A 115,343-nucleotide genomic window follows, 5' to 3' on the forward strand; every position below is an offset into this window, starting at 1 on the left:
TGATGGCTGCACCCATGTTGATCGGCGTTTGCCATTGTCCATTTAGGCGGTGAGAAATATATAGATCAGCTTGACCGAAACCGCCTTCTCTAGATGAATTGAATATAATATACGACTCATCAGGTGCTATCAATGGATCGTGTTCATCTGCCAGAGAATTTAAGGCGGTGAGAAGCAACGGTTTTTCATATTGGCCTCCCTTATTTAGACTCATATACAAATCTAAATTTCCATCCCGGTAGGAAGCAAAATACAGATTACCCGTATGCGAAACAGATACATAGTATTCCGTGCTGTCACTGTTGATTGTTAAGCGTTCCGGATCTTTCCAATTCTCATTCAACTTTCGCATAACATATATATCATAATCGTCAATTGAGTCATTACCATCCTTTGGTCGATTAGATATAAAATAGAGGGAACCATCCGTACTAAAAAATGGATCTGTATTTGAAAAACTGGTATCAAAAAGCTGAGAGGTCACCGGTTGCTGCCATTCCTTGCCATTAAAAACACTTTCCATGATAGTATACTTACCCTTTATTGAGCGAGAGAAGTAGAAGGTCTTACCATCCAACGCAAAAGCTGCGTTGAAATCCAGTGAGTCTGATCCACTACTAACGATCCCCGGGAGAAAAACAGATGGCTTTTCGTTAGGGTGTGGAGTGGGGTAATGTACTTTTGGGCTTTCAGGTTGGCATGCATTTATGCAAAAAATTAATATGAAACAATTCAAGGCTAAATTTAAATTTCTCATTGCTTCGTAGCTGATTTTGTTTTTAGAATGAGAGCTCGGATTATGTATTGTTTTCTACCAATACCGCTAACGTTTAGTGTAAAATGCGTTTCAATGCATTTTACATGGCGTTAGGTTGTTGTTTAATTTTTCCAATAATCGTAAGCGTTTAAGTAATTATTGCCTGGATCCAACTCATTGAAATTATCCCAATTACCATTGACTTGATAATCTGTTATACATCTTAAAAATGAATTAAAGTTTGAGAACCATGCTCTATGCGATATTGCTTCCTTTCCTGCACCCCAGTTACTCATTTCAAAAAGAACAATACTGGGATCATCTTGCTTTCTATTCATATCTAAACACACATACCATTCATCATTATAGAGTCCAAAAGGAAGCAATCCCAAATCCCTAATTTCAGAAGATATTCCGTGGTTAAAAAAATATTCAGCCAAGGATGACAATTTACTATTCTCAGTATTCCCGGCAATAAAAAGTCCGCCCGTATCAAATTCTTTATCAAGTGAATAATGAGATTTATAGAAATCCTTAAATGATGATGGTAAGGTCAAATTAAGCTTGAGTTCGATTGGAATAAAATCATCATCACTGATTTTACTTGGTTTCAAAACTTTGTCCCAAAAATTCTCTTTTGTTAACTCATATTTATCAGCTTCAAACTCAAGGTAGAAATCTCTCATTTGAGAATAGTAAGTTTTAAAAAAATGCTCAATTTCATTCATACTTTATATTCACTCAGATTATGCAACCTAACATCCGTATAAGAGAAATAAAACATTCCCTTATTCCTTTTATGGGTCAATCTAGTTAATTTCATTTTAAGAATGAATAGCAGTGTTGGTGAGACTTTGAAGGTCCGATGCCCGCCTGTGCTGAAAGATGCAGTAAATTATATCACCATCCCAAGCATGGCGGCAAAGGAGGCTATTTCCAGATCAAAATACACTTTTTTAAATAAAAAAACGGTCTGAGTTAACACTCAAACCGCTATTACTTATGCACTGTTGTCCAGTATTTTTTTATTCAATAGGTATACAAAAGTCAACAATAGCTTTTCTTTCAGGATGCTCATTATAGTTGTTATGATAAATCTCAAAAGGTTCTCTGTCAGCTTTTTTATAACCATTTTCGTTCATCCATACAAATAGACCGGTCCACGACTTTTCAAATTCATTTAACCCGATTTCAAAGCTTCCAACAATACATTTTCCAGCCTTGATGGTTGTTAATCCTATTTCTCCTTCGGTTTCTACTGGTTTATCTAGTAAAACAGAAGCACTCATTCTTACATTGTTGGCTTCTGTCACTTTAAAACTGTCGTGATAAACCGTAATCATCTTTGTCTGGTCGTTCATTAATCCTTTAGGTGTTGCCCACTGCATTAATGTTCCGTAGGAATTTTCAAGGTTATGAGGACCAATACTTGATACATAAGCCAAATCCATTTTTGGCATTTCTTTAACTTCAATTTTTGCATTCATTTTTATCCAATTTTTAAGGTTATCAATGATGCAAATGTATTTGTCATAGTCAGGATAGTCTTGTCCGTTCTTGCTTTGAAGTTGACTAATCTTGCTATGTCTATTTGGATTTTGCTTTCTAAATTCGGTCGGGCTTATAGCGTAATATTTTTTAAAAGCTCTGGAAAACGAAGAATTATCGCTAAATCCATATTTGTGAGCAATTTCTGTTGTCTTTACATTTTTGTGTAACAAATCCAGGGCTGATTTTTCAATTCTACGCCTTGTTACATACTCATTCAATGTTTCTCCTGTAATAAACTTGAAAACCCGATGGAAGTGGAATGGTGAGAAAAAAGCAATTTCCGAAACAGTGTTCAATGATAAATCCGATTCCAGGTTTACGTCAATAAACTCAAAAACCCTGTTGATACGATTTTTATAATCAGCCTGTATGTCTTGTTCTGTTACGGTCATTTTTAATGCTTTACAAGGCCTGCATGAAGCGTGGCATTTATTAAATGTAAGTTAGTATCAATTTACCAAGTAGTCAAATCTGCGATTTGATGGACCGTATGAGAGCATCAATGTCATATTCCTTACTACGTAGTCGTGATTTCATAGAGTGTGATAGCCGCTATCGATTATTCCAATTTGGAGCAGATAGTGACCTCGATCAATAGTGCGACCTAAACAAACTTTAAGAACCCGTATTTCCATCGTTCGTGCAGCATATAAATTCCAGTCCCAAACATGAAGGTTGCGAAAATCAAAAGCAACCAGAATCCGAGTTTTCCGTCAGCTTGTTTGGCTTTATTAAAGTCTTCCAATGTCAGATATTCTTTCCCTTTTCCCCTTAGTCCGTAGATTGAGATATATCTGTAGTTCACGGATTTATCCCAAAAATCCAGTTCCTGCTCTTTGGTTAATTTCTTATGGAATTGGTCTTTTGAAATCAATATTTGGACAGCATCACCTTCTGCAAAGTCTTTCACAAAAGCTTCCTTGTTTGCTGCTGAATAGGCAACAACAGATTTAATGAAACCAAAAATTGATAGAATTTGAAGCTTGTCATCAGAGATCCGATAGATATTCATACTGAGGATTGCGATGAGGCTAATTAGGCCAAACGCGCCAAAAGACGCACCCAGAACGAGTCCGGAAATTTGTGGGTATTCATCCGATAAAGCGTTAGAAGTTAAGTAGTAACCAGCCGCAGAGGAACCAAAAAATCCAAGTATCAAAATGATTCCGTTCCCAATTGGAAATTTGCTTTTCAAGTTTTGCTCTTCTTTATCCATTCGTAGGGATTGATACTAACACCTAGCTAGCTAGAGTGCGCCCTAGCTTGGCGGAAAGCGCTAAACTAATAAATCTGCTGGTGCTTCCAAAGTATCACAAGTAGTTGCGCCATCACTAACTTTAGCAAATTGTGCAAATTAGACTATGGATGGTGGCGCCTGTTTGGCTTTAGGTTTTAGCAATAAATTTTTTGTATTCTTAAAAATGGCTTCTCTATTGCGAGCTTCAAGATTAGAGCAAATTTCAGGCACATTAATATACTCAGGATTATCACCAAGCTTTAAATAGAGATGGCGTTGGTTAGTTAAACTTTTGAGTTAAGAAAGTACCGATTTCTTTTTCAAGCTCTCTATAACCTGAGTTGCCTGACAAGCCTTGTTTGAAAAAAAATGGCAAAAGGAAAATTGCTAATTCAGTCATTCCCAGTGTCATCAAAATCCCTCCAAAAATAGTAGGTGGTGAAGAAGTGAGAGAAATTTCATTTTCATTCACAGATATTTCTGCACCAACTAAGGTAGATTTACCCACCAAAATACTCTTCTTACCTAACCCAAATGTTTTAATGGTGTACTGATCCGAAAATCTCATTTTTAAGGTTTCGGCTAGCTCTTTAATAGAGGGAAGATTCTTTGAAAGTTCTATTCTCATATTAATTTTATCCGGTTAATATTAATTTTTACGCAGAAAAATCAATTATGTTATTCGGAATACATAATACAAAAAAAACACGCAGAAAAGCACCATTTATTTAATCTATTCCAGCATACGCTTTTTTGTTGATTTCAATGAATTCTTGCTGTTCAGTCATGTTCATTTGTTTCAAAATCAGGATGTTCCTTCCACGCGTTAATGGTTGAGAGTTCAGTTGTTTACTAATTGGTCTAGTATGAACAATTGCTACGAGTTCAGTTTTATTAAAAATGAAACGAATTCTGTCCATTGGAGAAGGATCGTTACTTTCATGGATCATTTTTTCCTCATAGCCTTCTACCACAGAATCTAATATTCCACTATCGCTAAACTTGAATTCAATCAAATACTGACATAAATCAGCCCTCTTTGGACTATTGTTGGTTCTTGAAAGGATTTCAGCCAATTTATTCTCTGGGATGGACTCTGGCTTAATGTTCGATTTAAAGGTTGATGCATAAATATCCATTCCGTAACGTCTTGGGTTGCCCGGAGCCCCACCAGAATACCATGTACTTTGTAAATTGTCAGGAATTTTGGTTAAAGCGGTTCCAATAAATTCGTCTTGCCAGTTGAAAAGAGAATCTCCTTCTGAAATTGGCATCTCGCTTTCATACTGTTCCTTCGTGATTTTTAGGCTAATGGAAATCGAATACCATCCGTCAAAAATTTTAGAGCAGCCAACCTCAACGTTATCGTTTAATGATAACATTGGAGTTCCTTTTGGTGACATTCTTACGTTGGCTGGTCCGTCAATACGTTCGGCATAAGTTGTAAAGACTAATTGCAGAAATATTGCCGTTATTGTTAATTTTTCCATTTTGCGATATTGTGGTTAACGGCCAGCTAATCAGTTGGCTGTGATTGCACTAAAATAATGAAACTGCCGATGCTTCCAAAGTATCAGAAAGCACTGCGTTTAGAAAAAGAAGAATCCCGTGAGGTGAGCCTGTAAGCGGCCCACAGGCGGAAGATTGTAGAAATCACTTCGCTTTTTTGGCGGCAGATAGGCGGTATGTTTTGCAGAAGGCCATTCACCATCATCCTTCGTTAGCGACAGATTTACTGTAATTTAAATTGAATTGGGATTGTAACCTCAATATCCTGACAGTCATGATTTGCTTGAAGGTTCTTCCTTGCGAGTTCCAATTTATCAATAAATTGATCTTCGATTCCGTAACCAAGTTCGTTTATAAATTCATAGGTGAGGTCACAATCAGCAGTTAAGTTAATCTTAATGAAAAGGGTTCCTTCAATCTGATTTCTTCGCGCTTCGGATGGATAAATAAGATCACAGCTATTGCTAACATAAGTTGTGTCAATATTTCCAGTAGCGTCTTCCGTTACCAAAGTGTTCACTGAAAATATCCCCAAAAACATATTATTAACTGACTCAGTTGAGGAAATAACTTGATTTTCCTGATACTCAGTTGAGGAGATTAAATATGTTTTACCACACTCGTTCAGATCATAGTTTTCCCATATTCCGAACAACTCTCCATTCTTAGTTTTTTGTGTAGATTTTAGTTCTCCGTTCGCAAAATACTCGTTGGTTGTTAAAATAGAATCTCTCAACTCCTTAAGCACTTGGCCTTTGGTGTCAAACTTTATATAGGATGTTTTAACCCCATATTCAAAGTAACCTCGTTCTTCTATTTGGCCGTTCGGTCGATAAATTTCATATGTACTATGGCATACTACGTTTTTTGGCTTGATAACAAAATAGTGCTTCTTAATCGTTTTGGTTTTTGGGTAATATTCAGTGATCTCTTTAAGCCTTGGTTGGCCTGAAATGAGCGTTGGAATGAGGATTATAAATATTATTGCAAACTGTTTCAATGTGGGATGTTTGGGGCTTAACGACCAGATATGGCGCTGTGGCCTCCGAGCTTTGTTAATATCGATAAAAATAGCTTATCTGCCGGTGTGATCAAAGTTTCAGACTGACATTGCATCATGAAGATAAAACACTCCCACAAGCGGAAGATTGCAGAAAGCACTTCGCTTTTTTTTTGCGAAAGATAGGCGGTATGTTTTGCAGACTCTCAGCAAAATGTTAAGTAAGGCCAGCGCCCTCATCGTTTGTTAGCCACATTTTCTTACGATGTGTTTGATTTTAGGAATAACCATTGCCAAGCCCATTATTAATAATACTACGAATCCGAACCAGTTGATTTCATTCCAGTTTCTAACCTTCAGTGCAAAACCACAAGTTCCTAGAATTAGAACTCCAAACCCAAAGACCAACCATTTCCCGAATTCAGTTTCAAAAAATCCTACAGTTCTGGAAATATGAACAGAATCATCAACTTGTGAGATTGCACCTGTTAATTCCTGCATGTTGTGGTAAAAGTCCATAAACCCCTCTTCCATAAACCGAAAGAAGAACTTCATTTTCTTGCCACTTTTTAGCTTTAATACGAATTGATCGAGGTGAGAGCTACCATCATAAGAATGTTCACTAATCTCTGACCATTGCAGAGAAATATTTTGCTTATTGTGGAAAATGAATTGCTTTATCCAAATGAATTGAAGCCCTTCTTTGTTCATCTCGATTATCATTTTTCCCACATATAGTTTTTTTGTTAGTTGTTCGAAAATCAGGTAGCCAGGAGCTGCTGCCAGTAGAAAAATCAGTTTGCTATTTTCTTGAGGTGGTGCAATAAAAAAAGCTGTTGTTAAGGAAACTGCAATTGACAGGAAATACCTCAGTACATACAAGCCTTTCGAGGCTACTTCAACTTCAATTCTGTTCATTTTCCCGGTTCTGGAGTTGTGGCTAACGGTCTTGAGATGATATCGTTGCGGAGAATGTCCGGAGGACTTTTCCGCCAAACCTAAAGATAGTAAAGTTGCCCAAATAAACTGTGAGCAATACCGCAACAATGAACTATAGCCATTGTTGTACAACGTTTTTTTACTTTAAATAGGTTTCTATTTTTTTAATTTCCTTTACAATCCGATGATTTTTCGGTAAACACTCAATCAATTCAGATGGAACTACTCGGTCAATTTCTGATAGTTTTTTATACCATTCCAAAACTTCCTCAAAGTGTTGCTCTCCAATCTGCTTATTCCCAAGTTTATATTGGCAATATCCAATTTGTTCAATCAGCTTTGTGTATCTCCAAACTTGAAATTCCTTTAACTTTTCGCGGTCAACTTTTTTATAATTTTCCAAAGCCAATTCCAATTGATTCAAGTCGTGATAACAATGAGCTAAATATAATTGAGCTAAAAAATTATCTTTATCTAATTCAATTGCTTTTTTAAAATTTCCAATTGAGGTTTCAATATTTTCTTTCCAGTCATCAGATTGATAATCTACAAGTCCGAGCAAATGATAACAAGTAGAATCCATTTCAGAATATTCAGCTAGCATTGTTTTGATTTCAGAGCGTAAAATATCCTTTTCTGTTTTGTTTTCAAGCAAACTGAATTCATCGTATTTCTCAAATATTTTCGCTCTTAAACTCATTGTTTTTAAATGTTGTGCTACGGTTGGGCTATGCGCAGGGTTCCGAAGGGCATTGCGAATAGGTTTTTGTTGTGTGATGCCTTTTTATATTTCTTCATCAATATGTTCCCGTAATTCAAAAGTCATTGATTTCAAATTGAGAAAATGATAAAACGCTACAGACCAATCGGTCTCTGGCTTACTTATCACTCCGAACAATTCAATAGTGTCATTCTCTATTTTGTTAAACCAATAACCGTGAAAATTAGCAATTTTTGAAAAGTCTTCTCCTGTCAGTTCTGTAAAATCATTTTTCTTAAAAACAGTATCAATAACAACTTCATTATATCTCTTTATAATTAAGTGCTTTTCACTGTCTCTATATTTGTCAACATGTATAACTCCTTCAATTTCAAATTCGTTAGTCACATAAGAGTCGAGAGTTGCACTTTGAATGGAAATTTCAAGATTCAGCGCTGACAGAATTGTGTCAAATTTTATAGTTTTGTTTTCTACAGGGAAGAATCGTTCAATAATGCTTTTGTCTTTTAAATTTTGACTTTTAGAAATAGTTAGGGTGTCGATTCGCTCATTTGAAGTTTCAACACTTGCAGTTTGCTTTTCAATTTTCTCCTTTTCTTTTTTCTGCTCACTACAGCTAAAAAAAATGATTGACATTATTAATATCAGAAATTGTCTTTTCATTGTCTTTTCATTGTCTCTTTTGGTTGCACAAAACGGCTTGACTATTGATTTCGGAGTGGAATCATCCGCAGGACTATTCCGCAGAGAAAACAGCCTTGGTTATTTACTTTTAGTTTTTAATAGGTCATTAAGCCACGCTGAATTATAGCCGGTGTTATAGGCAGTTTTTATTTTTAATAGTCAACGTAATTCTCATTTGCATATACTTTTAAACTATCCAGACCTATAGACCTTCTTCTCTCATCAACTTCAGATTCTTTCTCTATGGCATAGAATTTTTTAATACCGTTTTCTTCAATAATTGCCTGTCCAAATTTTTGTTTTTGATTAGTATTTCTACAAATACGGTCATTCAATTCAGCATATAGAACAGGTTCTGGTTCAGTGGTATTAAGCGTATTCTCTAATAACTTTAAACATTTTTTCTGAAAGTTTAAGTCATGAGAGTGTTGAGCTATAGACCAAGCCATCCAAGTGCCATCTTTTCCTATCATACTGCGGTTTGGCCATCCATAGTATTCAATTATTTCATTCAAACGCACCGTATTTTGGTCAACGACTATTTTTTGTTTATCCCATTGTCCGACCAAATCTTGGTCTTTTTTCCACATCTGTTTCAGTTCATTCCTTAATTCAGGATGTGATAAGGTCTCTGAATATTTTTGTTCAGATTTTTTCATTTGAGTTTTTAACTCATTCCATCTTTCATCCTCATGAAGCACTTTCAATCGACTGTTCCGTTCCCACCGTGCTAAATCATACATTCCAGCATCAATACATTTTTCCAGCAATTTAAATGAGGTGTCTAGTTCATTGGCATTTGCGTACATTATGGCCGCATAATAATAATGTTCAAAGTTGTCGGTTCCTTTTAAGTGGGCTCCCTTGGCGATTAATTCCCCCGCTTTTTCAAAATTTCCGTTAGCTCTTTCTTTTTTTCCTTGGTAAATAAGTTCGTCCCATGTTTGTCCAAAAGAGTTAAAACTAAATAGAATAATGCTTAATAATAATAATAATAATAGGTTTTTCATGTAAGTGTCCTTTATTATTGGACGAATAAAGTCCTAAATTGTTACTTATCCTAAATTGCCTATAACGACTCTGGCTAAGAAACGTGCGGCTTTCAAACCGTGAATGTTTAGAGTTCACCGAACATGTTTGCTTAGCCTTTGTTGGCAGCAGTTTTTTTCAAGTATTAATAGGCCTGCTGTAATGATCGGAAGAATTATGAATTCAACGAAAATGCCAATGGCAATGAACCCAGTTACAAACGTGTAACACTTTGGTTGGTCAGGATTATTGTCGAAATGTGAAAGAACGGTTATTGATGTTATCATTGCAATTATTGGGGTTATTAACCCTATTGCAATTGATATTCCTCCAACTCCAAGTATCGAAAGACCCCTTCTTCGTTTTAATCTTTTAATTCCAAAAGTCATCAGGCCAATAATCGGAATGATTGTGATCGTCAAGGGTAATATGAATCCAAGTAGAAATTCCATTTTCAAATTGCTTCCAACGGTCTCGTATAACCGTCAGTTAAGGGATTAAAGTTAATGTTTTTTGGTTTAGCAATGACGTTAGCAATTCCGAGTGGATTCGGACGTAGTCGAATCTGCCGTGATTACGGTAATACATTATTGTGAGTAGTTTTTTATTTCTCACATTCCAACAGTTTCGTAGATATAATTAATTCCAGTTTTAGGATTTCTCAAATATCTTGAGCGTTCAAATTGGTCCGATTGGTCTTTTGAATAAATCAGAAAATCTCGGTCTGATTTAAACCATTCAGGTAATTCAGTCCAACCTTTCCAGTCGTTTCCGATTGTGTCAATTTCAAGTCTATTGTATTCAACAAATTCCGCAAACCATTTTTCGTCCGATTTAAATTTGAGGAATAACTCATATTCGAGTGAAAAATGAGGTGATTGATAATATTCTCCTTTAATCAATTCAATTTCATTTGGGACTTCACTTCCAGACCAATATTTATATGCTTTTTCCGCATTCTTTGTTTCAATTGGCAAACAACTAACCAAAAGAAAAGCAATTCCGATTAATGTGATTTTCTTTATCAATTCGATTTTCAGATTACTCACAACGTGAATGCATATTGCGTTGCGGGGTTAGAGCGCTTGGTAAACGGCCATTGGCCATGACAAGCACAACCTGCAACGTAACGGTCCACGTCCATGAACTAAATTAAGAAACAAAAACTATAACACAGCACTACCCCCCGCAATGAAATATGCACAGTGTTGTGCGGCGTTTGCATGTCCCGCTCTTTATTGGTCACACCTCATAAAAGTGTCTAATACTTTCTTCGATTGCTCGTATTCCGGGTCAATTGGTAGTCCGGTCAGAAGTCGGTGACAGTCCTCCTTTTTTGTAGCATACTTTTCCAATTCACTGAATCCTTTGTCAATAAACTCCCTCCATTTTTCGTAAGCGCCTTCCTTTTTCTCAACAAATACTTCATAGGTGTAGTCATTGAACATTTTTCCGAATTCAGTACAGTAGTAGTCCTTAATACTTGAATACAAAATCCACATTGTCCCGTATGCTTTTGTTGAGTCCTGTATATGCTCAACATCTCTTCTCATCATTCTCGCGTGTACTTCACCCATGTCAAAATAGAGTCGCTGTTTATCGAGTTCTTTTTCGTCCTTGGTCATTGTCACCGAGGCGGTCTTAATGAAAAATGGAGCAACATAAACTTTCTCCAGAAGTCGTCCTCTGTCCCTTTTCTTTTTTGGAACGTCAAGAATTGATTTTAGTCCGACTTGTGCCGAAGCTTGAAGTCCCGCTTCTTTATTCAATCTCTTTTGTTGGTCTGTCGGTTTACCCTTGAAGTCGGCATAAACAATTTTTGTCTCCTTAGTCCATCCCTTTAGATTTGGATCTTCGGTCTTGAATGTTTGTCCCGAAGCCGTTACAGAAATCACTGTCAACAGTGTCAGTAATAGATTCTTTGTCATAGGTTTTTTCTATAAAGATTCATTGTCTCTCGTTTTTCCATAAAACGAAGGAGAATCTTTTTTAGCAAATGCCTTACAACGCTCTTACTAAACAGACGTGGCGGTCCGCCTGAAAGGCGTGATCGTCCGTCCGAGAGTAAAGGTAGCAAAACTTGCCAAACCTTAAACCGAAAAAGGGGAGCTTGCAAAGCAATGACGTTTAGTTGATGTTAGCACACTATTTTTCGATGCCCCAAATATGTTTAAGAGATTTTAATGTCTTGTAATAGGCTATAGGGGCAAGGAAAATCTGAAATCCAAGAGTTACAGGGAAGACGTATAGAATCATTTCCATCTGTAAATTCCAGAATCCAAAAGCCGTCAATAAAAAAATGAAAGCTGCAACGCCTAGACTAATCATTAAAAAGCCCTTTACATATAAAAACGAAAAGGTAATATATGAATTGTCGCTATTGATTTTACAAATTACTATGGGAGCTAATAGACTTTTATAAGTCTCAATTCTTGCTTGAAAAAATTGTTTGTTTAGTCTCCTTACTTGTAGTTCTTTGCCGTCAGCAAGAGGTCGTTTAACGGTAGTGTTAAAAGGAAGACTTCTAAGGTTGCTAATTAGCGTTTTGGGGTTGAACTTAGCTTTTTCTTCTTGTACAAATTCTAAACGATTCCGTTCTATTTTCTGGAAAGAGTCAATGGTGTCCTGGCGGATGGCCCTGTCTTTCAACAATTCAGAGGCAGCTTGTTTTGCTTCATCAACATAGATTCCATTCGAATCTTCTGCAATTCGTGCAAGTTCCTTGCTTGATTTTGAACGATATTTTTCTAGAAATATGTTAGTCATTAATCAGTAGTGTGTGCTGACGATCAGATATGGCGAGTGGCCATACCCTTTCAAATATCTACCAAGGTAGTGAAACTGCCCACCCCCCACAACAGTATCCATAATGCACTGCGTTCAGAAAGTCAAAAGCCTGAAAGAAAAAAATAGCTAGAAGCACAAAAGCTGGCAAAATGGGTAGGGTCACGGTCAAATAGCGCTGAAGTATCAGATAGGCAGTTTGGCCGTCGCTATATCGCCTGTTTCCAGCTTTTTAGTTTATCCTTTACGTCATTGCTGAGAGTTGATACATTAAGATCCAACTTGCTTTTCTTGACTCGTTCACCGAGCAAGTTGAGTTTGTCTAACACAGATTGATTCAGGAATTGCCGTTGCTGTTGTTCGTCAAAGTTGAAAAAGTTGTCATCATCCAGAATTAATGGTATTCCTATGGACTTTTCTTTTCTTCTATAATTTTCCAGGGGCTTCAGAAAATCACGTAGATAAGAGATTGGGTTCGAATATATTTGAAATAGTATAAGCTTAAAGTCAGTTCCGTAATCGGAATATTTGAGATTTTTCAATTTATTGTCGATTCCGTCATTGCCCCATAAAATGGATTTAACCAGTTCTTTGTTCGGGTCGTTCATGCCAAAGCTGGCAAAGAATCCAAATATGCTGTCACTTTCTTTCTCCATGAAGGTATTGCTGGTAACGCCTAGCTATGATGAGTGGGGATTAGAAAGCACTAACCTCTCTGCTCGCACATAGCCAAGCCATGATTTAAATTTAAAACTTGTGGCGGACTTTTCAATCCCCACGAAAATATCCTGACCACCGAAATCTCATTCATTCATAGGTTTTGTTAGCATCTTTTTTCATTATTTGTCCGCTATCCTCTATCATAAAGTATTCGGTTTTTTCATCGCTGTAAGTTCGCTTTATTGTCATATCTGGCATTAACCAACCTGAGAAGTAAATGTCATCATCGTCATCCCACCGAGCTAATGTCAGATTAGAAATCAATTTCCCATCAAATGTGAAAGTTCGTAAGTCAAACTGGTAGTCTCTGCCATTTGAGTCGTTCCTTCGTTTATTAATTATTAAAAGGACATAATTTTCAGTCACAAGCCGTTCATATGGGAAATACTGTACTCTTCTAGTTACTGGTTCGATAAATGAAGAATCAATGTAAGTTTCAAAAACCGTATCAAATTCCTGATTCGTAAGGAAGTATTTCAAGTTATTATCGTCAAACGGAAATATGTTGGCAGATTCAGTCAGGTAAAGGATAGAGTTATGGTCGTTAAAATCTCCCAAGCTGAATCCATTAGGCAGTTGAGTTATTTCATAAAAATACGACTGTTCGGGAGCATCCTGATAGTTGATGTTTGAGAAATTTTCAATCTGTTCGCTTTGGACTGCTAATTTTTCAGCTTGTTTGTTCGTGCAAGAAACGACAAAGCCTAAAACGATTATGAGAGTACATTTATTCATTAGCTATTCCCAATTGATGCTAACGTTCTGTGTATAGTGCGTATCCAGAAGGATATGCACTATACACCTTGTTACATGGCGTTTCTTTTTTATAAATCGTTTTTGTTTATGATTCCACCCCAATCATCTGAGTAAACATATTTACCTTTTTCCAAATCATATACATAATTGGATATCCATTCTTTAAATGAATTAGCAATTAATTCTCTTTCTGCCGAATCATGCCACATTCGGATTATTTGGCCACTTGTTCCACTCTTGTCAGGGTCTATATCAATGCAATAATGATTTCCACTTCCATCATATGAAATTGGAATCCATTTTGAGTTCCACCAATCTGATTTTATTCCTTTATCAGGCTCGGATTGACTATCCTTGAAATCACCTTTGTCCAATAATTCTTTCCATACAGACCACTCTTCAATTATACGTTCCGTTGATAAGAGTTCTTCAGTATCAATTAAACCTTCACTATCACGATTTTGTCCGTTATGAATCTTTAAAAATTCGATATACTCTTTCGGGAGCTTTATGCCAATCGTTTTTTCAAGTTTGGCTATATCATTTTCTGACGCAGAAGCATTCAGTTCAGATGTTAAGTGAGATGCGTTTTTAGCTAACCAATTTTCAACACGATTCCAGATTGACGGGATGTCATCAGTTTGTTTTTTGAGGAATGAAAACATTATGAGTGATAATATTAGTATTGCAAATGTCTTTTTCAATTACAGTTTTTCTTTTATATGTCATGTAACGCCCGGCCAACAGATGTGTGCCTGAACCGAGCCTAAAAGTACTAAAATAGCGAACCTACCCAACCCGCACAACACAATTTAGAAGAACTGCGCTGCACACATCGTCCGCAAGACCTGCCGGAAGAATCAAAAAGCGATGACTTTGCAGAGAGGGTAGGTGAGCGGAGCGAGTTATAATAAAACTCACAGAAAGCTGTGGGGCACATGGCTGCTAGCCATTGTAAGCAGCATCCATTACTCGCTGCATTATCACGAAGATTTTTTTTAATCCTTCAGCTTTTAGAACATCACATTCTTCAATGTTGTGGTTGATGATAAATTTATTCGTTTGTTCCCCATTTGTATATTCCACAAGATATACATCAGCGCAGCCCAAAACTCCCTCACAGTATTGCTCGCTATCTTGAGTTTTCAATAAGTCGAATTTGGAAACAATCGATTTTAAATTATCAATAAGTAAATTGTCCTTTATTACTTTTGTATAGTTAAGATCCTTCAGTTCACCTATATCCTTAAAATCCTCCAATACATATGAGTGAAAGTTCAATTCTGAATCCTGCTTGTTATATTCTAAAAGCTGTTCAAATGCAGCTCCCCCGCCTGGAAATCTCCAAACCCGTAGTGTTTCGGAATTTAATTGAGATATTCGTTTTAGCTTGAGAGTCTCTAGAGGATAGCTTATCTGTTTTGATAAGTATTCTTTAAAATTCCAATCGCTGATCTCATCACTTTTGTTCGGTTCAGACCTTACTTCAGTGTTCGGTTTGTCATCATTTGGACTGTCACTGCATCCCAATATAACGAGCGAAAATATTATAGTGATCAATTTGTACATCTTGCTGCCAACGCCTGCATATAAAGCGTGCCGGTAGACCAAATTAATAATTATTCATCGAATTCTGCCTACATGATTTATATGCTTTGTTGTAGGATATTCTCTTGCCAGCATTTATCACTTAGTTCGGAGAAGTATTTGACCCCATCCTCATCCTCGGTGTTATCAGCATGAACATCCTCAAGTATTAGTCGGGCATCTTCCCTTATGTCAATATTATTTGATTCTGTTAGTTCGACTATTATAGGTTCAATCTTCTCTACAAAGTATCCTCGATCCAGCCCAGTTATACAATGATCCCCAAAACGTAGGTATTGTAAAGCATCCATCACCCTTCTGGTATCGTGGCTCCCTATTGCTCCCTGAATTCCTTCTAATCTTGTCCATGAGAGTCTATTCTCTTTCCACCATTGTAACGCCTTTGCCGTTGTTTCCTTTATCTTACGTTTTGCGTCTGGACTTACTTTAAGGTCGTACGTTCCAGTCTCTAAGTACTTTGTATATAGAGCGGTGTCCTTTTCTATTTCGAACAAGATTTCTTCAGTTATTTTGTATTCCCTAAAGCCGAAGTTTTGGAAAGTAATATCCTCAATTGCCCACCCTGCCCTGATTTGTAACCAATCTAAGTCATAGTCGATGACCCACCCATGCCCATAAAATTCAGTGGCACCAGGATATATCAGGTCTGCTGTATTACTAAGCTTGACAAACGTGTTATCGTTGGTCAACATGTCAAACAAATACGGGAGCGATCGATGCTCCAATGATTCAAGTGTATCCTTAGCCGTATAGACCATTGGCCAGTCGGGCTGCGAGAACTGGTTTATCAAGCGTTTTATTCTCTGATCGGTGAGTTCAGCAACTGACGATTGCTTGTCGCTACAGGCAAGAACTGCCGCTATAACTATGATAGGAAATTGAATCTTCATTTGTAATGGCCTACAATGTTTGCATATGGCTTGTGGCGGTTTCGCAGCACTTTCCTTTCCGCTGAAACCAAAGCTGACTACGAAGCAAAAGCCTTGCTGGCAGCCTTTCACCCGCCATAAGCTATATGCCGTGTTGTAGCATGTTTTTTATTTTCTCAATTGTATTAATGATTTCAGCACCTTCTGTTATTGACGATATTCCATCTTCTGTTTTTCTCCAACTCTCAAAGGATTGTAATACGTCAGTGGTTATTTCGGTTTTGCCCAAATGATTGGATAGAATCAAAATATCAGGAATCCAAAGTAGTCCGAAATAATTTAATTCTTTGAACGTATTGAATCTATATTCTAAAGACTTTTCGAAATCTGAGTTAGCATCTAAGTAAGTTTTAGTTGCTTTTTTAATGTTTTGAATTATTGAATCTACAATTTGCTGATTATCATCAAGGTGTAACGAATACCAATAATTCATTAAATGATTTTCCCATTCATCGATATATTCAGCACTCTCCGCAATAAATGTAGACTCCTGTTTCCCATTGTGATAAGAGAAGGTCGATATGTATTGATAGGAATCTCTGATTGTTGGAAATAAGTTATTATCAACTCTCAAGTGGATTGCAAATTCAACTACTTCATCTCTGTAGTTCTTCATATTGGTTCTGAACCAAATTATTTGTTTGAAATCGCCTAAGTTTCTTTCTAGCTGCATTCTAGATTTAACAAACCTGAATCCGTAATCTCCTAATTCAGGAACAATATGAGCTGTTATGATTTTAACTATCCTGTCCTTTGGTTTCAAATCTTTATAAAGTTGATTCCTATTGGACATTTTTCTTCTCATATAGTCTAAACCAATATTCATTCTTTGCTGCTGGTTTGTTTTAATATGCTACAACATCCGTATTAGGGAAACAAAACATTCCCTTATTTTTATTATGGTGATCAATCTAAAGGATTTCTGATTGATTTCATAGAGGTGGTAGCCATATGTGTATATATCTCTGTTGTCTGCACAATCGCTCGGCTCGAGCCAAGTGATCAATATAATTAAGGCCTCTGGCGGATAAAGCACGAAATGTCCTAAGTCTAAATACTGAACAGGTAGAGAAAAGCCTTACTTAATCTGGTTCTAGCATAGCTATTCTAGTGCATCTGCATCTAACTGGCAGAGGCCTCAAAAATTGTCGTCACGCGGCAGAGCCGAGTGACTGTGGGGCAGCTATTTTCTCTTCAAATTAGTTTTATCAAATGTCTTCAATTCCAGTTTCTCTGATACTGGATTATTTCTGAAGCATTCGGCATCATAGAAGATGTGCTTCTTAGGTTTATAGTCAAGGAAAAGGAAAAAACGTTCTTTAATATCTGCATCAAGAAACTTAGGTTCGACAAGATAGGCCGTTGGCCCTAGAGATGTTGTATCTCCAACCAAATAGTAATATGTATAAGTGGCGCCTTTCTTCTTATCAATCGTTAACAGAACAAGTTGCTTGTCTTTATAAAGCTCAACTGATTTCATTAATTCGGGGTTACGTTTAGTTGAATAGTATAGGTCTACTTGCACTTCGCATTCACGAAGTTCATTTTCTCCATCAAACCGTTCCTTATCTTGTCCGAAAGCTGGTATTGTAAGGACAATTAAAATTATCAGTGCTAGTTGTTTCATTAATTCAAAAGATATTACACATAATACCAAGCTAGCAGGAGTGCGCCCGAACTTAGCACGTTCCGATAAAACTAATGAATATGCCGGTGCTCACAAAGTATCAGAATGCACTGCGCTCAGAAAGATGAAAACTCCTGCGAGATGCGCAAAGTAGAAAGCACCGCCATTCCCCAGCGGTTGATTCATGGTGAGGTTCGCACTGAAGCCAGAAAAGTGGCAGTTTGGCGCATTCGTGCTAGCACTTGTTATCCTCATTTCATTTTGTTCATGCGCAAAAATTCGTTTCTGCATTCGATGAACTTTCTTCGTTGTTCCACGGGAATCAGTTCCTGAAAGTATTCGGGTTCGTATGATGAAATTATTCGATGTTGACCGTTGCTAATAACTTCAAATGAGTCGGTTGTTCCATCTGTTTTTGTCCAGAGTGTTCCAGATCCATCTTCTCTTACTTCTTCATGAAGGTTCAGAGAGTCAAGTTCAAAATTCCAAAAGTCGCGAGAATCGAAGAATGTTAGGAGTTCCTGAAACTTACCTTCGCCAAATGAAAGTTTCCTTGACTTGGTTCGGATGATGTTTTTGTTGCCATCGTGTTTTTGAGTCAATTTAATCCGTTCCCATTGTCCATTGGTTCGTCCGTAAATGATGTAAACCTTTTGTTCGCTCCAATAGGAATTCCTAGAAAACGAAAGCACTTGATCGTATTCATCCGAGAATTCTGTCCAAATGATTGAGTTTCGTGATTCTTCCGTTGACAAGTTCGTTCGTACTTCCGTAAGTTCCTGTCCCAAGAGAATAGTTGGCAGAATAGTCAGAGTTAAAAGGAGTACTTTCATAGAGGGAGATTGAGGATAACGCCCATGTATGAGGCGTGTGTTCTCACTTTGTGGACGGCACCAATATAGTGAAGTCAGCCGGTGCTTCCAAAGTTTATAGAAAGCAGTGCGTTCTGAAGTGAAAAAATCCCGCGAACTGAAGATTCCAAACATCACAGAACTTTCTCGGTGGCAGACTAACGGTCAAGTCCTGATGTAGTCTATAGAAAGCACGCATGCACATGCCTTATACATATTGTTACCTACAGTTTTGTCATTGTGTATTCGAAACCTTCGTTTCCGAATCGCCCCTCAAAATCCAGTTCGTATGCAATTAGCTGTTCCGCTGGTATTGGTTTAAGGATTTTAAAGTTGCAATACTGGAAAAATTCAAACTTCTCCTTTTCAGATAGAGAAGGAAGGACACTACGTAAAAAGTCCAGTGCTTCTTTAGCTGTTTTACCATCTTCTTTGTCAAGGTCATTCTCATCAAGTTCCAATATTTTGAGGATGATTGGTTTGGGACTGCTGAGTTTAAGATTTTCGAAATCGTCAATTGAATAGCCAATGTTCGAATAATCTATTTGGTTGTTAGTCAGCATGTCCATGAGCTTAATTGATGTTGTTAGAATCTCACTTCCGTATTTGTTTGTGGAAGCATAACAAACAGCTCTTTCTAAGCTAAGTGCGACGTAGATTCCATCATGTCTGAAGTTGAAAAGTTCATCTCTCCCGTTTATTTGAACCTTCAATTTGGCTTGCATTGCCATCGCCTTAGTCGTATCGTAAATGATTCTGAATTCTTGTTGTTCTATTAAATGTCTTTCGGCTATTTCAAATAGCCTTTTTAGGGTTTCCAAGTAACCGTGATCATATGTGGGGTTTATTCCGCCCAATCCATTCTCTAGAATTGAGTTCAAGAAAATACTAGACGTGCCATGGAAGAACTGGAACTTCATCTCTTGGGAGTATTGTAGGTAACGGTCTTGTATAACCGTCAGTTACGGATTTAAAGTTAATAATTTTCGGTTAAGCACTGACGTTAGCAATTCCGAGTGGATTCGGACGCAGTCGAATCCGCCGTAATTGCGGTTATACATTGTTAGGCACAGTACTTTTTTCTTTAAATATCCCATAATCTGAAAATTGGTCAGACTTCGTTTCGGTTTTTGGTTTTAAAAAATAGGTTCTATTTGATTTTATACTGTCTTTTCCGTCATTTGACAAAATCAAATGTTCAATAACGATTTGTATAATTTCCTTATTTTCTTTCTGTCTGATTATTATGTTTCCTTTTCTAATTCTCAAACTGTCAATATGAGATTTATCTTTGCTGATATTGTCATTTAAATCATAAAAAAAAAGACTATCTCGAGTTTCCTCAAATTTTGTAAAATCGTATCTCCAAAGTCCTTGGCTTTTTCTTCGTAAACTATTGCTTTTATATTTTTTGATTTCAATATTTATTCCTTCAGATTTTGTTTTTTCCGTTGTCGTTGGAAAAAAGTCAGAAGTTTCTTTTGAACTTCCAGTTCCAATAGTTTTTATCAAATTTTTACTCGGAATTCCGTTGAGTTGTGTAATCGGAAGTTTTGATATTCTTTGAATAGTAAAAGTTTCGGTTGTGTCTAAAATCGCATAGCCTGCAACGTGAGAATCTCGTCCTCCCCAAGCATCGTATTTATAGATAGCTTTTGAAGTTCCTTCAATTTTCTGTTCGTAAAGAGTTATGTCCCATTCTCCCATTCCTGGTAAGCATCCATAAAACGATGTCAAAAGCCCTAAACAAATTATTTTGATAATATTTTTCAAATGATGATTGCGTTTTATCGTATTGTGCCCAACGCTAAGCTAGCAGGAGTGCGCCCCGAGCTCGGCAAGTTCCGATAAAACTAATGAATCTGCCAGTGCTCACAAAGTATCAGAATGCACTGCTCTCAGAAAGATGAAAACTCCTGCGAGATGCGCAAAGTAGAAAGCACCGCCATTCCCCAGCGGCTGATTCATGGTGAGGTTCGCACTGAAGCCAGAAAAGTGGCAGTTTGGCGCATTCGTGCTAGCACTTGTCAGAGCTATTACCTCTTGATTTTGACGTATTTTTTGCCCGTTCCGTATGTAAGTTCCAGTAAAGTAGTTCTGTAACCTAGTTCAAGAGCGAGATCTCCCAGAGAGTTGAAATCGCCAGGCTCTTTACCTAAAAATTCTTTTCCTTGCTGGATGTATTCAGGACAGCACTCCTCAAATCGCTCGTCTTCCAGTAATCCTTTAAAGAAGTTGGCTTGAGTTAGAAGTGATAATTCTTTGATTTTCGGATAGTTCGTCAGAAAGTAGTTGGCCAGCTCGGACTGTGAATTGAAACCGAGAAACTTGAAAGTTCTCCTAGTATACAAGTGGTTGCCATAATGATCTGGCAGAATTGATCCGTTGAAAAGAGACGGTTCAGTCCAGTAAGTTAGTTCGAGAGGTCCTGCTGGGTTGTCGTCAATTGTGTATTGAAAGAAGTCAATCTCGTAGCTAACTTTGATACTCGTGGGTTGTTCGGAAAACTTGATCCCGTACCCGTCAAGTCCGTCAAAAAAGAGTTGTTGAATGATGACAGTATCTCCGTTAATTTCATGGTCGAAGTTGTCAGGTTCAGCGTTGATAAATGTTAATGTTCGCCCATTTTCCAATGGAATAGAATACTGAGCATAGGCTCCAAAGCAAATGAAACTTAAGAGTGTGCAGATAATGGTTCTCATTGCGCAGTATTACCTCTCACATCCGTATAAGGTAAGCAAAACATTCCCTTATTTTTATTATGGGGATCAATCTAAAGGATTTCTGATTAATTTCATAGAGGTGTTAGCTATATGTGTATATATCTCTGTGGTCTGCACAATCGCTCGGCTCCAGCCGAGTGATCAATATAATTAGGGCCTCTGGCGGATAAAGCCCGAAATGTCCTAAGTCTAAATACTGAACAGGTAGAGAAAAGCCTCACTTAATCTGGTTCTAGCATAGCTATTCTAGTGCATCTGCATCTAACTGGCAGAGGCCTCAGAAATTGTCGTCACGCGGCAGAGCCGAGTGACTGTGGGTTGCCGTTATTTACAGTTCAGTTCTAGTTTCTTCAAAGCCAGTTCGTAGTTTAAAGAAATGGAGTTCCAGTCTTCACACGCTCCTTCGATGTTGCCAGATTCGAATCTGCAAATTCCACGATAGTAAATGTCTTCATCATATGACTGGTTTTTGATCTGGTTAGGCGTAAATGATATGCTGTCATAATCTTCAAGGGCGTTGTTGTATAGTCCTTTTTTGGTGTAGATATAAGCTCTTAGTAGTTTCGCATGAGTGTATCTGTCCCAAAGTTCAATTGCCTTGTTTAAGTCTGACAAACTCCCTTCAATGTCGTTTAACCTGTATCTCAGAGAACCCCGGAAATAAAGAAAGTTAGTTTTTTCTGGACTTTGTTCAACTGCCTTGTCAAAATCGAGTAAAGCTCCTTCGTAATCCTCCAATCTTTCTTTTGAAATTGCACGATCCCAATATGCATATCCACCATTAAAAGTTGAATCAATCTCAATTGATCTTGTTAGGTCATTAATAGATTGTTGGTAATTCTGATTTCGTGCGTAAAGATTTCCTCTTCTCCAAAATAGTTCAGCAGATTTCTTATTCTTGCGAATTGCCTTGTTATAGACGTTCATAGCCGTAGAATAATCGTTTTTGGTTTCAAAACTGTAACCATAATCAGCTTGCTTGTCCGCCCACTTTACCGAACAAGAAGAAAGAATAACAAGTAAAAAGGGAAACCAAAATTGTGAGTTCATGTATGGCATCTAACATCCGTATAAAGGAAACAAAACATTCCCTTATTTTTATTATGGTGATCAATTTAAAGGATTTCTGATTAATTTCATAGATGTGGTAGCTATATGTGTATATATCATTGAGGTCTGCAGAATCGCTCGGCTCCAGCCGAGTGATCAATATAATTAAGGCCTCTGGCGGATAAAGCACGAAATGTCCTAAGTCTAAATACTAAACAGGTATACTAAACAGGTATAGGAAAGCCTTACTTAACCTGGTTCTACCATAGTTATTCTAGTGCATCTGTACCTAACTGGCAGAGGCCTCAGAAATAGTCGTCACGCGGCAGAGCCGAGCGACTGCGGGGCCAAAACGTTGTATTTTGTTTTTAATTTATTCATTCTTAAAAGCCAAATCAACGATTTGGCGGTTTTATTAAATAGCATTGAACTTTCGTAAACCATCGAACGCCCTATCTGCTATATACAGTGTTAGCATCTTTTATTTTTTTACCAGCACTTTCGAAATGTTCTTTCGGTCATACCAATGTTGAAAAACAGTTATTGTATCAATTGGTGATTCGTTTGCATAATAGCTTAGGACACTAGTTAGATATATTTTGTCAGTTGTTAAGCTGTCAATTCGCGAGTTTTGAAGTCGAGTTGATGTTTGATTTTTGCCCTCAACTCGAATCAAATATTGCTCATTAAACCAATTATTAAATCCATTATCTTTCCTATGTTCATAGAATTTCATCTTTTGACCTTTCACATTGATTTCAATCGTATCAATAGCTCTTCCACCAAATGATTCTTCCCCAAAATCAACGTGACAATATTTTCCAATTAACGAACTATCAAGATTAGTCGGCTCGTAATATCTGATATTCGAACCATCTTGTGCCATTATACACGTCAAAAAAAATGCTGCAATTACTGTTAATCCTAATTTTCTTTTCATCCGATTCTAATTGATGCTAACATCCGTATAAGGGAAACAATACATTCCCTTATTTTTATTATGGTGATCAATCTAAAGGATTTCTGATTAATTTCATAGAGGTGTTAGCTATATGTGTATATATCTCCGTGGTCTTGGTTGAGCTATGTCCCAGAAGTAATCCTTTCAGAATTGGATGTGACAACATTTACCCTAATCTAACAAACCTCCAACACTTCTTATCATCCGAAAAAACACAAAAAAAGCCCTTAGAAATCTGAGGGCTCTACCTTCAAACTATCAAAATTAATAGTAAGTGGCGAGGCTATTTGGTGAGAATTCTTGTAGCTCTTCCAGCTTGCCTTGCTTTACCTTTTTTACCCATTCATAATCTTGAAGTACCGCACGGCCTACTGCCACCAGATCAAAGTCTCCTCTTTCCAGTCTGCGGGTAAGCTCGTCCAGATTATTGTTTTTCTCCGCTCCTTTTCCCGCAAAGCTGCCCAGAAAATCACCACTCAGGCCTACACTGCCCACGGTAATGGTGGGCTGGCCGGTGATTTTTTTAGCCCAGCCGGCAAAGTTAAGGTCAGAACCTTCAAACTCCGGCTCCCAAAATCTTCTTTGCGAGCAATGGAAGATATCTACCCCTGCGTCAGCCAGCGGTTGTAGCCACTGCTCTAGTTTTTCCGGCGTAGGTGCTATACGCGCCTTGTAATCTTGCTGCTTCCATTGAGAGAGCCTGAGTATAATTACAAAGTCATCCCCTACCGCTTTGCGCATGGCCTTGATCACCTCCACAGCAAACTTGTTTCTCTCGCTAATGGTTTTACCTCCATACTGATCCGTCCGTTGGTTGGTCTGTTCCCAGAAAAATTGATCTATAATATAACCATGGGCACCATGAATCTCCAGGCAGTCGAAGCCCAGTTGTTTAGCGGCGGCAGCGGACTCAGCAAATTTCTGAATAGCATCAGCCACGTCAGCCTCGCTCATGGTCTCTGGCCCTTCCATAGGGTCCGGCATGGTCACGCCAGGATAAGAGGTGTTACCCACATGCCAGATCTGAGGTGCTATCTTACCATGGTTAGCATGCACGTCTTTCACCACCTTTTCCCAGGCAGGCAAGGCATCTCCATAGAAATTAGGGATATCCGGGTGGTTTTTGGAAGATGGCCTGTCGATTACAGTTCCTTCCGTAAGGATAAGGCCTACCTCAGAGGCCGCTCTCCTGGCATAATAATCAGCCACCTCAGCAGTAGGTATTCCTTTCGGTGAACGGGTGCGGGTCATAGGTGCCATCACAAATCTATTTTCTAAAGTCAGCCCCTTATAACTAAACGGCTGAAATAATGATTCTAAACTCATATTCTTCTATATAATTTTCAACAAACATAAGCTTAGTTACGAAAGGTTACTATTGATAGTTTAGTTTTGTAACTAATATTAAAAAATAGTGGTAACTTCGAGGTAACTAACGCATGATAATGACCAGAAAGAAACTAGAAGGCTGTAATTGTGGACTCTCCGATGCCATGAATTCGTTAGGCACCAAATGGAAGCCCATCATCATCTGTGCTATTGGCAAGAAAAAGATGCGCTTCGGTAGTATTGCTGCCATTATTCACATTATTTCCAGAAAAGTGCTTACTGATCAGCTAAAAGAGTTGGTCACTGATGACATTCTGATCCGTGAGGAATTTAAAGAAACTCCTCCTCGAGTGGAGTATAGTCTCTCCGCAAAAGGCCTGGAGCTTTTACCTATTTTCAGGCAACTGGAAGAATGGGAAATCAGACATAGCCACGCTACCGATTAATCCCAGGCGTTTAATCCACCCTTCAGACTATACACCGTATCATAACCATGATCAATCAATACCTGTGCAGCCTGCAGGCTGCGCATACCAGATTGACACAAAGTAACTACCGCTTTATCTTTGGGAACTTGAGCTAATGACTCTTGAAGAGCTCCCAAAGGAATCAACAACCCACCAATATTAAACGCTTCCGTCTCATGTGGCTCACGTACATCCAGAAGTGTAATATCATCATTAGCCAGCTTGCTTTTTAACTGTTCTGATGAAATCTCTTTCACCGTAGCAATACCACAAAATAAGTCATAGTCAGAAAGCGCTGTAATGTGTTTATTTTCGGGGTTAAGCTTCACCTTCAAAGTATACTGACTATTCTGTAACGTATTGATTATGAACAGACTACCAGCTCTCACATCACCCAGTCCGGAAACCATCTTAATTACCTCCATAGCCTGATAAGTACCTATCAGCCCTGGTAAGACACCGATAACGCCAGCCTCCGCACAAGAAGCTACTGTGCCCGGCAGCGGCGGCTCAGGAAATAAGCATCTATAGGTGGGACCATCTTTGTAATTAAATACACTAACCTGCCCTTCAAACTTAGAAATGGCGCCATAGACAAATGGCTTATCTAACATCACGCAAGCATCGTTAATCAGGTATCTGGTTTGAAAATTATCGGTACCATCTACCACCACATCATACTTTTCGATGATTTCCAAGGCATTTTGGTTAGTCAAAGCTTTGGTGTGGACTTCAAAATCTATAAAAGGATTGGCCGCCTTCAATCTTTTGGCTGCCTGCTGTGCTTTCGGCTGGCCAATGTCCTCATGGGTGTAAAGCACTTGCCTATGCAGATTAGTCACATCTACGGTGTCAGCATCCATAATACCAATGAGCCCTACTCCTGCCCCAGCCAGGTACATCAGCACCGGACAGCCCAAGCCGCCGGCTCCTACCACCAGCACCTTAGCCTGCTTCAGCAGCTGTTGTTTAGGCTCACCAAATTCTGATAAGATCAGCTGCCGGCTATATTGCTTCCGTTCTAATTTCTCCATGTTCTAATGCTACGTCCCAATCTTTCCAGACCGGCTCATATCCTTTTGACTTTATTAATGCTACAATTTCTGAAGGAGATCGTTCATCAGAAATCTCAAACTGCTCTAGCGACTCAGGAGCTGTGGCGTATCCGCCAGGGTTAGTCTTCGATCCGGCACTCATAGAGGTAATGCCCAGCTGAAAAACATGATCCCTAAAGCTGGTCTTCTCTCGCGTAGAAAGTGAAAGCTCTACATCAGGATTTAACAGCCTATAAGCGGTTATCTGTTGCACCAGCTGCCGGTCAGTCATCTCCACCTTAGGATCCAGTCCGCCACTAAAAGGCCTCAAACGGGGAAAAGAAATACTATATTTCGTTCTCCAATACGTCTGCTCCAGATATTTTAAGTGCAAAGCCACATAAAAGCTGTCCACCCTCCAGTCTTCCAAACCAATCAGCACTCCGAGTCCCATTTTATGAACTCCGGCCCTGCCTAACCGGTCTGGTGTTTCTAATCTATAGAAAAAATTAGACTTTTTCCCTTTCGGGTGATGCCGTGCATAATCTTTTTGATGGTATGTCTCCTGATAGACCAAGACTGCATGCAAACCTAACGGAATGAGCTGCCGGTATTCATCTTCATCCAGCGGCTGCACCTCCATGCTGATATGGGCAAAATCTGACCGAATTTGTCGAAGCACTTTTTTAAAGTATTCCAGCCCCACTGTTTTATTAGCTTCACCTGTAACTAACAAAATATGTTTGAAGCCCATGCTTTGCAAGGCTGCCACTTCCCTATCTATTTCATTAGGGTTCAGGGTTTTACGAGGTAATTTATTACCTAAGCTAAAACCACAATAGGTGCATATATTTTGGCATTCGTTAGACAAATACATGGGCGCAAAAAGCTGTATATTATTCCCAAATCTTTGTAAAGTGAGCGCCTTACTTTGCCTGGCCATATCTTCCAAATAGGCATCTGCTGCCGGAGAGATCAGCGCCTTAAAATCTTCCAGATTTCGATGAGTTTTCACTAACGCTCTTTCCACATCAGCCGGTTGCTTGGTGTAGATATCATGCTTGATCTGATTCCAATCGTACTTGAGAAAAGTGTCTTTAAAACTAGGCATCTACAAATGAGGTTAATGGACTACTGGCGCTGGCCGCATGGCTTACCGCACCTAATTTAGATTCAAAGGCCATTCTTCCTGCCTCCACTGCGAGTTTGAAAGCCAGAGCCATATTCACAGGGTCTTGAGCTACCGCTATGGCTGTGTTTACCAGCACCGCATCGGCACCCATTTCCATGGCCGCGGCAGCGTGCGAAGGTGCTCCTATGCCCGCATCTACCACCACCGGCACCTGACTCTGCTCAATAATAATCTCCAGGAAATCAGCAGTTTTCAAGCCCTTATTACTTCCTATAGGTGCACCCAGAGGCATTACGCAAGCCACACCTACTTCTTCCAGCCGCTTGCATAACACAGGATCAGCATGGATATATGGCATTACAATGAACCCTTTTTTCACCAATTCTTCTGCTGCCTTTAAGGTCTCCACCGGATCGGGCAGCAGGTATTTCGGGTCTGGGTGAATTTCCAGTTTGAGCCAATTGGTCTGTAAAGCCTCCCGAGCTAACTCTGCGGCAAACACTGCTTCCGAAGCCGTTCTTACTCCGGACGTATTGGGTAAAAGCCCTACCTCGCCCACCGCTTCTAACATACTATCGTTCTGCGATTGCATGTCCACCCGCTTTAAAGCTACCGTAACTAACTCTGTTCCAGAAGCCTGAATGGAATCACGCATTAATTTTGCACTGCTGAACTTACCAGACCCTAATATGAGCCTGGAGTGAAACGTTCTATCTGCTATTTGTAAATTCTCCATGTAATACTTTGTTTAATTGATCCACCACAGCACGAGCATCTACGGCATAATTTATGGCTGAAGCCATTGCCACACCGTGAACTCCCGCTGCTCTTAAACCTGTAATATCCTCCCAATCAAGACCGCCAATGGCTATGATAGGAATTTCTCTGCCTACTAGACGCATCCGTTTAATGATACTTTCATAGCCCTCCAAGCCAAGAATTGGGCTCAGCTTCTTTTTGGTGGAAGTGAACCTGAAAGGCCCCAGGCCGACATAATTCACTCCTTTATTGATCAGCTCTAAAAGCTGGTCAGAAGTGTTGCAGGTACCACCGATAATGAAATCATCACCCAATAACTTTCTGGCATCTTGTACATCCATATCCTGCTGCCCCAGATGTACACCATCGGCATTCACTTGTTTGGCAATTTCAGGATGATCATTGATAATTAACCGGGCATCATAATCATTACAAATGTCTCGGGCCTGCTGAGCTTGTTTTAGAATAGCCTCGACAGACTGATCTTTGATGCGGAGCTGTACCCATTTCACGCCTGCCTGGCAAGCCAACTGCACCATTTCAGCATGAGTCTCTCCGTTGGGGCCTTCCTGAGAAATGTAATGTAAACGGTCTATCATAATAAATGGTGCTGCCCTAAAGCAGTGTTTGATTGTTTCAATAATTCAAATACATATAATTTTGCTTGTCGGAAGGCCCCTTCCAAGGTTTGATCCTTGGCCAATCCGGCGGCCAGTGCAGAGGAAAACACGCAACCACTGCCGTGAATGGATTTACCTGCTAACCGCTCGCTTTGGAGGTAAAACGGAGCATTGTCTTTTCTTAAAAGCACATCTTCCGACAATATTCCATCAGCATGACCTCCTTTGAGAATGACTGCCACATCTGCATCAAGCCTTTCTAATGACTTAACATTCAGCATTTTGCTCAAAAATTCCGCTTCTTCCTGATTAGGAGTGATTACATCGACCATAGCCATTACCTCCACAAGCAACGGCCTTGACCAGGCATCATGAAAGGTATAACCCGCCGAAGCCTTTATCACTGGATCCCAAACCACCTGAGCCGTTGGAAACTTGGATTTAACAAATGCGAGCAATTTTTGCAAAACCTCCAAGTTCTCTACCAACCCAATTTTCACAGCCTCCACCTGATAGTTGCTCAATGGCCTGAGTTGGTCCAAAATGTTACCCAGACTCATCCATTGAAGTCCCAAACACTCACTTTCATTTTGGTAAGTAATAGCCGTACATACGCCAAAACCATTCATTCCGAACTGATGAAAAGTTTTAACATCCGCCAGCAGGCCAGCTCCTCCACTAGGGTCTAATCCTGCTATGGTGAGCAACGACTTATCCATGGCTAATAAACTTCTCCATTGTTCTCATCCTATCCGCCATTCTATTATGACTCCAAATAGCACCCATAATGGCTACGCCTAAAAAACCGGTCATTTTTAGCTCATCCAATTTATCGGGAGTTATACCACCAAGGGCATAAAGCTGCATCTTTTGCTGCATAGAAGGCACAGCCAATTCTAATTGCTCCTTAGTAAATCCAGCATAGTGCTCGCGTTTAGAAATACTATCATAAATTGGACTCAAAAAGCCGTAATGTAACGCATGAGCGTATTCGAGTATCTCTTCTACTCTATGAAAAGATTTGGAAATCATATCACTCCAATCATGCGGCTTTTGCTGATCGCTTTTCAGGTGTAGACCCATACCGAATTTCTCAGCCAATTGAACGCTACCGTGCAATGACATTTGATTTGAAAATCTCTCAGGTATCTGTCTCAGGTAAGCTTCTAAAACGGAATCAGGCCAACCTGGCTTCCGCACATGCACCCTGACTCCCAGTTTTAATATTTCCAGCAAGGTTTCCACCTCCTGTTCACAGGTCTTTTCGCCGGTTATTACCACCAACTTCATCGCTATTGTTCCAGATAAATTTCGCCTCCTTTTTCATTGAATTCAGCGGCCTTTTCTTTCATACCTTTTTCTAATGCACTCTCATCAGTCAGATTGTTTTCTTTGGCAAAATCACGCACATCCTGAGTAATTTTCATAGAGCAGAAATTAGGCCCACACATGCTGCAGAAATGAGCAACTTTGGCTCCTTCGGCTGGTAGTGTTTCATCATGAAACTGGCTGGCCGTATCTGGATCCAGGGAAAGGTTAAACTGGTCTTCCCACCTGAATTCAAACCTGGCCTTGCTCAGGGCATTATCTCTATACTGCGCTCCCGGATGTCCTTTTGCCAAATCTGCCGCATGCGCCGCTATTTTGTAAGTGATTACACCATCTTTAACATCCTTCTTATTGGGTAAGCCCAGGTGCTCTTTGGGTGTAACATAGCAAAGCATAGCACAACCATACCAGCCAATCATGGCGGCTCCAATACCTGAAGTAATGTGATCGTAACCAGGAGCAATATCTGTTGTAAGCGGGCCTAAAGTATAAAAAGGAGCTTCATCACAGGCTTCCAGCTGCTTTTCCATATTCTCCTTGATCATGTGCATCGGCACATGACCTGGGCCTTCAATCATTACCTGTACATCATGCTTCCAGGCTATTTTGGTAAGCTCACCTAACGTTTCCAGTTCGGCAAACTGCGCCATGTCATTGGCATCAGCCAAAGAACCCGGCCTTAGACCATCTCCCAAGGAGAAAGACACATCATATGCCTTCATGATTTCACAGATCTCTTCAAAGTGAGTATATAAAAAACTCTCTTTATGATGCGCCAGGCACCACTTGGCCATGATAGAACCACCTCTGGACACAATTCCTGTCACTCTTTTGGCGGTTAGCGGCACATACTTAAGTCGTACGCCAGCGTGAATGGTGAAATAGTCCACCCCTTGCTCGGCCTGCTCTATTAAAGTATCTCTAAATATCTCCCAGGTGAGATCTTCCGCCTTACCATTCACCTTCTCCAAAGCCTGATAGATAGGAACAGTACCAATGGGCACTGGTGAATTTCTTAAGATCCATTCTCGTGTTTCATGGATATTCTTACCGGTAGAAAGGTCCATAATGGTATCGGCACCCCAGTGACAAGCCCAAACCGCCTTTTCTACTTCTTCCTCTATGCTGGAAGTGACCACGGAATTACCAATATTGGCATTGATTTTTACCAGAAAGTTTCTTCCAATGATCATAGGCTCCGCCTCTGGATGATTGATATTGGCAGGAATAATGGCCCTTCCTTTTGCCACTTCTTCACGCACAAACTCTGGCGTGATCAGTTCTTTGGGCGTATTTGCTCCAAAGCTTTCTCCCGGATGTTGTGCATTCAGGTGATTCCACTGCTCAATACGCTGATTTTCCCTGATAGCTATATACTCCATCTCCGGCGTGATGATGCCTTGCCTGGCATAGTGAAGCTGAGTAACATTTTCACCTTCTCTCGCTCTCAATGGATTTTTTAGGTACGAAAATCGCAGATCATCCAGCTTACTATCATTGAGTCTCTGCTTGCCATACTCAGAAGAAATACCGCTAAGCATCTCAGTGTCAGCCCTATCTGCTATCCACTGCTCTCTGAGTTTGGGAAGCCCTTTCTTCACATCTATGTCCACTTCTGGATCAGTGTATGGTCCGCTGGTGTCATAAACCGTTACCGGAGGATTCTTCTCTACCGGTGCCTCAGGGCTAAATCTGGCCGTAGTATCGCTTAACGTGATTTCACGCATGGCCACTTGAATATCATGTAGCTTACCCGGCACATAAATTTTTCGGGATTTAGGAAAAGGATCGCGGGTTATACTCTCCGCGCCCGGAGTTTTGTCAGTTCCTCTCATAATTCTGTTTTTTTAACCGCCTTGGGTAGCGGTAATGATTAATAATTGATCATGAGACTCTACAGACTTTTCATTCCAGGCGGTCCGCGGTACCACCTGCTGATTCACAGCCACAGCTATTCCTGGCAGATTATCAATTCCTTTTAGCGCTAAAACCTGTTGAAGGGTCAAAGAATCCTGGTCTACAGAAAATTTTTCGTTGTTGATAGTGAAGTCCATAAAATCTAAGTTTAGATACATGCACTTCAGAGATGAAATAACGAGGATGAATTACCAGACAGCAATTCAATATAAGATATGATATTTCGCTACTTTTCCCTGCGCCCGCATTACCGGGATCAGGTTCGAAGGGTATTTCTCAGCCTCTATTGGCACCCCTAAAGTGATGCCTCCAAGGTAAGCAATAGATTTAGAAATAAAAAGCATCCTGAAACCAGTTGTTAGAAATACAGCTTCAGGATGCTCTAAAAAGTTGATTTATGTGCCGCCGTAGCCGTTTAATATTTTATTGATGGCCTCTTTATATTTTTTCACATTGTACTCTGACTTCAAAAGCGTCATACAACTGGCGCAGAGGCAATCTCCATATTTCTGAGCCAAATAATGGCGCTCTTCCTGGTTCAGATCCACTTTACTACATTGGCACTGAGAAACATTGCCCACCTTACACTCAAAGAGTGTTTTACATCGTGGGCAATATTTATCTTCATGTCTGGGCATTATTCCAGCTTACTCAACGCTTGCTGCTACTTTTTCGCGCATAGCCTGAGCTGCACTTACCATTTCAACTAAAGCTTTTCTGGTTTCTTCCCAGCCTCTGGTCTTTAAACCACAGTCAGGATTTACCCAAAGCTGGCCTTCTGGCAGCACATTTTTAGCTTTAATTAAAAGTTCTTCCATTTCAGACTTGTTCGGAACTCTAGGAGAATGGATGTCGTAAACTCCTGGCCCTATGTCATTTGGATAATTGAACTGAACGAAGGCGTCTAGAAGCTCCATCTGTGAGCGTGAACATTCAATAGTGATAACATCAGCATCCATATCTGCTATGCTTTCGATGATGTCATTAAATTCAGAATAGCACATGTGCGTATGAATCTGCGTTTCATCTTTCACACCGGAAGAAGATAATCGGAAGGCTTTAATGGCCCAATCCAGGTATTCTTTCCAATCAGACTCACGTAAAGGCAGCCCTTCTCTGATGGCTGGTTCATCAATTTGAATCACCTTAATGCCGGCATCTTCCAGGTCCTCCACCTCATCTCTGATTGCCAGCGCTATTTGATTACAGGTAACAGATCTGGGCTGATCGTTTCTTACGAAACTCCATTGCAAAATAGTCACAGGACCAGTAAGCATTCCTTTCACTAACTTATCTGTCAGTTCCTGAGCGTAGGTACTCCATTTTACAGTCATCGCTTCCGGCCTGCTGACATCTCCATAAATAATTGGCGGCTTCACACAGCGACTACCGTAGCTTTGTACCCATCCATTTTGAGTAAACACAAAGCCCTGAAGTTGTTCTCCAAAGTACTCTACCATATCGTTCCGCTCAAATTCACCATGAACGAGAACGTCTAAGCCAATATTTTCCTGCCATTCTATAGCTCTGGAAGTTTCCTCTGCTAAAAGCTCATTATATTCCTTTTCTGAAATAGAACCTTTTTTAAACTGTGAACGCCAGCTTCTTACTTCTTTAGTTTGGGGAAAAGATCCGATGGTAGTAGTAGGATACAGCGGCAAGTTAAGTACCTGCTGTTGAGCCACTTTACGAGCCTCGAATTTACTACCTCTACGGGCATCCGATTCTATAATATTCGATACTCTTTTCTTGACATCTGCATTATGAATTAGGCTGGAATTTTGCCTTATTTCATGCGCATGTTTATTGGCCGAAAGCTCCTCCAGGCCCGTGGTAGCATTTCCTAGAACCAGTTTTTTAAGCTGAGCTACCTCTTCTACTTTTTGTTTTGCAAATGCCAACCAGGATTTAATAATCGGGGTGAGTGTCTCTTCCTTATTCTCATGATCCAGGTCGCAAGGAGAGTGCAGCAGTGAACAGCTTGTGCCTATCATTACCTTATCCTCTCCTATTTGATTGATGGCCATTTTTATGATCTCAATACTTTCACTGAAATTATTTTTCCAAATGTTTCTACCATCTACCACTCCTAAAGAAATGGTAAGGTCTATAGGTGCTTTATGCAATACAGAGATTAATTGCTCTGGTGCTCTTACCAAATCGATATGAAGCGCTTTTACCGGCAACGACACTGCTAGGTCTACATTGCTCCTTAAGCCTTCAAAGTAAGTGGCTACCAAGGTGTTTAACTTAGGAAAGTGCTGATGGATGGCCTTGTAAACTTTTGCATAGGTTGCCTTAGCCTGCTCATCGATATCCAAAGCCAAATATGGTTCGTCAAACTGAATCCATTCGGCACCTTGCGCTACTAATTGAGTTAATAACTCCAGATAAACGGGCAATAGACTATCTATTAAATCAAGCCTGTTAAAATCCTCTCCTTTTTCTTTTCCCAATAGCAGGAAAGAAACAGGCCCTATGATCACCGGTTTGGTGATTATCCCTTCTCTTTTTGCCTCTTTAAACTCATCAATAATCTTCGAAGAAAACAGCTTAAACTTCTGATTTTTAGTGAATTCCGGAACTATGTAATGGTAATTGGTATCGAACCATTTGGTCATTTCCATGGCTGTGATATCCAGGCCATTTTTCTGGTAGCCTCTGGCCATGGCAAAGTAGAGGTCAAGTTCAGTTTTACCTTCTTTTAGAATTACGTCATGATATCTTTCAGGTATGGCATTTACCACCATGGTCATGTCTAGTACCTGATCATAGAAAGAAAAATCATTAGAAGGAATGAGGTTTATTCCAGCTGCACGCTGGAGCTCCCAATTACCTTTTCTTATACTAGCAGCCGTTTCCAGCAGCTCTTTTAAGGTAATTTTGTCGGCCCAATAATTTTCAGAGGCCTTTTTCAGTTCACGCTGGCTACCAATACGCGGGTAACCAAGAATGTGTGTTTGCATTGTGATAACTTTTAGTAAAAAATGATTTCTAAAAGTTCGTTTGCAGAATTTCGTCCTTGCTTTTAGGACTGAGGATATATGAGAAGTGAGAAGCTATAGATCATTGAAAAAGACGCACTTTGCCTGTACAATAACCATAGCATCATACCTGACATAGAGCTTCAGATCGCGAAAGCAAAGTCATAGCGGAACAGGCAGGTCTCCTGACTTATAACAGCTTTTATCGTCCTTCCCATTCTAAATTCAGAACAGTGGAACACAAGGATAAAAACCTTTAGGTTAAATACAGTTGCGCGACAGCTCTGGGTTCTCACCAGATTCCCTATTAATCCACGTTAAGTGCAACCTTTTCCGTTTGATGAAATTACGTAAAGAACTTTACTGGTGTAAATGTAAATATTTCTTTTCTAATTAGCACCTCGCTGAGTTATTACTCTTTTTCTCTCTGGCTAGAGCCTTCCGGAGGAAACTCTATGCTTCCCTTTAAAGCGTCAATGGTTTCCGGATCAAATGCAGGTATTTCCATGATCCCCTGCTTGCGCCATTCATCCACTTTGGCTTTAATTTTCTCTGCTTTTTCAGGTGAAACACCCTCATCCTTAGCCATATAGATTGTCTGTGACGGGAAGGCAAATCCAGTACCACTCTCCTCAACAATATCCATAATACGGAGCAACAAATCCTCCTTAATTCCCAGGAATTCATTGAAATCAACTGCTTTCACATAAGCAAAAATTTCAAGCGGCAATGAATCGGCTCCAAATCCGGTAAATCTGATTCTGGCAGGATCTGGCTCTACTCTGGAATGAGCGTAAAGCAATTTTCTAATTTCCACCAACAGGTATCGCATCTGATCGGGTGTAGTTTCATACCTCATAGAAAGTACAGGGTGAAACCAAAACATATCTCGCTGGGTGTAATTTTCAATTTTTAATGATGAAAACTCACCATTAGGAATAGTGACAATAGTTCTATCAAGCGTTCTGATCTTTGTAGAGCGCATGCCAATCTGCTCCACGGTACCTGTAGTATCGGACACCTTACAGAAGTCTCCTACTCTTATTGGTCTGTCCAGAACGAGGGTGACACTACCTACGAAATTTTCCACCGTTTTTTGAGCTCCCAAGGCTATGGCTATACCTCCAATGCCTAACGCTGCCAACCATGTGGTGATATCAAACCCTAAAGTACTAAGCGTGAGTATGATACCTGTAATAATTATGGCAATATAGAATGCTCTTCTTAAGAACATAATAGCACTTACCGCTGCCAGATTCCCCCTCAGACTCATTCTATCTTCACTAAAACGGGTGATAAAGTCAGCAATTCTCCATACCAATAGTAGTACCGCAGCCCAAAACACAATCACCGTAACGTAGCTAAATTGCTGTCTTACAATGACAGAAATTCCTATCATTTGAGACACCTTAAGATATAGCGCTATAGTTAAGTAAAGTCTTAAGGGCAAACTAAAAGCATCAATAATACCTTCTGTGGGGGCTGTACGTGCTTTCTTCCAAACCTTTTTCACAAAAAATACCAGCCCTTTCGATAACCAAACCGCTAAAAAGTAAGATAAGGCCACAATAAACATAATAGCCAGCCACTGACCCGCAGCGAAACCAAAGCGATTTTTATTATCAAGGAATGACGGCATGAACCTGTTGATTAAAGGATCCTTGAAGTCATCTTTTACTGAGGCAATATTTTGAAGCGTTTCTGTACTGAAGCGCCATACCGGAAATCCGTCTGAATCATTTTGTTTTCTTAATATCAGATCAAAGCTCTTCCCATTGGCACTAATGCGGCCTACACGATCCAAATCCGCCTGAAGTCCATCGTCTCTGGACCCCGATTGTTTATCGCTGATCCATGCATTAGGAAATATGGTGCCGCCTTGATCTAGCATGATAATAAGACTTTTAACCAGGTCTATCGCCTCTTCCTGATCCTCGAATCCTCCTTTCAGATCGAAGTAGCCAATGGCCCTTTTATATTTATACTGAGAAACAGCATCCATAAAGCCGTTCACCGTGCCCTGCGGAGATCTACGCCCAAGAGAATCAGCAGGTATTTCAGTGTCCTTGTTCTCATCCTGGGTATTCGCTTGTTGAAAAATCTGTGCTTGCGTGTTGAAAACACTAATCAAAAGCAGGAAGAATGATAAAATATATGTTTTGAAGGGAATTGAAGGCGCCATGGCGTGATGTTTATTATTGTGCTGCAAAACTAAACATTTACCGGGTCAAAAAAAGCATCTGAATTTAGATTCACAACAAGACCAACCAACGCTTTTGTGAATTGATGTGTCTAATAATCAAAGCCATAAATACCATGAAAAAATCTATACTGAAAACATCAAAACTTCTCACAAGCCTAATCATTCTACTAAGTGTTATAACTGCCTGTGAAGACACCTGTAAATCTAGCAGAACCTTTTATTCTTATGAACCAGTGTTCACCCCATTGGAAGATATAAGAAGCTCAGTACAGCTTACCGACCCTACCACTGTGGAGAGTGTCGGGAAGATGTATTTTAAGGACAACTATCTTTTTATCAATGAACCTGCCAAGGGCATTCACATTATAGATAATCATGATCCATCAAACCCCATTAACGTAGGCTTCATTACTGTACCAGGAGCATTTGATCTGGCGGTAAAAGGAGACATGCTGTATAGTGACAGCTACATTGACCTAGTAGTGATAGACATCAGCGACCTTGACAATATTCACGAAGTAGCAAGAAGAGAAAATGTATTTTCTAACTATAATTCCTATGGAGTTTATACTGACCCTGAACGCGGTGTAGTTACCGGGTGGGAACTGAGTGATGCTCAGACGGTAAATAGGAGTGATTGTGACGGTCAATATTATGAAACATGGGGATATGCGGACGATGGAATGGTATATGCTTTTGAAAATAGCGGTGACTACTTTTCAGCGCCACCATCAACAAATGGTATTGGCGGATCAATGGCTCGCTTTGCATTAGCTGGCAACTACCTGTATACCCTTGATAATAGCTGGATCAAAAGTATGGATGTGTCAAATCCTGCGGCACCTTCAAGCGCTACTGAAACTGAGGTAAACTGGGATATTGAAACCATTTTCCCGAAAGGTGACAAACTCTTCATTGGTTCAAGCAGCGGTATGTACATTATGGATCTTGCGCAAGACCCTGCTTCACCACAACTATTATCCAATTATGAGCACATAAGAAGTTGTGACCCTGTAGTGGTAGATGATAAGTATGCCTATGTAACATTGAGATCTGGATCAAGATGCCAGGGTTTTACCAATCAATTGGAAGTAATTGATATAGCGGACCTTTCTAATCCTAAACTATTGAAAACATACGAACTGACTAATCCTCACGGACTGGGTAAAGATGGTAATGTGTTATTCATTTGTGACGGCAATGATGGACTAAAAATCTTCAACGCTGAAGATCCTCTTACTATTGGTTCTAATATGATAGAACATTATAAAGATATTCAGGCGTTTGACATTATTCCATTCAATAATGTAGCGATGATGATCGGTGAAGACGGCCTTTATCAATATGATTACTCTAACATGGATGACATCAAATTTTTAAGCAAAATTCAAATCAAAGCCTCTAATTAATGAGATTCTTTTTATTCGTAGCACTGTTAATGGCAACTACTGCCACTTTCGCTCAGAAAGACAAAGTTTATATTAAAAACAATGGTGTTCTCAAAGGTAGAATTAACCAGATTGACCAAAAGGTTCATCTTATGGTTGAGAGTGAAGAAATAGTCCTACCAAAGAACAGCATTGAATATATAAGCTATTGTAATTCCACAAAAAAAGCTTTCGGAGCATTACTGGACACTTTGAAATGGGATAATAAAAATTACCGAAAAATTATTCCCTCTATTCAAATATCGGGCGCTTTAGATGACAACTCTGATAACAGGTATTCATCGGGCTATTCATTATCAGCTATTACAGTTTATCAGTTTAAACCATGGGCTCAGGTGGGATTAGATATGGGTTACACTAACTTCATAGATTTTGAAGTAGCCTCATTATCACTATACTACAAGGCCGCTTTAAAAAGTTATCATAACTGCCCGTTTATCTACGGATCTATTGGTGAAAGTAAAGCGTGGAAGAAACCGGGAGCTAATTTTAACTCCATAAAAGGTAAAATGGTGATGGAAGTAGGCGCTGGATTACAGTGGAAAGCAGAAAACTTTCTCATCTTATTATCAGCTGGGTGGAAACATCAGAGTGTAGACCAAATCTCTGAATACGGATATTTTTATGATGGCGGCGGCAACACTAGCGAAAAGCAAGACATGGGCATAAACATGTTCTCTGTAAATCTGGGCTTAGCGCTAACTTCGTACTAAAGCCGGAATATAAATTTAAAGAAAGGCAGAAGAGGCAGCCTCAAGAGTAACTAATTTATCTAAATGCTACTTTTGAGACTGCCTCTTCCACTTATATAGAATAATGCTATCAGAACAATTCCAAAGATTGAGGAAATGAAATGAGATAGTGGGCTATCACTATCATTAAGAAAGTGCGGGTTATAGGCTTTTTTCTCACCAGAATTAACCCTACTAAAAATACTACCAACAAGGGCAGATTAAATATTATGTTATACATTCCTTCAGCTAAAGTACCCATAGAAATCAAACTCCAGAGCAGCACATAGACCGCTGTTACTGTAAGCATACCATAGCTTATGAAATCGGTTTTGGAAGTGTTATATAAGCACAACACAATACCAATTAGATAAAAGGCCGCAGCAACTCCTACTCTCACAGTGGGAGGAAAAATGGCTGCTATGGGAAGTATAAAAGCAAAGAAACCAACCACTAATAACAGCTTATAAACTTTGCTTCTCAATTGAATATCATACCAGTTCAAAGCAAAGAAGTGAAGGCCCGCTCCATAAATTACGACCACAGAAATTACAAAGGCACCGGGATTCTCCCCTACTCCAAACTGGCTAAGCCACATAACTAATCCGAAGGTTAAAAGTATTAGCAAGAACCTTTCTATACCAGGTCTGTATTTTTGATGCAGATAGAAAAGAATATTATCTTCTGATGCTCCCTGCCGTGTGAAATGTTGAGTGATAATTGGAAAGATAATCACCAGGCAAACAATTGAAGCAACTCTTAACTCAAAAAAACCTGGTAAATGTAAGATTTGAAATGACCAGGACAGTAAGAAAAGGGTAATCCCTAACACTACACCGAGTGACAGCGCCCTTCCCTTTTTATCTTTATGCAAATAAATACCGGATACCGTGCCTACCAAAAATGATAAGGCCATAGTGGCAAATGCAAAAAGCAACAACATACCCGCACCTTGTAGGTGGAGTATTTTGAATATTGAAGATGCCAGCAATAGAGCTAAAGAAAGGTAGGTTAGTCCCGTAGCCCAGTTAAATCTTTTTTTAATGGCTTCCATAGTTTCGTTTTGAATTTGAGTGAAATGATGTTCAGGTATATCTTTTTTTATGATGTTCCATGCCTCTTGCTGGGTATGGCCCTGCTGCTCGTAGTATTCTATGTCACTGAGGAAATGATCCAACATCTCCTGCCTCAAAGGTTTAAAATCTAATCCCTGGCTATCCAGGTAGTGCTCCACCTGAATTTTTATTGATTGCTCTATACTCCCCACGCTTCTAAACCAAATTCAGGGTTCTTTCCCGGCTTTAAAATGTCATTAAGGATGTTAGTAAACTGCTGAAGATCAGATACCTTCTCTTTTGCCAGCTCCTTTCCTTTTTCATTCAACGAATAGTATTTTCTGGCTCTGCCATCTACCAATTCACTGGTAGTAATAAGTAAGCCATCATTTTCGAGCTTGTATAAAATGGGATACAATGCGCCGTAAGTAAGCTCTATCTCACCCTTTGAGAGTTCTTTTACCCGCTGGCTGATCTCATAACCATACATGCGATTCTCATCCGCCAATAGCTTAAGTACTATGGTTTTGATGGTGCCCTTTATGTATTCTTTTGATTTCATAATATTTAATTTACTTAAATATATAGATAAAAAAATTTTACTGCAAGAGATTTATTTGAATTCTAATTATTGACTAGCATGTGCAAAAGGATAATACAAGAATATTGAGCGCTTTTAATTCTTTAAGGTATGTTTTAAACCGAGGTGTAAAGGCATCCCAGTTTACGAATCCTGATTCATTTTCTGATAGAAAGGCTTGAAAAGCATTTATTTTAGCTTTAGCTTCCTTTGTAGGTGATTGTAAATAAACAACTGAATAACTACATAGCTCAACTTCGCCAATTTGATATATTTCCATTTCATTCTGAAGTATACTTCGTTGATCATTAGCATTCATCTCTGTCTCGAAATATAGATAGGCATGAACCTTAGCTTCTTGTAAGGTAAAATTGACAATATTTTTAGTCAAAATTTTTGAATATACATAGCCCTCTGCCTTTTCACCATCTTGAGTCTCCACTGATAGCTTTAGGAGTACTCGAGGAGCAATATCAGCTTTCGCAATAAAACCAATACAGAGGCAAGCGCAGATAACAAGGAGACGAATCATCATTAATTTTTAGTTAAAACAATATTTTTTCATTCTTTAATCAAAAATTAAGCCATTAATCTTTCGACAGGAACACCTTCCACATCAATAAAAAGAGATTGGTAAAAATTGCCAAAAGAGCAGCATACCAGAGAAGAATTGTTACGAGCATCTCACCCTGGCCGTCGTAAAAGCCGGCATAGAAAAAAGGCCAATGGAGAAAAACGCAATAATTATGTACAGCCGACCAACCAACTTCAATTAATGCCAAATAAAAGGTGGATATCAAGATAATTACGGCCAGCCCCAATGAGAGCAATAACTTTTGTTTCGGTGAGATTTTAGACATGCCATGGTCTTTACCTCAAATTATTCTTTTTAATAAACTTATACAAATGGCTCTCATCTACAAAGCCAAACTCTGAGGCTATTTGTTTTAGAGCTACGGTACCGTGAGATAACCGCTGCTTTATGAGCTGAAGTCTAAAATCATTAACGTATTCTCTAAGGCTTGTACCCACCTTTTCCTTAAAAAGCATCCCCATGTAGTTAGAAGAGTAGTTAAAATGATCCGACATAGATTTCAAAGTGAGCTTAGCCGGATCATAAATATGGAGCTCTATATACTCAATCAGTTCCTGGGCCATACCGCGGGCTGATGATTTCTGGACAGCAATGGAGCTACAAGCATGGCTGTTGCGTTTCAGAATAAGCATAACTATACTGAAGATTTGAAAAACCACCCTTTTATTCAATAATCTGCTGCTTTCATACTCAGCCACCAACATCTCCATGAGCTGATGCACCATTATCTTATCCTCTTTAATTTTAAGCAGGCTTCCGGTTTTGCGTTCTGGGTAGTTGAGCAAATGGTCTACATCTTTATTCCACTCACCAGGCTGGGGCAGATCTGCATGGGCATTGAAATACAATTTGGTAAACTTAAAATAGATAAACCTCGTGGTTTGCTTTACTTTAAACTCGTGCTCATCGTCCGGACCGAGAAGAAACAGGTCACCTTTCTTATAATGAAAGTCAATGTCATTGAGTAGGTGCCTACCACAACCTTTAGCAATAAATACTATTTCAAAGTGATTATGATTATGCCTGGGGTGCGGCCACTCATCCACTTCAAAATCTGTCACCACCAAGTCTTCAAATTGATTGTATCTCCTCATCTATCCTGATATTTAGTCATTATAAAACTTCATGTCTTTTTACATAAAAGCCTTAGATATTTACCTAAACGTTAAAGATGCTTCAGCGTTATAACATTGAAAGTATTTTTAAGAAATAAATCTATGAGCAACCAACAATCAGCATATGCTTTGGCACGCCTACCCATTGGCTTCAGCTTTCTGGGCCATGGTCTTGTGCGACTGCCTAAACTACAAGCTTTTGCTAATGGAATGGCTAGTTCTTTTGAGAGCACTATTCTAAAATATGAGTTTGTGAAATACTTCGCCACGGCACTTCCTGTGGTGGAATTATTATTAGGTCTGGCGTTGCTACTTGGTGTGAAAATGAAGGCCACCTCTACGGCAGGCATTTTCCTCATATGCATCTTAATATTTGGATCAAGTTTGCAGGAAAACTGGTCGGCAGTAGCTATACAATTATTCTACGGCCTTTATTTCGCCATTCTGCACCTATTTGCTGATTATAATGGATATGCTCTAGGTTTAAAATCAATCAAAAAATGAATTTAAAACTCGAAAATAAAACGGCCTTAGTAACAGGCTCTACAGCGGGAATAGGATATGCCATTGCCAGATATTTGGCTAAAGAGGGAGCGTCTGTCATTATTAATGGCAGAAAACAAGAAGACCTGGTAGATGCCATGGAACAAATGAGGCAAGAAACTGGCAATGAAGACATTAATGGAATTGCCGCTGATTTCAGCAAGAAGCAGGATGTGGACAAACTACTAAAAGCGATACCTGATGTAGACATTCTGATTAACAATGTTGGAATTTTCAATCAGGTAGACTTTGCAGACATCACTGACGACCAATGGTTTGAGATGTTTGAGATCAATGTGATGAGCGGGGTAAGACTTGCCAGGCATTACTTCCCTAAAATGATGGAGAAAAATGAAGGCCGCATCATTTTCATCAGTAGTGAATCCGGGCTAAATATACCCACTGAAATGGTTCATTATGGTATGAGTAAAACTGCTCAACTATCCATTTCAAGAGGCTTAGCCAGACTCACTAAAGGCAGTAACGTTACGGTAAACTCAGTATTACCGGGACCTACATGGAGCAGAGCCAACAAAAAAGCTCTCGAACAACAGGCTGAAGATGAAGGCAAAAGCGTGGATGAAGTGATCAAGGACTTCTTCGAACACCGAAGACCTACCTCGCTAACACAGCGCTTTGCAGACGTGGATGAGGTGGCCAGCATGGTAGCCTATATTGCCAGCCCACTTTCATCATCAACTAACGGCGCCGCTCTAAGAGTAGATGGCGGCGTGGTAAATTCAATTGAATAATTAAAATTTAAAAGACATGGAAAAGAGACAATTAGGAAATACAGATTTATATACTTCTCCTATAGTATTTGGAGGAAATGTGTTTGGATGGACTTTGAATGAAAAAGAGTCGTTCGAAATGTTGGATCAGGTGATTAACTCAGGTTTTAATACCATTGACACCGCTGATGTTTACTCCCGATGGGCTGATGGCAACAACGGTGGTGAATCTGAAGAAATTATTGGTAAATGGATAAAAGAAAGAGGCAATAGAGATGCTGTAAATATCATAACCAAAGTAGGTTCTGACATGGGCCAGGGTCATAAAGACCTTACGGAAGCCTATATTCTAAAAGCAGCGGATGCATCCTTGAAAAGATTGCAAACAGATCACATAGACCTATATCTTACTCACTGGGATGACGACAAAACTCCAGTAGAAGAAACATTAGGTGCATATGAAAAACTTATAAAAGCCGGAAAAGTAAGATACATTGGAGCTTCTAATCTTTCTCCTGAAAGGCTAACTGCATCTTTAGATGCCAGCAAAAATGATGGCTTGCCCAAATACGAGGTGTTCCAGCCTGGCTACAACCTTTACGACAGACAAGAATTTGAAGAAGGGGTGGCCAAAATCTGCAAAAATGAAGGACTTGGCGTGATCACTTATTTCTCTTTGGCTAGTGGTTTTTTAACCGGAAAGTATAGGTCTGAAGAAGATTTTAAAGGTAAGGCAAGAGCTTCTTTCACAGAAAAATATCTCGATGAAAAAGGAAAAGAGATATTAGCAGCCCTTGATGATATTGCTGAAAAACACAATGTTTCTCAAGCGGGTGTTTCCCTGGCCTGGTTGCTACACAAACCAGTGGTAACAGCACCTATTGCTAGTGCTACCAAGAGCAAGCACTTACAGGCGTTTACTGAGGCTGCTGAATTGTCATTATCTACAGAAGACATGGAGCAGCTAGATGCGGCCTCTAGTTATAAAGAATTAACCTAATGAGGATTACACTTTTAAGGTTAGTGTGTTTGGTGTTAGGGCTTGTCGGTGTGGTGCCGGCAAGCCTATTTTCCCAATCTATAGAAACCATCAAAGCCAAGGAGAACATTTACCTGGTGGGAGACAGAACGTACTCGTTATTTTATATTACTGATGACGGTGTAATCGTAATAGATCCATTAGATGAAAAGCATGCTTCTGCCACAATGGAGGCTATAAGAAAAGTGACTGACAAACCAGTTACTCATGTATTTTACAGCCATAATCATTGGGACCATATCACTGGTGGAAAGATATTTAAAGACCAGGGAGCTCGTTTTGTAAGCCACATCGAAGCGCAGGAAAACATCACGCCTAATGACAAGGTGATAATGCCTGACAGCACCTGGAGCGGAGATAAGGCGGTATTCAAACATGGTAATAAAGCACTGGAATTACACTATTATGGGCGCAACCATGGAAATGGCATGACAGTCTTTCGCTTTCAAGAGCACAATAGTGTGTTCATTATTGATCTGGTTGTGCCTGACCGCGTATTATATGCCTATTTGCCCGATGCTTCACCCAAAAGATGGGTGGAAGATTTAAAGGAAATCCAAAAACTAAAGTTTGATGAGGTGTATATGGCACACGTAAGAGCCATTGGTGATCGTAGTGATATTACGCTTATGCAAAATTATTTTGACGATCTTTACACCGCGGTGAGAAAAGAGCTGGCTGGCAACACACCATTCTTCGAAATACCACAGAAAGTAAAAATGCCTCAATACAAAGACTTGAAAAATTATGACCAATGGCTTCCCATGAATGTGTGGCGGATTATGATGGAAGAATCTATTGGTAAATGATGTGAACTACTTACATGCTGAAAAATAAAGTGATTACAGAAGCCAACAAGGGGATAGCTACTTTGTTGGCCTTTTCAATAGTACCCCTCTCCGGATTAGTTACGGATATTTATCTCCCCTCTATGCCGCATATGGCTACTAACCTGGGTGTAGATGAAAGTAAGATCCAGCTTACGCTTAGCTTTTTCCTGATCAGCTATGGACTTACACAGTTCATTGCCGGGAGTATTATTGACGCCTTGGGCAGGTTCAAAGTAACGTTGATCTGCTTACTAATATTCTGTGCTGCCAGCTTAAGCATTGCTATCACCAGTAATATCAACCTGATTTTAGCCATGCGCATTATTCAGGGAATTTCCACTGGCTTTATCATAGTGAGCAAGCGTGTCTTTTTTGTTGATGTATATGAAGGTGAAAAGCGCAAAAACCTGATCAGCACTATGACTATAGTTTGGGCTGCTGCACCTATATTAGCTCCATTTGTTGGCGGCTATTTGGAAGATTATTATGGCTGGCGAAGCAACTTTTACGTACTTACAGGATATGGATTGCTCATGTTCTTTCTGGAACTTATCTTTTCCGGAGAAAGCATTAAGAAATATCATGCATTAAAAATTAAGACCACCCTAAGAACTTATGCTGATATGCTGCGCACACCGGACTTTGCTCTAGGTATAGCTATGACCGGCATTAGTTATGGCCTGGTGATGATGTACAGCATGTCTGGGCCATTTATTATAGAACATGAAATGGGATATTCACCAGTAGTGGCTGGTTACGTATCATTACTCCTTGGCGCAGGCTGGATGGTGGGTGGATTTACCTCAAAGGCCCTGTTAAAGTATAGACCCGGCAATAAATCATTTTCCTCTTTAGGCATACAAATACTTATGGGAGTAATCATGGCTTTCGCAGGTTGGTTAGGTCAGGATCTGTTTTCCCTCTCTGTCACGGCTTTTGTTATTCATGCTGCAGCCGGATTTATATTCAACATCTTCTTCACCCATTGCCTATCGCGATTTCCAGATTATGCGGGTATTTCGAATGGCATTACCGGAGGTGGCACCTATTTCGTCACCTCATTTCTAAGCTATAGCGCAGTAGCCATTTTTCAGCCTTTCGCCGAAGAATACCTGGGTTATGGATATTTAGGCTTTAGTGTAATTGGAATAGCTGCCCTCATTTCGTGGCTCGCTTCCATGAAAACTAAAGCCGCGACACAGCCTGCTAGTTAAGCTCAAAATACCGCAATCAATTGACTACGAATAAATTACCAAAATCACTACTTATACTCATGGCAGCCAGCACCGGACTGGTGGTGGCTAATAATTACTATAACCAGCCACTACTAGGAGAAATGGCGCGATCATTCCATGTGGCGGAGACTGAGGTCAGCTTCATTCCTATGCTTACACAAATTGGTTATGCTGTAGGGCTTTTCTTAATAGTACCGTTAGGAGATAAATACGAACGAAAAAAGCTTATATTATCAGATTTCATATTTATAATCGCCGCACTATTAGCAGCTGCTGTAGCTCCAAATTTAGTCACGCTGATGATCGCCAGCTTTTTCATAGGTCTAAGCTCGGTACTACCTCAACTATTCGTTCCTATGGCAGCACAGCTGGCTACTGATGAAAAGAGAGGAGCATCCATCGGCACTATGATGACCGGAATGCTCGTAGGAATTTTGGGTTCCAGAACTATAAGCGGCTTTGTAGGAGCACACCTGGGCTGGAGGTCCATGTATTTCATTGCTGCCGGCATTATGGTTTTATTATGGATCCTTCTGAAAATTAAACTTCCGACGCTTAAACCAGAATTCAGTGGCAACTACGGACAGTTACTAAAATCTATCATTCACCAGTTCAAAACCAGGCCTAGATTGCGAATAGCAGCTGTAAGAGGAGCATTTGATTTTGCCAGTTTTAGTATTTTCTGGACTACGCTGGTTTTCCTATTAGAAGGAGAACCTTTTAATATGGGTAGCGATGCTGCTGGGTCATTTGGTTTTGCAGGCATAGCGGGAGCCATAGCAGCTTCTTATGTAGGCAGGTTAGCAGATAAGCATGACAAAAGCAAAATAGTAATAGGTGCTGTAATAATTATAGCCATCTCCTGGGTGATATTGGGCCTCTCTCATGCCAGCATCATAGGCTTAATCATCGGAGCTATACTCCTGGATCTTGGCGTACAATCAGTTCATATTACCAACCAAACCATAATTTTCGAAGGAAATCCATCTGAAAGAAACAGAATTAATACTGTGTACATGGTTCTCTATTTCATTGGCGGCGCCACCGGAACCCTCATCGGCGGCCTGGCCTGGACTCACTTTCAGTGGACCGGTGTTTGCGTAGCAGGAGGTGCTTTTGGGTTATTAGTTTTGCTCACACATTTGGGCTTTGGAAGGTCATTGAAGTGAAGGTTTGGTGATCGCACTGGCATTACAAATGCCATTGTCAACAAATCCTCGTCACAGACGAGGATTAGGTATTTAGGCCGGTAGTTTTGTTGGTGATAACACCATAAAAGGCAAGAATACGCATAAATACAAATCTTGCTGCTCAGTCGTGCGGTGAAACAATATTGAAAAACAGACCTATCTCAAGTCCTTAGTGGTAGGGCATATCTATGAAATGCCTGTGTTCTCGGAAGACCTTGCAGCAAGAAAGATTTTTTTGTTACTTTTTTGATCGACTGCAAAAAAGTAAAGAAACCGAAGTTATGGAATGCGAAAGTGATAATTGCATTACAAATACTAGGTTCTGCAAATCCAATTAAAAACAAGGGTAGCAGATGAAGACACCTACTAAAGCCAAGGGATAGGCTGGTAGTTTTGTTGGTGATAACACCAACAAAGGCAAGAGAGACTTAGTCATGCGGTGAAAGATTTTGTAAAACAGACTCTTTTTAAGTCCTTAGTGGCAGGTATACCTACTTTGATCGACCGCAAAAATCATCATCTATCTCTTACTCCACGCAGCTGTTATTATAAAAATCTACCATCAGGAAAATGTCCTTTTTAGTGATATACCTGTTCTCTATAAGCGCCACCAATTTGGGGCAGTCTTTAAAGTATTCTGCCATTTCTCTTTTAAATGGTGTTTCTATTCTGTGCAATTCTTGTTCTGAGAACTGAAGTAAATATAAATGTGAAATGGATTGACCTCCGCCCATGACCATACCATTGGCATCTATCATGGGACCTGTATTAAATGTTTGAGCCAACTCATAGAGATTTAGGGCGCCTTCTTTCAATATTCTTATGAAAATTTCTGAGCCAGCACCTTTTATTACCTCACCTTTGCCGTCAAAATTGGGAACCACCACCATAGTTATGATCTCATCTTTGTTTGCGAGTATCACTTTATCCACACCACTGGGATCCAGATTTCGAAGGCTGTTTCCTTGATAATATTTCATTCCCTCCTGAATAATGTGATATTTGGGATTACCTGAAAGAAAGTCAACCGGTATTCTGAATTTTACCTCCTCAACGCTGCCGTCTAAATAGAATATTTTACCCTTGAGGTTTTTAGCCGCAACCGCACTAGAAATTGTTACAAGCATGAAGAACAATACTAAGTATCTCATCTTTGAATGATTTTGACCTACCTGATTATATCGAAAATAAATACTACAGCAAACATCCACCCAGTATACATTAAGGTATAACCCAAAGCATAAGCTGCTGAAGCAGAAAAACTCCCCCTAGTTTGAGGAGACCTGGAAAACACTGCCTTTAAAGCTCGAAAAAACACCCAATAGAGCATTGCTAATATTAGAATTAACGAAATCCAGAGCACAAATTCAAACACGAGCATCAGTATCAACATTACTATACTCATCACAATCCACCAAAGGATAGATAATAGCAAATTGGTAAATGGATTATCATCCCCATCAACCTCTCCAAACTCGGGCATACTTCCTGCCCCTGTTATGATACTTCCCATTTCATAACTGTTGATTTCAGGCATGTCATTCACAAGCTTTAGCCCCTTATATAAACCATAAGTCATGAATAAAAATAATGAAAAGCCTATAATCGCAAGTGAAATATAAAAGTTGTTGGTCAGGCTCCTGCTGTAGTTAATTCCGGTGGCATAGATCGTGATAACAGTTACAGCTATAACTAATACAGATATAATAAATACAGATTTACCCTTAAGATAGGTTTCTCGAGCTTTCATAGATCACCAACTAGACTGGTGAACAAATTAATTATATTATTAAAAAAATAAAATTTATAATCCGTTAAAGTAGCATGACTATTATCACAAGTTGGTAATAGTAAAAGCTTATCATCAAACCATAATAGCTGAGAGTTCTAGAGTTTAAAAAAAAATCATTTTTTGAATAGGGGATATTAAGATCAAGATTGTATTAAATACAATTAACACTTCCAGAATTCTGGAAATTTTTTACACCTAAATCCATAACAATGAAAAAAACATTAAAAATTTCGTTTCTAATCCTTTTAACCACCTTATTCATTTACTCATGTCAAGAAACTGAAGAACAAATACTCGAAAGTGAAGAACTTACAGAACAAGACATTTTGGCTATTCAAAAGCAATTAGAAGAGAATCTATCACAACTTAATATAACTAAAGCTTCTCAGGTGGCAGCCAGCTATTCTTCCTTTCAGGAATTTATGGAACAAGCTTCTATTGAAGAAAAAGCTCTTTTCAGAGGCACAAATACCATTTATCAAAAGCTTGAGAATAGACTTAAAACCACCATTAAAAGCAAAGGCGTAAAATTTGTAAGTAGTCAATTTACTTCCACATCCAAAACCAATACAAATGCGCTTAAGGATACCAACTGTTATGACATTTGTTTAATGGAATCTCACGAGGTGTGGTTTGATACTTATGCTAGCACAGGAGACATGCAGACAGCGAATACGGCACAATCCTTCTACTATGCTGGTTGCTCTTATGGATGTACAGCATCAAATGGGGATCCAGACGATTTAATTTATTAATAATTTGCTAATTAAGTCACATGTAAAAATGTGGCTTAATGAGCAAATTTATTTTCCAATATATCAAACAAAGTCTCCTTAGCACATTCAATGATGATTACCTCCAAACAAACCTCTCTTTCATCTTTGAAACGGCTCCAAGCTTTTTATAAAACCCAATGGCAGCTTTATTAAAACTCGGGGTTTGCCACTGAATGTGGTCACATTCTTCTTTTATGGCCAATTGCCATATCTCTTGCATCAATCTCATTCCCAACCCTTTACCTCTTGCCTCCTCTTGAAGGTATAAGCAATCGAGATATAAATAGGAACAGGCATGCCAGGTAGAATATTGCTTCATAACTGAAGCATAGCCTACCAGATTATCCGCCTGCTCCACTACCAGACATTGAATGACTTGATTCTTAAATAGTAGCTCGGAAAGTTTTTCTGCCAAATGATCTACCTCAATATCACTCTTTTCGTATTCAGCATGCTGTTTACATAGTTCTGCTATTGCTGCAACATCATTCATCTTCGCCGGTCTAATAATCATAGGTTAACAAGCACATCTCATGGTTACTCCAGAAGTGCCATTAGTACCTTCAGTAGCGTAACCATCTAATTTCCACCAGGCAATACCACCAATGAGCTCCTTCACTTTAAACCCAAGACGAGCCATATTCAGTGCTGCTTTTGTGGAAGCATTACAGCCAATTCCATCGCAATAACACACATAGGTTTTTGATTTATCCAGATGACTGGTAGATTCTTCGTTCATCTCTCTATGAGGTAGATTGATGGCCATTGGAATATGTTCTTTCCGATATCCAAATTCCTTTCTGGCGTCGATAACTACTACATCTTCTTCGGCTTCCAATGCATCAAATAGATCTGATGGATCCATTTCGTAGTTCAATTTGCATTCGTAAAATTCAGTTTGACTTAGCATAGTTTTAAGATTTAAGTTGTACAAATGTAATTTCAGGTATTACACCGGCCTAGTTCTGAAAATGAGGTATTCTCAGCCATAGCTGAAAAATTCTCAAACTGTCACATTATTATATTTATTAACTTGGTCTCCATGGAAATCAAGCATTTCAGACTCATTAAAACCATCGCAGATGAGGGCAGCATTGCTAACTCTGCGGAAAAACTTTTTCTCACTCAATCTGCTCTTAGCCACCAGCTTAGAGAACTTGAAGAAAGGGTGGGATTCAAGGTATTTTTAAGAACAAGGAACAACTGGGAGCTCACTGAAGAGGGCCAGGCACTCTATAAGTTAGCAAATAAAATCCTAGATAGCATAGAAAAAGGCTTCAAGAATATTGAAGAGATAAGAAAGGGCTCAGCCGGACTTATAAAAGTGAGTACAGAATGCTATTCATTCTATCAGGGGCTCTCATCTTTTATCCAAAAAATGGGCTTATTATATCCAGAAATTACGGTAGATCTTATACTGGAAGCCACACATCACCCCATTAGCAAGCTACTCTCTCAGGATATTGATATAGCTATAGTCACCCGCCAACCAAATCATGAAAAGCTAGTAAATTTTGAGATCTATGAAGATGAAATCTATGCCATTATGCATAAAGAGCACTTACTAGCCAAAAAACATTTCCTGGATACGCAGGATTTTCAGGATTTGCACTTGATCATTCACTCTTTTCCTCTCGAAACAGTATCAGTTTACGAACAGTTTCTAAAACCTAATCAGGTAACTCCTTCAAAAATATCGGCCATACCGCTAACTGAAGTGGCCCTGGAAATGGTAAGCGCTAACATGGGCGTTACATGTATGCCTCTGTGGGCATTAAAAGCATTTAAATTACCTCAAGAGTTGAGCTTTAAACGTATCGGGCAGCATGGACTAAAGAGAAAGCACTTTTTAGTGGCACGAGAGAGTGATCAGCACAAAAAATATATTAATGATTTTATCATCAACTTCTTAGAAACCTTTAGTGAAGTGAAACTGGACCATTAAAGTCAAAGGTCATTCCTCCTTTTTCATCAATGGACATTAACTTGATGTTTCTATTTACCAAAATTTCACCTTTACGTAAATCTATAACGGTCAATAATCCATAAGAGCTGGCATAAGTGTACCCTGTAAGTACTAAATAATCATATTTATCTGAATGACAAACAATGGCATTTTTTGAATTAACCGTACTTTGAGTTAATAAATCACCTGCAATTGAATTACCATCCTGAATCTTCACCCATCCTTCACTATTAGTAAAAGTCACATTATACTGCTCATTCTTTAATGTCACAGATAAAAAATCTCCAGGATCATTCCAATCTGGCGCCATTGCCAAAGTTACTGTAGTTTTCCCTACACCATCCACATTAACATGAAAGGTTTCTATGGCTTTCAGATGTGTAGTGGACTTCAATTCGTGTAACGGCTCCTTAATCGATAGATTAGTCTGGCTAAAAGATGGAATGGCTATAGTGACACAAAGGATGAGGAGGATGGATTTTAATTTCATTTCCCTAATTATATTATTTATATAAATGAAACAATTTTAATTTTTATTTGAAACGATTAAGGCATTTTATTATTGTGGACATGATATGCATGCAGTCAAGTTGAAGAAACCTACGAAAGCGAAGGATTCAGTTGGTAGTTTTGTTGGTGATAACACCAACAAAGGCACTAAGATGCATACATGCAAATCTTGCTGCTCAGTCGTGTGAATAATCTTAAATGAAAAACAGGTTTATCGCAAGTCCTTAGTAGCAGGGCATATCTATGGAATAATGCCGCTCTCGGAAGACCTTGCAGCAAGAAAGATTTTTTTGTTACTTTTTTGATCGATTGCAAAAAAGTAAAGGAACCTTAGCTATGAAATGAACCCCTTAGCAATAATCGCAGCGCAAATGCCAAGCACCAAGAATCCTCGTTGAAAACTAGGATTAGGGAAAGTGATTTGGCAGATAGAAACCTGGAAAGGACCAGGAATAAGTTTGTAGAAGATCAATCGCCGCAATGGCTATTATAATAATCAACAATCTCTTCCAGGTGTTTTCTCTTGAAATGTTTGTTATTAACTAATTCAACTACTTCAGGGCAGTCTTTCAGAATTCTGCTAATAAATCGATCAAAGCCTCTCTTCATCACATACTTTAAAGGCCCATCCCCTACTTGCATATATAAGTTTAATTCAAGTGTCTTACCAGAATTATTATTCGAATATCTACTCTCATGTTGTAAATAGCTTTCATGATCATACAACTTCAGCTTTCCATTTTGCTTCCTATGCACAAATGAATAAGGTTCATTGTGATTAATGAGATAATGACCACCATTTTCATGTTCGGTATTAAACGATATTAAAACAATCGCATCTCCTTTGTAATTAAAGCGTATCTCCTTGGCATCTTGCGGTAATACAACCTTCTCATTATTTTCATGATCAAAATAAGTAATTCCTGACTGAATTTTAATGTATTTGATACTACCCGAACGCATTGGCACATCAAAAACTACCTCTTCTGTATGATCCTCATAAATTATTTTTCCTTCAATTTTCTTAGCTTCCGCGGAAAGCGTGATTAATAAAAAGGTAATGGCAAAAATTAATATTCTCATTCTAATCTTTTAATCTTTTACACCTACAAGTATAAAACAATCTTAAAAAAGATCATGAAATAAATATTTGCTATTGCTAAATCTTTCAAACATAGGGATGACGTTTGCTATATGTACGTGGTGCTTAAATAAAAAGCATCGTAGTTTCGTAGGTGGAGACACCTACGACGGCATGAAATTTTAATTGCCTCCTTCTGTTAACTTTGATCGACGGGGCTCAGGGTGACTCGATGGTGGTCTTCAAATCTTGCTGCTCAGTCGTGTGAATAATCTTAAAGGATAAACAGGTTTATCTCAAGTCCTTAGTGGCAGGGAATATCTATGGAATAATGCCGCTCTCGGAAGACCTTGCAGCAAGAAAGACTTTTTTGTTACTTTTTTGGTCGATTGCAAAAAAGTAAAGGAACCTTGGCTATGAAAAGCAAGAAGGAATTCAGTAGTGTAGCGGAGGAATATCCGGAATCTTACTGTTGGGTTTCTAGAAGCTGAACAGCGAGATTCCGGCTCTCCGCTGCGCTGCGGCCGGAATGACGCTTTGTTTGGGGTATCTATGTCGAGATTACTGCCTGTAGTTTCGTAGGTGGAGACACCTACGAAGGCGAAAGTTAAATACTCATACATTACTAGCCATATCCGGGAACGTCATTCCAAAATTATGTAGCAGAGCGGAGGAATATCCGGAATTTTACTGTGAGGTTTACTAAAACTGATCAGCAAGATTCCGGCTCTCCGCTTCGCTGCGGCCGGAATGACGTTTGCTAGATCGGTTCGTAGTTTCGTTGGTGATAACACCAACGAAGGCATAGAATCCACAAACCCTCATTGAAAACAAGAATTAGGATGGAGAAACCTACGAAAGACCAAGATTATTAAACCAGGCCACTCATCACCCCATCTGAGGATCAGAAATACTGTTTTTACCAGTTTCCAGTCTACCAGCGTAGGTGATTTCTACATTTTCAGAGCGCACTTTAAAATCATACCAGCCTTGACTGTTAGAGGTGTCTATGATCACTGTTTGCATAGTCTCTGGCTTTAATGAGAGCTTTTTATTGGTCTTGTTATAAACCTCTTCTACCAATTCCACATCATGGTTCGAGTTACTCTTGAGCATCACTTTCATTTGCTCCTTATAACCTCTACCCTTTTTTACTGCTTCACAGGCAAGCTCTACACCAGGCCTGCCTTTTTTTCCTTTGAACTCGCGGTAGTATCCATTAGGACCATTGACCTGTAGGTGATACTCATCTCCTTCAAACTCTTCTACTGGCCATTCATACTCAAGAGTATCTCCGGATTTAACAGCAAAAGACCATGTTCTTACAGGCTCAAACTCACCTGTTTCTTTGTTTTTATAGTTACCTGGTGCATGCACATTAAACGGGGCTCCCAGTGATTTTTTACCGAAAATATTTTGCGCAGCCACAAATCTGATCAGAAACTTCTTACGATCAGGACTTTGTCTACCGTCTGCATGTAAATCATAATTCAAAGCAGTAGACGGCTTAGTACCCGGCTCCTGCTTAGGCAGTTGTGATGAATTTTTCCCTTCTCTTGCTATATTTTTAGACTCTTCTTTTGACAATGACTTCACGCCTCCTGGCAATTTCTTAAATTTAGCATTGTAAATTTCCTTGGTAAACTCTTTACGATCCACCCATTCTGGAAATTCAATCTTCTCTCCATTATATGGCCTGAAAACAGAGGTAAGGTCACCACTGATGGTCCTTCTCCAACTGCTTATGTTAGGCTCTTCTATCTTTTTACCAGTTTTATGAGATAAAAAGTTCTCCAAAAACTGAATTGTTGATGTAATATCACAAACTTCAGAGTTTACCCAGCCTCCACGAGACCATGGTGAAGCCACTATTAGTGGCACTCTAAAACCTAGCCCTACGGGGCTGGTTCTGGCATCTTGATCTGAAAAACTCTCTTTCTTCTCAGCCGCTTTAGTAACGAACTCACCGGTTACGTCCAGACCCTCAGAAAGCTTTCCTGAACCATTATCTGCCGGATTAGGGGCTACAAATGGGGGTACATGATCAAAATAGCCATCGTTTTCATCATAATTAACAATAAAAATGGTCTTTTTCCAGATTTCAGGGTTTTTAGTTAAAATATCTAGCACTTCAGATACATACCAGGCTCCATACCAAGGTGCACTTGGGTGATCAGAAAACTTTTGAGGTGCCACTACCCAAGAAACCGCTGGCAGCTTGCCGCTATTTACATCACTCCTAAACTGATGTAGAATATCGCCTTTGGGCAGGTTGGTTTCGCGCTTCTCAGCCCCATCATCATAGGCCATGGATTGAACTTTGTGGTAATCAGGGTCCTTAATATTAGTAGTGAAAGCCTTTTTATGTAAATTCTTTTGAACCTCAGTAAGCTCAGCAAATTTCTCTGGATTCCATTTACTGATATAGTCAGTGAGGGCCTTTAGCTTTTGTTCCTTTTCTTGCTTTGCATCTATATCCTTTTCCTCAACAATTTCCTTTTCAAGCTGGACCTTAGTGGTAAGCATCCAATCATAATGGCCCGGACTAAATCGTACTCCAAACTGCTCGAACCACTCTAAATTGTTATCCGTAAAATTTGCAAGTAATGAGTCATCTTCAACATTGGTAGGCAAGCTCACTTCATTTTGATATACTCGCCATGAGACCCCTGCTTCTTCCAGGCGTTCTGGAAATGTGGTCCAGTTTACCTCGTTGTCATATCCCATCTCTCCATTCCGAACTTTTGCCTTGTCCTGAGGACCATTGTGAGTTTTACCTGTCCAGAAGTAATTTCGGTTGGTAGTAGTACCTGTTAAAGCGGCACAAAAATGCTGATCACACACCGTGAAGGCATCAGCCATGGCGTAATAAAAAGGAATATCTTCACGGGTATAATATCCCATGGTTAATGGAAAATCTCTATATTCAGGGTTACCGGGGCGCTTTGCTTCAATCCATCCATCAAACTTACCTTCATTTCGAGCATCTACCTGATTCTCCCATGAATGCGGAAGGTCTCCCATCCAGGTCACTTTAGTATTCTTAATATCCAGTCTGTGGGGTGTAAATCTATTTCCATGATTATCAGGCTGCAGCCAAACTGGAAACTTACCTGGAATTGTAATGGCTCTGGGATCATTAAAACCACGTACCCCTTTTAAAGTACCGAAGCAATGATCAAAAGATCGGTTTTCCTGCATCAGCATCACCACATGCTCGGCATCATAAAAAGTGGTGCCGGGATCTGGTGCTATAGCCATGGCTTTATGCACAGATTGTGGTAAAACATGCCAGGCTCCTGCTCCACCAGTGAGCAATGCTACTTTTTTAAGGAAATCTCGTCTAGAATCAGTCATTGGAAATAAAAATCGGTCGTAGGTTAATGCGTTGCAAAGTAAGTTATCAGGTTTTAATAAAATGCCTATTCAGGTTATGAATTTGTTAACCATAAAACATCAGCTCTGAAATGAAACTATCCAATGACTGGAAAGCCATCGGATAGTCAATATTGTGATTTAAATTCTATTTTATTCTAACCACCAGGTAATTTCATGGATATCATCATTGCTGGCACCAAACTGCTCAGCTATGGCAGCATCTACATTACTAGTGTTAAAATTATACTCAGACTGAGGGTACATCCATCGGTATGGAATAGTTACACCTGATGGTCTTCTAAAAGTAGGCTCGCCTGTTCTCAAATGCTCGAAATATGCTGACCAACCAATCTGTAAGAATGACTGCAGGTATTTCTGCATAATGATAAGCTCCACTTTTGATTGCATGTCACCAGCATTAGCAAAACTGTTAATACTTTTAGCCAGGTAGTCATCAGCTTCACTTTCAGAAACATACTCAGAATAGTTCTCAGCATACATTTCATAGAACTTGAACGAGGCTTTTACACCAGAATTGTACAGCTGAGCGGCATCTGCGGATATCCAACCTCTCACGGCTGCTTCTGCCAAAATGAGTTGTTGTTCGGAGAAACCCAAAAGCATATAAGGCTCATTTTCAGGATCTTGATAGTATCTCGGATTTACTTTTGAGACCTTACCATTAGCGGCTTTCAAGTTCACATCATTATACTGAGCTGCAGGGTCACCGCCTTCATAAGCAGTAAAATCATTGATAGCCTTACCATCTTCTTTGGCTGACTTGGTTTGTGTAGCATAGATGAACAACCTTGGGTCTTCACGATCTTGCAACCTTTTTATAAAGGTAGAATCCATGTACATACCAGAGCTAAAACCACTGCTATTGAAATGAGGATACCTGTTATTCTGCTGATCTAAAAATACTAACTGGCCATTATCCGCCACGCTCTCCATTAAAGGCTCATTTTGATAAATAGAGGCAAAATCTGAAGCGCTAACCACCCCATTTTTATTAGACAAAGTAAGCATTACTTTTAGTCTGAAAGCATTGATTAGTTTTCTCCATGACTCGGTGCTTCCATCATAAATAATGTCTCCGGCGATAATAGCATTGCTGGATTTCAAAATGTCATTAGCTTCAGCTAGCTCAGCAAGAATACCTTCAAAAATGGCCTGCTGATCATCATACTCAGGTTGATAATTTTCAGAACCTTCACCACTCAAGGCATCAGTATAAGGCACATCTCCAAAAGTGAGTGTTAAGTTATAGAAGTAATAGGCTCTGAAAAATTTACCTAAAGCGATATAAGAATCATCCTCTATACGCTCTGCCTCCTCCATCATTTTAGTGACATTTCTTAACGTAGAATAATCGTCAAAATCTCCCCTATTCCATTTATAATATTGGTAAGAATTTTCACCATCAGTTTGAACCAGCATTTTAATGGCATACAAAGGATCAGTGCCCGTAAAGGCCTGAAAAGCATTCCATTCAACATTGGTAAGCAATAGCTGAGGGTGTGTTTTAGTTGGTGAATTAGGGTTCACATTCATTTCCTCCAGGTCCTGACATGCAGAAAGCCCAACCACTATACTTAATATGATTAATATCTTTTTCATCTTCATTTTCGAATTATCAGGTTATTAGAATGTAGCTTGAAGCGTAACACCAACATATCTGGCTGATGGATCTTGCAGATCATTATCATTACCATAATCAGGATCCAGATAAGGCATCTTTTTCCAAATGGCCAGATTATAACCGTATACAGATAGGTTAAGGTGCTGTAATTTGCTAGACTGAATGATGTTCATCAGGTCATAGCTTACAGAAACCCTCCTCAATTTAAAGTAACTACGATCGAAAGTATTGGCGAAAAACTCATTTTCATCCTCTGTTACTTTGGCTCGGTAAGGATAAACCTGACTCCAGGTTTGCCAGCTCACAGCGGTGGTATTTTGAGAATATTTTCTAGTATCTGAGATCACGTCACCATTTACATCTCTGGTAAGCTCACCTTCTGTTATATTTACCCCTTCCGGAACGTAAACAGGCTGTCCTGCGGCATATTCCTCATCTCTATATTTAGTAGAATTAGGATGCTTTCCACCCCACCACATTTTCTCGATAGTTAATGAATTGATGATTCCTCCCCAGGCTCCATCCACGTCTACATTAATAGTGAAGTCTTTTACTTTGAACACATTCTGAAGCCCAAGCCTCCACGATGGATCCAGGTGTCCCAGATTTTGCTGATAAGCATCTCTGGTAGGTAAGCCTGTGTTTGCATCAATAATCACCTGACCGTCAGCACTTTTCTGCCAAACCGTACCATAGTAGCTATCCGCTCTTTCTCCTTCCTTAAGGTTTCCAAATTTCTCATTATCACCATAGATATCTGTGATCTTTTTCACTGATCGCGTCCAGTTAAGCCCCACATTCCAGCTAAAATCACTGGTGTTTATTGGCATGTAATGAATCATAGCTTCAAAACCATTAGTGGTATACTCGTTGCCATTCACTTTTCGGGTAGAGAAGCCTGAGGCATTTGAAATAGAAAGGTCTATAATCTGATTTTCATCCAGTATTCTGTAGTAAGTACCTTCTATTGATACCTTTCTTTCCAAAAGTGAAGTAGAAAATCCCACCTCCGAAGTGGTAGATTTCTCAGGCATAATGGAAGCATTCACTAACCCTGATGGATACTGAACAGATGGTGTAGACCCATAAGTAACACCCTGATTGTAAGTAGAGAAAATAGAATAAGGATCTAAATCACTAGACACCTGAGACCACGAACCATACACCTTAAAGTAATCCATGGCTTGAGGAAACGACATAAGCTCTGACAGCACTGCGCTTAATGATGCTGATGGATAGAAATAGGAATTAGTAGAAGTAGGCAATGTAGAAGACCAGTCATTCCTTGCGGAGAAGTTTAGAAATATAGAATTTAAAAAGTCAAGCTCTACGGTACCGTAAACACTTCGGATCGATTTCTCTCTTAGCAGGTTGCTTCCCATGATATTACCCTGAGAATTACTCAGATTATATATTTCCGGCACAATAAGTCCATCTGTAGATGAATATTCTTCCTGATATTTTCTGTAGAAGTTAGACGCTCCTGCATTGATGGTGAATCCAACATTGGTAGATAAATCCTTGGTGTATGACGCAAGCACATCAGTATCAAAGTTTAGCTGGTTCTTATTCCAGTTTTTATAATCTCCATTTCTTGAATCTCCATAGTTAAGATAAGATTTTGGCGTTTGAATGTCTTCAAATGATCTTTGCTCTCTGGCAGAAACGCGACCTTGTAAATAAAAATCAGGCGTTATCTGATACTTCAGCTTTAACTTTCCATCAAGTGTATTCTTATTATACTCCTGCTCCAGCTCGTAAGCGGCAAAGTACACATTATTATACCACGCATAGTTATAATTAGCCTGACGGTAGCCCTCAAAACCAGGCACATACATATGATTTTTCAAGTCATTGCCATCTACATCATCACCCATCCATACCAAAATAGTATACATGTGATTTTTAGGACCATAGCCATAGCGCGGATAATTCGGGGAGTACACTTTATTATAACTCAAAGTAGCATCTAGCTGCACCTTGCTGGAAAGGTCATAAGACGAGTTAAAGGTAAGTCCACCCGTCTGCATGGAAGTATTTGGCACCTGCCCTTTTTGGTAGGCATAATTACCAGAAAAGTAAAACCTTGATTTGTCTCCCTGAAAGCCGATTGAAAAATCGTTTTTAGTAACAATTCCGGTCTGAAGAAAATCTTTAAGATTATCATGTCTTACCCAGTCGGTAGGCACTCTTTCATATCTTGATTTATCATCATAGATGGTCCCAGCTACGTTACCGTACCATTCTATCACTTCACCAGTTTGTTTATCTCTGATCGGGCTATTCCACTGTGGCACTTTTACGCCAGGCTCAAATTTTGGTCCCCAGATCATATCACCATCAGAAATACCGCCATCTGCACCATCCCAAAATTCATACTGACCATTGGATCCGTTACCATATTCCGTTTGTGTTTCAGGGAATACTGTGAAGCCAGCTGTGAACATATCACTAGTTGAAAAATTGACTACAAGCCCTGGTTTAGTGGCATTTTTACGTGTAATAAGGATAGCCCCATTCTTACCTCTGGAACCATAAAGCGCTGAAGCAGCACCTCCTTTTAGTACGTTAATACTTTCAATATCTTCCGGAGAGATATCATAAAGGTTAGTCTCTACAGGTACACCATCTAACACAATAAGTGGTGTTTTGCCTCTTAAACTAAAAGAAGGCGATTGGAAAATACCTGTTGGGTTATTTACTGTAAGACCAGCCACTCTTCCGGTGAGCGCGTTTCCGAGGTTAAGCGTGCTAGCCTCATTAATCACCTCAGTATTAACCTCCTGCGTGGCATAGCCAAGCTTTTTCTTTTGCTGCTTAATACCGATGGCAGTAACTACCACCTCATCAAGGCTGATCTTTTCCTCCTCCATGGTGATATTAATAGTAGACCTACCAGCGATCTGTACTTCTTGCTGAGCATAACCAATAAAACTGAATATAAGTGTAGCTTCAGCAGGAACTTGCAAGCTGAATGATCCGCCTGCGGCAGTAACAGTACCTAAATTGGTACCCTTTACAATAACATTGACACCCGGAAGACCTTCTCCTGATGCATCTGTCACCTTCCCTTCTACCCTTTCCTGTGCAAAGGAAAAAGAAGCAGAAAGCAACAAGAATAAAATAGCAAGTAAATGTGTTTTCATTGTGCGATTGGTTGGTTGATAAGCTGTTTCATTACAAGCACTTATAAGTGTTTGCTTGTGCAAAATTATTAGCTCTAATCACCGGCCAATCACATCGGTTATTATCTGTTTTTTAATTATATCTGGTAAAACTTAATCAAAACTCAATGCATTTGTCTTTGAGTGCAAAAGCACTTAACAATAGAGTAAAATTAAGAAAACTGCATAAAGCTGCATTATTAGACTTTAGAGGACTTTTTCAAGCTTACAAAGTGCTAAATCGATTTATTAAATAAAGACTTTTGATATATTGATTAAATATTCATGAAGTTTAAGTGATATTATATTGATAGAAATGTTGGGTTAGATGATGTGTGGGTGAAGTTAGTTAAACATTAAAAGTGAAAATATTTATATTTGCAATTTCCATCAAATCGCATTTATGAAAAAGGAAGTTGTATTTGTACTATTAATGCTCATAACATTCATGTGGATAGGCTGCAGTGAAGATGACCCAGTGACACCACCATTGCCTCCTAACACCGATGAGCCAAATCCAGAGCTAGAGCCTATAGTAATTACAGCAAAAGATTTTCAAACAACAATTGATGAAAATCCTGAAAGTGGAACTGTCTTAGGAAAAATTGAAGCGTCTGCCAGCCGAGATTCACTCGCTTTCAAATTATATAACATTAAACCCTATGGATCACTAACCATAGATTCGGTAACTGGTGAGTTAATGGTAAAAGAAGCCACTCTCTTTGATTTTGAAAAAAATGAAACTATTATCAGCACTGTGGTGATAACTGCAAAAGATAGTACACAAGCCGAAATACAAGCTGTAATAAACTTAAAAGACCTTGATGACCCGAAAAGTTTTATTACTACCTGGGTAACCACTCAGCAGAATGAAGAGATAATTATTCCCGTTAATAACTGGACCTATTCTTATAATTACACAGTTGACTGGGGCGATGGGCAAGTGACGATGAATCATACTGATGACGCCTTTCACACCTATAAAGAGGCTGGGGAACATCAAGTTGAGATCACCGGAATATTCCCAGCTATATTTTTTCAAAAGCTATTATGGGGAAAAACGGCGTATGCACGTAAATTGGTTTCTATTGATCAATGGGGAGATAACGAATGGGCTTCTTTCGAAGGAGCATTTAGTATTGGTTATAATTTGAAGGCCAATTTCAAGGATGCTCCCAACTTAAAGAACGTTACAAAACTTAATGGTATGTTTTCATCAACCAAAATTGACTGTGACCTTAACTCTTGGGACATGAGTCATATTGAGCAAATAGATTCTATGTTTTCACACAATGAGGTTTTCAATGGTGACATCAGCCAATGGGATGTCAGCAATGTGAAAAGTATGCATAGGGTATTTAATGGTGCTGAATCCTTCAATCAGGATATTAATCAATGGGATGTGAGCAATGTACAAGATATGTCTCAAATGTTTAAATATGCCAAGGATTTTAATCAAGATTTAAACCAATGGAATGTCAGCTCTGTCACTAACATGTACGAAATGTTCAATTATTGCGCTGCGTTTAATGGTGACATATGCGATTGGGATGTTAGTAATGTTCAAAGGATGTCAGGCATGTTTTATAGTGCTAACTCTTTCAATCAGAATATTGGAAGCTGGGAAATTGGCAGTGTTACAGATTTATATACAATGTTTTTTGAAGCAAATAGCTTCAATCAAGATTTAAGTAGTTGGAATATAAGTAATGTTGAAAGAATGTACTTAATATTTGGCAGTAGTTTATCGACCACAAATTATGATAACACCCTGGAAGGTTGGTCAAAGCAGGATGTAAAGGAAGGTGTTCATTTAGTTACGAGTGGACAGAAATACTGCTCTAAGGGTGAATCAGCAAGAGCAATATTAACCTCCAAAGGATGGACCATAACAGGAGATGAAAAGGCAGAAGACTGCGAATAACTCTTTGCAGCTTTCATCATTTTACCGAAACCCAATGCAACAACATTAATATGTACTCTGCTCTATTTCAACAATATACCTAAACCCAGGCATCAGTTCAATGATTTCAGCGGTACGGTAATGATCACTCCCTATTCCTGCCAGCCGCTGCTCTATAATTTTATGATCTGGATCATGAGGGTCTGTATAAACCACTTTTTCGTCCTCGTAAATACCTGACCTGGATAAAATCACCAATCCTATGGTCTGGAGAATAAGAAAAATAAAAGTGGTAATCATTAACGTTCGCCCGAGACTTCTCAAATTCTGTATGACATCCGCAGATAAAACCATTAGCAAAAAAGTAAAGCAAAGTACCGATAAGGCATATGCTCTATAAATAGCTGAATTTGTAGCCTCTATTGGTATAATATCTTTAATCCAAATACTGATTGTACCGATGATCACGTATAGTAAGATCGTTAGAGCGAATTTACTTTTGGTAGACATGTGGGTAATGTAGTGGTTATTGAGTTATTAGTTATTTGGTTATTAGTTATTGGTTATTGGTTATTGGTTATTGAGTTATTGGGGCTTGGTTTAGTTCATTCATCACTTCTGAGAAAATGGTGTATGATTTAATTCTATCATTAATATCAAACGCGTGAGAGGCTACCATTACTTCATCTACTCCTGTTTCCTTTAAGAATTGAGCGGTTTTATGTTGCACTGTATCTTTTGAGCCTATGAAACCATATTTCAGCATTCTTTGAAAGGCTGGATTATCCATTAACTCTCGGATTTCTGGAGTCATGTCTACTGGTGGCTGTATGTAGTCGAGTTTGTTAGTCATAACGCCAAGCATCATTCTTACAAGTGAAGTGGCTAATCGCTCTGCTTGCTCATCAGTATCTGCGGCCAGCACATTAATTCCTGCGATGGTGTAAGGCTCTTTCAGCTGCTCAGATGGCTTAAAATTATTATAATAGATATTTAAGGCATCAAACAGATGTGTGGGTGCAAAATGACTGGCAAAAGCATAAGGCAAACCCTTTTCCGCTGCTAAATATGCACTATCTGTACTGGATCCTAAAATATAGATTGGCACATTTACTCCTTCCGCTACTATGGCTCGCACACTTGACTGCGCATTTTCTTCAGAAAAGTACTCCTGTATCTGCTGTACTTCTCTCGGAAAGCTATGCACTGCCTGTATTCTATCTGGTCTGATGGCATGTGCAGTAGTCTGATCTGTGCCAGGAGCTCGCCCCAGCCCCAAATCTATTCTGTCAGGATATAAGGCACCTAAAGTTCCAAACTGCTCAGAAACAATTAGAGGCGAATGATTCGGAAGCATTATACCACCGGAGCCTACCCTTATTTTACTTGTAACGCCTGCGATATGCCCTATTAAAATTTGAGGAGAGGCACTGGCTATACTTATCATATTATGATGCTCCGCCAGCCAGAAGCGAGTATACCCCAACTTCTCCGCATGACGCGCCAATCTTACACTGTTATCAAAAGCATCTCTTGGTGTGCTACCCGCTGCCACTGAGGCTAATTCTAAAACCGAATACTTTATATTTTTATCTGACATCACTTATTCATTGTTCAAACTTCAAATAAAGTATACGGAGCCGGTGCTATTAAGATGTGATTTTATTAAAAAAGTAAAAGCTGCCCCCTTTCGGAAAGCAGCTTTTGTCTGAAATTAAACTGTAGGTTTTTATTTCTTTATGAACAACTCTTCAGCAGGTTTTCTCACTTTAGGAAGTGACGCTAACCAATCGTTTTCTTCATCTCTGTAACCAAGCGGCATTAATGTTACACTCTTCAAACCTATTTTATCCAGGCCTAAAAGCTCATCTAACCCGGCATTATTGAATCCTTCCATCGGAGTAGCATCTACCTTTTCTTCCGCTGCAGCTACCAAGCCAAATCCCATAGCCAAATATGCCTGTCTTGAAGTCCAGTTGAAGTTGCTTTCAGCACCAGCTTTCACCAGGTTTTCAAGATAGCCTGCTACCGTAGCAAGTGATTCTTCAGTAACATTTCTTACCTTCATGTTCAACTCAATAAAAGCTTTCGCTCTGGCCTCTGTTACCTGATCCCAGGCTGCAAAAACCAATAAATGCGAGCTATCTACCATTTGCTGCTGATTAAAAGCCAATGGCAAAATCTCTTTTTTCAACTCATGGTCAGTGATCACAATTACCTGAAATGGCTGTAAACCCATGGAAGTTGGCGCCATACGAATAGCCTCAAGAATCTTCTCTACCTTTTCCTCTGGCACTGCAGTACCATTCATCTTCTTGGTGGCATAGCGCCAATGTAAATTATCGTATAATGACATATTATAAATTCAATGTTTAAACTTCAATATTAGCAAAACTATTGATTCATCTGGTCATTTTCTAATTATCAGATGTAAAAAATTGGATTATTGACAAACGGCTTTGTTTCGCAAAAAGCTATATTGAGTATTTCCTATTTTATGAATTGTATGCCGAAATAATTTTAGAACTCACCTCCACTTCACAGTGATGAATCGCTCATTTTTCTTGAAACTATCCGGTACGCCTTTAATGATGTATTTTCTTAGCTTGGTGAGCAGTAGCTCTTTTGTAAAACTATTATGTACCACCAAACTCACCTCTCTGGCGGGCTGAGGCTCTTCAAACCGTCTAATGTATTCATAATCATGCTTTTGATTCACAGCTAACTCAGGCACAAGCGTGTAACCACTATGACTTTGTATCATGTTTTTCAAGGTTTCAATGGAGCCACTCTCAAATGTGATACGATTTCCGTTGTCACCATTTTTAGATTCATCACAAATATTAAGTACCTGATTTCTAAAACAATGGCCCTGATCAAGCAACCACAGGCCTTTCTTAGTGATATCTGCAGCTGTGGCTTTCTCCTTTCTCAACACCGGATGATGCTGATGAGCATACACCAGGAAAGGCTCATAAAAGAGTGGAATCTCACGCACATGCCCCTCATGCAGAGGCGTAACCATTAAACCTATATCCAGAGTGCTATTTTGAATTCCTGTAATGATATCTTCACTCTGCATCTCTTTTATCTCAAGATAAATATCCGGATGATCATCACTAAAATCTTTCAGAAATTTGGGCAATAGGTAGGGAGCTAAAGTAGGAATTATACCTATTTTAAAAGTACCCTTTATTTCATTCAGCTCCTGATTAACCATTTCCTTCAAGCCTTCCACTTCACGCAATATTTGCCTGGCTTTAATGATGAAGCGTTCACCCATAATTGTGGGGGATATTGGCTGAGAAGATCGGTCGAAAATCGACATTCCAATCTCATCCTCCAATTTTTTCACTTGTAGTGTTAATGTAGGTTGCGCCACAAAACAACTATCTGCCGCTTTCACAAAATGCCTATGGTTATCCAAGGCTATAACGTATTGTAACTGTTGAAGTGTCATCTGAATATGCTTATCAAATAGCCCGCAAGATTATCATTATTGGGTCTCCAGATCAAATAGATTAAGACTATCGCCCATTTAGATTATCTATTTCATTAGGAAAAACTGTTGAAATTCGGGCATAAAAGGATATTTATAAAACCAATACATTTATTAAAAATATCGATTTTATAAATAACTCTCAAAAAATAAGTGCTCAGAGAAGTTCTTCCACCTTAATTATTCACTAGTTAATGAATCAATGGGATTAACTCTGATAGCTTTATATAGGTGAGCAGCCACGGTACTGATTACAATAATCATGACCAACACAAACCCCAAAGCCATTGTTTGCCAACCAAAATTAATGTGATAAGCATTTTGCTGAAGCCACATATTATTTACAAAGTAGGCGATGGGCGCTCCAATAGCATAGGCAATCAAAATCATAATTAGAAAACCCTTCCCAACAATTGAGAGCAGGTTGATAGCCTCTGCACCTAAGGTTTTTCTAATCCCTAACTCTTTAGTTTTATTTTGTATATGATAAATAACCATACCCAAAAGCCCCAGGCAAGAGATGGAGATAACGATAAGAGTTATATAACCTAAAGTCATAACTAAAGCCTCATAGAAGCCATAACTTAGCTTAAGATCATCTTCGAAATAAGTATATTCAAAGGGCCTGTTAGTGACTTCTTTCCAAACAGCACCAAGTTCCGCCACTACATCCTTCCTCACTCGTTCATCTAATACCACAATAGCATTATTAGCATTTTGAGGCTGATAGCGAAGTAACAAAGGACCTATTTTCTCATCCATTCTTTCGTAATGAAAATCTTTAACTACTCCTATAACTTCTAAATGATGCTCGTCCTCCACTAAGACCTCACCCACAGCCTCCATTGGGGTTTGAAGGCCCATCTGTTTTACCGCAGTTTCATTTATAATTACGTAATGATCATCTTTTGGCATCACCTCTGGAAAACCGCGCCCAGCAAGTAGTTCCAAACCTAATGAGTTTATATAATTTTGATCCACACCAAAAAAGCTAAATATCACCGGCTCTTCCTGACCTGGAAGGGTTAGCTGTGCAGTATTATTACTTCCTAAGGCCGGCAAAAATGTGGTAGAAGCTACCGTTTTCACTCCAGATATTTGCGCAAAACCAGTGCGGACTTTTTCATAATCCACACCCTGCAAATGGACGTTTACGACCCCCTCAGTTTCAAAACCATGCCCTTCAGATAATACGAACTTAGACTGCTGATAAATGGTAACTACCGTGATGACGAAGAAAATAGAAAAGGCAAACTGAATGACCACCAAAACCTTTCTCATATCAAATCTGGAAAAACCTAATCTACCACTTAGCTTATTGAGCTGAATGGTTTTCTTCAAGGCTTGAAGAGGGTTGGTAGCTGAGAAGAAAACAGAAGGGACAACCCCAGCCGCCAGACCGGCCAATATCACAAAGCCTAAGAACCACCAATAAAGTCCTCTAGTCTCATTAAAGCCAACGGGCGCTCCTACCGAGGCAAAAAAGCTATTCATTTGAGGCAATAAAAACTGCGTTAAAAGATCAGCAAACACAAAAGCTATTACCGAAATGATGAGGGCCTCGGTCATAAACTGAAAGAAAATATGTCTTTTCCTGGCTCCTATAACTTTTCTTACCCCAATCTCTTTAGCCCTATTCATAGCTCTGGCCGTAGTTAAATTGGCATAATTAAAGCATGCTGAACAAAGCACAATCAGGGCTATGCCTAACATGATATAAATCATAAAGTCCGGTAACCCAAAACCTGTAGTATTACTCAACAAAGGACCTGGGGTAATACCGTTGAGCTTCTGAATTTTAAATTCATACAAGTACTCTCCTTCTGGATCATAGTTACTAGTTGCCGCCCTGGCTAAAGAAGCTTTCACACCCTCCAGATTAGCGTTATCCTCGGTTTCAAAGTAGATGTACGTCTGATAGATATTACTCCAATCTGTAAAGCCATTATAAAAGGTACTATCAGACATTTGCTGGGCCGTTGGTTGATCAAAAGAGGCCAGTGCTTCAAAGTTAAAATGCGTTTTTCCAGGGAAGTCTTCCAGAACTCCTGTTACTTTATATTCACCCTGTCCCTCCACTGCCAGTACTTCATTGATAGGATCCTTGCTACCAAATATCTTTTGGGCCAATTGGTTGGAAATCACTATAGAGTTAGGCTCAGTTAGTGCCGACCTCACACTTCCATATTTAAGCGGAAAATTAAAAATGGAAAGAAAGTTATTATCGGCATTATAGCCTGAAAATGGTATTTCCTGATCATTCCAGGCTGCTATTCCAGCAAAGTTCCTTCCCACCACAGTCATTCGCTTTATTGAATTTTGATCCTTTAAAGCATCACTAAGAGGGTATGTAGTGGTAGCTGTTGACCAGGTAATCCCTTCGTTAGTCCTGTCAGTAATTACCCTATAAATATTGTCCTTGTTCTCATGAAAGTCATCATAAGCAAATTGATCTGCCACTATTATGATCAACAGCAGGCATATACTCATGCTTATGGACAAGCCAAAAATATTAATGAAAGAGATGGTCCTATTCCGAAGGATATTCCGAATAGCTATAAGTAAGTAATTCTTAATCATATGGCTGTTGTTAGTTGTGAGTTTCCGATGCCTACTCAATCGTGATGCCAATATATAAAAGACTGACAATCAAATTCTTAAAACAAATCACAACCTAAACTGCCCATTTACAACACAATGAAATGTCCATTGGTGGGCAGTTTTATTTTACCTGGAACAAATATAACATCAGAAATGCCCAACCTTAGGTATATGATGAGGAAAGCATATCCATTAACTTATAATTTAAATCGATTTCTAACCAAAAATAATGTTATTATGAAAAAATTTTGTTGGCTTTTTTTATTAATGGCGAGTTTCTTAACTCACAGAGCAATCGCCCAAGAAAAAATATGGGGAGTCCAATATGGCTCACTTTTCCATATGAATGAAGACGGCTCAGATTATACCGTTGTATTAAGCAACTTAGTCGGACGTAATGAAAAAACCATTGCAGGTAATGATGGATTAATCTATGGCATTCTTAATACCAGGTATGCCGATGTCCTCTATAGGTATGATCCTTCGTCAAAGCAATCAAAAAGAATAATCAGCACTGCAGATTTTAGGGTCTATGATTTTCTGCAAGATTATGATGGTTCATTTTATGCCATGGGAACAGCCTGGAGTGGTCAATCTTTAATAGTCAAGTTTACCAGCACAGATGTTGAAACTGTGTTTTCCAGTGAAGAAATTGACTTAAAGACAATCACGGACGGCAAAGATGGCAAGTTTTATTGCACCGCAGTTAGTGAGGAGGCTTCTGTGGTACTAAGCATAAATAAAGATGGCTCTGATGTACAAACTCTCCATACTTTTAATCAAACTCTGGAAGGACAAGATCCAACTTTAAAACTTGCAATCCTAGAAGATGGTCGACTGCTTGGAGCAACAAGTAGTGGTGGTGCTTACAACCTTGGTACCCTTTATAGAATGGAGAAGGATGGAAGTGAATTTGTAGTTACTCATCATTTTAGAGTTGAGTCAATACATGAAGATTTAACTAAGTCCCTATTCATTGCTTCCGATGGCAGCATCTATGGAAGCATTCAATCTGACGATGATAAGGTAGGCATTTTCCGCACCAACGCCGACGGTAGTGGAATGAGAATAATTAAAGAGCCCACATTTGCGTCAAAGACACAATCAAATCTGGTTGAAAAAGATGGGTACATCTACTCCCTAAACTTCAATGATCAGGCAACATTTTTTAGATATTCCATGAGTACTGATCAGAATGAAACTATAGCAAATGATCTTGATTCAATTAGACTTCAGGATAAGATTTTTGTTATAGGAAATTCAGTCTATGGCTCATTTACAAAAACACCAGATGCGTTGGAGCGCGGTTTATTCTCCATATCATTAGATGATATATTTACCTCTGAAGAATCTGACTTTTTTAATATTGAAAGATTTTACAATAGTGAGCCTGTGGGCAATAATGTTATGCGTTTAATCAAAGGGTCCGATAATGTGGTTTACGGAGTTACCAGAGAAGGGGGTATAGGCTTTGAGGATTTTGGGGCCATTTTCAAAATCACAAATGATCAACCAGAGCTTATCAGACTGCAAGAATATGCCCAAAGCATTTCAATCAACATAGCGCACGCTGACGATGGATATATTTATGCGGCCACCTTAAACGTAGGGGGCCCTAACGCCATGCTTTATAAGATAAAAACTGATGGCACAGGCTATGAAGATAATACTTTATCCCCCTATCACTTCAAATCAGTAGGAGGAATACTACAAACCAGTTCGGGAGAAATCATAGCTATGACCGAAGGTCATGACCGGAGTGAGAGCAGAGGATATATGTTTAAATTTAAAAATGGCATATCATGGACCGAGACCACCTATAAATTTACCACAGCTGATGGAAAAGTACCTTTAGGCGCTCTAATAGAGGGAGATGACGGCTACTTATACAGCACCACTAACATTGGCGGTGCAAATAATAAAGGAGTTATTTTCAAAGTCCTCCCTGATGGCACTAACTATCAAAAATTGCATGAATTTAATGGAAATGATGGACAATTGCCAACTGCAGGATTAGCTGATGGTGGTGACGGCTTCTTATACGGATCTACCCCAGAAGGTGGAATGTACGGTGAAGGTGTTATATTCAAAATAAGAAACGATGGATCTGACTTCAGCATTATTTATCATTTCGATGGTTCTCCATACAGTGAGCCTTATCATGAACTTACTTTGGTTGGAGACTATCTTTTTGGCTCTGTGAAAGGTGGTGATTCTGGTGCTGTTGCCTACAAAATTAAGAAAGATGGGTCTGATTTCAGTGTGGTACTCTCTGGTGGGACACCTACCATTTACTTCACTCGCATGCCATCACCTGAGGTTACAAGTCAAGTAACCCTCCCATCTGATAGTTCTACATATATTTTAGAGGGTAGTGAGCTATCCGTTATGGTCAAGTCTGTTTTTGGTGCTTCTGAGTATTACTTAGAAATCAGTGAATCAGAAACATTTGAAGACATTGTCTGGTCAGGTACCAGTTCTACTACCAGCTTCAGTATTAATGGGCTATCTACAAACACGCCATATTATACAAGAGTAAGTACGGACATTTCTTCTTTCGGAGACATCACTACATTTACTCTTGCAAATCAATATGTTACAAGATTATGGGGTGTGACTACTTCAGGTGGCGATAATCCATGCTTTAGTAATCTAGGGGGTACAGTTTTCAGTATTTCACCAGATGGAACCGGCTTCGCAAAAATTTATGATACAGAATGTGCCGCAGATACTTCTGCAACTTTTGCTGGCGAGCAGTTTACCAGCAGTCCTGTGATAGACAAAAGTGGTAAAATTTACGCTCTTACCATGAACACCGCATACCGAAATCCAAATGAATATTATGAAATAATTAATGGGGGTAATGGGGGTGATATCATTAGTTTTGATAGCTACACATTAAATTCAACCGCCTTATATGAAAATCTTGACATTCATATGTCTGGCGAAATAAGTATAATGTCTGACGACCAAATATACTTAATTGATTCTAAAGCAAAATCAGAACGCGGGGCTATTAGAAAATTTGCCACCGATGGAAGCTCCTCTCCCACTACCTCATTTTTACATACCTTCACTTTTGGATATGATGGTGATTTAAATCCTGGAAGATTTCCAATAGGACGACTATTGGAATATGGTGACTACCTATACGGCACGAACCATGTAGATGGGTCAGGAAATCAGGGCACCATTTACAGAATAAAACCTAATGGAACTGATCTGGAAGTGCTACATACTTTCGAAAATGGAACCGGGTATCCCAAAGGAGGCCTTACTGATGGCGAAGATGGATTTATATATGGAATGACAACAAAGGGTGATGGCCGTATATATAAAATAAGACCAGATGGATCTGATTATCAGGTAATTCGAAGTTTTGCAGATTATAATTCAGTCCTAGGAAAAACAGTATTTGGTAACTTAACGATGGTTAATGGCATACTCTATGGTATGACTGAGGGAGGAGGACAGTATGGTAATGGCACCATTTTTAAAATTACTACCGACGGCAGCTCCTATGTCATATTGAGACACTTAAGTGTAACCGATGGAGCCCATCCCTTAGGTTCATTAACCTTCAACCCTGATGATCAACACTTTTACGGCATGACATCAAAGGGAGGAAATAATTCAATGGGTACCATTTTCAAAATGAGTCTGACACCAGAATATACTTTCACAAAAATTTATGACTTTACCCAATCTGGTGGAGGTGTTCCTGATGGCGATCTGCTATTGGTTAAAACACCCGTGTTACCCGCCGAGACATTGGCTAAAAAAGGAAGCAATTTAGGAAGTGAGAGTTTAGATTCCGGGATCAATTCTCCCTTTAAAGTATATCCTAATCCTTCCAAAAACAGCTTTAAGCTGAACTCAAATTATGAAGGTGTAAGTCAGATACAAGTGGTTAATTTGAATGGAAAATTAGTATATAAAAATAAGGTAGACCCAGGACAAGCCATTGAATTTGGCGAGGACTTTATAAGTGGACTTTATGTAATTAAATTAACTCAAGGTGGCGAAACGCACACTATGAGAATAGTGAAAATGGAAAATTAAACTATATGATTAAGAAGGTTGTCTCTAAAAAGGGGCAACCTTTAGTCTAAGTCATCCAATACAGGCATATTCTTGTCGATGATCTGATAAACGCGCTCTAATTCTCTCACCTTATTTTTATAGCCGTACATCTCTTGAGAAAAATAATACTTGACATTGGCGCTATCATAGGTTTTCACCTTATAACGAGAAACTGAAGATTCATCTCTCCATATGAGTTCATAATTCTTAAGTTCAGGGTTAAGGCACCTGCAATATTTATCGTAAATCTTCCTTTTCTTCACCATCTCCTTACTCACATCATCCAAAGCTTTAAATTTTGACATGCCCAGTGAGTCTAGCAAATAACTACCTACTTCCTCATCTACCTCATATCTAATCTTTGCTAGGGTAGAATCAATAAAGCACATTACCAGCCCGGAAACCGGTGCTTGATGAATTTTCAAATTAGGTTGATCCAGCTTGTAAAATTTAAGACGTTTGTCAAAATATTCTCCGATGTTTCTGGCATAGCCAAAATTAACCATCGCCAAAGACGTACTCAAAACTACAGAGTCAGTGCCGCCTCCTATTCGCCTTATTTGGGCCTTAGAAAGAGGTTTTCTATTATTAGATGCTAAGTGATCTACAGAATTTGTTCTGGTGCACGCCACAATGGCTACCAACGAGAGAAACAACAGGAAGTATTTCATGAGAGATGCATTAAAGATTTCCCAACCCAACAGCCGTAATCAATTTACTTAACATCTAAAGAAATCCAAAATTATCATTGAATAATATCAATGAAGGTGTAAAACCGTTTACCTATTCTTTTATCAGCGTATCAACATTTAAATCGGAATAAATGTCGGTAACTCACCAGAAAATAAAACATCAAACTACGGAGCACATATACTGCTATGCAGCACATCTTATGCTGCAGGACAATATGAGTGTTCATCAGGTGAGTCACAATCTCAAATCTGAAGGTCTACCAGCCACACATGCAGAAACAGTCTCATCTCATGTAGCTACCACATTAGAAACCGCTAAATCAAAGCAAATAAAAAGAGACCTTTTCTTCGGAGGTCTGTGGTTTACTGCGGGAGTATGTATTTGGGCCGGAAATGCAGGACTTATAGCACTTGCTCCGATAGTTTTAGGGACAATTCAATTGCTAAGGAGCATGCCCTTACTATCCAGATTTTCCAAAAGTTAATTTCAACCTTTCAGCCTACATTATTTCTAGTTCTCGTAAATTGCCCTTATGCTAGAAATCTTAGAGCTTCTTCGCTCCACATTAACTGATAACAGTAATGAAAAAATAAAGGCCTCAAGCCAACGATTTTTCAAAAATGAAATTAAGGCTTATGGCATAAAACTCCCCGTTTTAAAGACGCTCATTAAGCCATACAATGCCGAACTTAAGCACCTCCCAAAATCGGAAATATTTAGCCTCTGCGAAGAACTATGGAAATCTCAGATTTTTGAAGAGGGCATCGTGGCATGCCACTGGTCTTTGATTCCAAAGAAAAAATTTGAGGCTTCTGATTTAAAAATCTTTGAAAAGTGGATTACACAATATATAGACAACTGGGCTACCTGTGACACATTCTGTAACCACACAGTAGGCACTCTTCTATTGCAATTTCCCCAATGCTTAGATACTGTAATGCAATGGAGTAAAATGGATCATCGTTGGGCACAAAGAGCCTCTGCCGTTTCATTAATAATACCAGCCAGAAAGGGGTATTTTCTAAATGAATCTTTTGAAATAGCCAAAACGCTTTTAGAAAGTGATGATGACATGGTGCAAAAAGGTTATGGTTGGTTACTTAAAGTACAGACCAAACATCATGAAAATGAGGTGTTTAAATTTGTTATGAAGCATAAAGACATCATGCCGAGAACAGCACTGCGCTATGCAATCGAAAAGATGCCCGATGATCTCAAAAAGCAAGCCATGAAACGATAGGCATAATTTCTCAAGCCTAAGTAAAACATTTATATTAAAAGCACGATTTTATACTAGTGGAATAGATTATAGAGAAATTTGCTATAGCTTTGATTCTTTGTTTATAGTGCTCCTTATGATGAAAACCCTTCGAAACCTCTTTAAAATGATGGTAATGGCCTTTAATGATTTCAAAAGGAATCAGCCTTTACTATTAGGGTCTTCAACCGCATTCTTCACAGTATTCAGCTTACCTCCAATCATTATTATTCTGGTTGGCTTCCTGAGTATATATTTCAAACAAGAAATGCTATCTGAGCATCTTTTCGACGAAATAGAAAAGTACTTTGGAGATGGCACCGCTCAGCAGATTCACAACATAGTTCAAAATTTCAGAAACAAGGCCAGCAGCACATGGATTGCCATAGGTGGCAGCGTGTTCTTGATTTTTGTTTCTACCACCCTATTTCACGTTATCAGGCAGGCTCTTAATCGTATCTGGAATATCAGAACTAAGTCTGGCAAGAAGTTTAAATACAACCTGACTCAGAGGCTCATATCATTCATTTTAATACTTGTAAGTGGTGTACTATTCTTTGGATCTCTGGTAGCTGATGCATCCGTAGCTATGCTTAGAAACTACCTGGACCAGCTTATACCTGAAGTTGATGCATTCATAGTCATGATAATCAGCTACTTGCTCTCATTATCCACGGTAACACTGTGGTTTGCTATCTTATTTAAATACTTACCAGATGCCAAGCTAAATGGAAAAATAGCTATCTATGGCGGCGCTTTTACGGCTGTCTTGTTTAACATTGGTAAGTATGTCCTTGGCCATTTCCTGGTTACGGATAACATTAATGACATTTTTGGCACCTCGGCATCCATAATGGTCTTATTGCTGTTTATCTTTTATTGCTCGATGATCATGTACTATGGCGCCACCTTCACAAAGGTCTATGCCGAGCATGCTGGAAAGAATATCCAGCCTAAGAAAAATGCGGAACTATACGAATTAACGCCGGTGGAAGAGTAATGTCACTTAGTTGACATAAATACTCATGTTCAAACATTAATATTGCAGCTTAAACTAATCAATATGAATAGAATAAAAACTGCAATCCTTGCTCTGTTAATCATCTCCTGCTCAGCACCAAGTAAGGAAGACAACAAGGACAACAATATAACAGATTCTGAACCCAAGATGGAATATCCAGACCTTTTGTCTAAGGTACTGGAAGCACATGGCGGCCTTGATAAATGGAAGTATTACGGCTCGTTACAATATGAGGCTGTCTCTACCTTAGGGGGTGAAAAAAGGGAGCGCCAATCAATCGACCTATATTCGCGAAAGGTGCTGATAGAGTCTGACAATTATAAGCTTGGAATGGATGGTGAAAATGTTTGGGTGGCTCCTAATAAAGAAGCCTTTGGAGAAATGTCGCCTCGCTTTTATCATAATCTCCTGTTCTACTTCTTCTCCATACCTTTTGTATTCGCCGATCCAGGGATCCAATATGAGGAACTAGGAACCAGAACCTTAGATTCTATTACTTATGACGCATTGAAGATTTCATATCAAGGTGGTGTTGGTGATGCCTCTAATGACGAATACATTGGACTTTTTGATCAGGAGACTCATCAGTTAAAGCTACTTTTATATACAGTGACCTACTTCAGCGGTGAAAAACACAATAATTTTAACGCTTTAAAGTATGATTGGCAGAAAGCAAATGGTTTACTAGTACCATCGGCCATTACTGGCTATAAATATGAAGCTGATACACTGGGAGATATCAGGTATAAGACAGAATTTCAAAATGTATCATTCAGGCATGAAGATTTTGCGGATGAAATGTTTGAGATGCCCGAATCAGCAGAAATAGATAGTCTTAAACAGCGCTAACTATTTAATTTCCATATCACTAAGCTCCAGATTAAGTGCTTTTGTACTGATCTGGAGTTCTATCATAGATATACCTAAGGATACAAGTAGGCAGATCATACTTGTGCCGAAAATATAGCTGCCCCACTCCTGCTTATCCTGAAAAAGCATAAACATACTTAGCACACATAAGAAGAAACTGAAGACGCCTGTGATCTGCATATTTTTTATAAGCCGAAGACGCCTTCTTAAATTTTTTATCTGCCCATAAGTTTCCTTATTAGGATCTTCCTTCACCCTTACGTTCAAACTTCTTATCAATGATGCAATGGCCAAAAACCTATTCGTATAGGCCAAAAGCAATAATGAGATAGCTGGAAATAATAATGCAGGTGTAGTTACACTTATAGACATACGAACAATTATAACAGATTAAACAAGTTCTTCACTCCTAAGTGACGGTTGATTGTGAATCCTTCTCCATAAGCAGCGCCCACACTGTGTCCTAAATCCTTACCTCTGGCCTCCAAAAGCTTCATAAATTCTGGCGATGAGATGTAAGTTTCAGGCTCAGTGCTGTTGGGGTCAAAGAACTGAGATTTAAAAGCTCTTACTGCTTCCATCTTAGTTTCCCAATGCTCGCTCACATCCACTACAAAGTCAGGCTTAATATAAACACTCTGAATATAATGATAAACAGATTTAGGTCTCCATGGCTCTAATATGTTACCTTCCTCATCGGTCAGTTCTATTTTAGACAGCCCGGCAAGAAAGTAGGCATCTACCACCAGTCTGGCTGCTTTTCCATGATCAGGATGCCTGTCAGTAACGGCATTCGCCAGAACTATCTCTGGTCTGTACTTCCTCATAGCCTTGGCCACTTCCAGCTGATGATATTTATCATTCACAAAAAAAGCATCTTCAAAACCCAGGTTATCGCGTACGCTTAAACCCAATATCTTGGCAGAATTACCTGCTTCTACTTCTCTAATTTCTGCTGTTCCTCTGGTTCCCATTTCACCTCGGGTGAAATCTACTACTCCAACTTTATATCCTTGCTTCACATGCGCAGCTAAAGTTCCTGCACAGCTTAATTCGGTATCATCAGGATGGGCAGCAAAAGCCAAAACATCTAATTTCATATTTGCCTTATTTGAATTTCTAATCTTTTAGAATCGTAAATTTAGGGAATAAACCAGTAAAGGACTTTATTTTACTGTCCAATGAAAAGTGAAATCAGCTAATACAGTATTAATAAACCTTAAAAACATAATTTTTCTTCTTCATTTTGCGCGGATATTATAATTTCGCGTTTCTAAACACTATTACACAATGGGAAGAGCATTTGAATATAGAAGAGCAGCGAAAGAAAAGCGCTGGGACAAAATGTCCAAACTATTTCCAAAACTAGCAAAGGCAATTACGGTGGCTGCTAAAGAAGGCGGTACCGACCCCGACATGAACGCCAAGCTAAGAACGGCTATCCAAAATGCGAAGGCTGAAAATATGCCGAAGGATAACATAGATGCAGCCATTAAACGTGCCGAGGGTAAAGATGCTGATGCCTATGTAGAGGTTAACTATGAAGGAAAAGGTCCTCATGGTGTATTGGTATTTGTAGAATGTGCTACAGATAACACTACCCGTACCGTTGCAAATGTAAAATCATACTTCAATAAAGCTGGTGGTGGTTTAGTACCTACTGGCTCTTTAGAATTTATGTTTAACAGAAACGCCGTATTCGAGTTTGACAAAACAGATGAGATGGATCTGGAAGAGCTTGAGCTTGAGCTTATTGATGCTGGCATAGAAGAAATAGAAGAGAGAGATGAAAAAGTTTTTGTATATGGAGACTACACTAACTTCGGAACTATATCATCTGCATTAGACGGTTTGAACATTGAGGTAACAAAAGCTAACCTACAGCGTTTTCCTACTACGCCTGTGGAGTTTTCTGAAGAACAATTGGAAGAAATCGAAAAAATGCTCGATAAAATTGAAGATGATGATGACGTGCAGGCTGTTTACACAAACATTTCATAAATGTCGTCTAACACAACATCCATTAGCATTGCTAAAAAGTTAAAAACATTAACGTTAATACACTGGACAATAGTGCTCCCATTAGTTCTGGGAGCCGCAGTCCTTTTTTCTATTAACTTTCAAAGGCCCACAGTAGCACCCGGCGAAACTATCGATTATCTGATTTTCTTACCGCTCCTTGCCATGGTGGTGACCTTGCCCATAAGCAGCATATTCTACAACCAATCTTTAAAGAATAAGCTTCACCTTCCGCTAGAGAAAAAAATAGATGCCTATTTTTCAGCATCTATTATGAGAGACTCATTCCTTGAAATACCAGGTGTAATTACCTGTATTGTGAGCTATATCCTGGGCAACAGTGTAATACTGGCTTTGATTTTGATCATTCTGCTTAAGTTTTATGCCACACGACCAGTGGCTAAAAAGATATCTGCAGACCTTAGACTTAGCCGAAGCGAAGAAGATCAGCTACCTGTTTAATAAAGAATATCTTCATATTCTCCATTAACATGTACTTTGGCACTTAAATGACCTTTAAGAGCCTCAGGCTTGAATAAAGACGTTCCCATAAGCATTCTCGCGCACTCCTGCACGCCCTCTGTAATGGACGGATGCGGATGAACACATTCCGCTAATTCCTCTATCCCCTTATTCATACTTATCAGTAAAGCAACGGCTTGAATGGCACTGGATGCCTGATTACCCACTACCCGCATGCCTAACACCTTCATTTCACTATCATTAGTGACTAAAAGTTTAATAAAGCCTTGAGTATTTCTCTTTGCTATCGCTCTTGAGATACAGCGATAATCCAGTGTAACCACTTTATAAGAGATGCCTTTTTCAATAGCCTGCTTTTCATTTAGACCAACTCCGGCCACCTCAGGATTTAAGAACATAATGGTTGATATATTTTCATACATCAATGTTCTTTGTGGGTTTCCGAAAATGCGCTCTACCGCAAACCGGCCTTCCAATTCGCCTACATTTACCAAAGCTATATCAGCGGTAACATCTCCTACTGCATATATATTAGATTCGCTGGTTTGCGTCTGGTCATCATCTATTCCTCTTTGGTTGAGGTTAATATGGATGTTATTACTCCATAAATTATCGAAATTAGGTACCCTTCCTACAGACACCAATGCTTTTTCCACATTAAAAACCTCATTGGATCCATCAGTATATTCTAGCTCATATTCTACTCTGCCTCTAACTATCTCCATCCGCACTAACTGAGAGTTTCTATGGATATGAACACCATTATTCTCCATGTTTCGCTCAATTACGCTAACCACATCGCTGTCTTCAAATGGAAGAATATGATCACCTTTATCTATCAGGTGCACTTTGGTTTTACCAAAGCCAGAAAATATAGTCGCAAATTCACAACCTATCACCCCAGCACCAAGAATAACCATACTCTCTGGAAACTCTTCCAGCTTTTCTATTCCATCGCTGGTAAGGATATGCTCTTCATCTATTGGAATATTAGGTAATTTACGAGGTCTACTACCTGTGGCGATGATAATATTTTCACCGTAGACAATCTCCTCACTACCCTGACCCAATATTTGCACTTCATGTTCTGTAAGAATATGTGCTGCGCCTAACTTATAATCTATTAAATGAGACTCCTTTAGAGATTCAATATTCTCCAAGAGCATAGACTTGCGTTCATCAACGGCCTTCTGAACCTCTCTTTTTATCTCCTGAAAGTCAGCATTAGGCATCTCAAGATTGAACCTACTCAGGTGCCTGCTAACTAAATGAACATCTCTGGAGATTTCCCACCAGGTCTTTGATGATAATGCACCATTTGAAACCCCAGCTCCTCCGATAGTCTGTTTTTCTATAAGAAGAACTTTCTTCTTAAAATCCAATGCTCTCATAGCCGCAGCATATCCTGAGGGCCCCGCTCCAATAACTATCAAGTCATATTTCTCCATACTCTAAGACAATTTATTAAATATACAATTTATGTAAAATATAGCCACATGTTAACCGTTTAAACATGAGGTAGTTCAATTTTGGAAGAAATCATTCAACTCATTTTTTAATTTTATAAAAAATATTACTTCCTTCTTACATCTAGGTGAAATATCACCAAATCTTCTAATATTATTATTTGCATTTTAACTTCTATTATATATCTGATTTCCGGAGGATATAATATTTTTATAATATAATTTATTTATGTTTAAAATATTCTGATATTTTTTATTGATTAAGGGTATCAACAGCCATAATATTGCATTGTTATTAACAATTTTTGTAACCATTTAAACTTTTAAAGAAATGAAAACTGTAGCTGTTGAAAAGAACGAAATGAAAAGAGAAGAATTAATTTCTAACCTTTTAGAAAAGAATAAAAGCACTAAATCACCTTCATGCACTATAGGTAAATGCTATGCAATCGGTGATATACTAGGATAATATTAACTGCCTTCCTCTCACTAAATTGATGAGGAAGGCATCTTAACTCTAATCATATGAAGACACTTGAAAAAGCATTAGATTGTGAAGATGAAAAAGTCATTTTAGAAGGCTTTATGAAGAGATACGATGTATCATACCCTGAAGCTCAAGACATCTTCAATGAAACTAAAAAATGGCTATGGCTGGCCTCAAAAAGTGCAGAAGATCAAAATTTCTCTCTTTTTATAGATCAACCTCTCACCATTATAGATGAAATGTGGCATACATTTATCTTATATACTCGAGCATATTACAAATATTGTTTTAATAAATTCAATAGGCTCATTCATCACGACCCAGCTTCCGAATCTGAAAATCAGCTGACTAATAATATTGACCCAAAAACTCTTTTGGAAACTCAGTATAACTTAATCTATGATTATTTAGGTCGCGAAACTCTTATAAAATGGTATGATACTTTACCCTCAAAGTATACCTTAGAATACATTAAATCCATTAAAAAAGCTTAATTCTTCATAACCTAATTTTAATATTAGTACTGAAATGTTATTTTAGCATCCATTCCGATGGATGCTATTTCACCAATTCAAATACAGCAATCAAAGAGAGCAATTCTGCTTTATATTATATTTACACTTAGCTTTAGCGTAAATTTATATTCACAGGGTGATTTCTTAATAGATGATTTCAACCAAACAATTTATAATGCATCTCCTTCCAACTGGGGTTGTACTCAAACTGGCCTTGGAACATTATTTTTCGCCAATTATGATGGGGTGACCACTTATGATGGAAACACATGGTCATTAATGACCATAAATAATAATTCAGCTTGCTTATCAATAGCTAGTACTTCATCAAACAAAATCTATGTAGGGTTACAAAATGATTTTGGTTTTTTATCACCTAATGAAAGGGGAGCTCTTTCTTTTCACTCATTGAAGGATCAAATTAATAGCAAGATTAATTTGAGTCCATTCTATAAAATCTTCACCATACTTGACACTGCGTACTTTTATTCTGACAACTTAATTGTAAAATATTCGAATGGTAATTTAATACATTGGATTTCTGAAAATGGCAGTTTTAGTGATCTTTTTGAGGTCAACAATAAAGTGTATGCCCTATTAAATGATGGCATATATTCTATTAAAGCAAAAAACATGAATAAGCTTCCCAATTCAGAAAAATTAGTTCAGCATAAGATAATTTTCTTATCATCCAAAGGCAACAAACTTCTAGTTGGAACCCATGAATCCGGATTTTTTGAATATGACAAGGGAAACATAAAGAAAATATCAGCTTCACATCTAGAAAAAATTAAAAGACCTGTCTATACAACAGCATATTCCAATAACCTTCACCTTCCATTTGAATATGCATTGGGCACCTTAGGCAATGGAATTGTTTTCATCGATAAGGACTTTAATTACGTTTCTACACTTAACGAAAAAAATGGTCTATCAAGCTCTGTCATTAAAGGTTTAACCATAGATAACAATTACAATCTATGGTCCACAATGCAAGAAGGGGTAGCCAGAATAGAAACCTCATCACCATTTAAAAAAATTCTTCCTCTAGATGATTTATCGTGCACTATATTTAGTATAATTAATTACCAAAATAGAATATATATAGGTACCAGCATTGGACTCTACTTCCTAGAGAACAACCAAATTCACAAAATCTCAGACCTTAATACAGCAATTTGGGATTTGATAACTTATAAAGATCAACTGATCATAGGAACAGATGACGGGTTATATTTCATGCAAAATGAAGCGCTAACAGAAAGATCAGATTTTATAAAAGTCACCAAACTTTATATAAGCAAGAACAAAAAATTAATTATTGGTCATGCCAAAGGAGTCAGTTTGTTGGACATAGATCAACCTACCTTAGGAGAAAAAACCTTTAATATTCCACCCTCTAGGTACAATTCTATAATGGAAGATGATTTTGGCAATCTATGGATCAGTTCAAAATTTGATGGAATATATCAAATTAAAAACCCATTGGATTCCACATATGAAATTCAAAAATACAATGAAGCAGATGGATTGCCTGATACAAATGAGATTCAAATAATACAGCTGAATAAAAAGCAATATTTCACTAGCTCCAACGGATTTTACCAATTCAACAATAATACAACAACGTTTTTAAAAGATTCTTCAATTGTCGATTACGGTTATGATATAAATAATGTCACAGTAACAACAACCAATGACCTTATTCTGTCAACAAAAAACGATGAAAATAGAACATTTTTAATACAGTTAAAGAATACTAAATCAGGATATAGAACTGTATCCATTCCGTATAGACGGCTTCCTAATATGTCCATAGACGCTATCTATCAAGACGACAGCCTAATATGGATCGCCGGTAGTGCCGGGTTATTTTACTTCAATGAAAACATAAAAAAAGATTACCAGATTCCTTATAATACTCTGATAAGGCAAGTTTCGACGAATGACTCTACAATTTTCTACGGAAGTTATTTTAGCTCAAAGGATACGGCACAAGTAAAAGCCATATTGAAAGATCAACCAGATAATTTCAAGCCGACTCTCACTTATTCAGAAAACAACATCACCTTTCAATACAGCGCTGCCTTCTATGAAGTTCCTGAAAACAACCAGTATAGCTATTATCTGGAAAACAATGACAAGGGGTGGTCTAAGTGGAGTACAGAGCACAAAAAAGAATACAGCAACTTATCTCCGGGCACATATACATTCCATGTTAAGTCGAAAAACATATATGAATTTGAAGGTAGCATTGCCACCTATGAATTCACCATCCTTCCACCATGGTACAGGACATGGTATGCATATATAGGCTATGTTTTATTGGCTGGTTTATTGATCTGGGGAATGATATTGGCTTATACATTCCGAGTACGGATGCAGCGTCAAAAGCTTAAGCTCGTAGTGGCTGATCGAACGTTTGAGGTTTTAAGTCAGAAAAAAGAAATCGAAAAGCAGAAAAGCCTGCTGGAGACCCAATTTGAACAAATCAAAGAACAGCGAGACAATATACAAAGTAAAAATCTGGAGCTTAGTATGGCTCAGAGAGAAACTTCCAAAGCTAATTTAGCCCTTCAGGAACTTAATAATAATTTAGAAAAAGAGGTAGAAGATCGAACCAGCAGGATAAAAAGTATGCTTGAAGAGCTCCAAAAAACCAATAAAGAACTTGATCATTTCATATACCGTGCCTCTCATGATTTAAAGGGGCCGATAAGTAGAATAAGTGGTTTAACTTCCCTCGCAAAACTTGAAGTGGCTGACTCTAACAGCAAAAACTATATAGATCTCATAGACTTCACGGCCAACAATATGAAGTCTACACTTACCAAACTCACTCAGGTGCATGACTTGATGAGTACTGAGTTAAATATTGAAGAAGTAGACTTTGCCTCGCTCATCAGCTCTATCCGGACGTCCATTAAATATCTGGAAAAGGATGCAGGGGTTATCAAATACAAGTTTGATTTTGACAAGGACTTAACAATCAAGACTGATAGTTATCGATTGAGTATCATAATTGCAAATCTCATTGAAAATGCCATTATTTATAGAAGATCTTCTCAGGATGAGCATTCTATTGACATCCGAGCTTACAAAGAAGCCGAGAGTCTGAAAATTATGGTATCTGACTCTGGTATTGGCTTGAAAGAAGATCAGTTTGACAAAATATTTGATATGTTCGTTAAGGTTAATGACAATAACAACGGTAGCGGACTAGGTCTTTACCTCACCAAGCTAGCTCTAAATAGATTAAATGGCTCAATCAGTGTTCAAAGCAAGATAAACACTTTCACAACTTTCACAGTAACGTTACCATTAGTTCCTCCTAGCGAATCCCATCAATAATAGGTCTTATCTTATTAGCCTCTTTCATAAATTCATTCATTTCTTCAGCGTTCTTCTTATCCAGCAACTCTTTAAAAGAACTTAGCTGCTTTATATATGTCTCCAAGGCTCCGGATAAGTTATTCTGATTTTGAACAAAAATTGGCGACCACATCTCCGGTGAGCTTTTGGCCAACCTTACCGTAGAGGCAAAGCCGGAGCCAGCCATGGCAAAAATGTGCTTTTCGTCCTTCTCCTTTTCAAGTACAGTAGTACTAAGCGCAAAGGAAGAAATATGACTCAAATGACTTACGTAGGCAATATGTAAATCATGATCTTTAGGCGTCATACTAACCACTTTCATGGCAAGATTCTTACAGATTTCATGAAATAGGTTGAGTTGAACCTCTCCACTTCTCTCCTGCTCGCAGAGGATCATGATTTTATCTTCAAACAAGGTGGAAAACGCAGCTTGTGGACCAGAATACTCGGTCCCTGCCATTGGGTGGGCAGCAACAAAACACTTTCTATTTTTATGCTCAGCCACGGATAAGCAGACAGCTTCTTTAGTGGAGCCAAAATCAATGATAAGCTGATCATCTTTAACTAAATCAAGCACTTGTGGTAATAGCTTGGTCAATGCATCTACCGGGATGGCCAGGATGACCACATCCACCTGATTTACTGCTTCTTCAAGACTTTCATATCGATCTATTATGCCTAATTCTTTAGCCTTTTCAAGGTTATCAATGTTTTTATCAACACCAACTACCTCCACATTTAATCGTCTTCTTTTTACTGCTAGTGCAAAAGAACCACCGATAAGACCTACTCCTACTAATGCTATTTTCATATTTTAAAGTCGTGCTAAAGCTTCATTGTACACCTCCACGTCACTGCAGAGAGAAATTCTGACATATTCTTTACCCTTATCGCCAAATATAAATCCTGGCGTAATGAAAATATGCTTTTCATGCAGAAGCCTTTCTACCAGGTCCTCCGCACTTTTTTCACTTTCAGATATCTTTGCCCAGACAAACATGCCCTGCTGGCTTTTGCTATAGGTACAATTAAGTTTATCCATAATCTCCTGCACCTTCAATCTTCTTTCTTTGTAGATTGAATTTACTGAATCGAACCAATCATCACCCAGTTTTAAAGCCTCAACTGCGGCTAACATGAGTGGCTTGAACATACCCGAATCAACGTTGCTCTTTATTTTAATAATGGCCTGAATATAATCACTAGCACCAGCTACCCAGCCAATTCGCCAGCCAGCCATATTGAATGATTTACTCATAGAGTTGAGCTCAATAGCAACCTCCTTAGCCCCTGGAATGGAAAAGATGCTAGTGGGTTTACCAGAAGGTAGGATAAGACTATAAGGATTATCATGACAAAGCAATACTTTCTTCTCCGCAGCCAGCTTAACAAAACGTGCTAGCACCTCATTACTGGCTGGCTGCCCAGTAGGCATATGCGGATAATTGAGCCATAATAATTTGACTTTCGAATAATCTAGTTGATCCAAAAACTGCCAATCGGGCTCCCAGCTATCTTCTTTTATAGGAAAGCGGATCACCTCTGCGCCACACATTTCGGCTACTGATCCGTAAGCGGGGTAGCAAAGCTCTGGAACCAGCACCTGATCTCCTGGATTTAGAAACGCAAGTGAGATATGAGTAATACCCTCTTTGGAGCCAATCAGTGGCAATATTTCATTGGCAGGGTTAAGCTCAACAGAAAAAATCCGCTGAAGCCATTCGCTGATGGCTTGCCGTAACTCCGGCAAGCCTTGGTATGATTGATACCCATGATTACCATCTTTAAAGATTTCTTCTGAAGCTTTCTTTAAAACAGATTGTGCCGGAGCTAAGTCAGGGCTACCTATGGCCAGGTTAAGAACCTTCTTGCCTTCGGATTGCATTTGTCGCACCTGAGCCAGCTTTTGAGAAAAGTAATATTCTTTTACCTGTCCCAGCCTATCAGCGGTAGAAATAATCATGGGTATTTATTATTTAAGGGCTTTTAGCTTTTCGTTTAATTTGCTTACTACCTCATCAATAGAATGGTACAACTGATCGTAAGAATCTATGATGAAGTATTTTTCCTGAAAAGTATCTTTTCTGTATGGAGTATCCAAAATTTGGTCAACATTGTAAGCAAAATGTTGCGGTTCATCACTTAGAGAAAACTTGGTTTCACCAGCTGAACTTAAGATTCCGGCACCATATATTCTTAGGCCAGCCTCTTCTCTGATCAGACCAAACTCTACTGTGAACCAGTAAATTCTTGAAAGCAATTCTATAGCAACAGGGTCGCCAGCGTGCTCAGCTCCTATTTTGCTTAGAGCCTGAAGATAATCTACAAAAGCCTGATTAGTAAGCAATGGCACATGAGCAAATACATCATGAAACATATCTGGCTCTTCCAGGTAATCTAACTCTTCCATAGTTCTTAACCAGGTAGTAGCAGGAAACTTCTTGTTAGACATAAGCTCAAAAAACAACTTATCATCCACAATGCCCTCTACAGCTACCAATTCCCAACCCGTAGCTTCTCTTAAGATCACATTGGTTTCTTCGAAATTTGGAATTTGCTGGTTAGTAAAATTCACTATGTCAAGTCCTTTCAAAAACTCTACTGTAGCAGCTTTTGGTAAGTTTACAATCTGACGGTCATAAAGAATCTGCCATACTTGCTGATCCTCAGCGGTATACTGATCATATACCTGCTGCATGTCTTTCAACGTAGGGATAACTCTTTGCTCAGATTTTGTAATTGCTTCCATTGTTTTAAAATTAGTTAAAAATAAAAAAGCCTGGTTCTCTTTCGGAACCAGGCTTGGTATATTCAGTTATTTAATGCTTAGTGTGTCATGAACATACAACTCCCATTCCGAAACTCATCATTCGGTAATAGTAGTAGTAATAATAGTTGTTCATGGTTTTCATATGGCCGTAAAAGTAATATTAATTTTCAAATTACCAAACAGAAAATTTATTTACTTAAAAGCTCTCTCTAAGCTCAAACGTCTTACGCAGCTTTTTAATTAGCTTTTCAGACTCTCTGAAGCTTAAAGTTTGCTGACCATCAGACCATGCCTCTTCTGGTACTTCATGCGTTTCGTAAATTACACCGTCGGCTCCGGCCATTACACAAGCTAAAGCCACTGGCTCTACATGATCTCTAATACCAATACCGTGAGAAGGATCCGCGATAACAGGCAGGTGAGACTTCTCTTTCAGAATAGCTATGGCGTTGATATCCATGGTATTTCTACTGGCCCTCTCGTAGGTTCTGATTCCTCTTTCGCAAAGCATAAGGTTCTCATTACCAGCTGAAAACACATATTCCGCAGAACCCAATAACTCTTCAATAGTTCCTGAGATACCTCTCTTAATTAACACGGGCTTATCCACTTTACCCAACTCATCTAATAAGTTAAAGTTCTGTGTGTTTCTGGCGCCCACCTGATAGATATCTACATAGTCATACATCTCCTCTATTTGAGACACCTGCATTACTTCGGTGATGATCTTTATACCAGCTTCTCTAGCCAGTTTGTACCAGGTTTTTAAACCATCATTACCCAAACCACGGAAAGAATATGGTGAGCTTCTCGGCTTATAAACACCACCACGCATAATTTTAATATTATTCTCTTTTAGGTGAGCAATGGTTTTTTCTATCTGTTCTTCTCCTTCTATAGAACAAGGACCCGCCATTAGTGCCATTCCTCCTTCTTCGATTGTTACGCCATCACCCAGGTCAATTACCGTGGGCTTTACTTTCCACTTTCTTGAAACCAACATGTTAGCGTCAGAAACGATGTGGATATCAGAAATACCTTTCATATGGCCAATCTCACGGATATCAAAATCCTTCTTTCCGATACCAATGATGTATTCGCCTTTTTGCGTTTTTACTTCTGTAGTCTTGTATTTTAAAGCCTCTACTTTATCTATTATGCTTTGCTTGTTACCTTCTGAGAGGCCTTTTTCTAATTGGATAATCATAACTTAACCTTTAATATCCTTTACAAATTTTTTAATACTATCTTCTGATGTGCCCTCGCTACCAAGGAACTTTATAAATGCGCTACCGATAATAGCACCACTGCTATACTCACAAGCCTGCGAGTAAGTACTGTTATTTGAGATTCCAAAACCAATCAAGGTTGGATTACCCAGGCTCATTTGTTTGATTCTATCAAAATACACTAACTGCTCCTCTGAAAAATCTCCTTTGGCTCCTGTAGTACTGGCGTTTGATACCATGTAGATGAAACCATCGGTATTATTATCGATCTCTTTAATTCGGCTTTCAGAAGTCTGAGGTGTGATTAAGAATACGTTTTTCAGCCCGTGAGCTTCAAATTTTTCTTTATACACAGCCATGTATTCAGCCATAGGAAGATCTGGCAAGATTAGTCCGTCTACGCCCACCTCTTCGCAGCTTTTGCAAAAGTTCTCTATACCAAATTGAATCACTGGGTTAATATATCCCATAAGTATAATTGGAATAGATACACTCTCTCTAATATTTTTGATCTGATCAAAAAGTAGCTTAATGGTCATGCCATTATCGAGTGCTATTTTGTTACTTTCCTGAATGGTAGGTCCGTCTGCCACAGGATCTGAGAACGGCATGCCTATCTCAATGATGTCAGCGCCTGCCTTCTCAAGATTCTGTGCTATCTCAAGGGTATTATCAAGCTTAGGAAAGCCTGCTGTATAATACACAGAGAGCACATCTTTCTTGTTTTGAAAGAGCTGATTTATTCTGTTTATAGTCGTTGTTTCCACTTTTTCTTTATTGTTTTATGCTTAGAGTTATTGGTTATTGGTTACTGAGTTAATAGTTATTGGTTATTGGTTACTGAGTTAATAGTTATTGGTTATTGGGTTATTTTCATACTCAATCCCTTTACTATTTACTATTTACTCTATACTAATGAATCAATATTGCCCCCATTTGATGTAGGTTTCCAAGTCCTTATCTCCTCTTCCTGATAGGTTTACCACAACAATATCTGAAGAGTTAAACTGCAGCTTTTTAAGGGCTGCCAGTGCGTGTGCGGATTCTATAGCTGGAATAATTCCTTCTAATTTACTTAGTTCCACTCCTGCTTTCATGGCTTCTTCATCGGTAGCATTTTCAAACTTCACTCGGCCCGTGTCAAACAAATGAGCGTGAATAGGTCCAATACCCGGGTAATCAAGGCCGGCTGAAATTGAATATGGTTCTACCACTTGTCCATCTTCTGTCTGCATAAGCAGTGTTTTACTTCCGTGAAGTACGCCTGGCTTACCTAAATAAGAAGTAGCCGCAGATTCACCTGAGTCTACACCTTTACCAGCAGCTTCTACAGCTACCAGCTTCACTTTTTCTTCATCCAGATAATGATAAAAAGCTCCGGCAGCGTTACTTCCTCCACCTACACAAGCAAGTACATAGTGAGGAAACTCAGTTCCTTCAGCTTCGTTGAGCTGCTTTCTCATCTCATCGCTGATCACACTTTGAAAACGCGCCACCATATCAGGGTAAGGATGTGGACCAACCACAGAACCAATGATATAGTGCGTATCTACAGGATGACTGATCCAGTGACGCATAGCCTCGTTAGTAGCATCTTTCAGGGTTTTACTACCACTTTTGGCTGGTATCACTTCAGCTCCTAAAATCTTCATACGCTCTACATTCGGTCTTTGACGAGCCATGTCAATTTCACCCATGTAAACAATGCATTCCATTCCCATAAGGGCACAAACTGTAGCCGTAGCCACACCATGCTGTCCTGCTCCTGTTTCAGCAATGATCTTTTTCTTCCCTAATTTTTGCGCCAAGATGATTTGCCCAATAGTGTTATTCACCTTGTGGGCACCGGTATGGCAAAGATCTTCACGCTTTAAGTAAATTTTAGCTCCATAATGCTCCGATAATCGGGATGCATAGTAGAGAGGCGTAGGTCTGCCTACATAATCTTTCAATAGCTTATGAAATTCAGACTTAAACTCGCTATCGTTCATGATAGCCAGGTAGTTCTCCCTTAGCTCTTCCACATTTGGGTAAAGCATCTCAGGAATATAGGCTCCACCGAATTGACCGTAGTAACCATTTTCATCTACACTGTATCGCATAGCATTTTATCTTTTAGCTGTTTTAATAATTCAATATTTTTTAGCCCAGGGCTTACTTCAAACTTGCTGTTCACGTCTATCGCATAGATGTTCACATTCTTGATATCAGAAACCTGCTCTACATTATCCAGATTGATTCCACCACTCAAGAACACCGGTTTGGATAAATGAACTTTCTCTAATCTTGACCAGTCAAAACTATGTCCTGTACCGCCAAATTGATCCGTTCTGGTGTCGAATAAGAAGTAATCTACCACTTCTTCATACACCTTAAACTCCATCCAGTCTAGTTCATTATTTCCTGAAAACACCTTGATAATAGTGATGTCGTGTTCTTTTAGCTTAGCGCAATACTCAACAGACTCATATCCATGCAGTTGCACAATGTCTAGCTGAAATTGCTTAACTAAATCCAGCACCTTATCCAGCTCTTCATTTACGAAGACGCCTATTTTCTTGATGATATCAGGAATAGTTTGAACATCTTCAGGAGTTAAATCCTCCACATATCTGGGAGATTTTGGGTAGAAAATAAATCCTACATAGTCTGGCTGAAGAGCCACTACCTCCTGGATATTGTGCTTTAAACCGCAAACCTTAAGTTTTATGTCCTTAAGCTTTGGCATAGTTCACTTTATCTATTTCACTTAGTTTCTCAATGAACCTTTCTGCTGATTTTTCCGGTCTACCGTTTTTCATAAACTTCTCGCCCATTAGAAAGCCTTCGAAGCCATGCTTTTTAAGTTCTACGATATCTTCAGGCTCATGAATACCACTTTCTGATACTTTTACAAACTCAGATGGGATTTTGGACGCCAGCGTAACAGAAGTATTTAAATCTACTTTGAATGAAGTAAGGTCTCTATTATTCACACCTAGTAAATCTACATGCTCGTTGATGCTTCTGGTCAGCTCAGCTTCATTGTGAACCTCTAAAAGCACTTCCATTCCTAGTGAATGAGCGAATTGCCCTAATGTCTTTATCTCTTCAGGAGTTAAAACAGCGGCAATCAAAAGAATAGCGTCTGCTCCAATTGATTTGGCCTCGATGATTTGATACTCATCTATGATAAAATCCTTTCTTAGGATAGGGCAAAAATTGAATTTTCTAGCTGTAGTTAGGTCCTCATTTTTACCTCCAAAGAATTTCGTATCAGTAAGCACTGAAAGCGCTGATGCTCCTGCCTGCATGTATCCGATAGACGTTCTTTCTATAGACACGTTGGCATTGATAATACCTTTTGAAGGTGACTTTCTCTTGATCTCAGCTATAACTCCTGATTTGTCTGCTCTACGGATGTACTTCCTTAAAGAAGCCGCTGGCGTTTCATAAAAAATGCTCTTCTCTAATAATCTTACCGGGAATAAATCTTTCTTCTCCTGTACCTCCTGGCGCTTATGCGCTACAATTTCTTCTAAAATATTCATAACTTAATGAGTTGTATAACTTTTCGTTTTGTTGACTAATTTTTTAAATGCTTCTAATGCTTTTCCTGATTTTAAAGATTCCTTTGCTTTATCCATGCTAGCTTCAATACCGGCAGATTGATCCGCCGCATATAAAGCCATGCCTGCATTGGCAATAATCACGGCCTCTTGCTGTGGTGTGCCGTTTCCATGAAGTACATCATTAAAAATCTTAGCTGCCTCCTCAATGGTTTCACCTCCGTAAATGTCTGATTGATTAAGTACCGGCAAACCTAAATCTGACGGGAAAAGCACTCTTTCTCCGTTATTCGAAACCACTTTAAAGCCGCCGGTTAATGATATTTCATCGTACCCGTGCAGTGAGTGAAGAATCACAAACTGTTTATCTGTTTTTTGATAGAGATAACCGTAAAGACGAGCTAGCTCAAGGCTAAAAACACCTACTAACTGCTTCTTAGGAAATGATGGATTAACCATCGGCCCCAGCATATTAAAGAATGTTTTCACCCCTAAATCTTTTCTTATCGGCGCTACATTTTTCATGGCAGGGTGAAAAAGAGGCGCGTGCAAAAAGCAGATGTTAGCTTCATCAAGACTTCTTTTTAGTTCGCCAATGTCATTCGTAAATTCATACCCAAAATGAGCCAATAGGTTTGATGAACCACATACTGATGAAACTCCATTATTACCGTGCTTAGCTACCGTTTGGCCAGCTCCTGCCACTACAAAAGAAGATAATGTGCTTATATTAAAAGTGTCTTTACCGTCACCTCCGGTACCACATAAATCAATGGCATCATATTCAGAGATTTCCACGGGTACACAAAGTTCTAACATAGCATCTCTGAAGCCCTGAAGCTCATCTACCGTGATGCTCCTCATCATATATACGGTTAAAAAGGCGGCTATCTGACTTTGATTATATTCTCCCTGCGTCAGCTTCATAAGAATGTTTTTAGCATCCTCCCGGCTCAGAGATTTATGTTCTATCAGTCTATTTAAAATATCTTTCATTTTTAACTATTTGAGTTTAAGGTTGAAGGTTAATTTCTTAGCCAGTTTTCCAGCATTTGCTTACCGTTTTCCGTCAAAATAGATTCAGGGTGAAACTGCAGACCTTTCACATCATATTCTTTGTGGCTTAGTGCCATAATGTTTCCTCTTTCATCAAGGGCTGTCACCTTCAGCTGATCGCTGATGCTTTCAGGCACCACTGCCCAACTATGGTAATGACATCCCTTAAACGATGAAGGCACACCTTTAAACATATAATCGTCAGCATCTGTCACAGTGATCGTGCTAGAAATACCGTGCATTACTTCTGGCATATTGAAAAGTTCACTACCATATACCTCTGCTATTCCCTGGTGGCCTAAGCACACGCCAAGAATACTTTTGTGATCTCCGTAGGTAGTTACGACTTGCTTCAAAATACCCGCTTCATCAGGTATGCCTGGTCCTGGAGATATTAATATCTTATCATACTTCTCCACTTCCTTAATATCTATTTTGTCATTTCTAAAAATATCTAACTCTACACCACCCAACTCACGGATAATATGAACCAGGTTATAGGTAAACGAATCGTAGTTATCTAAAATCAGTACTTTCATGTTCATCTTATCGGTTAATGGTTTCGGCTACATCCAGTGCATTTCTCAATGCTGCCAACTTATTATTCACTTCCTGAAGCTCGCTCTCTGGTGATGATTTGGCCACCACCCCGGCACCTGCCTGATAATGAAGCTCATTGTTTTTACTCAAAAATGAGCGGATCATAATAGCATGATTAAAATCTCCATTAAAGCCCATGAAACCAATAGCTCCACCATAATAGCTTCTGCTTCTGTTTTCATACTTATCAATCAGCTTCATGGCCATGTGCTTAGGTGCTCCTGAAAGGGTACCAGCCGGAAAAGTATCAGCTACCAGTTTCAAAGGAGAAGAACCTTCTGCCAACTGGCCAGTAACTTTTGAAACCAGGTGAATCACATGAGAGTAATATTGTATTTCTTTGAACACTTCTACTTCTACCTCTTTCGAACTACGGCTCAGATCGTTTCTGGCTAAATCTACAAGCATAACGTGCTCTGAATTTTCCTTTTCGTCTGAGAATAGCTTTCTTGCCAATTCTGCATCAGACTCATCATTTCCTGTTCTTCTGAAAGTACCTGCTATAGGAAAAATGCTTGCCTTTTCATCTTTGATAACAATCTGTGATTCTGGAGACGAACCAAAAATCTTGAAGCTTCCATAATCGAAATAAAATAAATAAGGTGATGGATTAATGGAGCGTAAGGCTCTGTATACATTAAACTCATCACCTGAAAACTGGCTCTGAAAGCGTCTGGCTAGCACGATCTGGAAAACATCTCCCCGAAGGCAATGCGATCGGCCATTGGTAAGTATCTCCAGGAATTCTTCATCAGTGTAATTGGAGGTTTCTCCGTTCGTTACCTGAAAATGGAATTCCGGGTTATTGTTAATATTAATTAATGACTCTAAATAAGCTAAATCTACACTTGGGGCTTCTTCACCCTCTACTGAATGCTCAAATAGATATAGCTCATTCTTAAAATGATCTACTACAATTACAAAGCGATAAAGTGTGTAGAATATATCTGGCACATCTTCATTTGTATTCTTAAACTCAATGTCTTCGAAATACTGAACACCATCATAAGCCATGTACCCAAAGAGGCCGTTGGTCACGAATTTATAGTCAGACTCTTCGGTGGAGAAGCTATCTTTAAAGCTATTTAATTCTTCTAAAACAGTACTTCTATGCACTTTTCTCACCTCATCTTCCTTACCCGGGTAAGAGAGTGTAAGACTATGATTTTGCACTTTAAAAGTAGAGATCGGGGAGCAACAGATGTACGAAAAACTGTTTTCCGTACCATGGTAGTCTGAACTCTCCAATAAAATGCTTTGGGCGAATTTATCCCTCAGCCTCAGGTAGATACTCACCGGTGTAAGCGTATCTGCCAGCAGTTTTTTTGAAATGGTTTTTAGTTTATAAGTCATTAGTCTAATGGTTTTAAAACAAAAAAAGCCCGCTGTGCGAACAGCGGGCTTTCTAAACTTAAAGATCTATCAAAACTTTACAATAACGCCGTTCACCTCTCCTTTTGAGAAAAGTGCCACCACCATGCGTTATATGTAAATGTTGTTGTCATAACTGAACCAAATGTAAAGAGAGAATTTTTAAATCCAAACATTTTTTTTGTTTTAGTATAAAATTCTCTCATTAACTTTTTGTTACCAGATTTTAACTCTCACAGAATCAGAACGATACATGCCATCTCCAGGTTTTACATCGAAAGCTTCATAGAAAGTTTCCATGTTAGATAAAGGTCCGTTAGCTCTATACATCCCTGGTGAATGAGGATCTGTATTTACCTGAGTTCTAAGTGTTTCATCCTTGTATTTAATTCTCCAGATAGTAGCCCAAGACATGAAAAATCTTTGCTCAGGAGTCATACCATCTATTAAACCAGGATTTCCATTTTCCTCTAAATGTTTCTGAAGACCATCATAAGCTACATTGATACCGCCAAGGTCGCCTATGTTTTCACCTAAAGTGAAAGCACCGTTTACATGAACACTATCTAACGGCTCATAGCCATCATATTGAGATATAAGCTGACCTGTTCTTGATTTAAAGCTTTCAGAGTCTTCATCAGTCCACCAGTTTACTAAGTTCCCGTTAGCATCGAATCTGCTACCCTGATCATCAAAACAATGAGAGATTTCATGACCGATTACAGCGCCAATACCACCATAATTCACCGCCATATCTGCTTTATAGTTATAGAAAGGAGGCTGAAGAATAGCCGCTGGGAATACTATTTCATTATACATAGGGTTGAAATACGCATTTACAGTTTGAGGAGTCATGCCCCACTCTGATTTATCTACCGGCTTTCCTATTTTAGCAATTTCTTCCTGAAATCTGAATTTTGTAGCATTCAGTATATTGCTCATGTAAGATGCTTTTTCAGGATCTACATCTACGGTAAGATCTGAATAATCTTTCCACTCATCAGGATATCCGATTTTCACCGTCATTTTAGTAAGCTTAGCCAGTGCCTTCTGTTTTGTAGAATCAGACATCCATTCTAAACCTTTAATTCTATCGCCAAAAGCAAGTTTAATATTCTCTACCATTTCCTCAGCCTTTTTCTTAGCTTCTGGAGGGAATGTTTCATCTACATATAACTTACCAATAGCTTCACCTAAGGCATAGTTAGTAGTACCTAACACACGCTTCCATCTTGGCTGCATTTCTTCTACACCTCTAAGCTCTTTGCTATAGAAGTCAAAGTCGGCTTGTACAAAGTCATGGCTCAAATAATTAGCAGAATGATTAATCACTCCCCATCTCAAATACTCTCTCCAGGTAGAAGCCGGCACACCTTTCAATATCGCCTCAAACTCTTCCATGTATTTAGGCTGCATTACTATAAGTGTATCTACTCCTTTCACACCCATATCAGCAAGGTACTCTTCCCAGTTAAAATCAGGTACTATTTCGCCTAGCTCACCTAAAGACATTTTGTTATATAAAGCCGGTGTATTTCTTCTTTCTACGTTTGTCATAGAAGCCTCGGCTAAACGAGTTTCCAGAGCTATGATCCTTTCGGCTTGAGCCTGAGCATTAGCTTGTTCATCGCCTAACATCTGTAGCACTTTAGCTACATGCTGTACATACTTTTCTCTAATCTCTACTGATTTAGAATCAGTTTTGGTGTAGTAATCTCTATCTGGCAAGCCAAGACCACCCTGAGATAGGTAAGTAGCTATGGCATTACTGTTTTTAAAGTCAGCAAACACTGAAAATCCAAAAAATGATCCACCACCGATTTGCTCATTGTAAGATAAAAACTGTTGTAAGTCTTCAGTATTTTGAATACCGGCAATTTTATCGAAAATAGGTTGCAAAGGTTTTACGCCAGCGCTCTCAGCCATGGCAGAATCCATACCTACACTATAGAAATCAATGGCCTTTTTCTGGTCAGTACCGTCTTTATAATTTTTACCAGCCGTTTCAAGTACATCTAACACGGTTTCATTGGTCATTTCTCTTAGCTCGTTAAAGCTACCCCATCGTCCCTGATCTCCAGGAATGTCTGTTTTCTCAATCCACTTACCATTTACATAACGAAAGAAATCGTCAGTTGGTCTTACTGTAGAATCTATGTAGGAAGTGTTAATCCCCACTACTTCTACCTCCTCCTCTTTGCTCTGCTCTTTGTTACAAGACAGAGCCATCAATGCTGTGATCACCATTGCTGATGGAACAAAAGACTTGAAATGTTTAAAATGCATATTATTTATTTTTTTACTGAACCACTAAACTGCATTAGTTAATCATAAGTTCAGAGCGAATTTATATTAACGGCTAAATTTTATGGTCCATTTTATAGTAAAGAAGCGGATTTATTAGGAACTTAAGATAGCAGATATTGTTGTTTTATTATACGCTAACTACTTTGAAAATTATGGCCAATCCTAATCCACAACTAATTAAGGCGTTACGAAATACTGCCTTCGAACTCGCGAAAAGCCGAGCATATCAGTGGGGACACATGGGAAGTTGTAATTGCGGTTATTTGGCTCAGGAAATCACAAAATTGACTAAGTCAGAAATCCACACCAGAGCCATGCAGAAACATAGTGACTGGAATGAACAACTCAATGACTACTGCCCCACCAGCGGACTACTCATGGATGAAATGATATCTGATATGCTGGATGCCGGCCTCGACACCGATGATCTTAAACATCTTGAAAATTTAAGTGACAAGAGAGTGTTGAGTAGACTACCATTAGGAGTACAACTACATCATAATTATAAAAATGATGTGGTGACATACCTTAAATTATGGGCACAGATATTAGAGGATGAACTCATCAGAAAAGTTAAAATTAATGAAATAATGCATCAGCCAATTGCTGAGAATGTATGATCTTAGAGCTAAATAAAATTAGCGCTAATGCAAAATGTAGTTCATAAGTATTATAAAAGGAATTTTGGCGATTTCACCATTCTCGTTCAGGTAAACCCTGTATCTCTTCGCGGCATAGAGCTAACCGTGCATGCGAATGGAGAGGTGGAGAAAAGAAAAATGGAATTTGATGAGGAGATTTATGATGATCTGGCCGAAGATGAGTTTAAGGAAAGCAGCTCTCTTGAGTTCAATTTGTACTTAAAAGGCCTTACGAAGGGTTCCTGAAAAAAAATCAAAGAAATTCCTCTAAGCTTTTAACTATTAATGAAATCCTCTTACATTTGCAGTGGCAAATCAGTACGACCAGCTCCTGCTGAATTCCCCCAGGACCGGAAGGTAGCAAGGGTAGGCGGTTGTAGCGGTGCGATACTTGATTTGCCTTTTTTATTTCCTCATTACCGCGTAAGTTTACAATCAACTTAATACTTCATACAAACTTATCCTTATGAAATTCTTTATAGATACCGCAAACTTAGATGAAATCCAAGAGGCATATGACCTTGGCGTTTTAGATGGTGTAACTACCAACCCTTCTTTAATGGCTAAAGAAGGAATTAAAGGAGATGAAAATGTAAAAGCTCATTATAAAGCTATCTGTGACATTGTAGATAACAATGTAAGTGCAGAAGTAATTGCTACTGACTTTGACTCAATGATCAAAGAAGGTGAAGAGCTTGCAAAGATAGATGATAAGATCGTAGTAAAGATACCTATGATTAAAGATGGTGTTAAAGCCATTAAATACCTTTCTTCACAAGAAATAAGAACTAACTGTACTTTAGTATTCTCTGCAGGACAAGCTTTACTTGCTGCTAAAGCTGGTGCCAGTTATGTTTCTCCATTCATTGGAAGATTAGATGATATTGCTTATGATGGTCTTACTTTAATAGAGCAAATCGTAAATATTTATGATAACTATGGTTATGCTACTGAAGTATTAGCTGCTAGTATCAGACACACCATGCACCTTATTCAGTGTGCAGAGATTGGTGCTGATGTAGCTACTTGTCCTTTAAAAGTTATCACTAGCTTATTAAACCACCCGCTTACTGATTCTGGCTTAGAGAAATTCTTAGCTGACCATAAAAAAGTGAACGGTTAAAATATTACTGAGATGTCTTTTTCTTCCGATCCCGTAGTACGAATAAAGGATGCCTCCATCTTTCAGGACGACAGAACTGTTTTGAATGATGTCAATTGCGAAATTGAAAAAGGCGAATTTGTTTTCCTTGTGGGTAGAACCGGTGGGGGAAAGACATCTCTTCTTAAAACCTTATATGCCGATCTAGACCTTAGACTTGGCGAAATTAATGTGGCCGGTTTTAACATTGGCAACATCAGACATAGTGAAGTCCCTTTATTGAGAAGAAAACTGGGGATCATCTTTCAAGACTTTCAATTATTTCCTGACAGAACTGTAGCTGAAAACCTCATTTTCGTAATGAAGGCTACCGGTTGGAAAGAGAAATCTAAAATGAAGGCCAGAATCACCGAGGTACTTATTCAGGTAGGACTTGGTTCTGTTGCGTCTAAAATGCCTCACCAGTTATCCGGAGGTGAGCAGCAAAGAGTAGTGATAGCCAGAGCCTTATTAAACGAACCCGTTATTCTATTAGCAGATGAGCCTACTGGAAACCTCGACCCTGAAGTTTCTCAAGGCATCTTCAAACTCTTCCAGGATATCAACAAAAGCGGTACTGCAGTGCTAATGGCTACTCATGACCATAATTTGGTAAAGAACCACCCGGCCAGAGTGCTTAAATGTGAGAATGGTAAAGTGCTAGACTCTAAAATTGAAAGCTTCGAACTTAGTACCAAATATTACTAAACATTAGCCCCTTCGGAGGCTTGTTCCTTTTCAGCATCAATCTTATCCAGCTTTTCCAGCTCCTTATTCAGTATATCTACACGTACTAATAAGTTGAGAATCAGCGCGTCTACTACTTTTTTACTAGGATTAGCAACCAACTCTTCTTTGAGCACCTGGTACATGGCATCTAGCTTCTGCATGTCTTGCTCAAAGTCCGGATTCATTTCAAGTGTTTCAGATTCAAAATCTGCTATTAACTCTCTCTTTTCAGAAATTTCATTAAAGTAAAACTCCTCTACAGAGGTAAACTCAGAAGTTATTTCATTGTGAGCTGTTAAGTTCTGTGGCTGCTTTAGAGACTCCAGTCTTAGAAAAAGATATACTGAAGATAGAAAAAACAGAATAGATGCGGCCTTCCAAATCCAACCATAGCTTTTCCTATGCGGCTGAGGCATATCCTCTTCTATCCCCTTCCACACCTTATCAGATGGATATTCATTATTGAATTCCTCCTTATGAGCATGTATAAAGTCTTCTAACTTATCCCCCATAATTTAGTCCCTCCTTTATTATCTGCTTTAGTTTTGTTTTAGATCTATTTAACTGTGATTTAGAGGTTGATTCAGAAATATCTAATATCTCGGCAATTTCACTATGGTCATAGCCTTCCATTAAATATAGTGAAAATACTATACGGTAACCATCTGGCAGCTGCATCATGGCCTCTTTTATCAAGTCTACCTTATATTGTATATCTGGATCTTCAGACTCGCTAACCAAAACAGGCTCTTCATAGTTATCTACATCATCAAATTCCAGTCTCTTTTTCTGTAAGAAGTTGATACTTTTATTGATTACAATTCGCTTAAGCCAGGCTCCAAAAGTAGAATCACCTTTATAGCTGGTTAGATTTTTAAAGGCGCTTACAAAAGCATCTTGCAGTACATCTTCGGCATCATTTCTATCTTTGACCATGCGAAGACATACATTGAACATAGCCTTAGCATATAGCTGATATAACTCACTATAAGCTTTCCTATTGCCATTACGACACCTCTCAATTACATCTGCGTGTATATTTATGCTCTGATCTGCCAAGTAAGTCCTGTTTCTTGTATAAAGACCGGGGCAAATTATAAAAGTTGCATCATATAAAAAACAAAGCCCCCAACCAGTTAAAAATAACCATGCCGGGGGCCACCTTATGAAATGAAAAAAAATTACTCCACTAGTGAGATCTTAATTTTTTTATCGGCAACCATAATTTCAAAGTCGCCTGCTTCTGTTATTTTTTCTCCTCCTTTACCGAAGTAGCTTAAGTCTTCAGAGGTGAGGGTAAAGTCTACCGTTTTAGATTGTCCTGGCTCTAGCATGATTTTTTCAAATCCTCTAAGCCTTTTTACATCAGGAGTAATATGGCTAGCATATAAGTCGCTAGAGAACAGATGAATAACTTCTTTACCAGCTACTTTACCTGTATTCTTAACTGTAACTGATATTTTCACTGCCTCTCCTTTCTTAAAGCTTGACTTGTCAGCCTTCAACCCTGAATATTCGAAAGTAGTGTAGCTCAATCCGTACCCGAATGAGAACTGCGGATTATAATCTGCTTCATAATTGTACACACCCTCAGCCTTTTTCTGCTCTTCAGATGGCTTATGGATATATGAAATTGTAGCATTAGGATATCTTGGATAGGTATATGGAAGTTTACCTGAAGGATTTACGTCTCCAAACAAGATATCTGCCAGGGCATCTCCACCGAAATTACCAGGAAGGTATGTTTGTACTACAGCATCCATTTCTCTTTCAAAACGGCTAATTACACGTGGTCTTCCTTCGTTAAGTACTAATATCACTGGCTTACCTACTTCGGCTAGTTTATTAGCCAATTCAGTCTGATTCTCAGAGATATAAAGATCATTTAAGTCACCCGGCTTTTCAGTGTAAGTGTTTTCTCCCAGGCATAGAATTACCACATCCGCAGACTTTGCTGCTTCTACTGCCGCATCAATATCATCCACCTGATCTTCATAGTACTTGCCATCCATTTTATAACTTACACCAGAAGCATATGATACATTTTCCTTTCCTACTTTACCTTGAATAGCTTCTAAAATAGTATTGTATTGCTCAGTATATTCTGGAGTTTTTTCTCCTTGCCATGAGTAAGTCCATGCTCCGTTTAAGGTTCTCATAGAGTTTGCATTAGGACCTGCCACGAGAACTTTAGTATTTTTACCCAAAGGCAACACATTTTCATCATTCTTAAGCAAAGTGATGGCCTCTGAAGCCATAGTGTATGCAGCTTTTTCAAACTCCTCACTTCCGAATTTAGGATAGTCTTTATAGTTGGTAGTTGGTTTTTCAAAAAGGTTCAGAGCATATTTCACTCTTAAAACTCTTCTCACGGCATCATCTATACGATCCATGCTTACCTTACCTTCTTTCACCAATGCAATAAGATCATTACAGAAAGGCTCATATTGGTATGGAATCATTGACATGTCAATACCAGCATTGATAGCCATCATCACAGCATCTTTGTTAGTAGCAGCTACTCTATCTCTTCTATGTAAATTTTCAATGTCTGCCCAGTCGGTCACCACTAAACCTTTAAAGCCTAATTCTTCTTTTAAAAGCTTGGTAAGTAACTCATAGTTAGCATGAACAGGCACACCATTGATAATACCTGAGTTCACCATAATAGTGTGAGCCCCGGCTTCAACGGCCGCTTTAAAAGATGGCAAATGATACTCTCTCAACACGTCTTCAGGAATATAAGACGGTGTTCTGTCTTTACCTGATATAGCAGCATGATACCCAAGAAAATGCTTTAAACTAGAAGCGATGTGTTCTGGATTGCCTACATCATTATTATCACCCTCATAACCATCAATCATTTGTACACCCAACTCAGTAACCAAATACGGATCTTCACCAAAAGACTCCCACATACGAGAGAAACGAGGATCCATACCGAGATCAAGTACGGGAGAGAAGTTCCATGGAATAGAGCTAGCTCTGGTTTCATAAGCGGTAATCTGAGCACCTTGCTTCACTAATTCTCTATTTCTACTGGCCCCTTGAGCTATTTGCTGAGGAAACATGGTAGCGCCTACAGTATATGTAGCTCCATGTATTTCATCTACACCGTAAATAACCGGTATTCTTAAGCGAGTATCTTTCATCGCCACTTTTTGAATCTCGCTGATGATGTCATGCCATTTTTCAGGAGTAAGGGCGCGATTATTGGCTGTATTTAAAACTGACCCGATATGATACTTGACAAGGGCCTTTTTCATAGCCTCTGGATCTAGCTTTAGCGGCTCATAACTTGAATATATGTTATCTCCTTTTCCTATAACATCCAGAGTAATTTGAGCCATCTGACCCACTTTTTCCTCAAGAGTCATTTTCTTGATTAGAGCTTCTATTTTAGCTTCATCGTTCTTCTGACCAAAAGCAAAAAGACTTATTAATAAAATAAACGCAGTTAATCCGGTCTTTATCTTCATTCTTTCCTATAATTATTATAATTGATATATATAAGTAGCCACAGCTCCCGGCTGTAATTTGGTTGTAATTTCTTTATCCTTAATTCTCATTGTAAATACCTGATCATCAGAACCTTCATTTAGTACGATATTGATGATCTCACCTGCTGGAGTTTTAAAAGCCACATTTGGCAAGCCATCTATCATGTTGCTCTCTACCCTTACACTACCCGGCCTCACATATTTAGAAGCATGAGCTATGATATAATAAGCAGGGTTCCTGATTACCTCATTACCATCAATAGTTACCGCACCAAGACATCTGTCACAGCCACCTCTATCAGTATGTGGGTTCTGATCTGGATCAGCCGCAAGGTTCCATTCCAATACCGTTTTACACCAATTTCTAGTAGCCCCAATAATCAACTCTTTAGTATGCCACTTGATATCCTGAGGAAAATTACCTGGAGCTCCAATCCATTGCTCTGTGAAATATAAATTCTTATCAGGGTATTGATCATGAAGACTTTTGAGCGTGTCAATAGTACCGCCGTATAAATGGAAAGCTGCTCCATCTACATATTTGGCAGCTTCTTCATCCTGGTAAATGGTAGCCGGATAATCTGGTCTATCGGCATTATGATCATATACTATAATCTTAGTTTTAATGCCGGCATCTTGAAAAACAGGCCCTAAACTGGTTTTTATAAACTCAGCCTGTTGATCAGCCTTCATGAGTAGACTTGGGTTATTACCAGGATGCAGAGGTTCATTCTGAATGGTTAAGGCATGGATAGTAATCCCTTCAGCCTCCATTCCTTGAATATACTTCACTAAATAATGAGAATATGCATCATAGAATTTAGGGAGAAGACTTCCTCCTCTGGTATCCTTATTATCTTTCATCCACTTAGGCGGAGACCATGGTGATCCTAAAATTTGAATATCAGGATTAATGGATAAGATTTCCTTCAAAACCGGAATAAGATGTTCTTGGTCTCTCTCCAATGTGAATTTCTTTAATTCAACATCTTCTTCTCCATCAGCAAGATCATCATAAGAAAATGGCTCCGCATCTAGATCAGAAGCTCCGACACTGAGCCTCAGATAGCTCACTCCAATAGACTCACCATCAGTTGAAAACAGATTTTGTAATAGCTGATGACGTGAACTGCTATCCATCTGGTGAATGTGCATCGCACTTCCGCCTGTGAGCGTATATCCAAAGCCATCAATCTCCTGATACTTCTGCTCAGGGTTAATTTCGATAACAGCATTGGATACATCTGTGGCAGTGTCAATATGCACAACTTCTTGTTCCAATAGCAATTTACTTTGATCGCCCGTGGTGATCATGGCCTTTAATGGTAAAACCTGAATTTCCTGAGCTTCCTTTTTACCGCTACATGCTAGGGTTAATAATCCAGCTGAAATTAACGCAAATACTCCCTTCACTCTCATTTTCTTACTAAAACCCTCTTTGTATATGCACTATCCTTTTCTGTGATGGTTATAAAATAAAGACCATCTCTAAGATTTTGATTTACACTAAATTCGGACGATCCTTTACTTTCTCCTGACCATATTTTCTTTCCTGAAGCGTCACTTAAAACTACTAGTTTAACGTCTGCAGCATTGGTGAAATGAATTTGGATAGGTCCATCAGTAGGGTTAGGATAAATAAGGGTACCATTACTTTTTTCATCTATTCCGGTGGGTAGGTCAGGGCCAAGATAAGTCAGCTCAAACCAGTTAATGTTAAATAATGAAGCGGTTGCCTGAAGACGGATTGTTTGATATCCTTTTTCTAAGAAGGCCATTGAGCCAGAGGCTGTTGACCAATCTTGCCAGCCACCCGTTGCGGAAAAGGCAACACTACTTATCTCCTCTGCATTTCCTTCAGCATCAACAGTGTGTAAACTTAACGAGCCACCCGCTTCTTCTGAAGCCACCCTGTAACCTACTTTAAAATATCCTGTTTCTTCTACCTCTACATCATAATCCAAATAATCACCATTATCTGTATACCCTACATTTTGTCCTCCTCCAGTATCTTGAGTAGTTTCTAACTCAAAGCCATTATTAACGGTAAAGTCTTCCGCTTCGATTCTTCCTGGTACAGATAACGGTAAAGCGCCGCCTTCTAAGAAAATATCTATCAGAAGATCTGAGAAGGCATCCAATGACATGTCATAGATGGTTTTGATTTCTGTACCGCTATATGATATTAGCACCTCATCTCCATATGAAACCTCTTGAGATAAGTAAATATTAATCATCTGAGACGCGTCATCATTTAAAACAACACTGTCAATCTCCACGCTATTCCCATTGATTGATGCAGTAAATCCATGATCCTCTGGGATAGAAATGAAAGGTTGATTAAATATCAGTCCTACCTTTTTTTTTTGATCAATAGCCTTTTTCTCAATGACCTTTGGTTTCTCTGTTACCTCCGAAGGGCCATTTATTTGGAAGTAATTAAAATTAAAACCTCCTACATCAATCTGCACCTTGAGCTTTTGTCTACCAGCTTTTAGATATACATCATTTATCGTAGTGGTTTTCCATAACTGATAGCCACCTGTACTTAGCATCGTAGTGCTTTCTGCTACACGCACATTATCTGAATAAAAAGAAATTTTACCGTCACCTGACGAGGCTGTTCTAACGGAAATGCTATACATTCCTTCCTCTTCAACATCTATGGTATACTGTAACCATTCCCCATCTTCCGTCCAACCTACATTATATCCATTGGTGGTTTCATCTAAACAAGCTTCAATATCTACCCCATCATTTCTATACTGACCACCATTATTCCAGGAAGCACCACCCGCATTTCCGGTGGTATTAGTTGAAACTTTATCGTAGTAGGCAAACCCGTCTTTACCCAAATCGTAATTGACAGCAAATACCACGTTTTCTTCTCCATTAGCTTCAATTATATGTTGCTTAAAGGGTTTAGTTTCATCGGTATGAGGCTGTCTGATGAGAGCATCCACCACGTCTTTTTTAAATATTGTATTTTCAAGCTTTGTATTTTCAGCAAATTGCATTAACCCATCAAAAGCAACTGATTCAGAGGGCTTTGCACCGCCGTTCCAGTAGTTAAGAACACTTTGATAGGCATCGGGCTTCTTAATTTGAAGTGGATTATTCCCACCTAGTTTTTTAAGTGGCCACCAACTCCAGCCCATATTGTTAGACTCGAACAGAGCCACAGCATTAGTAAACCATTTATTAGAATTCTCTCCAGTTTCACCAAGCCAGATAGGTACATTCCTGCTATTTCGCATGTTTAACATACCTTGTATAGCTCCCACTTCGTTTGAGTTCCAATATTTATGGAAGCTGATAACCATATTATTATCCCACAATGATGGTAGGCCAGAGTAATTGTTACCCCAGCAATTTCCTTCTATTATTATAATGTGGTTTTGATCGACCTCTCTTATAGCGGCCGTAATGTCTTTTTCTAATTGCCATAACTGAGCATTTGAACTTTCTGCACATCCATTTGGATCTGACTCGTGATTTTGAAAGCCCCAGTTAGGCTCATTGATTATATCGTACCCTCCTATCATTGGCTCGTCAGCATATCTTTCAGCTAACTTTTTCCAGAGAGCAATCATTTTATTTTTATTATCCTGGCTTTCCCATAGTGAAGGTTTTGAGGGATCGTAATCACTAATGTCTGCATTTTCACCTTGACCGCCAGGAGCTGCATGCAGATCTAAAATGAGGTATATATTGTTGGCTTTACACCAGGCGAGAAGATTGTCGGTTAGCTCAAAACCCTTATCTAGCCACGTATTTTGGCCTTGAACCGGCTCTTCTTCAATAGGTAGGGTAAACAGCTTGTAGTGCATGGGTAATCTCACCATATTAAAACCCCATGATGACATAGAGTCTATATCAATCTCTCTGGTGTGATTAGAGAGCCACGCATCATAGAACTGTTGCTTCTTTGTTTCGCCTACTAATTCTTCTATTCTAGCTTCTATTTCGTGCTGAGCTCCAGAAGTTTGTAGCATATAACCTTCCTGTAACATCCATCCGCCTAAACCAATACCTCGCCATAATACATTTTCCTCGGTTTCAGAATCTATAATTCTGGTTCCTGATGCTTTGAGAAATCCCTGAGCAAAACCTGAGTAGGATAAAACAGAAAATGTGAAGCAAGCTAAATAAGTAAGTAGTTGTTTATGCATAAGTTATGGCATTTGGAGTTCAAAAAAAGGCATAAGTATTACACTCTCGCACTTTGCGAGCATCATTTAAACATTAAATTTTTAATAAGAAGAAGCACCCGGAAATGGGTGCTTCTTTTATATTGGATTAGATATTAATATCCATCATTTTGTCTAAGACCAGCAGATCTCACGTCATTAAGTGGAATTGGCAGGTGCTCATGAGTTCCAGTTTTAAAACCTAACGGACCTAACTCTTGAGGTGCTAGCCCCCAACGAACTAAGTCTAAGAATCTAAAACCTTCGAAGGCTAACTCTAATTGACGCTCAGTAACTATAGCATCAAAAAGATCACCTCCCGTTGCAGTTACATCAGGTAAATTTGTTCCTGGTCTGCTTCTTACCTCATTAATGTAATCGCGAGCTTGCGCCTCATTGTTAGTTCTATATTCAGCCTCTGCAGCCATCAATAGAACATCAGCATATCTGATAATTTTAAAGTTTGTGGTATAATTTAATTCTCCCACATCTACGGTATTGGTATTGAATGTTCCGTATTTTCTTCTGAAATATCCTTCAAAATCATAAGCATCATCAACACTCCAGTTTCCTCCATTATCTTCTAATTCCTCTTCAGACATCACGGTGTAAACTCTTCTATTTACATCGCCCGCATCTACATAGGCATCGTACATTTTTTTGGTAGGAACGTTAAATCCCCAACCTCCAATTAAAGAATCACCAGGAGCCATAGTATAATAATCTGCTCTTGGCCCCATTAATTGTACGTGGATGTTACTTTCAGGTCTTCCTCCCCATGGGAAATTCCCCCAATCATATGCTTCAGCAGATGAGAAAGAAAGTTCAAATAAAGATTCTTTACCGAACTCACCTTCCTGAGAAAATACGATTCCCAAATCATTCTCAAGTTCATAAACTCCCGAACCTATCACTGCATCAAATTGAGTTTTAGCTTTAGGGAAATCTTCCATGAATAGATATGTTTTACCCAAAAGTGCTTGGGCCGCACCTTTAGACATACGGAATTTATCCATATCAGCATATGCACTCTTTAAAGGAAGATCTGCTATTGCATCTAAAAGATCAGATTCAATTTGTCCATAGATATCCGCCTCAGGAGTTCTTCCAAACGTTGTATAACTGCTTGGATCCACATCACCTAAAACTAATGGAACATCACCCCAAAGGGTAACGAGATCAAAATAACACAAAGCCCTAAGCGCCTTAGCCTCTGCCACTAATCTCTTCTGAAAAGCATTTTCTCCAGTAGCATTAACAACTACTCGATTCGCTCGCATAATAGCTGCATAAAGGTGACCCCAAACATCTCTTACTTTGTCATTCTGATCGTCAGTTTTGAAGTCATCTAAAGTCTGATAACCTAACTGATCACCGTTATTACTGCCTCCAGCATTCCCTTCATCTGATAATAGTGTTTTTACCATATACAAACTAGCCCAGTTTGTATTGTACTCCGCTGAAATCATATCATAAATCGCAGTAACACCTAGATTCAGATCTTCATCAGTTTTATAATATTCTGTTTCAGGAAGTTTCCCTGGCACCTCTTGGTCCAGAAAGTCCTCACAAGCTGTGGCTATGAATAATGTCATTACCACAAATAATATTTTCTTAATTGATATCTTATTCATAATAATTCTTCTTAAAAACTAAATGATAATCCTCCTAAAATAACTCTTGGAACAGGGTAAACTCCTCTATCAATACCAATTGATCTCACATCATTACTTCCCGCTTCAGGATCCAAACCAGGGTACTTTGTGAATGTGAAATAATTATCTAAGGACACATACATTCTTAAATTTTTAATACCAGCATTCTTCAATACTGATTGAGGTAAGGTATAACCTAACTGTAGCTGCTGAATTCTTGCGAATGAACCATCAAAAACCATTAAGTCACTGCTATAGATGAATGAATCATCTGTATTTGCTGCAAACCAGTCATTTGTAGAGCCTTCACCTGTCCATCTATCTTCATAGAAGAAAGCAGGTTTGTTGGTAGTTGGTCTATCAGTTCTGTTGAAGCCCATAACCACTTCTCTTCCAAATTGTCCTGTTACGAATGCAAGAAAATCAAAACCTTTGTACTTCAACTTAATTGTGGTACTTAATGTATAATCAGGAACAGCATCTCCCAAGTAAACTCTGTCATCACTATTTATTACGCCATCATCGTTTTGATCTATGATAACAGGGTATCCAGGCTCCGGAGTATAACTATCAGGAATCTCAGCTAAATAAGCGTCAACTTGTTCTTGATTTTGGAAAATTCCATCAGTTTCAAAACCTGAATAAAACCATACTGGTCTACCTTCAGTAAATTGAGTCACCTGACTCCAACCTGTTCCTACATTTACACCTGCAAGCACCGGATAGTTAGGATCTAAATAAGTTACTTCATTCTTCAATGTTGAGAACATAACGTTAACATCATAACTGAAGTCTCCAGCAGTATTACCATAACCTAGGTCAAATTCCAATCCTCTGTTAAGAACCGTTCCTGCATTAAAGAATGGTAAACCATTTCCAACAAATCCTGGAGGTGATCCTGGAGTGATAAGGTCTTTAGTAGTCTTTTTATAGTAATCAAAAGTAAAATTTAATTTACCATCTAAAAATCTAAAATCAGCTCCAAAATCTAACTGCTCACTTGTTTCCCAAGTTAAGAAAGGATTTTGCAGGTTTGTTGGTGCAGCTCCTATAATATATACGTCACCATCCGGTCCTGGAACAGGATATTGTATGATACCATTAATATTGGTAGAGATTGAGTTTTGCCATTGCCCTGGGCTTAGGTTAGATAAACTACCATTTTGACCCCAACTCGCTCTTAACTTGGCATAGTTAACAATACTAGATAATCCTGTTGGGAAGAAGTTTTCATTAGAGAACACCCAACCAAGTGATACTGAAGGGAAAGTACCCCACTGCTTACCATCTGCCAACATTGATGATCCGTCTCTTCTTACCGTAGCATTAAATAAATATTTATCTTTATATTCATAGTTAATTCTACCAAAGAAAGATGCTAAAGTTCTGGTTTCATACCCACTTCCTATTCTATCATCATCTTGAGGAACGTAATCAGCATAAGACCACTTATCTTGTTCTCTAAATAGACCTGCATAACTACCATTGATCCAGTTCGCAGTATATTTTTGTTGAGATAAACCTGCTAACAACGTAAAGTGGTGATCACCTATGTTTTTGTCATAAGAAGCAAAATTCTCAAACTGCCAAGTATACCACTCATTCCAGCTATCTGATCCATTAGCATCTGTATTTAAGCTTTCTGAAGAAAACCAGAAAGAAGGGGTCCAATTATGATATTTTTGCCATGCTGCATCAATACCAAAACGTGAAGTAATTTTAAGACCTTCTATAGGCGAAAGTTCCAAAAATACATTACCTAAAATCTTATTTTGAACTGTATTTCCATTTGCAATATCGATTCTTGCTAAAGGGTTTCCATACTCACCTTTTACAAAATTAGAAATTCCATAGTAATCTCCATTCCTATCTGTCAATAGGGGCTTATCCATGTTATTAACTACATGAGCCGGCAGAAATTCGTTATCTTCATATGTAACCGGTGTAATTGGGTCTAATGCTAATGCACTACCAACTATAGATCCAAACTCCGTATCTTCTGAAATACCTTTTCTATTCAGGTTAGCATAAGAAATATTTTCACCCACGGTCAACCATTTCTTAATCTCATGCTTTGAATTAAATCTGAAAGTGTATCTATCAAATTTGGCTTTATCTCCACCAGCAACACCTTCTTGCTTGAATAGTGTACCGCCAACAAAATAAGTTGACTTATCAGTACCTCCACTGAATGTTAAACTATGGTTTTGCTGAGGAGCATCTTGAAAAAGTTCGTCAAACCAATTTGTACCGTTTCCTACTGGTGGCAGATCAGTTTCAGCAGGAGCTCCAGATACTCCAGCAGTTTCCATATATTCCTGGTATTGCTGAGCATCCATCATAGGCATTAAATCTGGTCTTACAGACTGAACTCCATATTGTCCACTGTAAGTAACAGTAGTGGAATTTGCCTTACCTTTTTTAGTTGTAACGATTACAACCCCATTTGCACCCTCTGCTCCATAAATAGCTGCTGAGGCCGCATCTTTTAACACTTCAATTGACTCTATTTCTGAAGGACTTAAATAATCCATACCAGCAGCACCAGTTCTAACACCATCTATAATGAATAATGGGTCAGTTCCACCATTTGATGATACTCCTCTAATTCTAATTTTAGTACCACTACCCGGTGAACCTGAGTTTCTAACGATGTTAACGCCTGAGGTTCTTCCTTGTAAAGCCTGATCAATTCTTCCTGCAGAAACTGTTTTCAATTCATCTGCTTTTACAGAAGATATAGCTCCAGTAGTTAAACTCTTCTTCTGAGTACCATATCCAACTACTACAACTTCCTCAAGAGTCTCCACATCCTGAGCAAGCACAATATTGAAATTAGTTTTATTTCCTACTACCACTTCTTGTGATAAGTAGCCTATAAAAGAAAAAATCAATTCATTTTCCGGTGCGGCCTGTAGTGTAAAGGAACCGTTAATATCTGTAACAGTACCTTGGGTAGTGCCTTTTACAAGAACACTCACTCCAGGTAGCGGATCCGAAGTCTCCGCATCAGTCACTGTACCTGTGACTGTACCCGACTGGGCAAGAGCCCATCGAGAAAGAATCAAAAAGCTAATGATTAAGTAGCATTTTACTTTCATACATGTAAGGGTTTTAGTTAAGATTTAAATTACTTCTACAAAACGATTGCACAATCGTTTGCAGGTTTTGGTAGTTAAAAACTCATGCAAGATAGTTTTACACTTCACAATGCCAAAAAAAAGTACTACACTTAAATTACATCATGCGCTCCCACTGCCTCAACAAAAATACATCATGTAAAAATAAATTATTGATAATCAAATATTTAACCAATACATTCACTACTACAACACGGCGTTTTTTACCGGATAAAAAGTAACTAAATATTCTTTTATTAATAAATTCGCACCTATCTAAATTATTTTAGCGACCTTCATAATATGACTTTCAACCTGACCAATAAACCTCTTTTTATATCTAGTTTAATTATTGCGTTGATAATTGTAATATCACCTATCGCTATGTGTCAAAACGACATAGAACTTGCAGGAAGGCCGGGAATCTTACATTATACACAGAACGAATTTAAGGGGGATCAGCAGTTCTGGTCAGTGTGTGAAGACAATGATGGCATCCTCTATTTTGGCAATAATGACGGCACATTAATTTTTGACGGTGAGGAATGGCACAAGGTGAAGCTTCCTAATAACTCATCAATACGTAGCCTCGCCTCAGATTCAGCG

Annotated in this window: 109 protein-coding genes, 1 other RNA gene and 2 riboswitches (2 of these 112 running past the window's edge); of the genes, 28 read left to right on the forward strand and 82 right to left on the reverse strand. The window is 38.9% G+C overall.

Going from position 1 to position 115,343, the window contains the following annotated elements; genetic code table 11:
• From LVD16_RS22145 to LVD16_RS22285, 29 genes are all read right to left on the reverse strand, one after another.
• A protein-coding gene (locus tag LVD16_RS22145; protein ID WP_233770477.1) for a TolB family protein crosses the window boundary here: on the reverse strand, positions 1 to 757 show its 5' portion. 116 nt of this gene lie to the left of the window's left edge; only the first 757 of its 873 coding nucleotides appear in the window; it begins with the start codon at positions 755 to 757; the stop codon falls past the left edge of the window.
• 122 nt (positions 758 to 879) lie between these two features.
• Positions 880 to 1,485 (reverse strand): SMI1/KNR4 family protein, encoded by a 606-nt coding sequence (locus tag LVD16_RS22150; protein WP_233770478.1) that lies wholly within the window; start codon positions 1,483 to 1,485, stop codon positions 880 to 882.
• A 297-nt stretch (positions 1,486 to 1,782) separates the two neighbouring features.
• Entirely contained in the window at positions 1,783 to 2,700 is a 918-nt protein-coding gene (locus LVD16_RS22155; RefSeq protein ID WP_233770479.1) for an AraC family transcriptional regulator, read from the reverse strand.
• 212 nt (positions 2,701 to 2,912) lie between these two features.
• Complete coding sequence (locus LVD16_RS22160; RefSeq protein ID WP_233770480.1) at positions 2,913 to 3,524, reverse strand: hypothetical protein; 612 nt, start codon at positions 3,522 to 3,524, stop codon at positions 2,913 to 2,915.
• A gap of 301 nt (positions 3,525 to 3,825) precedes the next feature.
• Entirely contained in the window at positions 3,826 to 4,173 is a 348-nt protein-coding gene (locus LVD16_RS22165) for a hypothetical protein (RefSeq protein ID WP_233770481.1), read from the reverse strand.
• A gap of 100 nt (positions 4,174 to 4,273) precedes the next feature.
• Entirely contained in the window at positions 4,274 to 5,035 is a 762-nt protein-coding gene (locus tag LVD16_RS22170; RefSeq protein ID WP_233770482.1) for a hypothetical protein, read from the reverse strand.
• Positions 5,036 to 5,277: 242 nt separating this feature from the next.
• Complete coding sequence (locus LVD16_RS22175; RefSeq protein WP_233770483.1) at positions 5,278 to 6,054, reverse strand: hypothetical protein; 777 nt, start codon at positions 6,052 to 6,054, stop codon at positions 5,278 to 5,280.
• A gap of 246 nt (positions 6,055 to 6,300) precedes the next feature.
• A complete protein-coding gene (locus tag LVD16_RS22180) occupies positions 6,301 to 6,972 on the reverse strand; it encodes a hypothetical protein (protein WP_233770484.1) in 672 nt (223 codons plus the stop codon).
• A 160-nt stretch (positions 6,973 to 7,132) separates the two neighbouring features.
• On the reverse strand, positions 7,133 to 7,693 hold the full coding sequence (locus LVD16_RS22185; RefSeq protein ID WP_233770485.1) for a tetratricopeptide repeat protein: 561 nt from the start codon (positions 7,691 to 7,693) through the stop codon (positions 7,133 to 7,135).
• 84 nt (positions 7,694 to 7,777) lie between these two features.
• On the reverse strand, positions 7,778 to 8,350 hold the full coding sequence (locus LVD16_RS22190) for a DUF4738 domain-containing protein (protein ID WP_233770486.1): 573 nt from the start codon (positions 8,348 to 8,350) through the stop codon (positions 7,778 to 7,780).
• 200 nt (positions 8,351 to 8,550) lie between these two features.
• Positions 8,551 to 9,408 carry a DUF6624 domain-containing protein gene (locus LVD16_RS22195; protein WP_233770487.1) on the reverse strand — a complete coding sequence of 286 codons (858 nt, stop codon included), beginning with the start codon at positions 9,406 to 9,408 and terminating at the stop codon, positions 8,551 to 8,553.
• A 114-nt stretch (positions 9,409 to 9,522) separates the two neighbouring features.
• Positions 9,523 to 9,879 carry a hypothetical protein gene (locus LVD16_RS22200; RefSeq protein WP_233770488.1) on the reverse strand — a complete coding sequence of 119 codons (357 nt, stop codon included), beginning with the start codon at positions 9,877 to 9,879 and terminating at the stop codon, positions 9,523 to 9,525.
• Positions 9,880 to 10,038: 159 nt separating this feature from the next.
• Complete coding sequence (locus LVD16_RS22205) at positions 10,039 to 10,455, reverse strand: hypothetical protein (protein ID WP_233770489.1); 417 nt, start codon at positions 10,453 to 10,455, stop codon at positions 10,039 to 10,041.
• A 207-nt stretch (positions 10,456 to 10,662) separates the two neighbouring features.
• Positions 10,663 to 11,355 carry a hypothetical protein gene (locus LVD16_RS22210; protein ID WP_233770490.1) on the reverse strand — a complete coding sequence of 231 codons (693 nt, stop codon included), beginning with the start codon at positions 11,353 to 11,355 and terminating at the stop codon, positions 10,663 to 10,665.
• A 217-nt stretch (positions 11,356 to 11,572) separates the two neighbouring features.
• Positions 11,573 to 12,193 carry a hypothetical protein gene (locus tag LVD16_RS22215; RefSeq protein WP_233770491.1) on the reverse strand — a complete coding sequence of 207 codons (621 nt, stop codon included), beginning with the start codon at positions 12,191 to 12,193 and terminating at the stop codon, positions 11,573 to 11,575.
• A 227-nt stretch (positions 12,194 to 12,420) separates the two neighbouring features.
• Positions 12,421 to 12,867 carry an Imm44 family immunity protein gene (locus tag LVD16_RS22220; RefSeq protein ID WP_233770492.1) on the reverse strand — a complete coding sequence of 149 codons (447 nt, stop codon included), beginning with the start codon at positions 12,865 to 12,867 and terminating at the stop codon, positions 12,421 to 12,423.
• Positions 12,868 to 13,018: 151 nt separating this feature from the next.
• On the reverse strand, positions 13,019 to 13,666 hold the full coding sequence (locus LVD16_RS22225; protein ID WP_233770493.1) for a hypothetical protein: 648 nt from the start codon (positions 13,664 to 13,666) through the stop codon (positions 13,019 to 13,021).
• Positions 13,667 to 13,755: 89 nt separating this feature from the next.
• The gene (locus LVD16_RS22230; RefSeq protein WP_233770494.1) at positions 13,756 to 14,391 is read right to left on the reverse strand and encodes an SMI1/KNR4 family protein; all 636 of its coding nucleotides are present in this window, start codon (positions 14,389 to 14,391) and stop codon (positions 13,756 to 13,758) included.
• Positions 14,392 to 14,632: 241 nt separating this feature from the next.
• Positions 14,633 to 15,247, reverse strand: coding sequence for a hypothetical protein (locus tag LVD16_RS22235; protein WP_233770495.1), 615 nt, complete (start codon positions 15,245 to 15,247; stop codon positions 14,633 to 14,635).
• Positions 15,248 to 15,333: 86 nt separating this feature from the next.
• A complete protein-coding gene (locus LVD16_RS22240; RefSeq protein ID WP_233770496.1) occupies positions 15,334 to 16,185 on the reverse strand; it encodes a hypothetical protein in 852 nt (283 codons plus the stop codon).
• Between the two features lie 121 nt (positions 16,186 to 16,306).
• The gene (locus tag LVD16_RS22245; RefSeq protein WP_233770497.1) at positions 16,307 to 17,050 is read right to left on the reverse strand and encodes a hypothetical protein; all 744 of its coding nucleotides are present in this window, start codon (positions 17,048 to 17,050) and stop codon (positions 16,307 to 16,309) included.
• A 357-nt stretch (positions 17,051 to 17,407) separates the two neighbouring features.
• A complete protein-coding gene (locus LVD16_RS22250) occupies positions 17,408 to 17,851 on the reverse strand; it encodes a hypothetical protein (protein ID WP_233770498.1) in 444 nt (147 codons plus the stop codon).
• Positions 17,852 to 18,102: 251 nt separating this feature from the next.
• A complete protein-coding gene (locus LVD16_RS22255; protein WP_233770499.1) occupies positions 18,103 to 18,543 on the reverse strand; it encodes a hypothetical protein in 441 nt (146 codons plus the stop codon).
• Between the two features lie 383 nt (positions 18,544 to 18,926).
• Positions 18,927 to 19,622, reverse strand: coding sequence for a hypothetical protein (locus tag LVD16_RS22260; protein ID WP_233770500.1), 696 nt, complete (start codon positions 19,620 to 19,622; stop codon positions 18,927 to 18,929).
• 133 nt (positions 19,623 to 19,755) lie between these two features.
• Positions 19,756 to 20,475 (reverse strand): hypothetical protein, encoded by a 720-nt coding sequence (locus LVD16_RS22265; RefSeq protein WP_233770501.1) that lies wholly within the window; start codon positions 20,473 to 20,475, stop codon positions 19,756 to 19,758.
• Between the two features lie 263 nt (positions 20,476 to 20,738).
• Positions 20,739 to 21,404 carry a hypothetical protein gene (locus tag LVD16_RS22270; RefSeq protein WP_233770502.1) on the reverse strand — a complete coding sequence of 222 codons (666 nt, stop codon included), beginning with the start codon at positions 21,402 to 21,404 and terminating at the stop codon, positions 20,739 to 20,741.
• Positions 21,405 to 21,749: 345 nt separating this feature from the next.
• Entirely contained in the window at positions 21,750 to 22,475 is a 726-nt protein-coding gene (locus LVD16_RS22275; protein ID WP_233770503.1) for a tetratricopeptide repeat protein, read from the reverse strand.
• 481 nt (positions 22,476 to 22,956) lie between these two features.
• Entirely contained in the window at positions 22,957 to 23,415 is a 459-nt protein-coding gene (locus LVD16_RS22280; protein WP_233770504.1) for a hypothetical protein, read from the reverse strand.
• Positions 23,416 to 23,700: 285 nt separating this feature from the next.
• A complete protein-coding gene (locus LVD16_RS22285) occupies positions 23,701 to 24,762 on the reverse strand; it encodes an NADH:flavin oxidoreductase (protein WP_233770505.1) in 1,062 nt (353 codons plus the stop codon).
• A 119-nt stretch (positions 24,763 to 24,881) separates the two neighbouring features.
• Between LVD16_RS22285 and LVD16_RS22290 the strand changes: the two genes are divergently transcribed.
• Complete coding sequence (locus LVD16_RS22290; protein ID WP_233770506.1) at positions 24,882 to 25,211, forward strand: winged helix-turn-helix transcriptional regulator; 330 nt, start codon at positions 24,882 to 24,884, stop codon at positions 25,209 to 25,211.
• On the opposite strand, the gene moeB is transcribed toward LVD16_RS22290, so the two are convergent.
• The 11 genes from moeB to LVD16_RS22345 all read right to left on the reverse strand — a co-directional run bounded on the left by moeB (position 25,208) and on the right by LVD16_RS22345 (position 37,189).
• Positions 25,208 to 26,266, reverse strand: a complete 1,059-nt coding sequence (moeB, locus tag LVD16_RS22295) for a molybdopterin-synthase adenylyltransferase MoeB (protein WP_233770507.1) — start codon at positions 26,264 to 26,266, stop codon at positions 25,208 to 25,210. The two genes, LVD16_RS22290 and moeB, sit on opposite strands and share 4 nt — an antisense overlap.
• Positions 26,238 to 27,377, reverse strand: coding sequence for a 2-iminoacetate synthase ThiH (gene thiH / locus LVD16_RS22300; RefSeq protein WP_233770508.1), 1,140 nt, complete (start codon positions 27,375 to 27,377; stop codon positions 26,238 to 26,240). The genes moeB and thiH overlap by 29 nt, the downstream gene beginning before the upstream one ends.
• Complete coding sequence (locus LVD16_RS22305; protein ID WP_233770509.1) at positions 27,370 to 28,134, reverse strand: thiazole synthase; 765 nt, start codon at positions 28,132 to 28,134, stop codon at positions 27,370 to 27,372. The genes thiH and LVD16_RS22305 overlap by 8 nt, the downstream gene beginning before the upstream one ends.
• Positions 28,109 to 28,756 (reverse strand): thiamine phosphate synthase, encoded by a 648-nt coding sequence (locus LVD16_RS22310; RefSeq protein WP_233770510.1) that lies wholly within the window; start codon positions 28,754 to 28,756, stop codon positions 28,109 to 28,111. Before LVD16_RS22310 ends, LVD16_RS22305 begins: the two co-directional genes overlap by 26 nt.
• Positions 28,753 to 29,496 carry a hydroxymethylpyrimidine/phosphomethylpyrimidine kinase gene (locus LVD16_RS22315; protein ID WP_233770511.1) on the reverse strand — a complete coding sequence of 248 codons (744 nt, stop codon included), beginning with the start codon at positions 29,494 to 29,496 and terminating at the stop codon, positions 28,753 to 28,755. Before LVD16_RS22315 ends, LVD16_RS22310 begins: the two co-directional genes overlap by 4 nt.
• Positions 29,489 to 30,067, reverse strand: a complete 579-nt coding sequence (locus LVD16_RS22320) for a thiamine phosphate synthase (protein ID WP_233770512.1) — start codon at positions 30,065 to 30,067, stop codon at positions 29,489 to 29,491. The genes LVD16_RS22315 and LVD16_RS22320 overlap by 8 nt, the downstream gene beginning before the upstream one ends.
• Positions 30,068 to 30,069: 2 nt before the next feature.
• Complete coding sequence (gene thiC, locus LVD16_RS22325) at positions 30,070 to 31,941, reverse strand: phosphomethylpyrimidine synthase ThiC (protein ID WP_233770513.1); 1,872 nt, start codon at positions 31,939 to 31,941, stop codon at positions 30,070 to 30,072.
• A 12-nt stretch (positions 31,942 to 31,953) separates the two neighbouring features.
• Positions 31,954 to 32,160 (reverse strand): sulfur carrier protein ThiS, encoded by a 207-nt coding sequence (thiS, locus tag LVD16_RS22330; protein WP_233770514.1) that lies wholly within the window; start codon positions 32,158 to 32,160, stop codon positions 31,954 to 31,956.
• Between the two features lie 79 nt (positions 32,161 to 32,239).
• Positions 32,240 to 32,330: riboswitch (TPP riboswitch) on the reverse strand.
• 88 nt (positions 32,331 to 32,418) lie between these two features.
• Positions 32,419 to 32,661: a cysteine-rich CWC family protein gene (locus LVD16_RS22335; RefSeq protein WP_233770515.1), complete on the reverse strand. Its 243-nt coding sequence runs from the start codon at positions 32,659 to 32,661 to the stop codon at positions 32,419 to 32,421.
• 9 nt (positions 32,662 to 32,670) lie between these two features.
• Positions 32,671 to 34,989, reverse strand: coding sequence for a 5-methyltetrahydropteroyltriglutamate--homocysteine S-methyltransferase (gene metE, locus LVD16_RS22340; protein ID WP_233770516.1), 2,319 nt, complete (start codon positions 34,987 to 34,989; stop codon positions 32,671 to 32,673).
• Between the two features lie 176 nt (positions 34,990 to 35,165).
• A riboswitch (cobalamin riboswitch) is annotated at positions 35,166 to 35,354 on the reverse strand.
• Positions 35,355 to 35,419: 65 nt separating this feature from the next.
• The gene (locus tag LVD16_RS22345) at positions 35,420 to 37,189 is read right to left on the reverse strand and encodes a mechanosensitive ion channel family protein (RefSeq protein ID WP_233770517.1); all 1,770 of its coding nucleotides are present in this window, start codon (positions 37,187 to 37,189) and stop codon (positions 35,420 to 35,422) included.
• 134 nt (positions 37,190 to 37,323) lie between these two features.
• On the opposite strand from LVD16_RS22345, the gene LVD16_RS22350 reads away from it, so the two are divergent.
• Together LVD16_RS22350 and LVD16_RS22355 are read left to right on the forward strand one after the other, a co-directional pair.
• On the forward strand, positions 37,324 to 38,619 hold the full coding sequence (locus LVD16_RS22350; RefSeq protein WP_233770518.1) for an LVIVD repeat-containing protein: 1,296 nt from the start codon (positions 37,324 to 37,326) through the stop codon (positions 38,617 to 38,619).
• Positions 38,619 to 39,371: a hypothetical protein gene (locus LVD16_RS22355; RefSeq protein ID WP_233770519.1), complete on the forward strand. Its 753-nt coding sequence runs from the start codon at positions 38,619 to 38,621 to the stop codon at positions 39,369 to 39,371. The genes LVD16_RS22350 and LVD16_RS22355 overlap by 1 nt, the downstream gene beginning before the upstream one ends.
• 109 nt (positions 39,372 to 39,480) lie before the next feature.
• Here LVD16_RS22355 and LVD16_RS22360 read toward each other — a convergent pair whose 3' ends face one another.
• The 5 genes from LVD16_RS22360 to LVD16_RS22380 all read right to left on the reverse strand — a co-directional run bounded on the left by LVD16_RS22360 (position 39,481) and on the right by LVD16_RS22380 (position 42,713).
• Positions 39,481 to 40,656: a hypothetical protein gene (locus tag LVD16_RS22360; protein WP_233770520.1), complete on the reverse strand. Its 1,176-nt coding sequence runs from the start codon at positions 40,654 to 40,656 to the stop codon at positions 39,481 to 39,483.
• A complete protein-coding gene (locus tag LVD16_RS22365; RefSeq protein ID WP_233770521.1) occupies positions 40,644 to 41,006 on the reverse strand; it encodes a PadR family transcriptional regulator in 363 nt (120 codons plus the stop codon). Before LVD16_RS22365 ends, LVD16_RS22360 begins: the two co-directional genes overlap by 13 nt.
• Before the next feature lie 73 nt (positions 41,007 to 41,079).
• Entirely contained in the window at positions 41,080 to 41,559 is a 480-nt protein-coding gene (locus tag LVD16_RS22370) for a hypothetical protein (protein WP_233770522.1), read from the reverse strand.
• A 52-nt stretch (positions 41,560 to 41,611) separates the two neighbouring features.
• Positions 41,612 to 41,884 carry a hypothetical protein gene (locus LVD16_RS22375; protein WP_233770523.1) on the reverse strand — a complete coding sequence of 91 codons (273 nt, stop codon included), beginning with the start codon at positions 41,882 to 41,884 and terminating at the stop codon, positions 41,612 to 41,614.
• A gap of 10 nt (positions 41,885 to 41,894) precedes the next feature.
• Positions 41,895 to 42,713, reverse strand: coding sequence for an AraC family transcriptional regulator (locus tag LVD16_RS22380; protein WP_233770524.1), 819 nt, complete (start codon positions 42,711 to 42,713; stop codon positions 41,895 to 41,897).
• Positions 42,714 to 42,836: 123 nt separating this feature from the next.
• On the opposite strand from LVD16_RS22380, the gene LVD16_RS22385 reads away from it, so the two are divergent.
• The 6 genes from LVD16_RS22385 to LVD16_RS22410 are packed head-to-tail and all read left to right on the forward strand — an operon-like array spanning position 42,837 to position 48,281.
• Positions 42,837 to 43,238, forward strand: a complete 402-nt coding sequence (locus LVD16_RS22385; protein ID WP_233770525.1) for a DoxX family membrane protein — start codon at positions 42,837 to 42,839, stop codon at positions 43,236 to 43,238.
• Positions 43,235 to 44,029, forward strand: a complete 795-nt coding sequence (locus LVD16_RS22390) for an SDR family NAD(P)-dependent oxidoreductase (protein WP_233770526.1) — start codon at positions 43,235 to 43,237, stop codon at positions 44,027 to 44,029. The genes LVD16_RS22385 and LVD16_RS22390 overlap by 4 nt, the downstream gene beginning before the upstream one ends.
• 16 nt (positions 44,030 to 44,045) lie before the next feature.
• A complete protein-coding gene (locus tag LVD16_RS22395) occupies positions 44,046 to 45,008 on the forward strand; it encodes an aldo/keto reductase (protein ID WP_233770527.1) in 963 nt (320 codons plus the stop codon).
• Entirely contained in the window at positions 45,008 to 45,856 is an 849-nt protein-coding gene (locus LVD16_RS22400) for an MBL fold metallo-hydrolase (protein WP_233770528.1), read from the forward strand. Before LVD16_RS22395 ends, LVD16_RS22400 begins: the two co-directional genes overlap by 1 nt.
• 14 nt (positions 45,857 to 45,870) lie before the next feature.
• A complete protein-coding gene (locus LVD16_RS22405) occupies positions 45,871 to 47,091 on the forward strand; it encodes an MFS transporter (RefSeq protein WP_233770529.1) in 1,221 nt (406 codons plus the stop codon).
• 20 nt (positions 47,092 to 47,111) lie between these two features.
• Complete coding sequence (locus LVD16_RS22410) at positions 47,112 to 48,281, forward strand: MFS transporter (protein WP_233770530.1); 1,170 nt, start codon at positions 47,112 to 47,114, stop codon at positions 48,279 to 48,281.
• Positions 48,282 to 48,829: 548 nt separating this feature from the next.
• Here the strand turns inward: LVD16_RS22410 and LVD16_RS22415 are convergent.
• Together LVD16_RS22415 and LVD16_RS22420 are read right to left on the reverse strand one after the other, a co-directional pair.
• The gene (locus tag LVD16_RS22415; RefSeq protein WP_233770531.1) at positions 48,830 to 49,453 is read right to left on the reverse strand and encodes a hypothetical protein; all 624 of its coding nucleotides are present in this window, start codon (positions 49,451 to 49,453) and stop codon (positions 48,830 to 48,832) included.
• Between the two features lie 17 nt (positions 49,454 to 49,470).
• Positions 49,471 to 50,052 (reverse strand): hypothetical protein, encoded by a 582-nt coding sequence (locus tag LVD16_RS22420; protein ID WP_233770532.1) that lies wholly within the window; start codon positions 50,050 to 50,052, stop codon positions 49,471 to 49,473.
• Positions 50,053 to 50,303: 251 nt separating this feature from the next.
• Between LVD16_RS22420 and LVD16_RS22425 the strand changes: the two genes are divergently transcribed.
• Positions 50,304 to 50,849 carry a hypothetical protein gene (locus LVD16_RS22425; protein ID WP_233770533.1) on the forward strand — a complete coding sequence of 182 codons (546 nt, stop codon included), beginning with the start codon at positions 50,304 to 50,306 and terminating at the stop codon, positions 50,847 to 50,849.
• A gap of 97 nt (positions 50,850 to 50,946) precedes the next feature.
• On the opposite strand, the gene LVD16_RS22430 is transcribed toward LVD16_RS22425, so the two are convergent.
• On the reverse strand, positions 50,947 to 51,384 hold the full coding sequence (locus LVD16_RS22430) for a GNAT family N-acetyltransferase (RefSeq protein ID WP_233770534.1): 438 nt from the start codon (positions 51,382 to 51,384) through the stop codon (positions 50,947 to 50,949).
• A gap of 3 nt (positions 51,385 to 51,387) precedes the next feature.
• Positions 51,388 to 51,780 carry a rhodanese-like domain-containing protein gene (locus tag LVD16_RS22435; protein WP_233770535.1) on the reverse strand — a complete coding sequence of 131 codons (393 nt, stop codon included), beginning with the start codon at positions 51,778 to 51,780 and terminating at the stop codon, positions 51,388 to 51,390.
• Positions 51,781 to 51,912: 132 nt separating this feature from the next.
• Here LVD16_RS22435 and LVD16_RS22440 point away from each other — a divergent pair, with 132 nt between their 5' ends.
• Entirely contained in the window at positions 51,913 to 52,815 is a 903-nt protein-coding gene (locus LVD16_RS22440; RefSeq protein ID WP_233770536.1) for a LysR family transcriptional regulator, read from the forward strand.
• On the opposite strand, the gene LVD16_RS22445 is transcribed toward LVD16_RS22440, so the two are convergent.
• From LVD16_RS22445 to LVD16_RS22465, 5 genes are all read right to left on the reverse strand, one after another.
• Positions 52,790 to 53,326, reverse strand: coding sequence for a hypothetical protein (locus LVD16_RS22445; RefSeq protein ID WP_233770537.1), 537 nt, complete (start codon positions 53,324 to 53,326; stop codon positions 52,790 to 52,792). The two genes, LVD16_RS22440 and LVD16_RS22445, sit on opposite strands and share 26 nt — an antisense overlap.
• A gap of 488 nt (positions 53,327 to 53,814) precedes the next feature.
• Complete coding sequence (locus LVD16_RS22450) at positions 53,815 to 54,429, reverse strand: hypothetical protein (protein WP_233770538.1); 615 nt, start codon at positions 54,427 to 54,429, stop codon at positions 53,815 to 53,817.
• Positions 54,430 to 55,315: 886 nt separating this feature from the next.
• Positions 55,316 to 57,784, reverse strand: a complete 2,469-nt coding sequence (locus LVD16_RS22455) for a phosphocholine-specific phospholipase C (RefSeq protein ID WP_233770539.1) — start codon at positions 57,782 to 57,784, stop codon at positions 55,316 to 55,318.
• Between the two features lie 171 nt (positions 57,785 to 57,955).
• On the reverse strand, positions 57,956 to 59,425 hold the full coding sequence (locus tag LVD16_RS22460; RefSeq protein WP_233770540.1) for a SusD/RagB family nutrient-binding outer membrane lipoprotein: 1,470 nt from the start codon (positions 59,423 to 59,425) through the stop codon (positions 57,956 to 57,958).
• Between the two features lie 24 nt (positions 59,426 to 59,449).
• Positions 59,450 to 62,593, reverse strand: coding sequence for a SusC/RagA family TonB-linked outer membrane protein (locus LVD16_RS22465; RefSeq protein WP_233770541.1), 3,144 nt, complete (start codon positions 62,591 to 62,593; stop codon positions 59,450 to 59,452).
• Between the two features lie 421 nt (positions 62,594 to 63,014).
• On the opposite strand from LVD16_RS22465, the gene LVD16_RS22470 reads away from it, so the two are divergent.
• A complete protein-coding gene (locus LVD16_RS22470) occupies positions 63,015 to 64,535 on the forward strand; it encodes a BspA family leucine-rich repeat surface protein (protein ID WP_233770542.1) in 1,521 nt (506 codons plus the stop codon).
• A 45-nt stretch (positions 64,536 to 64,580) separates the two neighbouring features.
• Here the strand turns inward: LVD16_RS22470 and LVD16_RS22475 are convergent, their stop codons facing one another.
• The 5 genes from LVD16_RS22475 to LVD16_RS22495 all read right to left on the reverse strand — a co-directional run bounded on the left by LVD16_RS22475 (position 64,581) and on the right by LVD16_RS22495 (position 70,593).
• Positions 64,581 to 65,024, reverse strand: a complete 444-nt coding sequence (locus LVD16_RS22475; RefSeq protein WP_233770543.1) for a hypothetical protein — start codon at positions 65,022 to 65,024, stop codon at positions 64,581 to 64,583.
• A gap of 67 nt (positions 65,025 to 65,091) precedes the next feature.
• Positions 65,092 to 66,114 carry an LLM class flavin-dependent oxidoreductase gene (locus LVD16_RS22480; protein ID WP_233770544.1) on the reverse strand — a complete coding sequence of 341 codons (1,023 nt, stop codon included), beginning with the start codon at positions 66,112 to 66,114 and terminating at the stop codon, positions 65,092 to 65,094.
• Positions 66,115 to 66,243: 129 nt separating this feature from the next.
• Complete coding sequence (locus LVD16_RS22485) at positions 66,244 to 66,870, reverse strand: NAD(P)H-dependent oxidoreductase (RefSeq protein WP_233770545.1); 627 nt, start codon at positions 66,868 to 66,870, stop codon at positions 66,244 to 66,246.
• Positions 66,871 to 67,041: 171 nt separating this feature from the next.
• Entirely contained in the window at positions 67,042 to 67,974 is a 933-nt protein-coding gene (locus LVD16_RS22490; protein WP_233770546.1) for a hydrogen peroxide-inducible genes activator, read from the reverse strand.
• A gap of 219 nt (positions 67,975 to 68,193) precedes the next feature.
• Positions 68,194 to 70,593: an ABC transporter permease gene (locus tag LVD16_RS22495; RefSeq protein WP_233770547.1), complete on the reverse strand. Its 2,400-nt coding sequence runs from the start codon at positions 70,591 to 70,593 to the stop codon at positions 68,194 to 68,196.
• A 258-nt stretch (positions 70,594 to 70,851) separates the two neighbouring features.
• Between LVD16_RS22495 and LVD16_RS22500 the strand changes: the two genes are divergently transcribed.
• Positions 70,852 to 74,676: a choice-of-anchor tandem repeat GloVer-containing protein gene (locus tag LVD16_RS22500; protein WP_233770548.1), complete on the forward strand. Its 3,825-nt coding sequence runs from the start codon at positions 70,852 to 70,854 to the stop codon at positions 74,674 to 74,676.
• 41 nt (positions 74,677 to 74,717) lie between these two features.
• On the opposite strand, the gene LVD16_RS22505 is transcribed toward LVD16_RS22500, so the two are convergent.
• Entirely contained in the window at positions 74,718 to 75,368 is a 651-nt protein-coding gene (locus LVD16_RS22505) for a hypothetical protein (protein ID WP_233770549.1), read from the reverse strand.
• A gap of 152 nt (positions 75,369 to 75,520) precedes the next feature.
• On the opposite strand from LVD16_RS22505, the gene LVD16_RS22510 reads away from it, so the two are divergent.
• From LVD16_RS22510 to LVD16_RS22525, 4 genes are all read left to right on the forward strand, one after another.
• The gene (locus LVD16_RS22510) at positions 75,521 to 75,874 is read left to right on the forward strand and encodes a hypothetical protein (RefSeq protein WP_233770550.1); all 354 of its coding nucleotides are present in this window, start codon (positions 75,521 to 75,523) and stop codon (positions 75,872 to 75,874) included.
• Positions 75,875 to 75,922: 48 nt separating this feature from the next.
• Positions 75,923 to 76,630, forward strand: coding sequence for a DNA alkylation repair protein (locus tag LVD16_RS22515; RefSeq protein WP_233770551.1), 708 nt, complete (start codon positions 75,923 to 75,925; stop codon positions 76,628 to 76,630).
• Between the two features lie 115 nt (positions 76,631 to 76,745).
• On the forward strand, positions 76,746 to 77,648 hold the full coding sequence (locus tag LVD16_RS22520; protein ID WP_233770552.1) for a YihY/virulence factor BrkB family protein: 903 nt from the start codon (positions 76,746 to 76,748) through the stop codon (positions 77,646 to 77,648).
• A gap of 63 nt (positions 77,649 to 77,711) precedes the next feature.
• Positions 77,712 to 78,518 carry a DUF6503 family protein gene (locus LVD16_RS22525; protein ID WP_233770553.1) on the forward strand — a complete coding sequence of 269 codons (807 nt, stop codon included), beginning with the start codon at positions 77,712 to 77,714 and terminating at the stop codon, positions 78,516 to 78,518.
• Here the strand turns inward: LVD16_RS22525 and LVD16_RS22530 are convergent, their stop codons facing one another.
• Both LVD16_RS22530 and bshB1 read right to left on the reverse strand, forming a co-directional pair.
• The gene (locus LVD16_RS22530; RefSeq protein WP_233770554.1) at positions 78,519 to 78,911 is read right to left on the reverse strand and encodes a DUF2721 domain-containing protein; all 393 of its coding nucleotides are present in this window, start codon (positions 78,909 to 78,911) and stop codon (positions 78,519 to 78,521) included.
• 8 nt (positions 78,912 to 78,919) lie between these two features.
• Complete coding sequence (bshB1, locus tag LVD16_RS22535) at positions 78,920 to 79,639, reverse strand: bacillithiol biosynthesis deacetylase BshB1 (RefSeq protein ID WP_233770555.1); 720 nt, start codon at positions 79,637 to 79,639, stop codon at positions 78,920 to 78,922.
• A gap of 190 nt (positions 79,640 to 79,829) precedes the next feature.
• On the opposite strand from bshB1, the gene LVD16_RS22540 reads away from it, so the two are divergent.
• Positions 79,830 to 80,540: a YebC/PmpR family DNA-binding transcriptional regulator gene (locus tag LVD16_RS22540; RefSeq protein WP_233770556.1), complete on the forward strand. Its 711-nt coding sequence runs from the start codon at positions 79,830 to 79,832 to the stop codon at positions 80,538 to 80,540.
• Positions 80,541 to 81,020, forward strand: a complete 480-nt coding sequence (locus LVD16_RS22545; protein WP_233770557.1) for a hypothetical protein — start codon at positions 80,541 to 80,543, stop codon at positions 81,018 to 81,020.
• Here LVD16_RS22545 and LVD16_RS22550 read toward each other — a convergent pair.
• Positions 81,017 to 82,489 carry a dihydrolipoyl dehydrogenase family protein gene (locus tag LVD16_RS22550; RefSeq protein ID WP_233770558.1) on the reverse strand — a complete coding sequence of 491 codons (1,473 nt, stop codon included), beginning with the start codon at positions 82,487 to 82,489 and terminating at the stop codon, positions 81,017 to 81,019. The two genes, LVD16_RS22545 and LVD16_RS22550, sit on opposite strands and share 4 nt — an antisense overlap.
• A 349-nt stretch (positions 82,490 to 82,838) precedes the next feature.
• Here LVD16_RS22550 and LVD16_RS22555 point away from each other — a divergent pair, with 349 nt between their 5' ends.
• Genes LVD16_RS22555 through LVD16_RS22565 form a run of 3 tightly spaced genes read left to right on the forward strand, consistent with a single transcriptional unit; the run spans position 82,839 to position 86,860 of the window.
• Entirely contained in the window at positions 82,839 to 82,976 is a 138-nt protein-coding gene (locus LVD16_RS22555; RefSeq protein ID WP_233770559.1) for a hypothetical protein, read from the forward strand.
• A 56-nt stretch (positions 82,977 to 83,032) separates the two neighbouring features.
• Positions 83,033 to 83,488: a UCP032817 domain-containing protein gene (locus LVD16_RS22560; RefSeq protein ID WP_233770560.1), complete on the forward strand. Its 456-nt coding sequence runs from the start codon at positions 83,033 to 83,035 to the stop codon at positions 83,486 to 83,488.
• Between the two features lie 57 nt (positions 83,489 to 83,545).
• Positions 83,546 to 86,860, forward strand: a complete 3,315-nt coding sequence (locus LVD16_RS22565; RefSeq protein ID WP_233770561.1) for an ATP-binding protein — start codon at positions 83,546 to 83,548, stop codon at positions 86,858 to 86,860.
• Here LVD16_RS22565 and LVD16_RS22570 read toward each other — a convergent pair.
• From LVD16_RS22570 to LVD16_RS22625, 12 genes are all read right to left on the reverse strand, one after another.
• Positions 86,841 to 87,692, reverse strand: coding sequence for a prephenate dehydrogenase (locus LVD16_RS22570; RefSeq protein ID WP_233770562.1), 852 nt, complete (start codon positions 87,690 to 87,692; stop codon positions 86,841 to 86,843). The genes LVD16_RS22565 and LVD16_RS22570 overlap by 20 nt on opposite strands.
• Positions 87,693 to 87,695: 3 nt before the next feature.
• On the reverse strand, positions 87,696 to 88,844 hold the full coding sequence (locus tag LVD16_RS22575; RefSeq protein WP_233770563.1) for a pyridoxal phosphate-dependent aminotransferase: 1,149 nt from the start codon (positions 88,842 to 88,844) through the stop codon (positions 87,696 to 87,698).
• Positions 88,845 to 88,853: 9 nt separating this feature from the next.
• Positions 88,854 to 89,630, reverse strand: coding sequence for a phenylalanine 4-monooxygenase (phhA, locus tag LVD16_RS22580; RefSeq protein WP_233770564.1), 777 nt, complete (start codon positions 89,628 to 89,630; stop codon positions 88,854 to 88,856).
• A 217-nt stretch (positions 89,631 to 89,847) separates the two neighbouring features.
• Positions 89,848 to 90,858, reverse strand: a complete 1,011-nt coding sequence (gene aroF, locus LVD16_RS22585; RefSeq protein WP_233770565.1) for a 3-deoxy-7-phosphoheptulonate synthase — start codon at positions 90,856 to 90,858, stop codon at positions 89,848 to 89,850.
• Positions 90,859 to 90,861: 3 nt separating this feature from the next.
• Entirely contained in the window at positions 90,862 to 91,647 is a 786-nt protein-coding gene (gene trpA, locus LVD16_RS22590) for a tryptophan synthase subunit alpha (RefSeq protein ID WP_370687621.1), read from the reverse strand.
• Positions 91,648 to 91,800: 153 nt separating this feature from the next.
• On the reverse strand, positions 91,801 to 92,982 hold the full coding sequence (gene trpB, locus LVD16_RS22595) for a tryptophan synthase subunit beta (RefSeq protein WP_233770566.1): 1,182 nt from the start codon (positions 92,980 to 92,982) through the stop codon (positions 91,801 to 91,803).
• Entirely contained in the window at positions 92,967 to 93,608 is a 642-nt protein-coding gene (locus tag LVD16_RS22600; protein ID WP_233770567.1) for a phosphoribosylanthranilate isomerase, read from the reverse strand. Before LVD16_RS22600 ends, trpB begins: the two co-directional genes overlap by 16 nt.
• A complete protein-coding gene (gene trpC, locus LVD16_RS22605; RefSeq protein WP_233770568.1) occupies positions 93,595 to 94,410 on the reverse strand; it encodes an indole-3-glycerol phosphate synthase TrpC in 816 nt (271 codons plus the stop codon). The genes LVD16_RS22600 and trpC overlap by 14 nt, the downstream gene beginning before the upstream one ends.
• Before the next feature lie 3 nt (positions 94,411 to 94,413).
• A complete protein-coding gene (gene trpD, locus LVD16_RS22610; RefSeq protein WP_233770569.1) occupies positions 94,414 to 95,424 on the reverse strand; it encodes an anthranilate phosphoribosyltransferase in 1,011 nt (336 codons plus the stop codon).
• Between the two features lie 29 nt (positions 95,425 to 95,453).
• Positions 95,454 to 96,023, reverse strand: coding sequence for an anthranilate synthase component II (locus LVD16_RS22615; protein WP_233770570.1), 570 nt, complete (start codon positions 96,021 to 96,023; stop codon positions 95,454 to 95,456).
• Between the two features lie 7 nt (positions 96,024 to 96,030).
• Positions 96,031 to 97,437, reverse strand: a complete 1,407-nt coding sequence (locus LVD16_RS22620; protein ID WP_233770571.1) for an anthranilate synthase component I family protein — start codon at positions 97,435 to 97,437, stop codon at positions 96,031 to 96,033.
• Positions 97,438 to 97,671: 234 nt separating this feature from the next.
• The gene (locus LVD16_RS22625) at positions 97,672 to 99,741 is read right to left on the reverse strand and encodes a M13 family metallopeptidase (RefSeq protein WP_233770572.1); all 2,070 of its coding nucleotides are present in this window, start codon (positions 99,739 to 99,741) and stop codon (positions 97,672 to 97,674) included.
• A 173-nt stretch (positions 99,742 to 99,914) separates the two neighbouring features.
• Between LVD16_RS22625 and LVD16_RS22630 the strand changes: the two genes are divergently transcribed.
• The 5 genes from LVD16_RS22630 to LVD16_RS22650 all read left to right on the forward strand — a co-directional run bounded on the left by LVD16_RS22630 (position 99,915) and on the right by LVD16_RS22650 (position 102,252).
• Positions 99,915 to 100,382, forward strand: a complete 468-nt coding sequence (locus LVD16_RS22630) for a hypothetical protein (protein WP_233770573.1) — start codon at positions 99,915 to 99,917, stop codon at positions 100,380 to 100,382.
• A 27-nt stretch (positions 100,383 to 100,409) separates the two neighbouring features.
• Positions 100,410 to 100,649: a hypothetical protein gene (locus tag LVD16_RS22635; RefSeq protein WP_233770574.1), complete on the forward strand. Its 240-nt coding sequence runs from the start codon at positions 100,410 to 100,412 to the stop codon at positions 100,647 to 100,649.
• A gap of 63 nt (positions 100,650 to 100,712) precedes the next feature.
• Positions 100,713 to 100,807: signal recognition particle sRNA small type (gene ffs, locus LVD16_RS22640), an RNA gene on the forward strand.
• Positions 100,808 to 100,869: 62 nt separating this feature from the next.
• Positions 100,870 to 101,526: a fructose-6-phosphate aldolase gene (gene fsa / locus LVD16_RS22645; RefSeq protein WP_233770575.1), complete on the forward strand. Its 657-nt coding sequence runs from the start codon at positions 100,870 to 100,872 to the stop codon at positions 101,524 to 101,526.
• 12 nt (positions 101,527 to 101,538) lie between these two features.
• Positions 101,539 to 102,252 carry a cell division ATP-binding protein FtsE gene (locus tag LVD16_RS22650; protein WP_233770576.1) on the forward strand — a complete coding sequence of 238 codons (714 nt, stop codon included), beginning with the start codon at positions 101,539 to 101,541 and terminating at the stop codon, positions 102,250 to 102,252.
• On the opposite strand, the gene LVD16_RS22655 is transcribed toward LVD16_RS22650, so the two are convergent.
• From LVD16_RS22655 to LVD16_RS22685, 7 genes are all read right to left on the reverse strand, one after another.
• On the reverse strand, positions 102,249 to 102,785 hold the full coding sequence (locus tag LVD16_RS22655) for a hypothetical protein (RefSeq protein ID WP_233770577.1): 537 nt from the start codon (positions 102,783 to 102,785) through the stop codon (positions 102,249 to 102,251). The two genes, LVD16_RS22650 and LVD16_RS22655, sit on opposite strands and share 4 nt — an antisense overlap.
• Positions 102,775 to 103,332 (reverse strand): RNA polymerase sigma factor, encoded by a 558-nt coding sequence (locus tag LVD16_RS22660; protein ID WP_233770578.1) that lies wholly within the window; start codon positions 103,330 to 103,332, stop codon positions 102,775 to 102,777. Before LVD16_RS22660 ends, LVD16_RS22655 begins: the two co-directional genes overlap by 11 nt.
• A gap of 122 nt (positions 103,333 to 103,454) precedes the next feature.
• Positions 103,455 to 105,752: a glycoside hydrolase family 3 N-terminal domain-containing protein gene (locus LVD16_RS22665; protein ID WP_233770579.1), complete on the reverse strand. Its 2,298-nt coding sequence runs from the start codon at positions 105,750 to 105,752 to the stop codon at positions 103,455 to 103,457.
• A gap of 15 nt (positions 105,753 to 105,767) precedes the next feature.
• Positions 105,768 to 107,192 (reverse strand): glycoside hydrolase family 30 protein, encoded by a 1,425-nt coding sequence (locus LVD16_RS22670; RefSeq protein WP_233770580.1) that lies wholly within the window; start codon positions 107,190 to 107,192, stop codon positions 105,768 to 105,770.
• Entirely contained in the window at positions 107,189 to 109,945 is a 2,757-nt protein-coding gene (locus LVD16_RS22675) for a carbohydrate-binding protein (protein ID WP_233770581.1), read from the reverse strand. Before LVD16_RS22675 ends, LVD16_RS22670 begins: the two co-directional genes overlap by 4 nt.
• A gap of 134 nt (positions 109,946 to 110,079) precedes the next feature.
• Entirely contained in the window at positions 110,080 to 111,597 is a 1,518-nt protein-coding gene (locus tag LVD16_RS22680) for a RagB/SusD family nutrient uptake outer membrane protein (protein ID WP_233770582.1), read from the reverse strand.
• A gap of 11 nt (positions 111,598 to 111,608) precedes the next feature.
• Positions 111,609 to 114,719, reverse strand: a complete 3,111-nt coding sequence (locus LVD16_RS22685; RefSeq protein ID WP_233770583.1) for a SusC/RagA family TonB-linked outer membrane protein — start codon at positions 114,717 to 114,719, stop codon at positions 111,609 to 111,611.
• 402 nt (positions 114,720 to 115,121) lie between these two features.
• On the opposite strand from LVD16_RS22685, the gene LVD16_RS22690 reads away from it, so the two are divergent.
• Positions 115,122 to 115,343: the beginning of a triple tyrosine motif-containing protein gene (locus LVD16_RS22690; protein ID WP_233770584.1), read on the forward strand. Its footprint extends 2,607 nt past the window's final position; only the first 222 of its 2,829 coding nucleotides appear in the window; it begins with the start codon at positions 115,122 to 115,124; its stop codon lies beyond the right edge, outside the window.

Source organism: Fulvivirga ligni, assembly GCF_021389935.1.
Lineage (GTDB): Bacteria > Bacteroidota > Bacteroidia > Cytophagales > Cyclobacteriaceae > Fulvivirga > Fulvivirga ligni.

Excerpts from the sequence above, each read along its gene's own strand:
- LVD16_RS22280 (WP_233770504.1), bottom strand. The coding sequence starts at position 23,415 with ATGAAAAGAAAATTAGGATTAACAGTAATTGCAGCATTTTTTTTGACG.
- LVD16_RS22290 (WP_233770506.1), top strand. The coding sequence starts at position 24,882 with ATGACCAGAAAGAAACTAGAAGGCTGTAATTGTGGACTCTCCGATGCC.
- moeB (WP_233770507.1), bottom strand. The coding sequence starts at position 26,266 with ATGGAGAAATTAGAACGGAAGCAATATAGCCGGCAGCTGATCTTATCA.
- LVD16_RS22185 (WP_233770485.1), bottom strand. The coding sequence starts at position 7,693 with ATGAGTTTAAGAGCGAAAATATTTGAGAAATACGATGAATTCAGTTTG.
- LVD16_RS22270 (WP_233770502.1), bottom strand. The coding sequence starts at position 21,404 with ATGAGAACCATTATCTGCACACTCTTAAGTTTCATTTGCTTTGGAGCC.
- LVD16_RS22540 (WP_233770556.1), top strand. The coding sequence starts at position 79,830 with ATGGGAAGAGCATTTGAATATAGAAGAGCAGCGAAAGAAAAGCGCTGG.
- LVD16_RS22380 (WP_233770524.1), bottom strand. The coding sequence starts at position 42,713 with ATGAGGAGATACAATCAATTTGAAGACTTGGTGGTGACAGATTTTGAA.
- LVD16_RS22370 (WP_233770522.1), bottom strand. The coding sequence starts at position 41,559 with ATGATGATTCGTCTCCTTGTTATCTGCGCTTGCCTCTGTATTGGTTTT.
- LVD16_RS22285 (WP_233770505.1), bottom strand. The coding sequence starts at position 24,762 with ATGAGTTTAGAATCATTATTTCAGCCGTTTAGTTATAAGGGGCTGACT.
- trpB (WP_233770566.1), bottom strand. The coding sequence starts at position 92,982 with ATGCGATACAGTGTAGATGAAAATGGTTACTACGGTCAATTCGGTGGA.
- LVD16_RS22500 (WP_233770548.1), top strand. The coding sequence starts at position 70,852 with ATGAAAAAATTTTGTTGGCTTTTTTTATTAATGGCGAGTTTCTTAACT.
- LVD16_RS22190 (WP_233770486.1), bottom strand. The coding sequence starts at position 8,350 with ATGTCAATCATTTTTTTTAGCTGTAGTGAGCAGAAAAAAGAAAAGGAG.
- LVD16_RS22635 (WP_233770574.1), top strand. The coding sequence starts at position 100,410 with ATGCAAAATGTAGTTCATAAGTATTATAAAAGGAATTTTGGCGATTTC.
- LVD16_RS22415 (WP_233770531.1), bottom strand. The coding sequence starts at position 49,453 with ATGAGATACTTAGTATTGTTCTTCATGCTTGTAACAATTTCTAGTGCG.
- LVD16_RS22655 (WP_233770577.1), bottom strand. The coding sequence starts at position 102,785 with ATGGGGGATAAGTTAGAAGACTTTATACATGCTCATAAGGAGGAATTC.
- bshB1 (WP_233770555.1), bottom strand. The coding sequence starts at position 79,639 with ATGAAATTAGATGTTTTGGCTTTTGCTGCCCATCCTGATGATACCGAA.
- LVD16_RS22615 (WP_233770570.1), bottom strand. The coding sequence starts at position 96,023 with ATGAAAGTACTGATTTTAGATAACTACGATTCGTTTACCTATAACCTG.
- LVD16_RS22315 (WP_233770511.1), bottom strand. The coding sequence starts at position 29,496 with ATGGATAAGTCGTTGCTCACCATAGCAGGATTAGACCCTAGTGGAGGA.
- LVD16_RS22530 (WP_233770554.1), bottom strand. The coding sequence starts at position 78,911 with ATGTCTATAAGTGTAACTACACCTGCATTATTATTTCCAGCTATCTCA.
- LVD16_RS22225 (WP_233770493.1), bottom strand. The coding sequence starts at position 13,666 with ATGAATAAATGTACTCTCATAATCGTTTTAGGCTTTGTCGTTTCTTGC.
- LVD16_RS22260 (WP_233770500.1), bottom strand. The coding sequence starts at position 19,622 with ATGAAGTTCCAGTTCTTCCATGGCACGTCTAGTATTTTCTTGAACTCA.
- LVD16_RS22180 (WP_233770484.1), bottom strand. The coding sequence starts at position 6,972 with ATGAACAGAATTGAAGTTGAAGTAGCCTCGAAAGGCTTGTATGTACTG.
- LVD16_RS22405 (WP_233770529.1), top strand. The coding sequence starts at position 45,871 with ATGCTGAAAAATAAAGTGATTACAGAAGCCAACAAGGGGATAGCTACT.
- LVD16_RS22565 (WP_233770561.1), top strand. The coding sequence starts at position 83,546 with ATGGATGCTATTTCACCAATTCAAATACAGCAATCAAAGAGAGCAATT.
- LVD16_RS22350 (WP_233770518.1), top strand. The coding sequence starts at position 37,324 with ATGAAAAAATCTATACTGAAAACATCAAAACTTCTCACAAGCCTAATC.
- thiS (WP_233770514.1), bottom strand. The coding sequence starts at position 32,160 with ATGGACTTCACTATCAACAACGAAAAATTTTCTGTAGACCAGGATTCT.
- LVD16_RS22195 (WP_233770487.1), bottom strand. The coding sequence starts at position 9,408 with ATGAAAAACCTATTATTATTATTATTATTAAGCATTATTCTATTTAGT.
- trpD (WP_233770569.1), bottom strand. The coding sequence starts at position 95,424 with ATGAAAGATATTTTAAATAGACTGATAGAACATAAATCTCTGAGCCGG.
- LVD16_RS22275 (WP_233770503.1), bottom strand. The coding sequence starts at position 22,475 with ATGAACTCACAATTTTGGTTTCCCTTTTTACTTGTTATTCTTTCTTCT.
- LVD16_RS22505 (WP_233770549.1), bottom strand. The coding sequence starts at position 75,368 with ATGAAATACTTCCTGTTGTTTCTCTCGTTGGTAGCCATTGTGGCGTGC.
- LVD16_RS22200 (WP_233770488.1), bottom strand. The coding sequence starts at position 9,879 with ATGGAATTTCTACTTGGATTCATATTACCCTTGACGATCACAATCATT.
- thiC (WP_233770513.1), bottom strand. The coding sequence starts at position 31,941 with ATGAGAGGAACTGACAAAACTCCGGGCGCGGAGAGTATAACCCGCGAT.
- LVD16_RS22335 (WP_233770515.1), bottom strand. The coding sequence starts at position 32,661 with ATGCCCAGACATGAAGATAAATATTGCCCACGATGTAAAACACTCTTT.
- LVD16_RS22570 (WP_233770562.1), bottom strand. The coding sequence starts at position 87,692 with ATGAAAATAGCATTAGTAGGAGTAGGTCTTATCGGTGGTTCTTTTGCA.
- LVD16_RS22520 (WP_233770552.1), top strand. The coding sequence starts at position 76,746 with ATGATGAAAACCCTTCGAAACCTCTTTAAAATGATGGTAATGGCCTTT.
- LVD16_RS22450 (WP_233770538.1), bottom strand. The coding sequence starts at position 54,429 with ATGAGAATATTAATTTTTGCCATTACCTTTTTATTAATCACGCTTTCC.
- LVD16_RS22490 (WP_233770546.1), bottom strand. The coding sequence starts at position 67,974 with ATGACACTTCAACAGTTACAATACGTTATAGCCTTGGATAACCATAGG.
- LVD16_RS22375 (WP_233770523.1), bottom strand. The coding sequence starts at position 41,884 with ATGTCTAAAATCTCACCGAAACAAAAGTTATTGCTCTCATTGGGGCTG.
- LVD16_RS22345 (WP_233770517.1), bottom strand. The coding sequence starts at position 37,189 with ATGGCGCCTTCAATTCCCTTCAAAACATATATTTTATCATTCTTCCTG.
- LVD16_RS22680 (WP_233770582.1), bottom strand. The coding sequence starts at position 111,597 with ATGAATAAGATATCAATTAAGAAAATATTATTTGTGGTAATGACATTA.
- LVD16_RS22560 (WP_233770560.1), top strand. The coding sequence starts at position 83,033 with ATGAAGACACTTGAAAAAGCATTAGATTGTGAAGATGAAAAAGTCATT.
- LVD16_RS22210 (WP_233770490.1), bottom strand. The coding sequence starts at position 11,355 with ATGACAAAGAATCTATTACTGACACTGTTGACAGTGATTTCTGTAACG.
- LVD16_RS22470 (WP_233770542.1), top strand. The coding sequence starts at position 63,015 with ATGAAAAAGGAAGTTGTATTTGTACTATTAATGCTCATAACATTCATG.
- LVD16_RS22670 (WP_233770580.1), bottom strand. The coding sequence starts at position 107,192 with ATGAGAGTGAAGGGAGTATTTGCGTTAATTTCAGCTGGATTATTAACC.
- fsa (WP_233770575.1), top strand. The coding sequence starts at position 100,870 with ATGAAATTCTTTATAGATACCGCAAACTTAGATGAAATCCAAGAGGCA.
- LVD16_RS22400 (WP_233770528.1), top strand. The coding sequence starts at position 45,008 with ATGAGGATTACACTTTTAAGGTTAGTGTGTTTGGTGTTAGGGCTTGTC.
- LVD16_RS22390 (WP_233770526.1), top strand. The coding sequence starts at position 43,235 with ATGAATTTAAAACTCGAAAATAAAACGGCCTTAGTAACAGGCTCTACA.
- LVD16_RS22165 (WP_233770481.1), bottom strand. The coding sequence starts at position 4,173 with ATGAGAATAGAACTTTCAAAGAATCTTCCCTCTATTAAAGAGCTAGCC.
- LVD16_RS22480 (WP_233770544.1), bottom strand. The coding sequence starts at position 66,114 with ATGTCAGATAAAAATATAAAGTATTCGGTTTTAGAATTAGCCTCAGTG.
- LVD16_RS22170 (WP_233770482.1), bottom strand. The coding sequence starts at position 5,035 with ATGGAAAAATTAACAATAACGGCAATATTTCTGCAATTAGTCTTTACA.
- LVD16_RS22600 (WP_233770567.1), bottom strand. The coding sequence starts at position 93,608 with ATGCCAAAGCTTAAGGACATAAAACTTAAGGTTTGCGGTTTAAAGCAC.
- LVD16_RS22465 (WP_233770541.1), bottom strand. The coding sequence starts at position 62,593 with ATGAAAACACATTTACTTGCTATTTTATTCTTGTTGCTTTCTGCTTCT.
- LVD16_RS22395 (WP_233770527.1), top strand. The coding sequence starts at position 44,046 with ATGGAAAAGAGACAATTAGGAAATACAGATTTATATACTTCTCCTATA.
- LVD16_RS22320 (WP_233770512.1), bottom strand. The coding sequence starts at position 30,067 with ATGAAGTTGGTGGTAATAACCGGCGAAAAGACCTGTGAACAGGAGGTG.
- LVD16_RS22240 (WP_233770496.1), bottom strand. The coding sequence starts at position 16,185 with ATGAAGATTCAATTTCCTATCATAGTTATAGCGGCAGTTCTTGCCTGT.
- LVD16_RS22355 (WP_233770519.1), top strand. The coding sequence starts at position 38,619 with ATGAGATTCTTTTTATTCGTAGCACTGTTAATGGCAACTACTGCCACT.
- LVD16_RS22310 (WP_233770510.1), bottom strand. The coding sequence starts at position 28,756 with ATGATAGACCGTTTACATTACATTTCTCAGGAAGGCCCCAACGGAGAG.
- LVD16_RS22460 (WP_233770540.1), bottom strand. The coding sequence starts at position 59,425 with ATGAAAAAGATATTAATCATATTAAGTATAGTGGTTGGGCTTTCTGCA.
- LVD16_RS22630 (WP_233770573.1), top strand. The coding sequence starts at position 99,915 with ATGGCCAATCCTAATCCACAACTAATTAAGGCGTTACGAAATACTGCC.
- LVD16_RS22425 (WP_233770533.1), top strand. The coding sequence starts at position 50,304 with ATGAAAAAAACATTAAAAATTTCGTTTCTAATCCTTTTAACCACCTTA.
- LVD16_RS22575 (WP_233770563.1), bottom strand. The coding sequence starts at position 88,844 with ATGATTATTTCTACCGCTGATAGGCTGGGACAGGTAAAAGAATATTAC.
- LVD16_RS22365 (WP_233770521.1), bottom strand. The coding sequence starts at position 41,006 with ATGAAATCAAAAGAATACATAAAGGGCACCATCAAAACCATAGTACTT.
- LVD16_RS22620 (WP_233770571.1), bottom strand. The coding sequence starts at position 97,437 with ATGACTTATAAACTAAAAACCATTTCAAAAAAACTGCTGGCAGATACG.
- LVD16_RS22675 (WP_233770581.1), bottom strand. The coding sequence starts at position 109,945 with ATGCATAAACAACTACTTACTTATTTAGCTTGCTTCACATTTTCTGTT.
- LVD16_RS22150 (WP_233770478.1), bottom strand. The coding sequence starts at position 1,485 with ATGAATGAAATTGAGCATTTTTTTAAAACTTACTATTCTCAAATGAGA.
- LVD16_RS22545 (WP_233770557.1), top strand. The coding sequence starts at position 80,541 with ATGTCGTCTAACACAACATCCATTAGCATTGCTAAAAAGTTAAAAACA.
- LVD16_RS22430 (WP_233770534.1), bottom strand. The coding sequence starts at position 51,384 with ATGATTATTAGACCGGCGAAGATGAATGATGTTGCAGCAATAGCAGAA.
- LVD16_RS22475 (WP_233770543.1), bottom strand. The coding sequence starts at position 65,024 with ATGTCTACCAAAAGTAAATTCGCTCTAACGATCTTACTATACGTGATC.
- aroF (WP_233770565.1), bottom strand. The coding sequence starts at position 90,858 with ATGATTATCCAATTAGAAAAAGGCCTCTCAGAAGGTAACAAGCAAAGC.
- LVD16_RS22510 (WP_233770550.1), top strand. The coding sequence starts at position 75,521 with ATGTCGGTAACTCACCAGAAAATAAAACATCAAACTACGGAGCACATA.
- LVD16_RS22495 (WP_233770547.1), bottom strand. The coding sequence starts at position 70,593 with ATGATTAAGAATTACTTACTTATAGCTATTCGGAATATCCTTCGGAAT.
- LVD16_RS22245 (WP_233770497.1), bottom strand. The coding sequence starts at position 17,050 with ATGAATATTGGTTTAGACTATATGAGAAGAAAAATGTCCAATAGGAAT.
- LVD16_RS22215 (WP_233770491.1), bottom strand. The coding sequence starts at position 12,193 with ATGACTAACATATTTCTAGAAAAATATCGTTCAAAATCAAGCAAGGAA.
- LVD16_RS22435 (WP_233770535.1), bottom strand. The coding sequence starts at position 51,780 with ATGCTAAGTCAAACTGAATTTTACGAATGCAAATTGAACTACGAAATG.
- LVD16_RS22305 (WP_233770509.1), bottom strand. The coding sequence starts at position 28,134 with ATGGAGAATTTACAAATAGCAGATAGAACGTTTCACTCCAGGCTCATA.
- LVD16_RS22515 (WP_233770551.1), top strand. The coding sequence starts at position 75,923 with ATGCTAGAAATCTTAGAGCTTCTTCGCTCCACATTAACTGATAACAGT.
- thiH (WP_233770508.1), bottom strand. The coding sequence starts at position 27,377 with ATGCCTAGTTTTAAAGACACTTTTCTCAAGTACGATTGGAATCAGATC.
- LVD16_RS22440 (WP_233770536.1), top strand. The coding sequence starts at position 51,913 with ATGGAAATCAAGCATTTCAGACTCATTAAAACCATCGCAGATGAGGGC.
- LVD16_RS22385 (WP_233770525.1), top strand. The coding sequence starts at position 42,837 with ATGAGCAACCAACAATCAGCATATGCTTTGGCACGCCTACCCATTGGC.
- LVD16_RS22625 (WP_233770572.1), bottom strand. The coding sequence starts at position 99,741 with ATGCATTTTAAACATTTCAAGTCTTTTGTTCCATCAGCAATGGTGATC.
- LVD16_RS22665 (WP_233770579.1), bottom strand. The coding sequence starts at position 105,752 with ATGAAGATAAAGACCGGATTAACTGCGTTTATTTTATTAATAAGTCTT.
- trpC (WP_233770568.1), bottom strand. The coding sequence starts at position 94,410 with ATGAATATTTTAGAAGAAATTGTAGCGCATAAGCGCCAGGAGGTACAG.
- LVD16_RS22485 (WP_233770545.1), bottom strand. The coding sequence starts at position 66,870 with ATGTCATTATACGATAATTTACATTGGCGCTATGCCACCAAGAAGATG.
- LVD16_RS22555 (WP_233770559.1), top strand. The coding sequence starts at position 82,839 with ATGAAAACTGTAGCTGTTGAAAAGAACGAAATGAAAAGAGAAGAATTA.
- phhA (WP_233770564.1), bottom strand. The coding sequence starts at position 89,630 with ATGGAAGCAATTACAAAATCTGAGCAAAGAGTTATCCCTACGTTGAAA.
- LVD16_RS22155 (WP_233770479.1), bottom strand. The coding sequence starts at position 2,700 with ATGACCGTAACAGAACAAGACATACAGGCTGATTATAAAAATCGTATC.
- LVD16_RS22420 (WP_233770532.1), bottom strand. The coding sequence starts at position 50,052 with ATGAAAGCTCGAGAAACCTATCTTAAGGGTAAATCTGTATTTATTATA.
- LVD16_RS22685 (WP_233770583.1), bottom strand. The coding sequence starts at position 114,719 with ATGAAAGTAAAATGCTACTTAATCATTAGCTTTTTGATTCTTTCTCGA.
- LVD16_RS22160 (WP_233770480.1), bottom strand. The coding sequence starts at position 3,524 with ATGGATAAAGAAGAGCAAAACTTGAAAAGCAAATTTCCAATTGGGAAC.
- LVD16_RS22650 (WP_233770576.1), top strand. The coding sequence starts at position 101,539 with ATGTCTTTTTCTTCCGATCCCGTAGTACGAATAAAGGATGCCTCCATC.
- LVD16_RS22550 (WP_233770558.1), bottom strand. The coding sequence starts at position 82,489 with ATGGAGAAATATGACTTGATAGTTATTGGAGCGGGGCCCTCAGGATAT.
- LVD16_RS22220 (WP_233770492.1), bottom strand. The coding sequence starts at position 12,867 with ATGGAGAAAGAAAGTGACAGCATATTTGGATTCTTTGCCAGCTTTGGC.
- LVD16_RS22525 (WP_233770553.1), top strand. The coding sequence starts at position 77,712 with ATGAATAGAATAAAAACTGCAATCCTTGCTCTGTTAATCATCTCCTGC.
- LVD16_RS22250 (WP_233770498.1), bottom strand. The coding sequence starts at position 17,851 with ATGAAACAACTAGCACTGATAATTTTAATTGTCCTTACAATACCAGCT.
- metE (WP_233770516.1), bottom strand. The coding sequence starts at position 34,989 with ATGCAAACACACATTCTTGGTTACCCGCGTATTGGTAGCCAGCGTGAA.
- LVD16_RS22455 (WP_233770539.1), bottom strand. The coding sequence starts at position 57,784 with ATGACTGATTCTAGACGAGATTTCCTTAAAAAAGTAGCATTGCTCACT.
- LVD16_RS22445 (WP_233770537.1), bottom strand. The coding sequence starts at position 53,326 with ATGAAATTAAAATCCATCCTCCTCATCCTTTGTGTCACTATAGCCATT.